The sequence below is a fragment of the Acinetobacter sp. CIP 101934 genome, assembly GCF_000369585.1.
GTDB lineage: Bacteria > Pseudomonadota > Gammaproteobacteria > Pseudomonadales > Moraxellaceae > Acinetobacter > Acinetobacter schindleri.
The window spans coordinates 506009-621351 of record NZ_KB850094.1 but is presented as its reverse complement, the minus strand read 5'-3'; the positions used below and the strand labels follow the sequence as shown (position 1 = coordinate 621351).

Sequence of the window (115343 nt, the reverse complement as noted above, 5' to 3'; positions counted from 1 at the left end):
GCAATTGATACCAATAATTTTTTTGTGGTTGCCCTGAATAATATTGGTGGCTGTAATGGTTCAACAGGTCCAACTTCTCCGAACCCTGAAAATGACAACCGCCCTTATGGTCCTGATTTTCCTCTAGTGACTGTACGTGACTGGGTGAAAACCCAAGCCATGCTGTCTGACCGTCTCGGTATTGATGTGTGGTATTCCGTCATCGGTGGTTCATTAGGCGGTATGCAGGCATTACAATGGTCGGTAGATTATCCAGATCGTCTGCAAAAATGTGTGATTATTGCCAGCGCACCTAAATTATCTGCACAGAACATTGCCTTTAATGAAGTCGCACGTCAGTCAATTCTGTCAGATCCGGATTTCCATAATGGCCGTTATCTGGAACATGATAGCTATCCAAAACGTGGTCTGATTCTGGCACGTATGGTCGGTCATATCACCTACCTGTCTGAAGAAGCCATGAAGCAGAAATTTGGTCGTGATTTAAAATCCGGTAAATTTATGTATGGTTTCGATGTGGAGTTCCAGGTCGAAAGCTATTTGCGCTATCAAGGTGAACAATTTAGCCGGAACTTTGATGCCAATACTTACCTGATTATGACCAAGGCACTGGATTACTTTGATCCTTCACGTGAATATCAACAGTCATTGGTAAAGGCAATGGCCCAAACCAAATGTAAATTCCTGGTGGTCTCTTTCACAACTGACTGGCGGTTCTCACCTTCACGTTCTGTTGAAATCGTAGACGCCTTAATTACCAATAATAAGCCTGTCAGCTATCTGGATATTGATGCTGAGCAAGGCCATGACTCCTTCCTGTTCCCGATTCCACTGTATGTGAAGTCATTGCGTGCCTTCCTGGGTGGTGAAGAACTGTTAAAATCAACCCCGAAGGAGGCTGTGTAATGCGTATTGATCAACAACTGGCAGAACGTTGGATTAAACCGGGTTCACGCGTCCTTGACCTGGGCTGTGGTGACGGTGAATTACTGGCTCATATGAGCAAAAAGCACAATATTCGTGCATACGGATTAGAAATTGATCAGGAAAAGATTGCAATTGCAGTCAGTCGTGGGTTAAATATCATCCAGCAAGACTTAAATCTGGGATTAAGTCGTTTTGCAGACCAGTCTTTTGACTATGTTGTCATGGCACAGGCTTTGCAAGCTGTAGATGCACCAGACGTTTTATTGCGTGATATGGTGCGAGTGGGTAAACAGGCGATTATTACTTTCCCGAACTTTGCGCACTGGAAGACTCGTTCTTTCCTGGCACTAAAAGGGAAAATGCCTGTTTCGGAAGCTTTACCCTATATGTGGTATAACACACCGAACATCCACTTATGTACTTTCCGTGACTTTGAAGCACTTTGCGCGGAAAATAACATCAAAATTATTAACCGACTCGCTGTGAATGGGAATCAACAAGGCAGCATGCTCAGCAAGCACCTCCCTAATCTGTTTGGTGAAGTCGCAATTTATCGAGTGAGCGCTCTATGAAAAAATTATTACTAAGTACGACGCTACTGGCTGGACTTTTTAGCTTTCAGGCCCAAGCAGACTATGTTGCTCCAACGCCTTCTGTCGCAAGTCAGGCCGCACAATATTCTATCATGGACATTAATAGCCTGATTAAGGCAGCGAAGGCAGGACAGCCAGGTGCACAATTCTATTTAGCAACCAAATACCAGTATGGTAAAGACATTCAGAAAGATGAACGTCAGGCTTTTGCCTGGTATAAAGCAGCAGCCGATCAAGGTCTGGCAGTTGCTCAATTGAATGTAGGCCGTATGCTGGCAGATGGTATTGGCACCAAGAAAGATGAAACGCTGGCTCGCCAGTACTTTGAAAAAGCAGCCAGCCGTGGTGATAATCGTGCCAGCTTTAACCTGGCGATGATGGAAGAGAAAAAGAAAAACTATATGGGTGCTTACCAGTGGTATGAACTCTCTACCCGTGACGGCATGCTGGACAATAAAGTGATTACTTTATCTGAAGGCAAGAAAACTGCATTGGCAGCCAACTTGACCCAGGAACAGATCCGTCAGGCACGTGATCGTGCTGACAGATGGATTCAGGCACAATAAGCTGAATGGTATAAATAGCACCTTCGGGTGCTTTTTTATTGCCGCAAATTCTTCATCCATTGCTAAAATAGTGCCCATTCTTTATCTAATAATGAGTTTTAACATGGCTGCAACTGACTGGTTATCCCAAGGCACACTGGTACTGGCAAGTAATAATAAAGGCAAGATTGCAGAATTTGAAAAGATGTTTGCAGAACTCAAACTTCCAGTTGAAGTTATTCCTCAAGGTAAGCTGCATATTGAAGACGCAATTGAAGATGGTTTGAGCTTTGTTGAAAATGCCATTATCAAGGCGCGTCATGCCTCACGTATTTCTGACAAACCTGCGATTGCTGATGATTCAGGGATTTGTGTACCAGTTCTGGGCGGTGCACCTGGGATTTACTCTGCACGTTATGCGGGTGAACATGGTGATGATGCAGCGAACAATGAAAAATTACTGGCTGACCTGAAACCACTGCGTAACGACGGTGAACCGATTGAAGGCATGTTTGTGTGTGTACTGGCCTTAGTTCAACATGCCGAAGACCCATTACCACAAATCTTCCAGGGCATCTGGAAAGGTGAGATCTTGGAAGCAGCCCGTGGTGAAAATGGCTTTGGCTATGATCCGCTGTTCTGGTTACCTGAACTGGGTATTGCGAGTGCGGAAATGAGCAAGGAAGAAAAAAATAGAATTAGTCACCGTGGTCAGGCAATGCAGCTATTTAAAGCGAGTCTGGAAAAGTAAGTTTCATCTCTCATGGCTCCCTCTCCCGTTGGGAGAGGGCTGGGGTAAGGGATTTAAAATGCATCTTATTCTCTCTCGGGGAAAAGGACTTTTCTGATATTTTTATAAACCCGGCACCAACGCATGCACCACCACTCCATATACGCCGATCAAGATCGCACTGGCAATCGTTCCTGAAGCAATATATTTCGCTGAATAACCTGTGCCTTGATAATGGGTTTCCAGTGCCACAATATTGGCTGCTGGTGGAAGCAGGAAGTACATCATTAAAACAGCATAAGTTAGTATTTGATGCTGAATTGGCAATAAGAAATAAGCACCTGCTGCCAGTCCTAAAGACAGAATAAAGCGACCACTAATCAATATTAAACTACGGGTCAAATCACTCAGCTGAATCCGGACATGACGGAGCCACATGCCTAGAATACACATGCCAGCAAAGGTCACCAGAAACTTGTTCACGGCATAGCCCCACTGAATCACTGGATGCGATTCATAAGCACTAAAATCCCAAAACGATAAAACTGCTGCAACCGTTAGTGCAATCACCGGTGGAGACTTCAGCATATTTTTAATAATGAATTGCGGTGTCTGCTTTTCAACACTCACTGCTACAACTGCACTGACATTTCCAAATAAAGAACCGCCGATATATAAGGCAACAATGGTATTTAAAGCATCAGGACCAAATAACGCCAAGGCAAAAGGAAATCCCAGCCAGACACCATTCAAATAACTAAAACATAGTGCACGTAATTTATCTTTGGAGAAAAAATAGAACAGGCCGAACAGAAACAGCGAGCTAAAGATACTAAAGCCAATCAGCCACAAGCTACCCTGCTTATAGAACACCATGTTGTAAATTATAATTAACGGGATCAGCAGACGAGCCAGTAAAGCGGCCATAAATGGACGAACCGGCTTTAAATAATGGATGCCCCAGAATCCAATCAGAAATGAGATAAGTGGTAGGAGCAGTGCCATAAAGAAGATAAAGTCAGGAGGAGTAGACAGGCTTTATCCTAGCATATCTCTATATACTCAGAAGAATGTTGTTTAAACTGATATCTTTATAAACATCATCGCCAATATTGTTATTTAGCTAATAATCGGAATAACTTGTTCAACGATCTGTCCTGCTGTTTCACCCTGCTGGGATTTTTCCAGCCACTGCCATTCATCGGTTTTCATTCGCAGGAAATTAGAACAGCGCGTGCCATACACTGGACTTTGAATAAAGGTTGAAGACAACAACTGTTCCAGTTCATGTGAAATCCCGGTCTTCGGCAACAACTCCGGAATGATCTTGCGTTCATCTTCCAGAATATCCCAGACGGCATAATAAAGATCCGACTCAGGTATATCTGGATGCTGCATCATGGGCAGGAATTCCTGGGTAAAACGCTTACGTAAGTGACGGGTTTTTTCCCAATGCTCAGTCAGCAAGCCATTGGATACCACATATACACCGTGCGCCAACACTTGCGGTGCTTCACCACGGTTGCTCATATAGACCGCCTGCTCTCGATCGCCGACAAACAGGTTAAAGCCAGCATAATCACATTGACGTTTTTCTAGTTCTTGAGCAAACCGGATAGGTGTCAATTCAGATTCCAGAAAATGCTGAATGATATGTCCACGTGAAGTTGGGTAGTTATTCTTGTCATTACCATCCCTGAAATTGGTAATCACTGCCCATCGTCCTGAAGTAGTTATACCCATCCAGGTACCACCAGACTGCAGATCCTGACCTGCAATAATTGGGCTATTTTGCCAGGCATGCAGGGCGGCTGTCGGACGCTGATAAAACTCATCCCGGTTTGAAATCAGACAAAGTGGCGTGTCATCCAGTACACGCCAGGCCAAGGCAACGATACACATAATTGATGCTCTAGATCTTTACACATTGAATGTACAACATTTTTCCCAAGTTTAGGCTAAAATCAGCACAAAACAGAAAGACAAAGGAAGATGCATGCTCAACTATCCCAATATTGATCCTGTAGCGATTTCGCTCGGGCCATTGCAGGTCCACTGGTATGGACTGATGTACCTGATGGCATTTTTATTTGCCTGGGGACTGGCGACGTATCGCGCTAAACAACGCGGCTGGACATCAGATATGGTCTCGGATTTAATCTTCTTCGGGGCGCTTGGGGTGATTATCGGTGGCCGTGTTGGTTATGTATTTTTCTACGGTTTTTCCCAGTTTCTGGCAGACCCATTGTGGCTGTTCCAGATCTGGACAGGTGGCATGAGCTTCCATGGCGGTTTCCTCGGTGTAATCCTGGCGATGCTACTCTGGTGTAAAAAATACAACATGACCTGGTTCCAGACTCTGGACTTTATCGCGCCGTGTGTACCGACCGGTCTGATGTTTGGCCGTATTGGTAATTTCATCGGCGGGGAACTGTATGGTCGTCAGGTGACTGACCCAAACTTTGCTTTTGGCATGATTTTCCCAACCGATCCACTCCAACTGGTTCGTCATCCATCACAACTGTATCAGGCACTTTGTGAAGGTCTGATTCTGTTTATTGTACTGTGGTGGTTCAGCTCTAAACCTCGCCCACGTATGGCAGTTTCTGCGCTGTTCCTGATTGGTTACGGTCTGGCACGTTTCATCGTCGAATTTTTCCGTGAACCGGACAATGGTCAATTATTTATTGGCTGGATGAGTAAGGGGCAATTCCTCAGCCTGCCAATGATTCTGATTGGCCTATGGATGATGTGGTATGCCTACCAGAAAAAAATTTATGACTGGGGTCCACAGAAAAACGTATAAGACATCCTGAACATATTGCGAGGCATCTGCCTCGCTTTTTTATATCTGAAATATGCTAAAGTGCAGATCAACTCTTTTGAATCTTCACGGTTGCCATGCTTGAATACTGGTTTAATCCGCAAATTTCTGTCATTAAAAAATTACTGATTTTTATCGTGATTGCCGTACTGACAGCAGTACTGTACTGGATAGAACCTTTACCGCTGGATGCGATTCTGATGTTCGCCGGTACTGGAATTATTTTCCTGATCTGCCGTTATTGCAAAATTCATTTTGCTGCAAAGAATCCGACAGGCTTGTTCTATCGCATACTGACCTGGATTCCAATTGCCCTATTATTGGCATTAGTCTTTATGAATATGAAGGATGGCGAGATCCTGGTTTCAGGTGGGCAGGGCATTGGCTTTATGGCGATTGCCATCTGCCTGTTTTCACCACTGTCTTTAATGCATAAAAACACGGACACTCCACCGCCTCATGCTTAATTACTGGTATTCCGAACGCTGCACACGCCAGATCAGGCTGATCATCTGTATCGCCACCTGTGCAGTGATTTATTACGCTTCTACCTTTGCAGAACTGAATACAATATTTGTCGGCATCAGTCTGGCAATTGGGATGCTGAGTCATGGCTTACGTACAGTCGCCTTGAAACTGCCTGAGCAGAATCCCTATCGGGAAGGTTTTACACGACTGTTTTTCTGCATTCCGCTGATTGCCCTGATCACCCTGTTTGGTTATCTGCCTGAACAGCACAAGATAGCTTTAGGCATTCAATGCATTGGCTTCAGCGCGGTTGGACTGTTTATCCTGTCTATTTACGGGAATCGTGCGAAACGCTTCGAAGATTGAACCATTTCGCGAATGCTACGTTTAACTTCTGGCTTAAAGGTGAGAATCCAGGCGGTAATAAGTGTATTTCACGTCAGAATTACGATAAACCGCATAACCTGACTGTCTGAAATCCGATACCCATGCAGAACCTGAGTATGCTGCAATATGCCCGTACTTATGCTTGGAAGTCCGGTCAATGATATAGATATCACCCTTTTTCGGACGGTCAAATGACAGGTTGATTTTACGGTAGCCCAATTTCTGTAAGGTGCCGCCCCAGTCAGCTGCAGCTACAGGATGATTCACAATTTTTGCACCTGAAGATTGCAAACCGATACGAATACTGCGCGCACATTTCTGTGTACTGGTACTACGGGTAATGCCTTGCAGATAACTGGTGAATTTTTCAATATTAAAACGCTGGCCATTCATCGCACTAAAAGTCTTGCGTGATTCAGAACTTGTATTACGAGCTGATTCAGAGCTGTTACGCTGAGGCTGACGTTTAGAATTTTGTCCCGACTGGGAACGAATTATGACGTTCGCTTGAACAGGAGCATGAACTTCACTCATATTCACTTGATGATCATAAATCATATTAAACCAAGTACTCCTCGCCCTTAAGCAGGCGTTCATATCTTTTGAAAGGCCCAAATACTAGCCCCATTAATGTTATTTTTCACGTTCAAAATGTAAATAAATTTATCAATATTTAACTGATTAAATGTAAACCACTATTTCGCATAGAATTATTTAAATCTAATAAGTAACAAAAATTTTTATTATTAATTTTTATTGAACAATAAATTAATTAATCGACATATTTTTAAGCAATAAATTATAAAAATATGACTAGATTCTGACCTACTTAACATTTCTTGTATATGCTCTACCCATTCCCATCCCATCCCATTGAAAACAAACACAACATTTCCCTACATGATTACATCTTTTCTTTAGCAGCTTCATGTTTAGACTGATTGAGCGCAAAAAATGAACTGAAATAAAACGGAGAAAATAATGAATCATGATATCCCTACCGTTTCAAATTTTGATCTTACCAAATATTTAGGCACCTGGTATGAAATTGCCCGCCTCCCAATGAAACATCAACCTGAAGACAGCACTGATATTTCAGCTGTTTATAGCCTGAATGAAAGTGGTAGCGTACGTGTTCAGAACCGTTGTCTGGATGGTGATGGCAAGCTGGATGAATCCATTGGTGAAGCAACGATTGTAGATGCTGCCAATGCCAAACTTGAGGTCAGTTTCCTGCCAGAAGGTTTACGCTGGGTGCCATTTACCAAGGGAGATTACTGGGTATTAAAGCTGGATACTAGTTATCAAACGGCTTTGGTCGGTGAGCCAAGCATGAAGTATCTGTGGCTGTTACATCGCACCCCAACCATTGATGAAGCGACTAAGCAGGAATATCTGGCTTATGCACAATCGCTCGGTTATGACTTGTCTGATCTGATTGACACAGTACATACCGGCAAGCCAACAGCTTAAAGCAGGCGATAAATAGGCATCCATAATGGATGCCTTTTTTATTGCCTTTTCGCTCTCCTCCAGTCACCTTCCCGGCGATGTGGAACTGCGAAAAAAAATGTTATGATGAGCGCAATTTTAAATTGCTTAGTTCAAATAAAAGCAATTTTTCAACGGATTTTAAGAGAGACTTATGCGCCAATACCTTGACCTTTTACAACATATCCTCGACAACGGCGGCGATAAAGGCGACCGTACCGGCACTGGTACACGTTCGGTATTTGGTCATCAGATGCGCTTTGATCTTTCCAAGGGTTTCCCTTTACTGACCACCAAAAAAGTCCACTTCCGCTCTATTGTGATTGAGCTATTGTGGTTCCTCAAAGGCGATACCAACGTTCAATATTTGAAAGATAATAAAGTTAGTATTTGGGATGAATGGTCAACTGCGGAACAGACTGCACGCTTTGGCCGCCCAGAAGGTGAGCTTGGTCCTGTATACGGTCATCAGTGGCGTAACTTTGGTGCCACAAAAAATGAAGATGGCAGCTATAAAAATGATGGTTTTGATCAAATCAAATGGTTGGTGAATGAGATCAAAACTAATCCAAACTCACGTCGCCTGATTGTGTCTGGCTGGAACCCGAACGAAGCAGGTCAAGTGGCACTGCCACCTTGTCATACCCTGTTCCAGTTCTTTGTACATAATGGCAAGTTATCTTGCCAGCTGTATCAGCGTAGCGCTGACGTGTTTTTAGGTGTCCCGTTCAATATTGCCAGCTACGCCCTGCTCACTCATATGATCGCACAAGTCTGTGAGCTTGAGGTCGGTGATTTTGTCTGGACAGGTGGTGATACGCACCTGTATGCCAACCACTTTGAACAGGCCAAACTTCAGTTGAGTCGTGAGCCTTTAGGTCTATGTCAGTTAAAACTGAATCCTGAAATTAAAGATCTGTTCGATTTCAAATTTGAAGATATTGAAATTGTCGGTTATGAATCCCATCCGGGAATTAAAGCGCCTGTCGCGGTTTAATTTTTCTCAAATCCAAGAAAATCGAAATCCCACTTTGCTTAAAGTGGGATTTTGCATTTTAATAGGAACAATTTTTATTTGTTTTTGAGTGTGGGTATGGCATTTCAGGATTTAGAAGTCGTTCATGTCGTTGCAATGGATCAGCAGCGCTGTATTGGTAAGGACAATGACCTGCCTTGGCATATCTCAGCAGATCTCAAACATTTTAAGGAAATCACCCAGGGCGGTGTAATTGTAATGGGACGTAAGACCCTTGAATCCATGGGACGTGCCTTGCCTAAACGTGTCAACTGGGTCATTACCCGTGATACAGCCTGGTCTTTTGAAGGCACTAAAGTCGCACACACGATTGAAGATGCCTTGAATCAAGCTGTTGCAGATGTAAAAGCGTCAGAAAAACCGGAGTCTATTTATATTATTGGGGGTGGTGAAATCTTCAAACAGACCATGAGTATTGCTGACCGTCTGGAACTGACCCATGTCGAAGTGGATGTACAAGGTCATGCCTTCTACCCAGAAATTCCTGCTGAATTCAAAAAAGTTTTTTCCGAACAACATATCGACGACAAAACCGGGATTGCTTTTGAGTTTGCAACTTATAGAAAATGAAGAATAATTTTTAATTAAAGATTCAATTATGCATACACAGGGAAATCCTGCACCTCACTGGCTATTCTGGTTACTGAATGCAGTATTTACCCTGTTTGTCATCACATCAAGTCTATGGCTGTGCCTTGCGATTTGGGTACAGCAACCCTTAGGCATGATTGGCAGCTCTGTGCTGATTGGTCTTTGGATTGTTTTAGCCTGTGCAGTTCTCGGCATTTATTTTAGCCGTCATCTGATTTCACGTGGTGTAGATACCCTTCTTTATATTCTGGCTTTTCTGTTTAGCCTGTTCTGGTATTTCAGTCTGGACGCTCGTCAGGACCGGGAGTGGAATCCTGAAGTTGCCCGTATTCTCAGTTATGAACAACAAGGCGATCAAGTCACCTTACATAATGTGCGTAATTTTGTCTGGCTGCCAAATGGGAAATATATTGAGCGCTGGGAAAGTCGCAGCATCAATTTAAATCAGATCACCGGGGTCAATGTCATCACCTCTTACTGGATGGGACCGCATATTGCTCATACCTTGGTGAGTTTTGACTTTGCTGACCAGAAGCCACTGACCTTTTCGATAGAAATCCGTAAGGAAAAAAATGAAGATTTTTCTGCTATCGGCGGCTTCTTCCGCAAGTTTGAGCTGAGTCTGGTAGCAGCTGATGAACGGGATATTATCTACACCCGTAGCAACACCCGCGGTGAGCAGGTATATTTTTTTCCGGTTAATATGCCACAAGCACAAGCCAAGGCGCTTTTCAAAGAATATATCAACAAGGTGGATGATCTGGCTCAACAGCCGAAGTGGTATAACACTCTAACCAGTAATTGCACTACCTTGGTGTTTGATATGGTTCAGGCTGTTTCCCAGAAACCATTACCAACAGATTATCGCCTGCTGGTGTCGGGTTATTTGCCAAATTATATGTATGACCTACAAGCATTGGATCAGGATTGGGACTTAAGCACCTGGTATGCTCGAGCGCATGTAAACCCACGTGTTAAAGAATTTGCTCAGGTCAGTAGTGAACAATATTCCGCTCTACTGCGGCAAGGGTTACCTGCGCCAAAAGCAGAATAGAACCTATCTTCCCGGGAACCCGAAGATACAAATTGTATTGGTATCATTCTATTTTTTCTGTTTATATACAGTGATGTATCAAAGAAAAAGAGTAAGCCCAATGTTAAAAAAAGTGACCGCGATTGCAATGTTCGTTTCAGCGCTGGCAATAACAGGCTGTCAAACCACACCAGACCAGACCTCTTCCCAAGCGGTTGAAAATCTGCAGCAACTTCAGAACCGCACCTGGATTGTCACTCACATTGGCAGTACAGAAATCACCACTGCACCTACCACACGTAATATTCCAAGCCTGCAATTTGATGCTGCCACTCAGCGTGTTAGCGGTGCCGATGGCTGTAACCGTATTATGGGCAGCTATACTGCAGGCAAAGACACTTTGAATCTTAGCCAGATGGCGGGTACAAAAATGGCTTGTCTCAACAATGACAATCTGGATCAAAAATTTAATGAAGCCTTGGCTAAAGTGACCCACTATCAGGTTTTTGGTAAAACACTGAAGCTGCTCGATAGTTATGGTAACCCAGTCATCCAGCTGGCAAGCCCGGTACAACCGCGCTAAAGCTTAAATAAAAAGCCTGTTTTTACAGGCTTTTTTCTATTTGATATTTACAGCGTAGAATAGAGACAGAAACTCGGAATTAAGGACAAGATTATGCAACAGACGCTATTTGGTGGTGGATGCTTTTGGTGTACCGAAGCGGTATTCCTGCAGATTCGTGGTGTCAGCAAAGTCGTTAGTGGCTATGCCGGTGGACATACCACTCATCCAACCTATGAAGAGATCTGTAATGGTGATACCAACCATGCAGAAGTGATTCTGATTGATTTCGATGAAAGTCAGATCAGCTTTAAGCAATTGCTGGATGTATTCTTTGCCACTCATGATCCAACAACGCTCAACCGCCAAGGCAATGATGTCGGTACACAGTATCGTTCTGTCATTTACTATCTGAACGAAGAACAGCAACGGCAGTCACAAGAAACTATTGATGCACTGAAGGCTGAAGGTTTAAATGTAGTCACTGAACTCACTCCTGCTCCGACCTTCTATCCAGCTGAAGATTATCATCAGAACTTTTTTGCCAAAAACCCAAGTCAGGGTTATTGCAACTTTGCCATTCCCCCAAAGCTCAACAAGCTACGTGCCAAGTTTGTAGAACTGTTGAAGTAAAGCCATATTGTCATAAAAAAAGCGACCATCTCAGGTCGCTTTTTTTAATCTTGGAAAAATCAGTTATCGGTGGCAAAAGCAATATCGGTGAGTCCGGCTCCACTCGCGCGTGACATCACTTGAGCAACGGTGTCATAACGTGATTCTTTATCCGCCTTCAATACAATCGTTGGCTGACGCTCTGCCTGCCCTGCTTCATTGAAACGGGTTTCCAGCTGTTCCAGGCTAAGCACATCACCATTCCATGCCACATCACCCTGAGAGTTAATGCTGATGGTAATGTTCTCTGGCGGAAGATCAATAATTTCCGCAGTCGTTTGTGGCAAGGTTAATGGAATTGATGGGTTCGCAACGGTCGCTGTCACCAGGAAGATGATCATCAATACCAACATAATGTCGATCAGGGGAATGAGGTTCATCTCATTCATGCCTGTATCGTTGTCTTCACCCAGTTGAAAAGCCATCAAACTTGACCTCCCACTAAACTCTCTTGTGCAACTTTGCTTTCAGCTTTCTTTGCAGATTCCTGTTGCAGCATCGTATCAATCAATAAGCTATGAGCATGGTCTTGTAGTTCATGCGATAAACCACGGTTAAAACGTACCGCGATGTTATAAGCCAATACAGCTGGAATCGCCACTGCCAGACCCAGACCTGTCATGATCAGTGCTTCACCTACGGGTGTTGCCACCTGAGCCAGACCTGCCTGACCGCTCTTACCCACTGCTACCAGTGCATGGAAGATGCCCCATACTGTACCGAATAAACCAATGAAAGGTGAAATCGATGCGATGGTACCCAGAAATGACACACCTTTTTCCGCATTGGCTTTTTCAGCTGCAATCTGGCGTAGCAATGCTTGTTCAGCTACGGCTTTGCGTTGTTCAAAGCCCAAAGGCGCCATTTTTGATTTCAGTTTATCTAGGGCATCAGATAACTGTGCATAAGCCACTTGTTTGAGTTGGCGCGTACCGAGTAAACGCAGTACAAAGATCGTCCATGTCGCAATCGACATTGCCAGTAACACAAAATAAAGTGTTTTACTGACTGCATCAGCATGTTGCCAATAAACTGAAAAGTTCATATTCGAACTCCTAATGGGTTAGCCGTTATCTGGTAATCTGGAAGTCAAAGGGCTGCTCAACACGTGTTGGATAAGCAACGCCATTTTCAACATATTTGGTTAATTGTGCACGACGTACAGCAGACTCGACCTTACGGTTAATCGAAGGACTGCAGCTTGAATTACGTGCTGTCGCAGCCACTACCTTGCCCTGTTCATTCGCTGAGATATCGACCACCATGGAACAGGAACTTTTCAATTCACCTGCTGACATCGATACTTTTGGCGTACGCAACCAGGTCACACCACCACCCAAAGAAACACTCTTAGGAGAAGGAGGCGCAGGTGGTGCCGGTGGCACAACAGGCGCAGGCGGTGCCACAGGTGCTGGTGGAGGTGTCGGAGCGACTTTAGTTTCTTTCACGACCGTTGGTACAACCGGACTTGGCGTTGGTTTTGCTTCAACTGGTGGTGCCACAACCTTAGGCGTTTCAGCCTTCTTCACTTCCTGGATTTTTTCAACCTTCTTCGGAGGTGGTGGCAACGGTTTTTCAACAATCTTGACCTCTTTCGGCTTCGGCGGCTCTTTCTTCGGCTCAGGCTTTGGCTTCGGGGGTAATGGTTTTGGTGCTTCCTGCAGTTTTACAAAGCGAACCTTCATCGGCTCCTTGTCTACAGGCTTGAGGTCAGGTGCTTCCATCTGGCTGACAGCCCACAATAGGCCAACATGTCCCACCAGCACAGCCGCCATGACAGCTGCAACTTTCTTTTTCATCTGGTTGGGTGGAGTAGGCATCATAGGAGAAGCAACTTGGCTCATTAAATCTTTTACCTTGAAGAGATGATATGAAACAAATAATCAAGCTCATCGCTTAGCACAATTAAAGTACGCCAATAATAAATGAGAAGGGTTTTCATTTGCAATAACAATCCCCAACTTTCTTCATTTTTTCGACAAATGAGAGAAACAACTCAAATAAAAAAGGCATACTTAAAGTATGCCTTTTTGAATGATGATGCAAGATTTATTGGAATACCACTGTCTTGTTACCATCCACAATAATACGGTCTTCCAGATGCCATCTTACGGCACGTGCCAGTACATTACGCTCTACGTCCTGCCCCAGTTCACGCAGCTGCTCTACAGTAAAGTCATGGTTTACACGCTCTACGTCCTGCTCAATGATTGGACCTTGGTCCAGATCAGCCGTTACATAGTGGGCAGTCGCACCGATCAGTTTCACGCCTTTTTCATAAGCCTGCTTGTACGGATTCGCACCTACAAACGCTGGCAGGAATGAATGGTGAATGTTGATCACTTTCATTTCCCATTTTTGTACAAATTCTTCATCCAGAATCTGCATATAGCGTGCCAGTACTAACAAATCATTGCCTTGCATCAGCTCATCAATTTTTGCATAAGCTTCACGTTTGTTGTCTTTAGTCACTGGCACTACTTCAAATGGAATACCAAAATTTTCAACCGATTCACGCAGCGTTTCATGATTCGATACTACTTTGGTGATTTCACATGGCAGACCGCCACGTGCATGACGCCATAACAGCTCAAGTAAAGCGTGATCAACTTTAGACACCAGAATGCCGACTTTTTTCACATCACTTACCAGCGCCAGACGCCAATGCATGTTATAGCGTTCCGCAACATTGACGGCAAAAGTCTGTAACAGGCTTTCTTTACGGCTTTGCAGGTTATCGAGTTCAAACTCAACACGCATGAAGTAACGTCCGCCCTGAGCTTCTGTCGCGTATTGATCAAGCGCAGTAATATTGGCGCCCTGATGATACAAGAAGCTTGAAACAGCCTGCACGATGCCCGGCTTGTCTTCACAAGTAATCAATAAACGTGCGGTGTTAGCAGTCGTCATATTCATGTTGGTAAACGTCACTAATCAGATAAATTAAAAAATAAGCCGAGTATTCTAGCGCGTTTCTTAATTATTCTGAATAGTTTGTTCAGTTTCCCGATCTTTAGCGGATGACAGACTGGCAAAAAGCTCGGAAGAACCAAAAGAGTTCAACAAGCTTTCATAGGTATGACGGCTTTCACCACGCAGATAGGCGCCTTCCAGGAACACCATTTGACGCAATGCCTGCCAGACCCATTTTTCTTCCAGATGGTTCGAGTCGGTAATATGACCAGACATATACAGGAAGTTGGTCCAGTTGGTCAGCACGATCCACAGGTTGATAATTAAGGCTTCAATTTCCGAATCAGTCATTTCCATTAAGCCAGCATTGACAAAGGCTTTATAAATTTTTTGTCCCTGCTGCATGACTTCACCCGCAAAGCGCGGATACAGCTTGCGGAAGTCTTCATTATTTTCCACTAGGTGATACACATCACGATGCAGGAAACGATAGGCCCATAACTGGCTGCTGAGTACTTGAAAATAATGAATCTTGTCATTGGCATCCAGCGGACGGTCATCCGGCAATGCCAGCATTTCCAGGGTTTCCTTCTGGTACTGCTCCATCAGTTCCTTGATGATTTCATTCTTATTACGGAAATGATAGTACAGGTTACCCGGGCTCATGCCGAGTTCAGCAGCAATATGATTCGTCGTAACAGAACGCTCACCACGCTCATTAAATAACTGCAAACTGAGCTGCAAAATACGTTCTTTCGTTTTCAACGTTTTGGTTTGGGACATCCTAAAATAACCATTCAGTTCATATACCCGCACGCACCAGCAGCGCATTGACGGTCGAGTACACAAAGTAACTTGACTAATTAGAGTATTTACTCTAAAAATAAATAATCGATTTTCTTAAAAGTGGTAGTGCTGCATGAACAGTCACACAAAAACGACATTAATGACACCACATTTTTTTGACAGCCAGTGCCTTAATGACATCTTGGCACAACAAAAACATGCCTACTTACGTTACCCGTTGCCGACTGCAAAGGAACGTATCGATCGTTTAGCTCGACTTAAGCGTATCTTAGTTAAGTATCAAGATCAATTTGCCGATGCAATTAATCAGGATTATGGCAACCGTTCGATTGGGGAAACCAAAATCGGGGAACTGTTAACCTGCCTGGAACACATCAAATATTACAGCAAGAATCTGACTGGCTGGATGAAACCATCCCAGCGTCACGTCAGCATTATTCACCAGCCAGCCAAAGCCTGGGTGCAGTACCAGCCTTTGGGCGTGGTCGGCATTATTGCACCCTGGAACTATCCTTTACTCCTCTCGATTGGCCCATTGGTCTGTGCACTGGCTGCAGGCAACCATGCCATGATTAAAATTTCGAGTGCTTCTGCTCATTTTGGAGCTGTACTTGAAACAGCCTTGGCGGAAGCCTTTCCAAAAGAACTGGTCGCAGTGATTACTGGTGGCGGTGCAGTATCTGATGCCTTTTGTCGCTTGGCTTTCGATAAAATGATTTTCACGGGCTCAACCGCGGTGGGTAAAACCGTGATGGCAGCAGCTGCAGAAAATCTGGTGCCGGTGATTCTGGAACTCGGTGGTAAATCACCTGTTCTGGTTCATCCATCTATTGATATTGAAGATGTGGCAGAGCGTATTGCCGTGGGTAAACTCTGGAATGCCGGTCAAACCTGTGTGGCCCCTGACTATATGTTCCTGCCACGCGGTAAAACCGCTGAATTTATCGACCATTTCCGCAGCTATGTGGAAACCATGTATCCAGATATCACCCATAACCAGGACTACACTTCGATTGTGAATGACAAGCAGTACAACCGTCTGCAAGGCTATTTAGAGGATGCACGTGCACATGGCGCCCAGGTTATTGAAATCAACCCGCGTAATGAAACACCGGCAGATCTGCGTAAAATAGCACCGACCATTCTGACCAATGTGACGCCAGATATGGATATCATGAAAAATGAAATCTTCGGTCCGCTGCTGCCAATCATGGAATATGATCAAATTGACGATGTAATCGACTTTATTAATAGCCGTCCGCGTCCACTTGCATTATACTATTTCGACTTTGATCAGGCGCGTGCCGATTATGTCGCACAGCGTACCCATTCAGGGCACTTCGGCCAGAACACGGTACTCACTCATGTTGCACAGGATGACCTGCCATTTGGCGGCGTTGGCGCTTCGGGGATGGGTAAATACCATGGGCCAGAAGGCTTCTTCAGTTTGTCGCATGAACGGTCTGTAATGTCCAATCCTAAGCTGTATAGCTTGAAATACATTCTCCCGCCGTTTAATAAGCCGATTCATAAACTGATTTCGAAGACTCTTCTTCGATAAATGATCAAGGCATGAGCTGTTGCACCAACTCATGCCCGGTTTTAGACAAAATCGCTTGTCTTTTAAGCGCATTTTTGGTATAAAACGCCCCTTGAATGAATTCAATCCGTTTATTTTTGACTGGCCATACAGATTTGCTGTTGGCTAAATCAATGGAGTTACACCATGTCTAAGGTTTGCCAAGTTACCGGCAAGCGTCCAGTCGTTGGTAACAACGTCTCACACGCCAACAACAAAACTAAGCGCCGGTTCGAGCCGAACCTGCACCAACACCGCTTCTGGTTAGAAAGCGAAAAACGTTTCGTACGTCTTCGTCTTACTACTAAAGGTATGCGTATTATCGATAAATTGGGCATTGAAAAGGTTGTTGCTGACCTTCGTGCTCAAGGTCAAAAGATCTAAGTAAGGAGTCAGGACAATGCGTGATAAGATTCGCTTAGTTTCTTCAGCTGGTACAGGTTATTTCTATACCACTACTAAGAACAAACGTACTATGCCGGAAAAAATGGAAATCAAAAAATTTGATCCAAAAATCCGTCAACACGTGATCTTCAAAGAAGCTAAAATTAAATAATTTTAGTTTTTTGAAAAAAAGCGACCTTTTAGGGTCGTTTTTTTTTGCATTTTTTTTATTCAGCTTGATAAACTTTCTTTTTGTTTTGGCACTTTTTGTGCTTATTTCCCATAAAAAACTGAAATTTTAAAATTCACCTTAAAGGAGTGTTTAGTGCCACATGACGTAGATCTCATCATATTACTGGCTGTAGGCTTTGGACTGGCGCTGGCATTCGGCTATATCGCTGCACGCTTGCGTCTACCCCCCTTGATCGGATATCTGATTGCCGGGATCCTGATTAGCCCCAATACCCCTGGGGTAGTCGGTGACATCCAGCTCGCCAACCAGCTTGCCGAATTAGGCGTCATGTTCCTGATGTTTGGTGTCGGGATGCACTTTTCCTTAAATGACCTGATGCAGGTAAGGCGTATTGCTCTGCCTGGTGCGATCCTGCAAATTGCAGTGGCTACCCTGCTTGGCGTTGGTGTCTCCATGCTCTGGGGCTGGAGTTTCGGTTCTGCGCTTGTTTTTGGTTTAAGCCTATCCTGTGCCAGTACTGTCGTGCTCCTTAAAGCACTGGGAGACCGTGGTCTGCTTGAATCCATTAACGGTAAGATCGCCGTGGGCTGGCTGCTGGTTGAAGATCTGGTCATGGTATTGGCACTGGTGTTACTTCCTGCAACTGCAGTTTTACTCGGTGGTCAGGCACTGGAAGGCAGCAGTGATGGGAATATCTGGCTCACCTTGGGCATTACCCTACTCAAGGTCGCAGGCTTTATTGCCTTTATGCTGATTGTTGGTAAACGTCTAATACCAATGATCATGCAGGTTGTCGCGCGTCTAGGCTCACGTGAACTGTTTACGCTAACTGTTGTGGCCGCTGCCGTATCGATCGCTTTTGGTGCCTACAAAGTCTTTGGTGTCTCTATGGCACTAGGTGCATTCTTTGCGGGTATGGTCGTGAAAGAATCTGACTTCAGCCATCGTGCAGAAGAAGAAACCCTTCCGCTACGTGAAATTTTCTCGATTCTATTCTTCGTTTCTGTCGGTATGCTGTTTGATCCGCGGATTATGATTGAGCAACCCCTGCATGTGCTGGCGGTTGTTGCCATTATTATGATTGGTAAGACCATTGCTGCGATGGCACTAGTACTATTCTTCCGTTATCCAATCAACACAGCGCTGACAGTGGGTGCGTCACTGGCGCAAATCGGTGAATTCTCGTTCATTCTTGCTGCACTTGGAATATCGCTAAATCTGCTGTCACTGGAAGGGCAAAACCTGATTCTGGCGGGTGCCTTGATTTCAATTACTCTGAACTCTTTTATTTTCGCTGCCATCGAACCAGTACAGAAATGGATTCGCGAACGTTCCAACCTGGCGCGTTTACTGGAGCGCAGTGGCGATCCACTGGCCATGCTGCCTGATGAAGTATCCCAGGACTACCTGCGCGATCAGGTAGTGATTGTTGGCCATGGTGAAGTGGGACGTCGCATCACGACTTCTTTGATGGAACAAAACATTAAAGTTGTGATTGCCGAAGAAAACCGGGAGATTGTGGAAAAATTGCGTGCCAAAGGCATTGCAGCGGTATCGGGTGTAGCGACTGAACCAGGCGTCTTGATTCAGGCCCATATTCAGCATGCACGTCTGTTGGTTATTTCCCCTATGGATATTCTGGACATTCATAAAATCGTAGATATTGCCAAAACTTTAAATCCTGAAATTCAGGTACTGGTCTGTGCCGAAAGTAAGGAAGAAGCTGAAGTTATCCGCCGCGATAATGTGGGTGCGGTGTACTATGCTAAAGAAGAAATGGCGAAGAACATGAGTCGTCATATCCTGCATCAGATTCAGATTGCCCATCAGAATCCATCACCTCATTAAAACTATAAAATAAAAAAGCGCACTTTAAAGTGCGCTTTTTTATTTAGAATGGGAGAGCAATCAACTTAAATATTTTGGTTTTTCATCCACAATTTCAGCCTGCATTTCATTTGCCTGCTTTTCGAGCAGGCCAAATAAAGCCGCCTGAATCATATGCTGAGCAACCACCGGGGTCTGATCACCGAGAAGTGCTTTTACTTCATCATTAAACTGAATAATGACCAATGGCTGTTTTTCTGAGCCTGCATTGCGTAATGCTAACTCACCACTTTCCAGTTGAACGAGTTCTAAAATCGCTTCTTGACTACCAAATAGTTCTTTCAATTGTTCTATAGACATATGTCCTCCATGTTCAACATGGTGGCAAAGCGCAGAATCACTTTGCATCGCTGTTTATTGGATATATGGTTAATAATTTCAATTTCAAGGGCCATTGGTCGGATTAAAATTCCACCATCTCATTGCGAAAACCATCAATCAATTGTGTCAGGTCTCGATGCCATTCACGCAGGATTGCTGTATCTGGTAACCACGCTTGAGGTGTTTGAGTGACTTTAATAATCAGTTTAGAAGATGTTTCATCTTCAGGCTCCGGCACACTCGGCTCGGGTGTGTACTGACACAAACGATAAGCACGCTTCAGCTCAGCGATAAAGCCGTCTTTAGAAAGTTGCTGCATTACGGTGACTTCTGGAGAGATCTGCCCTTTCGCAGCCATCTGCTCTTCAATCGATTTCAAGGTCGGACTCAGATCATTTAAACGGTAATAACGCACCAGTTCCTGCAAAAAAGCCAAGACTGCACCATGCAAATGGAAAACTGCTGATTCACGATGTGCCTGAGCCTGCTGGACATGATCGGTTTGCTCTGCCTGCTGACAGGCAAGGCGGGCGAAATAAAGTTTCTGATTGGTACGGTCCGCATGATAGCGAGCAACACGAGTCATGGATTTTTCCTAAGTGTTAAAACAAATTTTGGCTTTTATAACTTAAGACCAGATCATTATTTTTACAATGGAATTTATTTTATTTATTGATCTTTTCAGGAAATATGAACAACCGGGCTAAATTACTGACGTAATTTATTTTAATTTTTGAGGAGTCATTAAATCTCTTTCATAAATCAAAAAATGATCATGCTATTCATATTTAAATAGATATTTAAAGCCCTTATCCCTCTGGAATGAGATGCACTGCTTCGCAAGAGGATGAGGGAATGTTCTTTATAGTGATTAAAAATGATTTATGACAAAACTCTATTTTATTGAATGGATAATAAAGTTTGGATTGAGTTATTCAACCAGAAGCTCTAACTATTTGGTCATTCAAAAAAGTTATTTCCATAAAAAAGGAGCATTATCTGCACTGCTGTCCCATAGTTTGCTTTAAATAAAAAAACCTGAGTCCTAACAGTTAAAATATGAGTGCAAACAAACACTTTAACGACCAGGATTCAGGTTTTGTCACATCAGAATACCGTATTTCATGAGCTAATTAAACCTGTTGTGCGACAGGATTTTGAACAACTTGCTAAAGTACACCATGTTGGACAGAAATTTAGAGCGGCTTCCCGGTGGGATCAGTTTATTGCCATATTGATGTCTCAATTCTCTTGTAGGCAAAGTCTGAGAGATATTCAATCCAATTTGGAGTGCCAACAGGAAAAGCTAAGTCATCTCGGAGCAAAGTCTATTCCCCGAAGCACGCTGGCACGAATCAATGAGCAGCAGCCTGCTGCCTTATATCAACAGCTATTTTACAAGTTGCTTAAATACTATGAACACTCAAAAGTAGCTCATAAATTTCGCTTTAAGAATCCCTTGTATTCCTTGGATGCCAGTCATATTGACCTGTCGCTTTCCTTATGTGAATGGGCCAAAGTTCACGACTCAAAAGCCAGCATGAAACTCAGCATAGGATTGAATCACAGCAATGATATTCCTGAGTTTGTTGCAGTTGAAAATGGCAAAGAAAATGACATGGTACAAGGCCGCAAATTCCAGTTTCCTGCTGGCAGCATTGTAGTTTTTGATAAAGGCTATGTCGATTACCAATGGTATGCAAATCTGACTGCTCAAAACATTGGATTTGTCACACGTTTTAGGCCTAAATCTGTGTATCAGGTGATCCAGCAACATCCAGTGCTTGAATCCAAAGGTATTCTAAAAGATGAAACCATTCAGCTGAATAGCGCACATGCCCTAAAAAGAAAAGCCCCAGTGTTAAGAAGAATTGAATATAGAGATCAGCAAAGTGGCAAGCACTTTAGTTTTCTCAGCAATAACTTTCATTTAGCCGCCTCCACCATTGCGGCGATTTATAAAGATCGTTGGAAAGTTGAGCTGTTCTTTAAGGCGATTAAGCAGAATCTCAAATTAAAAGCGTTTCTAGGCCGCAGCAGGAACGCAATTCAGACACAAATCTGGATTGCGATGATCGCCTATTTATTGGTGAGTTTCGCTCAACATTTAGGAAAAACGGGTTGGACAGTTCAACGTTTACTCAGAATAATTCAGGTGAATTTGTTTGAAAGAAGAACTTTAAAAGCTTTATTTTCACCCGATAAAATACCCATAAAACAAGAGGAAGCTCAAATGAGCTTCCTCTTGTGAAAAATTGTGGGACAGCAATGGCATTATCTGCTCCTTTTTCTATTTACGCCTGTGGCTTTTCTTCAGCCTGTTTCACACGAATGCCTGTACCATGTAAGCGCAAGGTATTCAGACCTTTGATCGCTTTAACTGCTTCACGGCCATGCGGCATTTCTACAAAGGCAAAGCCTTTAGACTTACCAGTTTCAGCATCCAGCACCAGTGTACAAGTATCCACTGTGCCATATTGCTTGAACAATTCCAGTAACTCAGCCTCTGTCACAGTACGTTCCAAGTTACGAACTAAAATTTTCATTTGATAACCTTAAGAAGATAGGCAAAAAACATCAAAAAGCACTCGCCTACTCTACTTTTTGCATACAACAATATCTGTCTAGTTTAATCGAGATCAATGCCAAAATCTAAATTAATCGACTGGCGCTCGATTAAGGCACTTTTCACGGTTTGCTGACGGGTCTTGTAATGGGTTTCCGTAGTACACAGCTGCCGAGTTAGGTCATTCATAAAATAACTTTCGACTTTACGGCCCTGCTCATCCACTGTTTCGCGTGCCCAGTGATTCAGATTCTGTTTTGTCAAAATCAACTCATTCTGCGCACGGGTCAACGCCACATACAGCACCCGGCGTTCTTCTTCGACATCATCAAAATCACCTTGCGCGCGCGCATGAGGGTACTGTCCCGGTGTCACATTCGCCACATAACAGACTTTCTGCTCTGTGCCTTTGGCAGAATGGATGGTGATTAAGGTCACCACATCAAGATCTGACTGTCTTTCAATTTCAGAAATAGAGACCGGATCGAGCACATATTCTTCCAGAAACTCACTCACTTGAGCATGTTTGGAAGCTAACTGTTTAACCAATTCAAAATCCCCCTGACGGCGATTCCAGTCCTTTTTATAGTTCTCGGCCAGTTGCGCTTCAATGGCCTGGACTGCCAGACCCACACAGGCCTGTACTTCGGTTTTGAGTACCGCCATTTGCTTCATAATCAGAATGGTTTCTAGGGGGATCTTGCCAAATTTTTCCAGCTTGTCGGCAATGATATCCATCTCTGGCTCAGCTAAAAGTTGCTGTGACAGCTTACTCGCTCCGACATCACCCACACCATTCCACAACGTTAAAAACCGCATCCAGGCGATATCATCCAGCGGATTGGCCACCACACGCAACAGACTGAGCAGATCTTTTACATGTGCAGTTTCTAACAGTTTCATCCCGCCGATGAATCGATACGGAACATTGGCCGCGATACAAGCTGCTTCAATATGTCGCGCTGCATAACTGGAACGTACCAGCACCATATGATCGGACCATTTGCTGCCTTGCAGATAATGGCGCTCTTTAATATCAATCGCGATCCATTTGGCTTCATCAAACTCATTCGGGAAGATATGCATTTTTGGCTTAATGCCTTCACCCCGATGTGCATCCAGCCGCTTGTCATATTTAATTTCGGATTGATCCAGCAGCCAGTTGGACAGGTCTAGAATTTCCTGAGTCGAGCGGTAATTTTTTTCCAGTTTAAAAATCTGTGCATCAGGCACACGCTCTTTGAAATGGTGAATATTTTCAAAGTCCGCACCACGGAAGCCATAAATTGACTGTGCATCATCTCCAACACAGAACAGACTGATATGATCTTTGAGTGGTTCTAGCAAGGCCCATTGCAATGGATTGGTGTCCTGCATCTCATCGACCAGCATATGACGGCAGATTGAAGCAACATAATCCACCAGTCCTTCTGATTGTGCCAATGCACTCGCGACCACCGCCAGAATATCGTCATAGTCCAGGAAACTACGTGCCTTTTTACGTGTTTCGTATTCTTTCATGATGTCAGCAATCTGGTCTTTCAGCGCCAGATATTCCGGCATCTGTTTTTCCAGCGCCAGACTCAGCTTCTGACGGGTATTGCGTGCAAAGGAATACAGGTCACACAACTCTTGTGGCTTGGGTAGGTAATTCGGGTTTTTCTTGTCATCGCGTCCGCGAATCAGACGGAACATCATCAACTGATCATCACGATCAATAATCGAAAACTGCTCCAGTCCAAATGCTTTGGGAATCCGGCGCAGCAGATACATACAGAAGGTATGGAAAGTCGATGCCCGCAGACCTTTGGCCTCCTCCCCCAAAGCCAATTCTACACGCGCGACAATTTCACTGGCTGCACGACGGGTAAAAGTCAAAATCTGAATCTGATTGGCGGGTACGCCCTGATCGATCAGATAAGCTGCACGTGCGACGATGGTTTTAGTTTTGCCACAGCCCGCCCCAGCCAAGACCAAACTGTGCTTTGCTTCAGTCGTCGCAGCTTGTTTTTGTTGGGGGTTCAGTTCATCTATTAGGGTGGCTAAACTCATGATCACTCATCATTCTGTGGATGCGTGTAGTTTAACAGATCACTCTTATAATTATGGCTTTTCATCCGCGCTAAAACAGCACCCAATTTTATCTCTAGATTTGCTATAGGGTCGACGGCATGGATGCCGTCTGCTGGATTGGGGTATAGGGATATCCCCTCAATCCAGTAAAGGATTTTCGTTACCTTGCGAAGCAGTGCCTCTCATCCAGGAAAAGTAAGATCTGCTTACGCATTATTATCTACCATTATGTAAAGCTTTTGCAGCAATGACTATCTTGCAAGAGAAAACTAAGTCCTCGGTTCCAAAATATTTTTAATAGTTTTGGACACTGCTTTTTCCAGATTCACTTCCCCATTTTTTAATGCTTCTTCCAAGCTACAATCTGGTGGATTAATTCCCACAATCTGACTAAAGCCGGCATCAAATAAAGACTCAATTCCTTCACCCACCAGACCAGCAAAAGCTAACACCGGTTTATTGAACTGCTGTGCGACCTGAGCAACGCCAAACGGTGTTTTGCCTAAGGCCGTTTGGCTGTCAATCTTGCCTTCACCAGTCAGTACATAATCCGCTTGAGCAATTTTTTCGGCTAATCGGCTTTGCTCAATAATCAATTCCACACCGGATTGCAACTTGGCATCCGCAAATGCCATAAGGCCAAAACCCAAACCACCCGCTGCACCCGAGCCTGCTACATTCTTTATAGAAATACCTAAACTTGCTTCGACCAGATTAGCATAATGGTTGAGATTACGATCCAGTTGCTGCACCATTTCCGGAGTTGCTCCCTTCTGCGGCCCAAAGATTGCCGAAGCGCCATTCGGTCCACACAGTGGATTATTGACATCAGAAGCGATTAGAATTTCGGTGTTTTTCAAACGAGCATCTAACTGGGAAATATCTATTTGATTAATCTGATCTAGATTACCGCCGCAGACCTGAATCGCTTCACCTGTACTATTGAAAAACTGGACACCCAATGCCTGTGCCATCCCGGCACCGCCGTCATTGGTGACACTACCACCAAGTCCAATAATGATTTTTTCAATACCGCGATCTAATGCTTGTTTGATCATCTCTCCTGTGCCATAGGTTGAGGTCAGCATCGGGTTACGTTGTTCTGCTGCGAGCAAATGTATGCCATTGGCTTTGGCCATTTCAAGGACGGCCGTTCGACCATAATCGACTATGGCAAAATAAGTAGACACTTGCTGAGTCACTAAAGGCCCAGTCACCATACAGGTAATACCTTGACCATCCAAGGAGCGCAGCAAGGCCTCTACTGTTCCCTCACCACCATCTGCCATAGGCACAGCAATACAGCATGCATCAGGAAAGACCTGTAGAACACCGCGTTGCATAGCTTGGCACGCTTGCTCGGCTGACATACTTTCCTTAAAGGAATCGGGTGCCAGGACAAAAGTATGCATATTCTTCTCAATTATTAATATTTTATGGTTAGCAGTTTCAGTCTATCTATAAGCTCATAAGCCAGTATCAAATTTATTTACAAGCACGACTAAAGTTCTGGGTAAATTCAGCATTATCCACATCAGTGTTTCCAACCCAATTCAATCGCAGTGATCTCATTAATTAGAGTCTGGCTTAAAGATTCTGGCATTTTACTTGACGTTTGAGAGGTTGGAATATGTCCTGCCATCAGTTCTGCTTTGGCTTGCGGAAACAAAGGTTGCTGATCTGGAAATGCATATCCCACAGGATACATCGGCTGACCGGTCGCCAGATCATATTTATCGCTGGCTCCAAAGGCATGTAATAGCTCATGTACAAGGACAATCTTGTTTTGTTCAGTCTGTTTCCTGGAAGCGAACAGGTTCACTGATCCAATCCGGCCTTTTTGTAAAGCTGTTGAATGCTTTAACACTTTATGCTGTGCTGGATCATAGTAGTTTAAATATAAGATCACATTGGCCGAAGGATCTGAACTTTGCTGCTGTTGCCAGGCATAGAAACGGAATTTCAGGCTCCAGACAATGGTATCTATAACTGAGGCCTGCTCAGGAACTTTAGGCGGTATTTCTTTCAGTTCACGTCCAAGATTAAAATAGAAGTAGGTTGGTTGATCACGATACTGCTGCGCAGCCTTTTCCAGATATTCTTGTGCTCCATTTAAATCCTGAGCCGAGAGCTGCTGAATATATTGTTGGGTAGCTGCTGAACCATCAGCATTAATTGGATGCAACAAAACAAAAATAGGCTTGGACCAGTCCTGGTTTTGGTCACGATAGGCATTGACTGCGACCATAAATAAGATCAGTAGCAGAATCAGGATTCGGATTTTTTTCCACATGCTTTAAGCACTCTGTTTTTTTATTTTTCTAAGAAACATCTGGCTCATTTCAATTTTAGTTTCAAAAAGATTTAAAGTCTTGATTAATCCAGAAAGTTTGGCACGACCATAATTACGAGAGTCAAAATCAGGTTTTACCGCACTTATGTATTGCCCAACCATACTTAAATTGGCCCAACCATTTTCATCTGCATTATCTTTTACAGCTTTATAAATTAAATTAAGTGTGGCTCGGTCCATCCCTTCAGGTAACTGAATTTCCTTTTGGGCAGATATGGTTTTTTGTCCACTTGTCTTGCTAATATCCGAAACTTTTTTATCGGTTAAGTCTGTTTCTTCACTATCCTCATTATTTTTAATTTCACTATCTACAATTAAGTTTTCAACATAAATAAACTTATCACATGCTTTTTTGAATGCTTCAGGTGTAGCTTTTTTGCCAAAACCATAGACAGTGAGACCATTTTCACGAATACGTGAAGCTAAGGGCGTGAAATCACTATCACTGGATACAATACAGAACCCATCTAATGCTCCTGCATAAAGTAAGTCCATAGCATCAATAATCAGGATCATGTCTGTTGCGTCTTTACCTTTGGTATAGGCAAATTGCTGTACAGGTGTAATTGCATGTGGAAGTAAAACATCGCGCCAATTTTTTAAGGTTTCACTGCTCCAATCTCCATAAACACGTTTAACACTGGCAATACCGTATTTAGCAACTTCTTCTAATACTGATGCGATTGCATTAATCGATGAATTATCCGCATCAATGAGCACTGCGAATTTTTTTGTTTGAATATCCACACCTTCCCCAAATTTTATTATTAATCAAATTTCTAAAATTTATTCTGCCATAAAAAATGCCGACTGATGTCGGCATTTTTTACTTTTAGCTTTTAGGCTTCAACCCATTTTCCATCCTGGTAGACCAGCGACCATTTGGTTTGCTTACCTTCAGGTGTTTCTGAACCAATATATTGCGACTGGTTCTTACGGCTGAACTTCACCAAGGTTGGATTCCCTTCAGGATCTACATCTGGCGCCTGCAAGATAAACTGATACTTCGGATCCAGCTGCTCTGCAACGGTACGTAGTTCCGCCACCTTCGGTGCACGGGTTTCACGTACTTTAGGGAATTTGCTCGCTGCCAGGAACAGACCTGCGGCACCATCACGCAGGACAAAGAAGTCATCATGCTTGGTTGAGCGTAAGTGTTCCATCTTGATTGGATCAACACGCGGTGGCGCAGGCTGACCATTTTTCAAAACCTTACGGGTATTTTCACAGCTGGTGCAGGCAAAATAAGGACCAAAACGGCCAGTCTTCAGCTGCATTTCGCCATCACATTTGTCACATGGAATGGTTGGGCCATCATAGCCCTTGATCTTGAACTCACCTTCTTCCAGTTCAAAACCGGCACAGTCCGGGTTGTTACCACAGATATGCAGTTTACGACCGCCATCAATGACATAGCTATCCATCGCAGTTGAGCAGATCGGACAACGTTTTTTCGACATCAGATCAGCAGTTTCAGCGGCATCATCGTCAGAAAGTGCAGCCAAAGACTCAACTGGGGTCAAGTTCAGTGTACCTTTACAACGCTCTTTAGGCGGCAGGTTATAACCTGAACAACCCAAGAATACACCTGTGGTTCCGGTACGGATCTGCATCGGACGGTCGCATTCTTTACAGTGCACGGCATTGACTTCTACCGGCTGGTTACGGCGCATACCGCTCTCACCCTGTGCATTGGTCAAACGCTTCTTAAAGTCACCGTAGAAGCTGTCTAAAAGATCTTTCCAGTTCCGTTCACCATCTGCCACCTTATCCAGCTGACCTTCAAGATCTGCTGTAAAAGCATAGTTCATCAGGTTGTTGAAACTTTCATCCAGACGATCAGTAACGATCTCACCCATTTTTTCAGCAAACAGGCGACGGTTATCCAGTTTCACATAACCACGATCCTGAATGGTCGAGATAATCGCGGCATAGGTCGAAGGACGGCCAATACCACGTTTTTCAAGTTCTTTTACCAAGGAGGCTTCAGTGAAGCGTGCAGGTGGTTTAGTGAAATGTTGAGAAGGATCAAGTTTCTCTAGCTTGAGGACTTCACCCACTTTGACAGCTGGCAATAAAATATCGTCATCTGCCTTGTTGGCACCACGAACTTTGGTGAAACCATCAAATACCAGAGTACGGCCTTTGGCCTTCAGCTCCACACCATTGGCATCGACTAAAATCGTAGAAGATAAATATTCAGCAGGTGTCATCTGACAGGCAACAAACTGACGCCAGATCAGGTCATACAAACGCTGTGCATCTCGTTCCACACCAACCAGGCTATCACCTTTTAAGCCAACAGTTGAAGGACGAATTGCTTCGTGGGCTTCCTGCGCACCGGCTTTATTACCATAACGGTTTGGCTTGGCTGGTAAATATTTTTCACCAAATTCAGATTCGATGTGACCACGTACCATATTGACTGCATCATCGCTCAAGAACGTAGAGTCAGTACGCATATAGGTAATAAAGCCCGCTTCATACAGACGCTGTGCCAGCATCATGGTTTTCTTCACAGAGAAGCCTAAACGTGTGCTGGCTGCCTGCTGTAGCGTTGAAGTGATATACGGCGCGCTTGGATTGACCTTGGTTGGTTTATCCTCACGGCTCATCACCTTGTATTCGGCATCTTTGATCAGGTTCAACAAAGCATCAGTTTCAGCTTTATTGTGCAGCTTTAAGGTCTTACCATTTTGCTTCACTGCTTCCAGGCGAATGTCATCTTTTTTCGCTTTGGTATCAGCAAATACTTGCCAGTATTCTTCAGGAATAAAGGCACGGATTTCACGTTCACGCTCAACCACCAGTTTTACTGCAACGGATTGCACACGGCCTGCCGACAAACCACGGGCAATTTTTTCCCACAGCAATGGCGAGATCATAAAGCCCACGACACGGTCCAGGAACCGGCGTGCCTGTTGAGCATTGACTTTGTTGGTATCCAGACGGGTTGGATGCTTGAATGCTTCCTGAATGGCATTTTTGGTAATTTCGTTGAAGACCACACGCTGGTAACGAGAATCATCACCGCCGATCACCTCTTTTAAGTGCCAGGCAATCGCTTCCCCTTCACGGTCCAAATCCGTTGCCAGGTAGACTTCATCAACTTGCGAGGCCAGTTTTTTCAGTTCAGCAACCACATGCTCTTTGCCAGGCAGGACTTCGTATTTAGCTTTCCAGTCGTGTTCCGGGTCTACGCCCATACGGTTAATCAACGCCTGCTGTGATTTTTCCGCTTTTTCTGCTTCAGTCAGCTTGGTTCGCGTTGCTGGTTTTTTCTCTGTACTTTTGGCAGAGCCGCCTGTCGGTAAATCACGTACGTGACCGACAGATGATTTCACAATGTAGTTCGAACCGAGGTATTTGTTGATTGTTTTCGCTTTTGCAGGCGACTCCACAATCACTAAGGCACGCTTATTTCCAGCGTCGGAAGACTTCGCTGTGCTGCTTTTTGATGTGGACCGAGGAGCGTTCGCCATAATTAACCGTTAATCCTGTATATTCTAAAAAATTAAAGTTCAGCCAAGGAATGTAATAGTGCCTTGATGTCATCGAGCTGGGCCGCTTTTAGATCAGCTTCTTCATCCCAATACAGTCCAACACAGTTTGCCTGCATATCAATAGCATAAATGCCTTTTAATGCAATGGGAAAATCTTTAAATTTGTCATCGCCTTGTACCAGCTCAAGCTTTTGATCGACCACACGGGCACGCATCAGTGGCAAACGTGCGTCTGGTATCAGCACACTATAATAAGCCACCATACTGGCACGCTTTTCAGTGGCCATCGGCACTTTGGTCCAGTCAGGAGCCACAACCAGACGTGGGTGTAATCCCATCTTGCGGGCTTTCTCACGCATCATGCCCAAAGCTCTTTCTCGTGGGCTGACACGCAGACCAAAAATAGATCCCAGTACAAATACAATGATGACGACAGCAACCCAGATTCCTGTATTTTCCATAGCTCAACCTTTATGTTCTATTATTAGAGTTGCATAAGCTCAATATAAAACGCAAGTTTGCGCGACAAAATTAATTCAGGAACATCTCATGGCTGTAGAGAACTTCATGACCATTCCAGTAAATATAGCCTTTCTCCAGCAGTTCCTTCAGCAATAAACGCACATCGGATTTTGGAAATAACTGTTCCAGTAAATCTCGCAATTCATAAATATCTTTAGGCTTGTCACCTTGCAGTTCACGCAGCTTGCGTGCCACTTCCATTTGTACCGGATCAATGCGGTCAAAGTTTTTGAACAATCCCTGTTGTGCAGACTGAATGGCAGATTGTTCTTCAATGACTTTTTCTGGCTCTTCCGGGGTCAATTCAGCAATGGCCTGACTCAGATCAAGCGATGTAGTTGGTGCAGCAGACAGATCCAGTTGTGACCATTGCTTTAATACCTTTTTACGGAAGGCAATCTGATCCTCATAGCGTTTTACAATCTTGAAGTTAATCAGCATTCCGACTACATGCTGTGCTTTGCCTGGCAGTACTTGCAGAATATTTGCCACAGAATTTTTCAGGCTTTCCAGTGTGGTTGGCTTGCCTGGCATTTTCGCCAGTGCATCACAATATTTTTTCACCAGTTGTAAAGCGGGTTTCTGCTGAATCGTGTCGAGACTTGGGATATTGAATTTAGGATTGGCTTTTTTATCCTGTTCCGGTTCTGCCTGTACCTGAATCAGGCTACAACTAATGTCAGATGCAATCAGCATTTGCATCAGCATTTCACTGCTGTCCATGGCTGAAATCAGTTCCACATGCGTGTCCGGTTCCAGCAGTGCCATCAGCTGTCCGACAATGACCGCATATTCATATTCACGGTGTTCAGCTTCAGGAATGTCCAGAATGACCACTTGCCCACTGGCGATCCAGCCTGCCAGTTCGGTCAGGTCTTCCAGTTCAAATTCAAACTTGCCGGCACAGCTAAACAGGTACAAGATTGGATAATGCTTGGTGATTTCACGTAATAGAGTGGCGGTCGGGAAATTATTTTCAAGATCGAGTAAAACAACTTTCTGTGACATGGAACACCAATCTGAACAAAACCTGGAAGCGCTATTAGAGGGGCAAGCGTGAAAAAGGTCAAATTATTTTAAGCATGGCTAGTTTTACTGACTAGGATTACCCTGCTGAAACAAAGCATAGACCCATTAAAGCGAAAACCCTCACAATCGAGGGTTTTCTACATGACCAATTACATAATTAATAATGCGGTGGTCGATCAATAATCGGGTCGAATTCTGCAATGCCTTCGGACAAATCTGCCGACTCAACACGTTGATATAACAGTGTCATTTGCTTCTGAAGATTGATGATTTCCAGATTCTGCCTGGTCACCTGCTGATTCAACTGTTCAACTAAATCGTCCAAAAATGCAATTCGGACTTGCAAATCTTCAATGGGTGCGGAAAATGACGCCTGTTCATTTAGATTTTGTTGTTTAGTCATTTTAAGTCCTCATCATAGGATTTCAGGAAACCATTATGGCATATATTACCCTAAGGGACGTCCAACTCGCGTTTGGCGGACCTGCACTGCTCGACGGCGCTAACTTTAATTTAGAACGCGGTGAACGAGTGTGTTTGATTGGCCGTAATGGTGAAGGTAAGTCTACCTTACTTAAACTGATTGAAGGAAGCCTGTTACCTGACAGTGGTGAAGTTTCCTTACAAAATGGCATCACAATTTCCATGTTGGCCCAAGACGTGCCGATGGATTCAGGCAAAGTCGCCGATATCGTGGCGGATGGCGCAGGTGAAGCATCAGAAGTTCTACGTGCTTATCATGAAGCCAGCGAAGCCTGCGTACTGGGTGATATGGAAGCTTGTGACCGCATGGGTTCATTGCAGCACAAGATGGATCAGCTGGATGGCTGGGCTTTAGAAACCAAGGTGAACTCTATCCTGAGTAAAATGGGCCTGGATCCGGATGCAGACCTTGCCGATTTATCCGGTGGCCGTAAGCGTCGTGTGCTGCTGGCTCGTGCCCTGCTGACCCAACCAGACGTTCTGTTACTTGATGAACCGACCAACCATCTGGACGTGGAAAGTATTGAATGGTTAGAGAAATTCCTGCTCGATCAAAATAATTTAACGCTTCTGTTTATTTCGCATGACCGTTCATTTGTAGACAGCATTGCAACCCGTATTGTTGAACTGGATCGTGGTACATTGCGTAGCTACGAAGGTAACTATTCACGTTATCTCGAGCTTAAAGCACAGCAGATGGAAGCCGAAGAAAAGCAGAATGCGCTGTTTGACAAGCGTCTTGCTGAAGAGGAGGTATGGATTCGCCAAGGAATTAAAGCGCGTCGTACTCGTAATGAAGGTCGTGTCCGTGCGCTTAAAGCATTACGCGAAGAATCAAAAGCACGCCGCTCACAACAAGGTAAAGTGAGCATGGCAACTCAGGATGCGAGCCGTTCTGGTAAAGTCGTATTTGAGATTGAACATCTCAGCGTGAAATTTGGTGACAATGCACCAATTATTAATGACTTCTCGGCACTGGTAATGCGTGGCGACCGTATTGGTTTAGTCGGTGATAACGGTGTTGGTAAAACCACACTGATTAAAGCGATTTTAGGCCAGCTTGAGCATGGCGGTACAGTGAAAACTGGTACACAGCTTGAAGTGGCTTATTTTGACCAGTTACGTAACGTACTGGATCTGGAAAAATCGGTAAAAGATAACGTCGCTGAAGGTTCTGACCATGTCGATATCAATGGCAGTCGTCGTCATATCTATAGCTATTTACAAGATTTCCTGTTCTCGCCTGAACGTGCCCGTACACCAGTAAAAGCGCTGTCTGGTGGTGAACGTAACCGTATTTTGCTGGCAAAACTGTTGCTTAAACCATCAAACCTGATTGTGATGGACGAACCAACCAATGATCTGGATATGGTGACCCTTGAACTATTAGAAGAAATGTTAAGTGGCTATAAAGGCACATTACTGCTGATCTCGCATGACCGTGCCTTTATGGACAACGTCGTGACCTCAACCTGGGTATTTGATGGTAAAGGCAATATCGATGAATATATCGGTGGTTATCAGGATTATTTAGAACAGCGTCCGAACCAGACAGCAGTCGATCAAAAATCTGCCGTTAAAAAAGCCGCAGCCAAAGCTGAAGCCGCAGCGGCTGCCGCTGCTCCTGCACCGAAAAAGGTGAAACTCAGCTACAAAGATCAACGTGAACTTGAACAATTGCCTGCAGAAATCGAAGCACTGGAAAGTGAACAGGCTGAACTTTCTGACAAACTGGCAGATGGCTCATGGTTTGTGAAAGATGCAGCAGCAGCGACCAAGGCATCTGAACGTCTAGGTGAAATTGACGAGATTTTGCTGGAAAAAATGGAACGCTGGGATGAACTGGAAAATATGACCAAAGGTTAAGTTTTCTATTTCTCCAATGCCAAGCATCTGTATTCGTACAGATGCTTTTTTTATTTTCACTTTTTTGTTTCAAAAAGCTCTTCTGCTACACTGCAGATATCTTGAGGTTTAAATAGCAGATTATGAGTAAAAAGCCAGATTACCAACCCGGTGAATTTCAGTGGGCCTTCCTGTCTCCCCAGTATTGGGGCATATGGATTGGCATTGTATTCCTGATGATTCTGGCGATTTTACCTTGGGCGATTCAGTACCGTCTGGCTTCTTTACTGGGTAGCTTAAGTTTTAAATATCTCAAATCTCGCCGTGAAACTACAGTGCGCAATCTGGAAGTGTGTTTTCCAGAATGGTCTGCGCAAGAAGTGCAGAAAAATTCCCGTCAGGTCTTTATTGACCAGATGCTCGGTGTGTTTGAAACCTTAAATGCCTGGTACACGCCAAAATGGTTTAAAGGCCGTGTAACTATTGAAGGTCTGGAATATATCCAGCAAGCACAAGCTGAAGGAAAAGGTGCATTATTACTCGGTATGCACTCTACCCTGCTGGATGCTGGCGGCTACCTGTGTGCCCAATATTTTGAACCGGATGTCGTCTATCGTCCGCAGAATAACCCCTTGCTGGATATGCTGATTTATCGCTGCCGTGCCACAATTTATGCCAACCAGATTGACCATGATGATATGCGTGGTCTGGTGCGTAATCTGAAAAATGGACATGCGATCTGGTACAGCCCGGATCAGGATTTCGGTTTAAAACAAGGCGTAATGGCACCATTTTTTGGCGTTCCTGCTGCAACCGTGACCGCACATCGTCGTTTATTAAAAATGACCAAAGCCGCTGCGATCCCACTGTATTTCTACCGTCACGGCGATATCAAAAATCCAAAATATCATGTCCTGATTGAGCCACCCGTTGAAAACCTGCCAAGCGCAGATGAACTGGATGATGCCACTCGCGTGAACCAGATTATTGAACGCCAGTTACGGATCGCCCCAACGCAATATATGTGGTTCCATCGCCGTTTTAAGACCCGCCCACAGGGTTATGATTCGATTTATTGAGTTCTCGAGCTCTTTCATCATGGATTAATGATTTGTTCCCTGATAAATCCACATGGCTTCAGTCTGTCCGGCACGACTAAAGCCTAAAGCTTGATAAAAGCCGGTAGCATGCTGGTCAGCAACTAAAATTTTTTGATGAAATCCTGAATAACGCTCTAGCATGGCCTGCATAATTCGGCGACCAATGCCCTACCCTTGTAATTCTGAATGAACCAGTAAATGGGAAAATACATCACCAGTTAGCCATCAGAAATGGCATTACCGAGTCCAACCAGTCAACCATTCATACCGGCAGTCACAAGACTATGAGAATGGTTCAAGGCTTCTAAAAGCAGTTACGGTTTTTTTAGCTGCTGACCATCGATTGGCATGATAGAGTTCAAATATTTCAAATTCCTGAGCTGAGTCACTGTCAGAAATAATAAACTGCATACACGTTTTTCAGAAATTATTTCAACTCTATAAATTGTTTTAATAATCAATTAAATAAAAAATAAAATTAAAGCTCTAAAATAGTTTAACCCGGGCTCTACATCCTGTAAAAACCCGGGTTAATGAGGTTGTGCTTTCAACATTTTAATTCTTGGTTTTTTGTGATTTCCATTTCATCATCATATCCATGATGTCTTCATTCAGCTTCGTCTTCCTTATGAGAAATTCCCTTCTCGACTCCCTGTGCTGATATAAGCAGAATATTGGAATCATCGAGGAATAAATATCGTTTAAGACCCCAATCTGTGTAAGCCATTTCGTACACTTTTCCGATAAATCCATCACACTTTTGAACCATTTTTGTAGGTTTGAGCAATTTCATCCGTGACTATTTTTTCTTCTTTCTCAGCTTTTTCAATACCTTCTTGTATAGCTTCCTGAGCCTGTTGCTCATCTTCTTCAGTCTGTTCCAGTTCTTCTTGTACATGATCAAAGACTCGCCCGGTTTGTAGTACCACAAACACCGGAAAATGATCCGAGCCCACATGTGGCAAACGCTCCATATGGACTAAAGCAAAGTCGGTACTGTGAAAGACATGGTCAAGTGACCAGCGGAACATCGGATAATCGGCATGAAAGGTATTCACATAACGGCGCCCGACACGCGGGTCGAGCAAGCCACTAATACGCTGAAACAAACGTGTAGTACGTGACCAGGCGACATCATTCAGATCGCCCATCACAATACAGCTTTCATCGAGATCCTTGATTTGATCTCCAACAATCAGCAATTCAGCATCACGCAGTTTCGAGTCCTTGGCTTCAGTCGGACTTGGCGGTTTCGGATGAAGGCAATATAACTGAACCGGATGGCCAGAACGTAAAGTGACTGTGGTATGAATTGAAGGAATTTCATTACTCAAAATAAATTTCACTTCGGTGTCACTGAGTTTTAATTTACTGTAGAGATGCATCCCATAAAGGTTATCTAAAGGCACAGGTACACGGTACGGATAGTCCGCTTCAATCATTGAGAGTTGTTTCTGCCATTCTGAATTGGTTTCCAGCGTCAGTACCAGATCTGGAGTTAAACGTTGAATCTGTTCGAGTAATAGATGATATTTTTCATTGGTCATTAACACGTTAGAAACCAGTAAAGAAATTTGTTTGCTTGGATCCAGTTGCTGCCGTTTGACCTTCTTCACCTGTTTCTTCCAGATAAAGGTATAAGGCAAGACCATCTTCAACTGGTAGGCTTGTGCCGCGACTAGTCCTACAAAAATACTTTGGTCTATCAAGGTCCAGGAATGCTCCCAGAATATATAAAGCCCTAGTGCAATGAAGCCAATGATCAGAATTTGTAGTCGCGGGAAATCGGCGCCACGGATCCACCATTCATCACGAGGAATCAGGGACCAGAAACTGAGCCAGATGACCAGCACTGACAATATCTGAATAAACAAAATCATAAAGTAACTCTTTTACTATGTTGTTATTTTTTCTAGAAGAAAATCTGCGTTATCAATTTTGTATGTAACATAAACAAGATATTTCGCTCAATATTATTGATGTTTCTATTGTGTAGCTATTGCAGTTGAGTCCCTTTTTGGTACACTCGAACCCCCTTTAATTTTTTAACGCACCGAGGCAAAGTGACATGAAAGTAGGTCTGGTCGGTTGGCGCGGGATGGTTGGTTCCGTCCTAATGCAACGTATGGTTGAAGAGAATGATTTTGCTCATTTTGAGCCATTCTATTTCTCTACCAGTAATGCAGGTGGTGAAGCACCGGCATTTGGTGGTAAAACTGCCCCAGCACTTATGGATGCGACAGACATTGATCGTCTGAAGCAAATGGATGTCATTATTACCTGCCAAGGTGGCGATTATACCACTGCGGTTTTCCCTAAGCTGAAAGCTGCAGGCTGGAATGGTTACTGGATTGACGCTGCGTCTACCCTGCGTATGGATGATGAAGCAATCATCGTACTTGACCCGGTTAACCTGAACGTGATCAAAGATGGCCTAGTGAAAGGTACTAAAACTTTCGTTGGCGGTAACTGTACGGTTTCCCTGATGCTGATGGGCCTAGGTTCTCTCTTCCAGAATAACCTGGTGGAATGGGCAACTTCGATGACCTATCAGGCGGCATCTGGTGCAGGTGCACAAAACATGCGTGAGCTGATCACAGGCATGGGTTACCTGTATAACAATACTAAAGACCTACTCGATGATCCACGCTCTCCAATTTTGGACATCGATTCTAAAATTGCTAAATTACAACGTGGTGAAGGCTTCCCGTCTGCAAACTTTGGTGTACCGCTAGCTGGTTCTCTGATTCCATATATCGACAAGCAGCTAGAAAGCGGCCAGTCGAAAGAAGAATGGAAAGGTCAGGTTGAAACCAACAAGATCCTGGGCAACCAGCAGATCGTTCCAATCGATGGTCACTGTGTACGTATCGGTGCCATGCGCTGTCACTCTCAGGCAATTACCTTGAAGCTAAAACGTGACGTACCTTTGAATGAAATCGAAGATATGATTCGTCAGTCTAGCCAATGGGCAAAAGTGGTACCAAATACACGTGAAGCATCAATGACTGATCTGACGCCTGTCGCAGTAACCGGTACATTAACTGTTCCAGTCGGCCGTCTGCGTAAAATGAACATGGGTAAAGAATACTTGGGCGCATTCACTGTAGGCGACCAGTTACTTTGGGGCGCTGCTGAGCCTTTACGCCGTATGTTACGCATTCTGATCGATTATAAAAATGCTTAATTAAGCGCGTTATAATCAATCTAAAAGCCGATCTTTATTGATCGGCTTTTTTGTGTCACTATCAAGAAAATAGTTGAACAAACATAGACATCCCAATCATCGAGTCATATTGCCTATAATATGACCGATGCTGAGCCTAGAATGAAGATGACTGTATATAAAAAATTTAAAATTGCTACTTTAACCATGATGATGGCACAGCCTGTTTTTGCAATCACGGTTGAGCCAGTTCAGGTTCAATCGGCACCCGGGGAATTACTCTATGCGGAAATGAATTTCCGTCAGTCAGATATCAATATACCGATTGAAGTGAGTTTAGCTACGCCAGAAGATTTAATGACGCTGGGCACTACGCATCAACCTCCCGGTCATCTTAATTTTTTTACCCGTCGTAGTAGCAATGGAACAGGTGTGATTACTATTACCTCTTCACGCCCAATCACTCAAAATGATCTGAATTTTGTAGTTAAGGTTAAAGAAGGCAATGCAGCACGCTTACAACATATCAAGACCACACTCAAACCCAAGACAGATCTGCTAAAAGCTTCAATCAGCGCGAATGAACGAACATTAACCCCAGTCGTGGTGGTGAATGAAAATGAAATTGGTTTAAATTTACCTGTCAGTACGCAATACAAGACTGCAGCAGCGAGTACCAAGGCTCTGGAAAAACCATTGGCTGTACAGCGTCTTGCTCCACCACCATTATCACCAAACTCTATCCCTCAGACAACATCGATAACGACTCCCGCTGTTCAGGCTCCAGCCAAGGTTGAGGAAGCTATTACAGCTGTGAATACGCGTCCAGTCACAAGTACTTTGACACCACCAATCGCTGAACCGGCAATGCCAGCTATTCAACAAAAGCCTCTAGCCTCAAATAGTCTGCAAAAAAATCCAGTCACTACCACAGCTCAAGCAAAAACTCAGATAGCACAAGCTGCTTCAGCAGCGCCTGTTGCACAGCAGAATCAAGATATACCAGCTCAAAAAGTACAAAATCAAAAGCCAGTGGCAACCTATCCTGCTGCTGCGCCACAATCCAATTCCAGCGACCCATTAGTTAAAAAATATACCGAAGAACAAGTCGCAAAACAGAAGCAAGCCACTCCTAAAAAACCGCCTCGAGCAGCTCCGGCTCCAGTGCAACATTCCCCTCAAGCGAGTCCGACATCTACTGCAAAAGCAAGTTATGTGGTTCAATCCAATGAATCTCTCTGGAAAATTGCTGCACGTATTGCTCAGGAACAAAACCGCGGTGTCGGTGAAGTCATGCAGCAAATTAAAAAAAATAATGAACACGCCTTTATTGGCGGAGATGCGAATCGTCTGAAGCGTGGTGCGGCACTGAATTTGCATATTGCGCCCGCACAACAACAGCCAATTACCGTCAAGACATCTGAGCTTGCACAAGTTCAGAACAAGGCTAAAGGCAGTACCAAATATCGTTTAAATCAGGCTGAAATGAGTCTGGTTGCTGAGAACCAGCAAGAATCTGAGCAACTTTCTGCAAATCAAAACACATTAGACCGTCAAACTTCGAAAGAGTTATCATTAAAAGTTATGACAGTTCGAGAAAAAACCGTTAAATTACAGAGAAACGTAACTGAATTAGAATTGGCGCTTAATCAGAAGGATCAGAGAATTCAATTATTAAATGCCCGTCTTGCCCGACTGCAACAGCAGTTGAAAGCACAACAGGCAGATAAAAAAGCCAATTAACTAATCATTACATACATTGATTTACAGGGATGAGTGGATATATGGAGCCCTCTATCTCTAAGGGGTACTTATCATGCTGATTTATGTGATTCCATTAATTTTATTGATCATCGTTCTGATCGTAGTCAAAAAACGTCAGGATGCTCAAGGGTCAGATAAACCAAAGGCAACTACAGCGAAAGCGAGAAAAACCACCAGTTCAGCACGGGCTACCCCAGCAAAAACCCGGGTGGTTGAAGAAGTTGCAGCGAACCCCCAAGAAGCTATTGCTCTTTCAGCAGATCTGCGCAAGAAAATTGAACGTCTGATCAATGAAGGAAATTTCTTTGCCGCTGAAGCACAAATCAATCAGGCGCTCAAAAAAGACAACCGCCAGCATGAACTGTATCTGTTGCTCCTTGATATCCATATTCAGCAGAAAGATGAATTTGCCATTTCCCAGTTAATCACGCATGTCCGTTCACTCGGTTTGGATAATATTCTTGCGCAGGCAGAAGCGAAAAAGGCAGAGTTTGAAAATACAGCTACGCCGACCAAGGATACACTGGGTTTCCCTTCTACCCAGTTAAGCGCTGGCTCATCAGTAACTGAGGCAGCACCTGTAGACAACACTGCTGCCTTTGAAGAGCTATCCCCAACCCACAGCCTAGTAGTTAATGATCTTGCTTTTGATGAACTGCAACAAGAAAATAAGCCTCAAAAAGCTGTATTTGAGCCGGCGCCATCACAGAATGATATCCAGCCGCTAGAATTTAATTTTGAGCCCACTCTAACTAAACCGGCAAGTGATGCAGCCCAGGATCTGCCAGGAGCTACAGGTTTAGAGTTTAACTTCTCTGACGCTCCTGTATCTAAGCCTACACCGACGACAACATCGGATACTGCCCCATCTGCACTAAACTTTAGCTTTGACTTAGATAGCTCAACAAAAGCTGAAACTGAAATTGCATCTGCTGCCGAGCCTAGAACTGCCGCACCGGTTATGGATTTTAAGCTTGACTTAGGCAGCTCAGAAAAACCAGAAGTGACAGCAGTACCTACTGCAGAATCAGTTCAACCTCTTGATTTTTCTTTCTCGGCAGATACAACGTCAACCACAGAAACTCAGCCAGAAATCGCAGTACCAGAATTTGATTTATCAGGTTTAACTACACATGAACCTATAATTCCAGCAGTCCCTGCTGTCTCAGAATTGGACTTTAAACTGGATGCCGTTCCTGAAAAATCAGCCAGTGCTGCAATCAGTTTTGATATTCCATCTTCGCCCGTTACTTCAACTGCTCATCAAAATGATCCACTGGTTCAATCATTCCCTGAATTAACGGAAACGGATGAAGTAGTATTAAATCTGGAATTGGCAGAGCAGTATATTCAATTGGGTGCCTATGATGCCGCACGTGAAATCCTGACAGAAAAGGAAGCGGACTACAGTCCACAACAACGTACCCATGTTGATCAATTACTGAATCGAATCGCTTCTTAAGTAAATTCGTTCTACACTAAAGCAGTCACTATGGCTGCTTTTTTTATGATGAAAAATATTGCATTGATTTATATAGGAGGTACGTTTGGATGCGTTGGTGATCCACTTGCTCCTATGCCTGCCGAATCTTTTTTTATAAAACTAAAAGACTTATTGCATGAAGACACGCATTCGGTAGAGTGCTTCTGCGCCCCTGTAATTAAGGACAGCAGTGCATGTACTGCTCCTGATTGGCTAGCCTTGATTCAATTTATTCAGCAACTGCAGGCTCAGGATTATCAGCGCTTTGTTATCATTCATGGTACAGATACCATGAGCTATGCCTGTGCCGTGCTGGCGCATCTTTTAGGGCAATCTGCCTATGTTGTTTTAACCGGTAGCCAGTACCCATTATTAAATGCAGCTGGCAAGCAGCCACGCGAATTCAGTGATGCTTTGGACAACCTATGCTTTGCTCTAGATTCTGTACAGCAGGTCGAGATGGGCGTTTATCTGGCATTTAACCAGGAACTGGTTCATGGCAGAACAGCGTTAAAGCAACATACTACTGAACTCAAGGCCTTTGCTGGCATAGATGCAGAAGTAAAAATTCCACCGCAACTATATACACATACCATTACTGCAAAAGATTTAATTAAAGCACAGCAATTTAATTGTCTGAGTATAATGATGCAGCCGGTTGGGCTAGATCAGCAACTTCATAACCTTAAGCAATTATTGGCTTCACCTCCAAATTTCCTGATTCTGCAAGGTTTTGGCACAGGAAATCTCGCAGTTAATCCTGATCTCATTCAGCTTTTTGATGATTTCTATAATGCTGGCTGTGCTGTAGTTTTGACTACACAAGTACCTTTCGGGAGCACAGACCAACGCTATGCTATTGCTGAATGGGTACAGGACTGCCGGATTTTACTCAATGATGCCTATGGCCATGCCGATCTATATGCAAAAGCCCTGAAAATGTATTTACAATACGACAGCGTGGAGCAATGGCATCACCATTGGTCTGATTAGTTGAATCTTGAGGTGAATATGCAGCGTTTTGCAGTTGGTATTGAATTTAGTGGAGCACACTACAGAGGTTGGCAAACCCAACAGCCCGGCGTAGCAAGCGTGCAGGAAACGATTGAAAAGGTTCTGTCTAAAGTCGCCAATGAAACTATTATCCTGCATGGTGCAGGTCGAACTGATGCCGGCGTGCATGCCACCAATATGGTTGCTCACTTCGATACCTCTGCTGATCGTTCCGAATATGGCTGGTTACGCGGCTGTAATAGTCAGCTTCCTAAAGATATTGCAATTCAGTGGATTCAGGAAATGGACATGGATTTCCATGCCCGTTTTAAAGCCCAAGCCCGTCGTTATCGTTATGTAGTCTACAATCATCCTGTGCGTTCTGCGTTATTGCATAAACAGGTCACCCATATCCATTACGATTTAGATGTCGACAAGATGATTGAAGCTGCGACAAAGTTTGAAGGCACACATAATTTCGAAAGTTTCCGTGCCTCTGCCTGTCAATCCAATCAACCTGTACGCCATGTGCATCACTGTCGCCTAATTCGTCATGGTCACTATCTGGTCCTGGATATTCAGGCTGATGGTTTCCTGCATCATATGGTGCGCAATATCATGGGCTGTTTGCTGGAAATTGGTCAGGGCATGTATGACATCGATCAGATTGATGCCATCTTTGCTGCAGAAGACCGTAAAGCGGCAGGTGTGACAGCACCATCAGATGGACTCTACTTTATTCAGGCACATTATCCTGAGCAATTTAATTTACCGAAAGTGCCCTTGGGACCACATTGGTTAAACATGCCAGAATAATTAAATCCTTTTTTATTAATTTACCTCCTCTCCCCCCTTCTGGAAAGAGAGGAAATTCCTCCCTTTTTTAAAGGGAGGTTAGGAGGGATTTAACGCTGCTTGCGCTTTCTATATTCCACTGGCGTTTCATTGGTCCAACGTTTAAAAGCACGATAGAAGGTACTTGGTTCAGAAAAACCGGTCAGATAAACAATCCGCTCTACACTTTCACTGGTGCCTGCCAGTAAGCGTTTAGCCAGACGGCAACGATAATCCGAAAGGATCTGCTGGAAACTGGTATTGGCTTCACTCAGCTGAGTACGCAAACGGCGGGGAGTAATATTCAGCTGGGCAGCGACTGTTTCTAGCGTGGTTTCCCCACTTTCCAAGGTTGAGCCAATGGCACGGCGCACTTCACCCACCAGATCATAACGTGCCAGCTCTTGCAGCTTTTCAATTGCTAACTGCTCATGCAGCTGGAGTAATTCTGGTTCTGCCTGCCAAAGCGGATATTCAAGAATACTTGAATCAAAATAAAGACGTGTTTCTTTCTGTCCCAGACTTACTGGGCATTCATAGACACGGAAGTATTCATCATCAGTTGCGCCTTTAGAAAAATTGAAGTCGATATAAATCGGTTCAAAACGCCCTTCGGTAATAAACTTAAAGAAACGCAGTACACCAGACATGGCACATTCAGTGAAATGACGATTGACGATGTTTTCGGCAAAAAGCTGTTCACCATTGGTCAAATAACAGCGGTCATCTTCCACGACCAGTTGCGCATGGAAGGCATCACTGATGAGGCGCTGGTAAGCTAAGGCACGTTTTAGCCCTTCACCAAAATTTTCTGATGAAATAAACAAATGCTCAATGACCTGACCACGGTAAAGTGGCAGGTGTTCACCCAAATGTAAGCCGATATCAGGGTCCTTGCTGACCTCTTCTGCCGCGACCCAGAATGCATACTGTGCACTCAACGGGGTACGGTCATTGGCTTCAACCTGGTTTAAGGCAACTCCTGCTTTAGTAAGCAATTCTTCGGTTGGCAAACCCGCACGACGTATCGCCTGGTAGCCTAATCGCAGTACAACCGATGCATCTGTTAGCTGACCCACTCAAAAACCTTCCTTGTATGTGCTTCATTTATACCTAAAAAGATATTTTTTAGATTAACTGTGATTGACCAAACTGACAACATCAACAAGCAGTTTTTTAGTTAAAATATTTGTACTGATGCTTCGCTTATTTTACTTTCAGATGATCAGTCTAAAGCCTGCTATGCCTTGTGTTATACGAAAAAATTGACTATAATTTGCGCCTTTCTAATTTATTCTTTTAGGTAGGCTATGGCCAATAAAGAGGAACTCATCGAGTTCGAAGGCGTTGTCACCGAGACGCTTCCTAATACTATGTTCCGTGTACGTTTAGAAAACGGTCACGAAGTGATTGCTCATATCTCTGGTAAAATGCGTAAACACTATATCCGTATTTTGACTGGCGACAGTGTAAAAGTGGAGATGACTCCTTACGACTTAACTAAGGGTCGTATCACTTATCGTGCACGCTAAGATTTAGCGTCAGTAAAAAAAGCCACTGATCAGGGTGGCTTTTTTTGTGACTTTAATTATTCATTATTTACCAATAAATAAAACAATTTGACATAGCCTGAGAATTACAAGACTATTCAATTTAATTAAAACAATATTTATAAAAACAATGAATATGAAATATTTGACTCTGCTTTCCAGCTTGTCTCTTGTTGCATGTGCTACAGGCAGCAATCAGCATCTGCATCATTCTCTACAGCCCTATATCGGTCAAACTGCCGCACAGGTTCACAGCCAACTTGATCTTCGTGCAATGGGATTTAAAACCTCCCAGCACCCCATTCAGACAGCAGACTTTCTCAGTTATACTATTTTCCGGGATGTGAATATTCCGATGGGTACACCTAATATTAGTCAAAGTATCTCCCCTGGTGCACCAATTCCAATGCCTTCGAATGGAGGTTATAACATTAAGATGAAATGCCAAATCTGGTTTGACTTGAAAGATGAAATTGTTCAGGACATTCGTTATACTGGTAAAGCTTGTTAAACTGTGTCCAGTGAAGTTTGAAACCTGTATGGGATTTAATGAGAAATCCAATTTATCAGGATACTTCTCTCTACCGTGTGTCAAATTACAACAATAAGCTCGTTTTCTACTCGCTACAATAACAGCAATGGCTTTTGTAGGAGTCAGAATATGTTATCTGCATTTCGCCAAATGAAACTCGTGTTACCAGGTATGCTTCTGTTATTGTCTGCATGTATGCATATGCCTACCCTGTCTCAAGCCGAACGTGACGCTTATTTACAGCAGTATATTGGACAGTCTAGCCAAACCATTTATGCCAATCTGGATTTAAGCAAACTCGGCTACCAGCAGGTAAATGAACCTGTAATTTCAGCCGGGCAACTGGTCTATATCGTGCAGCGTCCCGTTGCACTTCCACTCTCTGTTGCTCAGCATCCGGTTGCCGGTACTGGAACAGTACCCATTCCGGTGACACATAGTCCATCGCGTGGCTATGATGTAAACCTGCAATGTAAAATTGTTTTTGAACTCAAGGACAATATTGCACAAGCAGTGAAATATACCGGCCGAACCTGTTAATTCAGCAGACACAAAAAAACGCAGCCTGAGCTGCGTTTTTTATTGATCAGTTCTGGAGTGAAACTTAGTTCAATGCAGCAACTACTGCCTGGCCCATTTCCACTGTACCGACTTTGCTCATGCCTTCGGACATAATATCCGCAGTACGTAAACCTTGGTTCAATACATGGCCTACTGCATCTTCAATTGCTTTTGCAGCCGCTTCTTCACGGAAAGTATAACGCAGCATCATTGCAACAGACAGGATGGTTGCCAATGGATTTGCTAGGTTTTGACCTGCGATGTCTGGTGCAGAACCATGACATGGTTCATACATACCTTTGCCATTCTCATCTAGAGAAGCAGATGGCAACATACCAATTGAACCCGTTAACATTGCCGCTTCGTCAGACAGAATGTCACCGAACAGGTTAGAAGTGACAATTACGTCAAACTGTTTAGGCGCACGTACCAACTGCATTGCAGCATTGTCGACATACATATGCGACAGGTTGATGTCTGGATATTGCGCTTCTTTCAATGCAGTAACGGTTTGTTTCCAAAGCTCAGTCACTTCAAGCACGTTTGCTTTATCGACTGAACATACTTTACCGCCACGCAGACCGGCAAGTTCAAATGCAACTTTGGCAATACGCTTGATTTCAGACTCTGAATACACATCAGTGTTAAAACCTTGTTTTTCACCATTTTCCAGTTCACGGATACCACGTGGTTGACCGAAGTAGATACCACCTGTCAATTCACGTACGATCAGGATATCTAGACCAGCTACAATTTCAGGTTTCAGGCTAGATGCATCAGCAAGTTGCGGATAGAGAATCGCCGGACGCAGGTTCGCGAACAGGTTCAGTTCACTACGCAATTTTAACAGACCACGTTCAGGACGAATTGAGCGTTCAATCGTATCCCATTTAGGACCACCCACAGCGCCAAGCAGAATTGCATCAGCTTTTTTCGCCTGCTCAGACGTCACATCTGGATAAGGTGCACCATGTGCATCAATCGCAGCACCACCCAACAGGCCATGTTCCCAGCTTAGATCTAAATTAAATTTTTCATTTACGCGAGTCAGCACTTGCTCTGCTGCTTTCACAATTTCAGGACCGATGCCGTCACCAGCTAAAATCAAAATTTGTTTAGACATGAGATATTCCATTTATAAAGTCAGCATTTCACTGACTGGGTTAAATTTTCTGTTCTACAAACTCGGCAATGCCAGTTTCAACATTGTATGGCTTGCAGAAGCGTCGAATTATTTTGGTGTTTTGCAACAGATCTACACACAGTGGATCAGGTGCAGAGGCCTGCAATAAGCTGGTGTTTCGAGTCGAGCGCTGGCGATACATCTTAAAGGTGTACTTATGCTTGGCCTGAAAGTTCTGGAATACATGTAGAACTTCGGCCTTATCCGGACTAATCGGATAAAAGCGTACCACCAGTTCATGCTGCCCCGCGGGTACCGACAGGTAAACCGGATTAGGCTCTTTCAGGCTTTTTGCTTGTAAACGCACAAGCTTGAGCTTGAGCGCTTCACTCTCCACATGTCGCTTTTCAGCATTGATGATCTTGATATCATCCATACGTTCAAAATTACAATCGTGGGTACCTGAACAATAAATCAGGGCATCTGAACTATTTACAGCCGAATCTGACAATTTCTTCAACTGTATCGTATCGATGGTCTGACATGCTGTCATTAACATCGAAACCGTACCCAATGCAAATAACTGTTTCCAATAGCTGGCCATGCTGAATGTCTAACCCAAACGAAATTTCCATGATTTCACGATATTAGCAAGGGTTAGACTTTCCCGCTATGACAATTTAACTAGATTTAGCCACTAATTTCTGCAAATACCCAAGGGCGAGATCGTTTGGTTTTTTCTTCATAAGCTCGAATCGCATCAGCATCCTGCAAAGTTAAACCGATGTCATCCAAACCGTTTAAAAGACAATGCTTGCGGAATGGATCAACTTCAAACTTGAAGCTTTCACCTGCCGGGGTACGCACTTCTTGCGCTGCAAGATCAATCGTTAATTGATAACCTTCAGTCGCAGCGCATTCTCTAAATAACTGATCAACAATTTCTTCAGACAGGATTACTGGCAACATGCCGTTTTTAAAACTGTTATTGAAGAAAATATCCGCATAGCTTGGTGCAATCACGGTACGGAAACCGTATTCATTCAATGCCCATGGCGCATGCTCGCGACTTGAACCACAACCAAAGTTTGCACGTGAAATTAAAATTGATGCACCTTGGTAACGGGGTTTGTTTAACTCAAAATCAGGGTTTAAGGGACGTTTTGAATTATCCTGACCTAAATAACCTTCATCCAGGTAACGCAATTCATCAAATAAATTTTCACCAAAACCGGTACGTTTGATCGATTTTAAAAACTGTTTTGGAATAATTAAGTCGGTATCTACATTGGCACGGTCTAATGGTGCAACGATACCTTGTTCAACGGTATAAGCTTTCATGTCTTTGCTCCTATTAGCCGATTAGAATGAACGTACATCAACAAAGTGACCGGCAATTGCGGCTGCTGCTGCCATTGCTGGGCTCACCAAGTGGGTACGACCGCCATTGCCCTGACGACCTTCGAAGTTACGGTTCGAGGTAGATGCACAGTGCTCGCCCGGCTGTAACTTATCAGCGTTCATGGCTAAGCACATTGAACAACCCGGCTCACGCCATTCAAAGCCTGCTTCAATCAGGATTTTATCTAAACCTTCAGCTTCAGCTTGTGCTTTGACCAAACCAGAACCTGGAACGACCATCGCCTGTTTAATGCTCGGTGCAACCTTTTTACCTTTCGCCACTTCAGCCGCAGCACGAATATCTTCAATACGTGAATTGGTACAAGAGCCGATAAATACACGGTCTAACCGGATATCAGACAAGGCCTGACCAGCAGTTAAACCCATGTATTGATAAGCACGTGTCCAGTCATTGCGTTGTACGTCATCTTTGGCTTGTTCTAAAGTAGGCACTGCTTGAGAGACTGGAATCACCATTTCAGGAGAAGTCCCCCAAGATACTTGTGGTTCAATCTCTTCACCTTGTAATACCACAACTGTATCAAAGTGCGCACCTTCATCAGAATGCAAGGTATTCCAGTAAGCAACCGCTTGATCCCACTGCTCACCTTTCGGTGCATATGGACGGTTTTTCACGTATTCAATGGTTTTGTCATCGACTGCGACCATACCAACACGGGCACCACCTTCGATCGCCATATTACATACGGTCATACGACCTTCGATCGACATGTCGCGGAAGACCTGACCGCCAAATTCAATGGCATGGCCTGTACCGCCCGCAGTTCCGATTTTGCCGATAATCGCCAAAACCACGTCTTTTGGAGTTACGCCTTGACCCAATTTACCGTCAACGCGCACCAACATGTTTTTCATTTTCTTTTGAACCAGGCATTGGGTTGCCAATACATGTTCAACTTCAGATGTACCAATACCATGTGCCAAACAGCCGAAAGCACCATGCGTTGCAGTATGTGAGTCACCGCATACCACCGTCATGCCAGGCAAGGTCAAACCCTGTTCTGGACCCACAACATGCGCAATACCTTGGCGAACATCATTAATGTCAAACTGCACCACATTAAAGGTTTTACAGTTGTCATCTAAGGTTTGTACCTGGATACGTGAAGTTTCATCTTCAATCCCGGAAATACCCTCTGAACGTTCTTTGGTAGAAGTCGGTACGTTATGGTCTGGCGTTGCCACGTTCGCGCTTAAACGCCATGGTTTACGACCCGCCAGTTGTAAGCCTTCGAATGCCTGCGGAGAAGTTACTTCATGCAATAAATGACGGTCGATATAAAGTAAAGCTGAACCATCGTCACGCTGTTTTACTAAATGGTCATCCCATAACTTATCGTATAATGTTTTTGCTGTTTGGGTCTCGCCTGCCATGTCGATGTACTCCACTGGACTGGATAAATTCTATCTCTAATTTTGATTATATCGCTGCGTTCACATAAATCTAATTTATCATTTTTATTAGTTAATAAACTTTTTGGAATCTTTAAAATTGCATTCCAAACAGACCAATATTGATTTTTATTTAATCTAATTTTCCGATCATTTTTTGCAAAATATACGTTTTTACAAATTAAATGAGAATTATTATTATTTATTCATACAGAAAACATTGAATTTATTTTTTTGAGGAATATCGACATGGCACACGTTCAAAAATTTGTTGTAGATAATCAGCGTATGTTCAAGAAAACCTTGAGCTACTACATCATGCACATTACGGTAGCCATGTTAGTCGGTTATTTTGTGACGGGTAGTTTAGCCATGGCAATTGCATTAAGTTTATTAGAACCGACTGTTCAGGCTATTGCTTTCTTCTTCCACGAAAAAGCCTGGGAGGCTAAATCTGAACAGAGCAATAATGAGGAAATCACAGCCTAAATTCTTTTCTGTCCTTATTCCTCGTTTTGCCACCGCTTACCCTCGGTGGCTTTTTTTATTGATGCATATCCGATTTTTATAAAATATTTTTCTGGGTTCAAGCCGCTATTTCTACCGATCTATTGTATTAGCGATCAATGAATGTCGGATTTTACAGCAATAGATACAACTTTTCCTTTGATTTATTCTTAAAATATTACAACAATAGAGATACGCATAAAAAATCTTTATAGGTGATTAAGATGAATCTCGCAGCCTTTGAAGCCTTTGTAAAAGTCATGGAAACTGGATCGATTTCTCTGGCGGCAGATCAGCTTTTTATTACTCAACCCGCCGTGACCAAACGGATTCATAGTCTGGAAGAGTATTTTGGAGTCAAACTGTTTGAATCAGCTGGTCGTGGTGTACAAGCAACCCATGCCGCGCATTCGCTGTTACCGAAAGTGAAAAACTGGCTCAATGAACTGGGCGATATTCACCATACCCTCAGCCATGAACAAGGCCAGATTCAGGGCAAACTGAAAATTGGTACCAGTCACCATATTGGTCTGCATCACCTTCCAGCACATTTGCGTCAGTATGTACTGCAATATCCGGATGTAACCCTGGATGTGCACTTTGTTGATTCTGAACAGGCACATGAACAGGTGATTGCCGGTGACTTGGAACTGGCTTTTCTGACTTTACCTCCACATGGCGATGAACGGCTGAACTATGTGACTATCTGGAACGATCCATTGGTGTTTGTAGTTGCTCCATTCCATCCATTGGCCCAGCAGAAGAATCTGTCACTAGAAGATCTGGTGCATTACCCGAGCCTGTTACCGTCTGCACAAACCTATACCACGCAAATTACCATGGCAGAGTTTGAAAAGCGTGGTGTCAAACCAAAGATCACCATGAGTAATAATCCACTCGAATCGATCCGCATGCTGGTTTCCATTGGTCTAGGCTGGTCAGTACTACCACAAACTCTTGTAAATCATGACTTGCAACAACTGGATATTCCTCTGGAAATGAATCGCCAGCTCGGCATGGTCTGGCATCCGGGACGTACCCAGTCCAAAGCCGCACAGGCCCTGGTTGAGTTAATGCAACAGCCTAAACTCTAAGTTGCTTCATTTTTAAAATAAGAGGCTGCGATGGATTCAATTCGCAGCATTTTGTTACCTAAATGAGCAACAACTGCATCCTGCTTTGCATTAAGTTTAAGATATTCCCTGCGCGGACTTACCAGTGGAATATCTTAAAATTCTTAATGGAGTCTGATGGATGCAGCCCGATTCAACCTTATTTAAACCTACCCAGCCAAACAGTAATTCATCTACACATTTAACAGACGACAGCCCTTGGCAACAGGGTAAAATTCGCCTGCTTCCAACGCCCAATTTAAACTTTGAAGACATTTCCACAGCGCGCCATGTGATTCGTGAATATTTCCTGAATACCTTTGACACCTACGAATCCCTGTTTGACTGTCTGCGCAATGAAGAAGCATTTTATGTCAAACCGATTAGTCTGCGTCATCCGCTGATTTTCTATTTCGGTCATACTGCTACCTTTTTTGTCAATAAACTGCTGCTCAGCAAACTGATTCCTGAACAGCTGAATCCACATATGGAAAGTATCTTTGCCATCGGTGTAGATGAGATGAGCTGGGACGATCTGGATGATCAGAATTATGACTGGCCTGAAGTCAGTGAAGTAAAAGCGTATCGGCACCGGGTACGAGCCTTGGTACTGAAGATCATAGAAAATGCATCTTTAGAACTCCCTCTCAACTGGCAGAATCCATGGTGGTCAATCCTGATGGGTATTGAGCATGAACGGATCCACCTGGAAACTTCGTCGGTATTGATTCGACAACATCAACTGCAATATGTGCAGAATCATCCACTATGGCATGCCCGAATCCTGACTGGACCTGCACCAGAAAATCAGCTTCTTCCTGTTCCTGCGGGAACTCTTCGACTGAATAAAAATTTCACTGATCCATATTATGGCTGGGACAATGAATACGGTCTGCATAAAGCGGAAATCAATGCGTTTCAGGCATCACAATTTCTGGTGTCCAATCAGGAATTTTTCAACTTTGTCGAAGCTGATGGTTATCAGCAGTCAGAATACTGGAGTGAAGAAGGTAACGCCTGGCTGGAATTTATTGAAGCGCAACATCCAAGCTTCTGGATCAAAAAAGAGGATGGCTGGCATTTGCGCATCATGCTGGAAGAAATTCCGATGCCGTGGGATTGGCCCGTCGAGGTGAATTACCATGAAGCCAAAGCCTTCTGTAACTGGAAATCAACACAAACCGGTGAATCAATCCGTTTGCCGAGCGAAGATGAATGGTATCGGCTGTATGACCATGTCGGCCTGGATCCTAAACGACCGCTGCCTTTAGAAGCCAATATCGCCTTGCAACATGCACCCAATCCTTGTCCGGTACACCAGTTCCAGCAAGGCGAGTTTTATGATGTACAAGGCAATGTCTGGCAATGGACTGAAACTGCAATCTATCCCTTTGAAGGTTTTCAGGTCCATCCAATTTATGATGACTTTAGTACCCCAACCTTCGATGCTCGGCATAATCTGATTAAAGGCGGCTCCTGGATTTCAGGTGGTAATGAAGCTCTGCATAGTTCCCGCTATGCCTTTAGACGACACTTTTTCCAGCATGCGGGTTTTCGTTATGTGGCTGGGTCAGATGAGCCAGTTTCACCTTATCATTCACATTATCAGACGGATGAACTGATTTCGCAGTATCTAGAATTTCAGTATGGTCAGGAGTATTTGGGCGTTCCGAATTTTGCCAGGTCTCTCATTATCCTCGCCCAGCCTTATTTTGTAGAAACTGCCAGAAAAAAGGCACTTGATCTTGGCTGTGCCACAGGACGCGCCAGCTTTGAACTGGCGCAGCATTTTGAACAGGTAACAGGTCTAGATTTCTCGGCACGTTTTATTCAGCAAGGTATAGCCTTAGCGCAAGGTGCAACTTTAGGTTATACCATTCCGGTTGAAGGTGAACTGGTCGAATATAAATCCTGTTCACTGCAAGAGACTGGACTTGATCAGGTTGCTCACAAGGTCGAGTTTTATCAGGCGGATGCCTGCAATCTAAAACCGCAATTTAAGGAATACGATTTCATTCTGGCAGCCAATCTGATTGATCGGCTGCACCACCCTAAAGCCTTTTTGCACGAGATTCATCAGCGACTAAATATTGGCGGCATTCTAATGCTGGCTTCACCTTATACCTGGCTGGATGAACATACCGCGCGTAGTGAATGGTTAGGCGGTTTTAAGCAGGCTGGAGAAAATTTTACGACCTTAGATGGAATACAGGAATTATTGAGTCCACATTTTGAAATGCTGGCTGAACCTATAGATGTTCCTTTTGTGATCCGTGAAACAGCGCGTAAATATCAGCATACCCTGTCACAGGTCACTTTATGGAAACGCATACGTTAAGATGCCAAAATCGAATAAAAAGCCAGTCATCGGACTGGCTTTTGGTTTTAAGATACATTCAGATTTCGATGGTCGCATCCTCATGCAGGGATTCATTCAGTTGGTCTACCACGATGGCCCATTCACCATCAGACGCAATCTTTTCAGCGAGAAACTGGCGCTGTGCCTCAGACCAGTAGGGTGCATCCAGCAGATTAAAATCCTTATGCAGCTGATGATCGTTAATGAAGGTTGCAATTCCTTCCTCACTGGCATCCAGGCCCAACTGTTCAAATAGGTGCGTCATGCGTGGTCGTACTTTATTCATTTCAACTACCTCTGAGTTTCCCTTATTCTCATTATGCAAATTAAGCTTAGCATGAGCTGCAGTGAGCTAGTGTGACAATAGTTTATTTTTCACCTTGAATCTGTGCACATAAAAAAGCACAACCTGAGTTGTGCTTCACAGATTTGAACGCTTCAGATGATTAAATCGACCAGTCCTGAATTTCCCAGCCCTGCTCTTTCGCCAGTGCTTCTAAACGATCATCCGGATTGACTGCAATGGCATGATCAGCATGTTCCAGCAAGAAGCGGTCATTGATTGAATCCGAATAGGCCCAGGACTCGGTCACATCACGGCCTTCCAGCCACTGTTCCAGGCGGATCAGTTTGCCTTTCTGGTAACAGGCAGTATTGATCACTTTACCGGTATATTTACCATCAACAATTTCAGCATTCGTCGCGATAATTTCGGTAATGCCAAATTCACGAAAAATTGGTGCAGTAATAAAGTCAGAAGTTGCAGTAATACCGACCAATTCATGTCCTGCTTCACGGTGACGTTCAATTGCCTTAAAACCTTCTGGACGCATTTGCGGACGAATGACTTTTTGCATGAAGAGTTGATGTAGTTCAATCAGATAATCATTGTCATGTTTGGTTAAAAATTCAAAGACAAATTCATTATAGGCATAGGGGTCCAGCTGACCTTTTTTATAATCTTCATAGAACTTGTCATTCATGGCACGGTGATGAACAGGGTCAACCAGGCCCTCGTTGACCAAGAACTCTCCCCAAGAATGATCCGAATCTGTATTTAACAAGGTGTGATCGAGATCAAATAGCGCCAATTTCATGAAAATACTCGTAAAAACTGAAATTTAAGAAAAAAATTGTAAATCTATCTCCGCTAGTCGATAGAAATTCGTTAAGATCATAGCAATTTTAACATTTTTAAACTTTGCTTTTTTCGTGCTGGATACAGAAATAAAAATCCCCGAGGGCAAAGGCATAAATTACACAATATTAGGTGCCAAATGATCGACTCTGAAGGTTTCCGACCGAATGTCGGGATCATTTTGGCAAACGATGCTGGACAAGTTTTATGGGCGAAGCGCATTGGACACAATGCATGGCAATTTCCACAAGGAGGTATCCAATATGGAGAAACCCCTGAGCAGGCACTCTATCGTGAGCTGAGAGAAGAAGTCGGCTTACTGCCCGAACATGTCCAAATTATAGCGCAAACCAAAGGCTGGCTGCGTTATCGTTTGCCACACCGGTACATTCGTACGGATTCAGATCCGGTGTGTATCGGCCAGAAACAAAAGTGGTTTTTACTCAAATTGACGGCGTCAGTACAGAACATTCAACTTGATCTGTCTGACCCGCCCGAATTTGATCAATGGCAGTGGGTCAGTTACTGGTACCCGCTCGGTCAGGTCGTGAATTTTAAACGTGACGTATACCGCAAGGCCATGGTAGAACTGTGTCAGCAACTTCCCAAGGAAAAACCTTAAGAATTGCATAAATATGCAGATTTTTTAGGCAGTTATTGTTATAAATAAAGAAGATACCGGACCCTAAATTACGAAGGAGCAGCGCGAATGTCGAATATGCAACTGGAGACCCTGAGACGTATTGTTCAAGAGATCAATGCGTCAGCCAGTTTGCACGAATCGCTCGACATTATGGTTAATCAGGTAGCCCAGGCGATGCAGGTCGACGTCTGCTCCATTTATCTGCTGGATGAGCGCAACCAGCGCTATCTACTGATGGCATCTAAGGGCCTAAAACCTGAAGCGGTGGGCCATGTGTCGCTGCAAACTGGTGAAGGTCTGGTGGGGCTGGTCGGACAGCGCGAGGAAATCGTCAACCTTGACAATGCCCCGAAACATGAGCGTTTCTTGTATTTACCTGAAACGGGGGAAGAAATTTATAATTCTTTCCTTGGCGTTCCGGTCATGTACCGCCGTAAGGTAATGGGCGTCCTTGTGGTTCAGAATAAAGAACCTCAGGATTTCTCAGAAGCTGCTGAATCCTTCTTAGTGACGCTCTGTGCTCAGCTCTCTGGTGTAATTGCCCATGCCCATGCAGTGGGTAATATTGATGTATTCCGCAAACCTAGCAATCTGCCTGCTTATAAAACCTTCCAGGGCGTATCAGGCTCAGGTGGTATTGCTCTAGGTCGTGCCGTGATCCTCTATCCACCAGCAGATCTGGGGGCAGTTCCGGATCGTGAAGCGGATGACATTAGCGAAGAACTTGCCCTGCTCGACAACGCGCTAAATTCTGTACGTGAAGAAATCCAGTCTCTCGATGACAAGATGCAGGATGCTCTCATGGCTGAGGAACGTGCACTGTTCAGTGTCTTCCTGCGTATGCTGGACGAAAATGCCCTGCCGGCTGAAATCAAGGAACTAATCCGTGAGGGCCACTGGGCGCAAGGAGCGGTACGAATTGTCATTGAAAACCATGTGGCGCAGTTTGCCCAGATGGAAGATGACTATTTACGTGAACGTGTTGCTGACCTGAAAGATTTAGGCCGCCGGATTCTGGCTAAATTACAGGAAGCTGATGAAAGCCATCGTGAACTGACCGATGAAAGCATCCTGATTGGCGAGGAAATTTCGACCGCAGCGCTGGTAGAACTACCTGTTGATAAAATTGCAGCGATTGTCACCACTGAAGGTGCAATGAATTCACATATGGTGATTGTCGCGCGTGCACTCGGGATTCCGACCGTAGTGGGTGTGACCGAATTGCCCATCAATACCCTTGATGATGTCGAGATGATTGTCGATGCGCATCAGGGTCGGGTATTTATCAATCCGCCACGTCGTCTGCGTACCCGTTATAAAGAAATTCAGAAGGAAGAAGAACAGCTCGCCAAAGATCTGCGTCAGTATGAAACCAAGGATGCGATTACCCCAGATGGTGTGGCTGTACGCCTGTTTGTGAATACGGGCTTGATGATTGATGTAGTGCGTGGTGTACAGCGCGGTGCCAAAGGCGTCGGTTTATACCGTTCTGAAATTCCCTTTATGCTGCGCGACCGCTTCCCGGGTGAAGAAGAACAGCGTGCCATTTACCGCCAGCAACTTACTCATTTCGCCAACAAACCGGTGGTGATGCGTACCCTCGATATTGGGGCAGATAAAGACCTGCCATACTTCTCGATTGAAGAAGAAAATTCGGCATTGGGCTGGCGCGGGATTCGTTTTACCCTCGATCATCCAGAAATTTTCTCTTCGCAAATTCGTGCGATGTTAAAAGCCAGTATTGGACTGAATAATCTACATATCCTGCTACCAATGATCACCAGTGTCAGCGAAGTAGAAGAAGCACTATATTTGCTGGAACGTGACTGGGTTGCAGTCCAGGAAGAAGAACAGGTCAAGATCACCAAGCCTAAAATTGGTATCATGCTAGAAGTGCCGAGTGTCCTGTATCAGATTGATGAATTTTCTGAATTTGTCGACTTCTTCTCGGTCGGCTCTAATGACTTGACCCAATATTTACTGGCAGTGGATCGCAATAACCCGCGTGTCGCCAACGTTTATTCGCATTTGCACCCTGCCGTTTTACGTGCCCTGACCCGTTTGGTACAGGATTGTCATCGTAATGAAAAACCGATCAGTATATGCGGGGAAATGGCAGGTGATCCGATTTCGGCTGTGCTGCTGATGGCCATGGGCTTTAATACCCTGTCAATGAGTTCAAGTAATATTCTGCGGGTGCGTAAGACGATTTGTCATGTCCCCATGCCGGATGCTCAGGACTTATTGGAACATGTGCTAAAACTGGATAATCCGCTGGTCGTAAAAAGCTGGATGGAACATTATTTCCGCACGCATGGTCTGGGAGATATGGTGAAAGGCGCGACCCGAATCGTGGGAGCTTAGGCTGAACAAAACTGCCATAAACAAAAAGGGAGATAGTCATTTGAGTATCTCCCTTTTTTGTGCTTGCTATAGCCACGTTTTGCATCTTTTTTGCGGTCTGTAAACACTTGGCTTTTGTTGACCTCATGCATATGTTTGGCCACAAAGTTATGTGTTACTGCTTCTGGCAGCTGCTTTTTCTTTGTCATCTTTTCACCTGTTTTTTGACATAGCATCTGAATTGACACTGTACATATATTGCGCTCTATTCAGCATATTTCAAGTGGTTTTCAATATTTTTAGGATTTGAGAATAACCTTTAACAAGAAGCTATTCTCTCCTCCTTTTTAATATTTTATGAAGATGAGTCTTGAGCTAAAGCCCGTTCCAAAATCCTCTCTACATCTACTTGTTTGGCACTCATCATACCTACTACTCGCCCATGAAACTCACTGTATCGGGTCTGAATAAATGCATTAAAAATAAATTCAGGTGCATGACGTTTTAACAATACAGCTTGAGCTAAAAGAGTCAAGCGGCTGACCAGACTACGCCCTATAAATTGCAGTTCATCTGCAGGCTGCTGAAACAGTTTAAACAGCGTTTGAAGTTCCTGTTTCAGTCTTTCATCCTGCATTGCAGTAGCAGCCAGATCCTGAAACAGTATTTCAATCGATTCCGGTTCACGACCAATGGCACGCAGCACATCCAGACACATGACATTGCCTGAGCCTTCCCAAATGGTATTCACTGGCGCTTCTTTGAAAATTCGTGCCATGATGCCATTATCGACATAGCCATTGCCACCAAAGACTTCCATGGTTTCACCGGTCAGTTCTACGGCACGTTTGCAGATCCAGAACTTGGAAGCCGGGGTCATAATTCGCTTCCAGGCCAGTGACAAGGCATCATCATTTTCATAACAGGAAGCCAGATAGAAACTCAACTGCATCGCTGCTTCTGTTTCCAGTGCCAGATCAACCAGCACCGCCTGCATTAAGGGCTGTGCTGCCAGATGCTTGCCAAAAGCCTTACGCTGTCGGGTATAGGCCAGACATTGCACCAGCGCCTGACGTAACATCGCAGTACTGCCAACCGAGCAGGTCAGACGGGTGTAGTTCGCCATTTCAATAATGGTGGGGATACCCCGTCCTGCTTCACCGATCATGATGCCCCAAGCTTCCTGAAACTCGACTTCCGAGCTGGAATTGCTACGATTCCCAACTTTGTCTTTGAGTCGCTGTACATGAATATTATTCTTGGTTCCATCCTCACGCCAACGTGGAACGAAGAAACAGGCCAGACCATCCTGTTCAGTTTTCGCCACGACCAGATGGGCATCACACATCGGTGCTGAAAAAAACCATTTATGGCCGGTCAGCATATAAGCCTGCCCTCGACCTGATTCACCGATAGGCACGGCAAAGGTTTCATTCGCCCGAACGTCGGAACCACCCTGCTTTTCGGTCATCCCCATACCCAGCCAGATTGATTTTTTTTGGGTAATCGGCAGATCACGTTCATCGTATTCAGTAGATAATAATTTATCGCCGATTTTGGCCCAAAGTTCCGGTTCACGCTGAATTAAGGGAATACTGCCAAGGGTCATCGAAGTCGGGCACAGACTGCCACCTTCTACCTGTCCACTCAGGTAGAACCGTGCTGCCCAGTCGACCCATTTAGATTTTGATTCAGCCTGATTAAAAGGATGTGCATGACTATCAAATTGACGATTAATGCGCATCCATTGATGCCATGCAGGATGAAATTCAATATAATCACGACGGCGACCCCGGGCATCAAAAGCATGCAGAATAGGCGTATGCCGGTTTGCCAGATCGGCATATTGATAATATTCTGATGAACCGACCACCTGCCCCATTTCATTTAAAATTGTCTGATCCTGACTACCATAGCTTTGCAAAATTTCCTGCAAAGTGGTATCAGTTGCAAACAGGTTATAGTCCTGTTTTTCATCAAACTGATTGCTGATCTGATGGGTTGTCCATGTGTTCATCTTATCTTCCTTAATCTTAATTTTTGTTGTGTGGTTTTCAGTCCAGTATAGAGAAAAAGTGGCGAATACCTATTAAGTTTTCAGTAAGACCATCTATTTTTCATGACTGGTCGTTCTATGAGCTGATTGACCAATAAAAATTCAGGCAATAAAAAACCGGCCCTACGACCGGTTTCCTATTTCAAGATCGAAAAATTATCGTTTCACATCAAAACGGTCTGCATTCATGACTTTGACCCATGCCTTGACAAAGTCACGCACGAATTTTTCTTTATTGTCATCCTGAGCATATACTTCTGCATAAGCACGAAGAATCGAATTCGAACCAAAGACCAGGTCTACACGTGTTGCAGTCCATTTCTTCACACCTGTCGCACGTTCAACAATGTCATACTGGTTACGGCCAGTTGCTTTCCATTGATAGTTCATATCCGTCAGGTTCACAAAGAAGTCATTGCTTAAGACACCAACATTGTTGGTGAGGACACCTTCTGGCGCACCACCATAGTTGGTTCCGAGTACACGCATACCCCCAACCAGCGCAGTCATCTCAGGTGCAGTCAGCCCTAACAGTTGTGCACGATCGACTAGCAGCTCTTCAGCCTGAACCACATATTCATCTTTTAGCCAGTTACGGAAACCATCGTATTTCGGTAACAGGTCTTCAAATGAATAGGCATCTGTCTGTTCCTGAGATGCATCGCCACGGCCCGGTGTAAATGGCACCTTGATATTTACACCTGCTGCTTTGGCTGCCTGTTCAATTGCTGCGCTACCGCCCAATACAATCAGATCGGCAATACTGACTTTCTTCTCAAGACCTGCCTGAATCTCTTCAAGTTTGTTCAATACTTTATTCAAACGTTCCGGTTCATTCCCTTCCCATTGACGTTGTGGCTCTAGACGGATACGTGCTCCATTGGCACCACCACGATAGTCCGAACCACGGTAAGTACGTGCGCTATCCCAAGCCGTATTGATCAGTTCGGTTGGGGTTAAACCACTGATCAGTAATTTTGCTTTGAGTTCTTCAATTTCAGCCTCAGACAAGGTGTAGTCCACTTTTGGAATTGGGTCCTGCCAGATCAGATCTTCAGCCGGTACGTCTGGGCCAAGATAACGGGATTTTGGCCCCATATCACGGTGGGTCAGTTTAAACCATGCGCGTGCAAACACTTCAGAGAAGTAGGCCGGATCACGATAGAAACGCTCTGAAATTTTACGGTATTCCGGATCAATTTTCAGTGCCATGTCAGCGTCAGTCATCATCGGATTACGGCGTACACTGGTATCATGCGCATCAAATGGTTTGTCTTCTTCCTTGATGTTAATCGGCTCCCACTGTTTCCCGCCTGCCGGGCTGACAGTTTTTTCCCAATCATAGTTGAGCAACAGATAGAAGAATTCATTGTCCCATTTGGTTGGGTTGGTGGTCCAGGCACCTTCCAGACCACTGACCATGGTATTCGCCGCGTTACCAGTCCCTTCCGGGTTATGCCAGCCCAAGCCCTGAAATTCGATATCTGCGCTTTCAACATCTGGTCCAAGCAAATCTGCTTTACCATTACCGTGTGACTTACCTACGGTATGACCACCTGCGGTCAAGGCAACTGTTTCTTCGTCATTCATGCCCATACGGTCGAAAGTGACCCGCATATCCTGCGCCGTACGTAAAGGATCCTGTACACCATCCACTCCTTCAGGATTGACATAGATCAGGCCCATTTGCACCGCAGCAAGAGGATTTTCTAGCGTTGAACGATCTTGGTTATTTTCATAACGGCTTTCGGTCGGTGCCAACCATTGGCGTTCATCACCCCAGTACACATCTTTTTCAGGATGCCAGATATCTTCACGACCACCAGCAAAACCGAAAGTTTTCAAACCTGCAACTTCATAGGCCACTGTCCCTGCGAGGATAATCAGGTCACCCCAAGAGAGCTTGTTACCGTATTTTTTCTTGATCGGCCATAACAGACGACGGCCTTTATCGGTATTGACATTATCGGGCCAGCTGTTCAACGGTGCAAAACGCTGGTTCCCCGTATTGGCACCACCACGTCCATCCTGCTTACGGTAAGAACCTGCCAAGTGCCAGGCAGTACGAACAAACATACCAATATAGCTGCCATAATCTGCTGGCCACCATGCCTGGCTGGTCGTGATCAGTTCACGCAGATCTTGTTTTACTGCTTCAAGGTCAAGGGAATTAAATGCTGCTTTATAATCAAAGTCGGGATCAAAAGGATTGGTTTTTCTATCGTGTTGAGAAAGAATGTCGAGGTTAAGCGCATTTGGCCACCAGTCCGTATTGTGTGAGCTGGCATTGCTTGCCGCTGTACCTTCGTGTTTTTGATGAAATGGGCAGCCTGATGCTTGCAAATCTTGTGTCATTTTGTAGCTCCAAAACTTTATAAAGTCTGTTTGATCTGAACTGTTTAAACATCTTATTTACTTCAACATACCCCTTTTATGTGACAAGCTAAAACAATTTTTATGAATACAAACCATCGTTTTCTTCTATCTAAAAGCTTGTAAATCTATTGTTTATTTATTTTTTGCAATTTTCTAGGGGAAATTGCAGAGAACTGGTGAGTTGATGAAAATTAAACTATCTTCAACATTGCTTCTGTTATTCGACTAAAGTTATAGAACATAGATGTAAGAAAGGCGCTCCAGCGACAACATGAGTCTATCAATCATTACAAAGATTGATTTGAATCCTGAGATTTTTTAGTTCAAGACGCACTTTTGCGTCTGCTTACTGTTGTCTTTAGGGATGTTATTGGCAAAAGCAAACGCCGCTGCGCCTATTTAAATCAGTGATCTGAATATGCAGTTTAAAAGGCTGCTATTTGAAGATATTTTCTATCCATATCAATTAAAAAAATAGCTTCTTATACACGTCCCTGGGTACGTTCCAGCCAGACGGCCTGAGTTTGTGGTTTCACAAACAGGGTAATAATTTCCGGATGGATCTGTTTGATCTGCGCTTCAATCCGGTTGACGCAGGCTTCAATTTCATCCGAATTCAGATTATCCATAAACTCCAGGCTTAAAGAAGCAATCACCTGATGTGCACCGATCTGTTCGGTCAGTACCCCGTTGGCACTAAACACTGCGATATCCTCCTGCGCAATCAGCAGCACATTTTCCCGCAGTTTCGGATCGGCAGTTTCACCAAGTAACAGCCCTTTTGTTTCACGCGCCAACAGCCAGGCCGATACAGCCAGTACCAAACCAATCAGAATTGAGGCCGCTCCATCTAGCTCAGGGATATTTAGCTGATGTGCGAGAAAAATACCTACCAGCGCAATAAAAAGTCCGATCAATGCAGCCGTATCTTCAAATAACACAGTAAAAGTCGTTGGGTCTTTACTGCGTCTAAAAGCTTCAAAATATCCCATTTTGCCTTTGTGTTTGCGAAAGGCTTTTAAAGCCACGAACCAAGAAGTTCCTTCACATAAAATCGCAATACCGAGCACAATATAGTTAATCATCGGGTCCCGCATTTCTTCAGGGTGGATAATGTGCTGGATACCCTGATAGATTGATACAATGGCGCCCAAAGCAAAGACCATTAAGGCGACAATAAAGGCCCAGAAATATAGCTCACGACCATAGCCAAAGGGATGCAATGCATCGGGGCGTTTTTGAGATTTTTTCATACCGTGCAGCAGCAGAATTTCATTCAGGGTATCCACTACCGAATGAATAGCTTCACTCAACATGGCAGAACTATTGGTAATATAGGCCGCGACAAATTTAACCAGTGCGATTGCCAGATTGCCAAGCAGCGCAGCATACACCACAATTTTATTAGATTCAGACGACATGCAAATTTGTCCTGGTTTTTATTGTCAAACAGATGGATCTATTTGATTTTTCATTTTATCTAATTGCATCTTAATAAACTGCCGGCATAAATTGTTTATCATTTTGTTGTTCTCATTTTTTCCAAGAATCTTTATCCTTACAATGTTTATCATCTGTACTGATCAGCACACTTTTTGACTGGAAGTGTGAGCATAATCAGTATGTTTTCGCCTCATTTGCTGAATGACGTATAGGTCCTGAGGATCTGTCATTAGATTATTGACTATGAGGATGTGCAGCAGGTGCAACTGTTCCATGTGGAACATCAGCAGCAAATTTTGGGTTTGATGCACATTACTGAACAATGCGGGAAATACTGTTTATTGTATCTGATGCGACTATCTTTGACTTAAAGCCTGGATTTGAGCTCATCTGCCGTTCTGAAAGGGATAGAAAAGACATCCCTACCCGGTTCTGCATCAAAAACCAGAAAGGAAGCCCTGGCTTCCTTTCTAAATATTTTTTTAATTTGAATAATACAGTTTAGGATTTAGAAAAATACTGCTCGCGCCATTCCTTCCAGAAATACATCACAATTCCAAACATCACGATTACAATGCCAATAAAGGCATTTGAGCTAATGTGTTCATTATTTAAAGTTGCTCCCAAGACCAACGCAATCACAGGTGTCATCACATTGCTTAAAGACACTGTCGACGCTGCCAAACGACGAATGAGCCAGAAGTAGCACAGCATTGCCACAATGGACGACAAAATCATAGTAAAGACAAACCCAATGATGGCATTGGTACTTGGTATTTGAGTCGGAAAATGTTGCCAAATAAAGGGAATCAATGCCAAGGAACCTAGCGCTGAAACAATCAGAGAACCCGTGGCTTGTGACATTGGTTTCAGTGGTGCATTAATTTGTTTGACCCAAAAAATGGAGCTGATATAAGAGATCATACTAATCACCATCAGTACCACGCCCCAAGGATTCACATTGCTTTCAGCAGAGTCGGCAAATACAAACGTTAAGCCACTCACCGCAACCGCCATACCGAGCCATTGCAACCACACCAATTTATGAGTCTTTAAAATCACATGACCGATTAAACCCGCAATCAGCGGTGACAAGCCAAAAATTAATGCCATCAAACCTGAAGTTAAGTAATTGGCAGCAAGATAAATAAACAGCTGTGCGCCAATCAAGTTCAAGCTACCTGCCAAATAACTTTTCATGGACACTGCGTCAAATGGCAGCGGATCACGCATGATTTTAAGTAGGGCTAAGGCAATCAGGGACGCACCAAAATAACGGATGATCAGCACCCACATGGGATGCACTTCCGCCACACTCCAGACAATCGCAAGTGGCGTCGCTGCCCAAATGAGTACCAGCAGAGCATAAATACTTGCGGTGACGATCATGGGAGATGATGAATTTGAACTCATAAACTGCTCAATAAAAATGTATTAGATAGAATCGAACCAAATTTATGTTCAAATCTGCATTCAACAATACGGGGAGCGGCAGGGATGCCGCTGGATCGTTTGGGGTATAGGGATATACCCTCAAACGATCAAAAGATTTTTGTTACTTTTAATCTTTTAAAAGTAAAAATCACCTATACGCAAACTTTACTCAAATATAATGACAACTAAGGTCGTGACAACAAAGTAAAGTGCATAAAAAAGCAGACCTAGGTTGCCCAAGGTCTGCCCTTTTGTAAACTCATAAATAACGCAAAGTTATTTCACAAGCTTACGAAGATCTTGGCCTAGATCCAAATATTTATCTGCTTCAAATGCAGCTTGCTTGCTAATCAACTTTTTAAGATGACGCATTTCTTTTGCCGCATTTACAGTAATACCGCCAACGATCACGCCATCAGTCACACCAAACATCACGAATGTTGATTCAGCGCGAAGCTCTGGATTGATTTCACCACGAACTTGCCATTCAGCAGCCGCCATGTCACCTACGAACTGATAATTGATGTCCAACTGATCTGTCCAGAACCATGCCGGGTTAGGTGTCGGATGCTCAACGCCCATCACATGACGTGCAAAGATCCCTGCTTGCAGGTTGGCATTTTCCCAAGTTTCGACACGACGGTGGTTACCGCAATTACGAAGTTGAGTTGCCACATCACCTGCTGCATAGATGTCTGCATTTGAAGTCTGGCAGTTTTCATTTACTTTAATCGCGAAATCAACATCCAGGCCAGCTTCAACTGCCAACTGTGCATTTGGCACGATACCAATACCATAAACTACAGCATCAGCGCGAAGTTCTTCACCACCCTCAAGGGTAATCACCACTTCTTCACCATCCAGTTTGCAATCTGCAATTTTGGTTTCCAGACGAACGTCGATCCCTGCCAAACGTTGTTGTTCAAGCAGGAATTCGCTCAGGATACGAGGTGAACAGCGGCCCATCACCATAGGACCCATTTCGATCACAGTTACCTGACACTCTTTGAAACGTGCTGAAGAAGCCAGTTCCAGACCGATCACGCCACCACCAATCAGGACAATACGACGGCCTGATTGCAATACTGGAACCAGTGCTTGTGAATCTTCTAGGTTACGTAGCGTATAAACATGTTTACCCAGCGCATCGAAGTTCGGCAGACGACGAGCTGCGCCGCCTGTAGCAAGCAACAGTTTGTCATAAGCAACAACGTCACCATTTTGAAGTTCAACCGTTTTCGCTTCAGCGTTGATTTTTTTCACGCCATTGCCACGAATGGTTTCTACACCAAGTTCCGCCAGTTTTTCTTCTGACAGGATTTCAATCTTGGTCTCTTCAGGTTTTAGAATCACGTCTTTAGACAGTGGTGGACGCTCATAAGGAAGATGCGTTTCATCACCGATCAGAATGATTTTACTTTCGTATTTGTTGCCACGAAGTTCTAAAATCGCGCTTGCACCTGCCTGGCCAGCACCTACAATTACGATGGTTTCGATGTTGCTCATGTCTTTAACCTTTTAACTCTGCAGATACGATGCCGAAGCCCGCAATCCATTCACTGATTTCTTCATAACAGTGCGTTGTCATTTCGTACTCGCCCATTTCGCTTAAAGCAGCAAATGCCGCCATCCACGAACGGACTTCCTGACCACCACGGCCACCATCACGGCGGATTTCAGCTTCAGTCATGGCTTCTAGTGCAGCGAAGTCGGCATTCTTGAATTTTTCAAGCAATGCGATATCCCATTCAGCATTCAGAGGAACTGCAACAGAGGTATCGCCCGCTGCCAGTTTCTGGCCCACTGCAATGATTTTTGACTGACGCGCGTTACGTGCTTCAGGTGTCGGGTTACGACCAGCAATCAGGAACTCTTCCACTTCTGGTGGCACAGAACCCATTTGCGGAGTCGGTGGATCATGTGACAGGCCACCTGTACCCAGAACTAGTACACGCTCATTTTCAAGGTTCAGAGATTTGATGAACTGACCTACAGCACGGCCTAAAGCGATGGTACGCTTCGTGGTTGGCATTGGTGCTGCAGCGCCATTAATGAAAATTGGAATCGTTGGATAACGATCAAGTTTGCCTTCGCACAGGAAGTGCAATGGCTGAGTCACGCCATGGTCGGCTTGCATGCGGTAAGAATACGCAACGTCCACACCTTCATCGAGTACACGACGGACCAAGCCCAGTGCTTTGTCTTCAGGTACATCAATGTGTGCATTGTCTTTACCATAGTCCCAGTCCCCTGCAGCAGTCGCGCGAATGCCCACACAGAAGCTTGGCATCAGGTCATAGAAGAAACCATTGAAATGGTCAGGACCAAAGGTAATGATCAGGGTTGGGTCGTAAGCTTTTACTTCAGCAGACAGTTTTTCAAACGCTTCACGAACAGCCTGTTCTTTGCGTTTTTCCTGCGGTGAAGCAAATTCCATTAAAGGACTGTGCGATGCACAAATAAGTTTAACGGCCATGAGAGACTCCTTAAAAGGAAGGCAGCCTTAGAACAGGCTGCCGAAAAGTCCATTTCAGACTAGATTTTTATTCGTCAAAGAAACCGGCACGTGGTTGACGTAAACCACGAATCCCCAGACCACATTCTGCATTGATCAGAACACCAGTCAGTGGACGGTTATTTTGACGAGATGCCAAGAGCACATATGAACCCGTCATATCTTCCGGCTCAGGTAAGAAATTCAGTGGCATACCACGTGCGATTTTCTCAGGATCACGTGCATCAAGCAGACCAAGATTTTCCTGACCTAAAGATGCAGCACCTTTGATGTTCACATTCATACCTGATGGCGCAACGGCGTTCACTCGTACTTTAGGCGCAAGCTCGTAGGCCAGTTCTTTCATAATACCCACACCGGCATGCTTAGATGCAGTATACACAGGGCCTCCGCCAGCGGAGTACAGTGCCGAATTAGACAAAGTAAATATGATAGAACCTTCAGAAGCGATCAATGCATCCAGTGCAGCCTTCGCACCGAGGATCAGAGATTTGGTATTAATTCCCATAATCTCATCAAAGGCTTTTTCTAGCTGCTCACCAGATGTATTGACGATATCTGCGTAATGATCCCAGATACCGGCATTACCTACGAAACAGTCGAGTTTACCGTAACGCTCTACAGTCGCATTTACAGCACGGACATTGTCTTCATAGCTGGCCACATCACCGGCAATCGCAAGCACGCGGTCACCGAAATGTTCTTTCAGCGCATCGACTTTAGACTGTGAACGTTGAAGAACAGCTACTTGTGCGCCCTCTTCCAGGAAACGTTCTACCAGTGCCCAACCGAGACCTGAACCACCACCCGTGATCAGTGCAACTTCGCCTTGTAGCCAACCCATGATTACTCTCCTGCCATCTCTACGTATAACGCACCATCTTCAAGTACAACTGGGAATGTTTGAATTGGGTCAGTTGCTGGTAAGCAAAGTGCCTGACCTGTTTTCAAACAGAAACGAGCTGCATGAAGTGGACATTCCACTGTACCGTCGTCTTCAAGGTAGCCTTCAGACATAGAAGCATTACCGTGTGAACAGCGGTCGTTCATTGCGAAGAATTCGCCACCGTTGTTGAATACTGCAAGCGCTTCGATACCGTTTACGCCGCAATCCACTTTTAACGCTTCGCCTTCGTCTAATTCGTCAACTTGGCAAACAAAAATCTTATTCATTAGAAGAACACACTCAGGTTATGTGAGTTATAGGTAACTTGGTCAAGCGTGATCTTACGGTTGAAGATCTGGAAGCCCAGGCCGCCTTCAACTTTGCGGATCTTGTCATGACGTTTACCACAGTAAATCGTAACGTCTTTCTCTTTCTGGGTACGGTACAGTAGGTATGTCACGTACACATCGTATTCGCCTTCAACTTCAGTTGGCTCAACAATCACGTTGCTCACCATGTGAGTGGTACGTGATGGAGGCTCTTCAGCCCAAGCCATACCAGTTTCCAGACGTGCAACACGACGTTCCAGAAGATCTTTCGTATCGTTGAATACCCAGGTAGTAGGTGGTTCAACTGAACGACGACGGTCACGCGTTTGAGCGTTTGGTGTAGTACGTAGCGTGTAAGAAATATCTTCAGCTAGCGTGTCTAACCACTCGCGGAATTTCCAGTCATCAAGAAGCTTGGCTTCTTGATACAGGAACTGACTAATTTGGTGATGAAGTTCTAAACTGATTTGACTCATTTCATAAGCTCCTTCTCATATTCGTCAGCCGCAGCTTCAACGTCTTCCCATTTTTCATGAATCAATAAATCTGCCCAACGGCGGTACATACCACGTGCTGCAGTTTCAGAGAAAATATAGTTAGTGATACCCGGGATACCATCTTCACGTACTTTCTCGTTACCTTTACCCATTTCCATAATGAGTTTGTTTTGACGCGCTTTGTAACCACGTAAAACTTTTTGGATTTCGATCCAGTTTTCAGAGTCATCTTGCTCCAGGAAGCCTGCAGGACCGAAGGCACGAGTTGCAGAACGTTCAAATGCTGCTTGTACATCTTCTGGTGCGTCCGCATCACAGATACAGAATGCCCAAACTTCAGTTTTGTTTGGACCACGTGGGTGCCATACACGAAGAGTCGCAGTACCGTTCAACCAAGACAATGTAGGGAACATGGTGTTGTGACCCGCTAAACGAAGCGCACGAGTTTCACCTAGGCGTTCTTTCACTTCTTCGTAAGTTTCACGGAAGTAGTTCGCTACTTCACCGTCAACCCATACGTTTGCATCTGGTTTCTCTGTGAAGAAGAAGCCTGAACCGTGACCACGTGAACCGTATTGGATCGCGTCTTTCGCAGTTTCCCAAACTGGACGAGCAGTTTGTGCAGCACCTAATTTCTTAGAAGATTCGTCGTCTGGTTTTGCACCAAGTACCTGAATTGCAGATGCGTGAGAGAACAACGCGTGGTATTGGTCAGATGCGAACTGTTCGGCTGCAAATTTCCAGTTACACTCGATTTCCCATTTGTGTACACCACCCACGATCACAGTACCGCCTTCACGACGATCGACAACACCGTCCAGGTACCAAGCGATATCGCCCATGTATTCTTCTAGATCTGGCGTAGTTTCATCCCAGCATCCGAAGATCAGGCCTTTGTATGATTTAACGCGGTTAACTTCTACCAGACCCCATTGCTCTTTACATGCACCATGTGGGTAAGCACGATCTTCAAGCGGAATGTCTTTTAGAGAACCGTCAATACCGTATGACCAGCCGTGGTACGGGCAAGTGAATGCACGTGTATTACCACAGTCAGCAAAGCTCACACGCATAGAACGGTGACGGCACTGGTTTAAGAATGCTTTGATTGAGCCGTCTTTTTGACGTGCCACGATGATTGGATCTTCACCCATATAGGTATTGAAGAAGTCACCGGCCTTAGGAATCTGGCTTTCATGGCAAAGGAACAACCATGTACGACCGAAGACACGTTCAAGTTCTAATTCGTAAATGTCAGGATCTGTATAGATAGATGGCGTGATACGTCCATTTTGTGCATCGACTAAAGCGTCGATTTCGCGCACATCAATTTTTCCACTCATGAAAAGCTCTCCTGTGACCAGATATGGCACAAAGTAATAGACTCAACTTTTCAACGATGATGGATTTTTGAGTGAATTTGCGGAAATATTTTTTTTGTTTTGATTAATAGATTTCACCAATTAATCACTTGGCGATATTCTCCATTAAAACACTTTTTTTACGACACATTCATTTACTTTGTGAATGGTAAAATAAGCTTCACCATATAGTTGCTTATGCACTATACTGCCTGAAAATTATAGTAATACATTTTTTGGATTACTCGGCGGGCTAGTTTTATGGAATTACGACATCTTCGTTACTTTATTACCGTTGCTGAAGAACTGAACTTTAGCAAGGCGGCACTCAAACTTTATACGGCACAGCCTTCTTTGAGTCAGCAAATCAAAGACCTGGAAGAAGATGTCGGCGTAAAGCTACTCAACCGTACTAAGCGTAAAGTCGAACTCACTGAGGAAGGTGCTGTATTCCTTGAACAGGCACGCCTGACGCTGGCTCAAGCAGATAAAGCGATTGCCATGGCACGCCAGGTATCACAAGCCAAGCAGCAGATGCTGCGCATTGGTTTCGTTCCTGTAGCAGAGATGAAAATCTTCCCTTATGTGCTGCCAAATCTGCGCGTTCAAAATCCAGACCTGAAAATTGAACTGCTCAGCCTGAATAACACTGAACAGATGAAACTGCTCAAAAAAGGTGAGCTAGATCTGACCTTTACCCGTCATAACTTCAACAGTGACGAGATTGAAAGCCAGTTTGTCATTCGTGAACCGTTAATCTTTATTCTTCCGAAAGATCATCCACTTGCGAAATATGACCGTATTCCGGTGAAAGCCCTCAATGGCATTGATTTTATTATTCCTTCAGCAGAACAGTCATTGACGCTGCACAATGCTATCCTGGACTTCGCTAAAGCCAATGGTATTGAATTTAATATTGTGCAGAAAGCAGACAATATTCTGTTTAACATCAACTCGATCGGGATTGGTTTAGGTTGTACTATTCTGCCAGGCTATATCGCGCCACTGACCATGAACAATACGGTGATTCGTCCCTTAGACGTTGAACTGCCTTATCTGGATCTGTATGTCAGCTACCGTAAAGATGGCAATTCGGTTGCAGTGAAGAAATTCCTTGAATTACTGACACGTGTATTCTATCTCGATATTAATCGCGATCAGTAAAAATAAGCCTTTAGCTTAATCCCGACGCGCTTACTGACAAGCTCAGAGGCGCGTTTTTTATTCCCCCAATTCAAATGTGTATTTTTTAATCAAACAGAAACATCTGTATTTAACGTTTTAATCTATATTTCAGCCAACTGCTGTATTAAAAAAATCTATCAAAATTTCCAAATTGATTATTTAATACTCAAACCACCCCCTGCTTTTACAACTTAAGTCTAATGCGATTTTAAGGGTAAGAAAAAAGGATTTAGACGCCAAAGATATTGTGCAAATTATGTTTAAATCTAAATCAGTGGTTAATGAGAATCACCCTCATTGAATGCATTTAATTTTATCTTTTTAAGTATAAAAAAAGGATGGCTTCAGCCATCCTTTTTCACCGAGCTACGACTTATTTTACGCCGTGAACAGCCAGGTAGTTTTTAATGACAGTATTGAACTCATCTGCTTTTTCAACTTGAGACCAGTGGCCACATTGGCTGAAAATATGTGCATCAGCATTTGGCACGATGTTCAGGATGTCCCAAGTACGAGAAACTGGAATCACCACGTCTTGAGTACCGTGAATCAAAAGTACAGGAACAGTGATGTCTTTCATCTTTTCGAAGTCTAACGGGAATTCGAAACGGTCACGGTCACGTGCCCCTACAACATCCATCAAACGGTTTGATGCATAGTCATTTGCAGCAGAAGCAAAACGTACTTTCACCAATTCATCAGTAATCAGGTCTTTGTTCACAACGAACATAGAAAGTGTCTTTTTGATACCTTCTTCGGTCAATACTGGATTTGCATGTGCTTTCAGTGCAGCAGTCTGTTTTGCACCGCCGGTACCCATAGATACAATACCTAAAACACGCTCTGGATAATCCAGTGCCAATTGGAATGCCAACCAGCCACCTAAAGAGTTACCTACCAACCAGGTTTTTTCAATGCCAAGAGCATCTAGAGTACGGATCGCGTGATCAACCCAGGCACGGATACCATAAGCAGTGTTAGGTGCAACAACAGTTTGACCATAACCAATCGTGTCAATTGCGATACAACGTGCTTGCTCACCAATTGCAGGCAGGTTCAACCACCAGTTTGCAGCAGCAGATACGCCAGTACCAGAACCATGAAGGAATAGAATTGGTGTACCTTCACCAATTTCGTGGTAGTGAGTCAACTCACCTTCTGCAGTTTCAATCCATTTGTCTTCTAAGCCAAAGAATGGATCTGTTTTATAATCAGGGATTTGAACAGTGCTCATGTTGATTCCTCGTACAGTCTTTAGCTTGCGTGTCCATCTATTCAGAGGTCGACGGCAAGTTGACTCTTTAAAAAATGAATTTTTACAGCTTTATATTAACCGCTTAGCACAGCTCAACTGATACAAAATTACGATTGCATACTATAAAAAATATATAATTTAAGATATTGTTTTATATAATTATTTTAAAAATAATTCCTTATGAATACTCAGGCTTTAAATTTCAAATGACATAAAAAAGAGCGGTATTAGTATACCGCTCTTTTAAATTCTCAATTTTAGAATTTATAGGTATAAGTTGTTGCAATACGATGTTCCTGCAAATCAAAGCCACCTGCAATATTGTCATAGTTGGTATCGATGAACATGTATTGGAGACCTAAGCCTTTTAATTTACCTTCAGGAACAACATAATTAACAATTACATTGTTTTCATCTTCCTTACCACGCTCATTGCCAGCACCATTATCTACGTCCCATCCTTCAAAATGACGTAAAGTTGCAGTTAAACCTTTCACACCCAGCTCTGAGAAGTCATAGGTATAACCGAGACTCCATGATTTTTCGTCTTTACGAATAAAACTTGCTACAGACCAGTTGTCTAAATATGGTTGTGGAACCCATCCGCCCAGAGTCGGGAACATAGTGGCTCTCGTACCATGATCACCAAACATTTGTTGATAGCCCAAATGAACTGTATGAGCACCCTGATTTACTTTTAGGCCTGCAGAAACCGCCTGGCTATCGATATTGCCATAAAGTTTGTCACCAGATTCACTGTTATCAAAGTAGCGAACGTGTCCATCGAGCTTAGTCTTTTCACCGATAGTTATTTTATAGTCTGTAGCTACATAATGCTGTTTATAGATATTGGTCACATCGGCATACCAATAGCTACCAGTAAATTTAGGTGTGAATTGATGGTCGATTCCTAAGATATACATACCGTCATCAGTGGATAGACCTGCAGCTTCAGCTTTAGCAAAATCATTTTGCGGGAACAGCGTTAAATTTTGATATTGATTATCATAACGCGCATTAATACCATCAATATAAGCCAAGGTCAGTTTAGTGTCTTTGATATCTTTAGATTCTAACCATGCGCCACTATAGGTCGTTAGCAATTGACGAGATGGATCAAAGAACACCACTGGTGACATGGGTTGTAAGTCACCTACTTTCAATTCAGTTTGACCAACTTTTGCTTTTAAGGTTATGCCCAACTTGGCATTATCACGTTCAGTCTTCTGATCTTTGTTGCTATATGGCATGTGAATATCATTCACATTATCAGGAGATTTCAAACCTACGGCATATTGTCCTAATAGATCGGCACCTACCTGAACCCCACCACCGATATCGTGATAACCAGACTTAGCATCTAGTGTTACCGCTTGCGTCCAGTTACCATAGTTTTTTTGAGATTCATTATCATAATTACGTTCTAAATAAAAATTCTTAAATTTTAATTGAACGTTACTGTCGTCAATAAAATCAGCTTGAGCAGCTGTTGTTCCTAAAGTCGCTGTTGCAGCAATGATTGCTATCCATAAATTATGACGACGCATTTTCTTTGTCCTTAACCAACATAAGAAGTAATGGCTGCATCATGCTGAACAACGTATTTATTTAAAATCCGACCACAGTATTAACTTTTTGATCCCAATTATTTTTCTGGATTTATTTGAATATATTTATCATTTCTTTAATATTTTTAAAATCTTAGATATTTTTTATTATTTTACTAAACAATGAAAATAACTCTTTGTTCTATATTTCAAATTCAAGATTAAAAAATATATAAACTCTTTAAAATCTATTTTTTAATCGTTTTTACGTTTAAGGCTTTTTATAATACCCAAAAACTATAAGTTGTATTTATAAAAAATATGATAGATATTTAATTCAGGGGATTTATTTCGCAGTTCAAATATTTATGTACGACAGCATACATAAGTTATTTCTAAATTTATTTTTAATTGTGTTGCTTAAATATTTTTAAATTTAAAAATAAAAAAGCGCCCTTTCGGACGCTTTTTTAAAACTTGCGTTTTAACAATTAAGCTTGAAGCTCACGTGCTTTCGCCATTGTTAATGCCAAATCTTCGATCATGTCTTCCTGACCACCAACCGTACCACGGCGACCAAGTTCCATCAGGATTTCACGCGCAGAAACGCCATATTTCGCTTCAGCACGTTTCGCGAACAACAGGAATGAAGAGTAAACACCCGCATAACCTAAAGTTGCCGCATCACGGTCTGCACGAATTGGGTTGTGCATCATTGGAATCACAAGGTCTTCAGCAACGTCTTGTACTTTGAACAAGTCAACGCCAGTGTCCATACCCATACGGTTTGCTACAGCAATAAACAGCTCAAGTGGTGTGTTACCCGCACCAGCACCAAGACCAGCAGACGCTAAGTCAACACGTACCGCACCTGCTTGAACAGCAGCAACAGTGTTTGATACACCCATACCTAAGTTATGGTGACCGTGGAAACCAAGTTCGATGCTTGGATCCAAGTGTTGACGTAAGTGACCTACGCGATCGATTACATCTTGAGGAAGCATATAACCTGCAGAGTCAGTCACATAAATACAGTTTGCACCGTAAGACACCATCTTGTTTGCTTCTTCAAGCAATTTTTCAGGTGAAGCCATGTGAGCTAACATCAAGAAGCCCACTGTATCCATTTCTAATTTACGTGCAGCGGTAATGTGCTGTTCCGAACAATCCGCTTCAGTACAATGCGTCGCCACACGAATGGTAGATACACCAATTTCATGTGCCATTTTCAAATGGTCAACCGTACCGATACCAGGAAGAAGTAATGCAGATACTTTTGCGTTCTTCATACGTGGTACAACAGCAGACAGATATTCTTCATCCGTTGCAGCAGCAAAACCGTAGTTCACTGATGAACCACCCAATCCGTCACCGTGCGTTACTTCAATTAAAGGTACGCCGGCATCATCAAGTGCGGTTGAAATGGCAATCATTTGCTCAACAGTGGTTTGATGGCGCTGTGGGTGCATACCATCACGTAAAGTCATATCATGAACAATAATCTTAGACATGTGGTTGCTCCTTAAGCTTCTTTAGTGAAAACGTGTTCAGCAAACATTTCTGCAGTACGCGCAGCTGCTGCTGTCATGATGTCTAAGTTACCTGCATATTTCGGCAAGAAGTCACCAAGACCTTCTACTTCTAAGAAGATTGAAACACGGTTACCGTCAAAAATAGGACCGTTTACAAGTTTGTAACCTGGTACATATTTTTGAACTTCTTTAATCATCGCGTGTACTGATTCAGTGATCGCCGCTTGATCTGGTTCACCTTCAACTAAGCAGTGAACAGTGTCACGCATCATCAGTGGTGGCTCAGCCGGGTTAATGATGATGATCGCTTTACCTTGTTTCGCACCACCAACTTTCTCAATTGCGCCTGCAGTTGTACGCGTAAATTCATCAATGTTTTTACGTGTACCAGGACCAACAGATTTAGTCGATACAGTTGCAATGATTTCACCGTATTCAACAGGTTGAACGCGAGATACTGCAGCAACCATTGGAATTGTTGCCTGACCACCACAAGTTACCATGTTTACGTTTGGCACTTCGCCAGCTGCAAGCAATGCTTCAAGGTTCACTGGTGGTACGCAGAATGGACCAATCGCTGCAGGCGTTAAGTCAATCATGAGCACGCCAAGTTCATTTAACTTGCGGCTGTTTTCAGCGTGAACGTAGGCAGATGTTGCGTCGAATGCAATTTTGATGTCATCTTCAATTACATGAGGAAGAAGACCATCTACACCTTCAGCAGTAGTTTTTAAACCCATTTTCGCTGCACGCGCAAGACCTTCAGAAGTTGGGTCAATACCCACCATCCATACTGGTTCTAACCATTCGCTGCGTTGTAACTTGTAAAGCAAATCCGTACCAATATTACCTGGACCGATCATTGCACATTTAATCTTTTTCATGAATGTACTCTCAATATTCGATTATTCAGCAGCAAAAGCAGCTGTTACTGAACCAAAGCCTTCAATCTCAACGACAAATTCGTCGCCTGCATTTGCGACAACCATTGGACCAAGCGCACCCGTTAAAATGATGTCACCTGCAAGCAATGGGCGGCCACGACGTACCATTTCGTCAGCCAACCAAACTGCGGCATTCAACGGGTTTGCAAGACATGCTTTACCTATGCCTTGAGACACCACTTCACCTGCGCGAGTCATGGTCATTTTGCAATTTACAAGGTCAAGGTTGTCGAGTTTCACAGGACGTGAACCCAATACAAAAGCCGCTGAAGATGCGTTGTCTGCAACAGTGTCGATTAAACTGATTTTCCAGTTTTCGATACGGCTATCAACCACTTCGACTGCAGGAAGTGCATAGTCAGTTGCACTGATAATGTCTGCGTAAGTATGTTTTTCTTTGGTTAAATCTTCTTTGATCACCAATGCGATTTCCGCTTCAACTTTAGGTTGAATCAAAACACCTGCAGGAATCGCTTCACCATCGCCATAGGCCATGTCGGCAAACAACATACCGAAGTCAGGCTGATCCACACCTAGTTGTGCTTGAACCACTTTAGAGGTCAGACCAATTTTACGACCGACCAAACGGCGGCCTTCAGACAATGCACGTGCTGTATTCACTTCCTGAACGGCATAGGCGATATCCACGTCAGCACTCTCGCCACCCAGCTGTGGGCGAATCGGTGTGATCGCAGTTTTTGATAATTCAGCGCTACGGAGTGCTTGAGCAACTGATTCAACGACAGCAGAATTCGACATCAATGTTTCCTTAAACTGCAAAAATGAGGTTTATACTGGAATCCAGAACCGAGCCAGACCAAGAGCAAAAAACGTTCTGCAATTTGGAAAAGTGGCGGATTCTGAAAAGAGCATAAAAATAAACAGTCTAAGAATCGGAAAATTAATGAATGAATGCCAATAGTTATTTTATTTTTCGCTATAGCTAATAGCTATAAATATTTCTTATGTTAATTCATATAAAACAATAATTTGATTAATTTTAATAGAAAAATACCGAGTGAAATTCTCAACAATTTTGGTCGTTCAAATTGATCAAGTTTGCAGCTTTAGACTAAAAGATTAGACTAAATGCGCGAATTTAATTCAATGACAGACATTTAAACTGTATAAATTGTCTGTCATTTGATAAAACCCAGCATACTGAATTAAATCGCTTCCTTCCATTGGACTTTAGCCAATAAAAACTCATGTAAGCTGCTGACATCATTCACAATCGACAGCGGATTAAACTTCGCTAAAGTCTCTGACGTATGCACACCATAACTTACGCCTACACTTGGCATGACAATATTCAGCGCCATTTCCAGGTCATAAGAGGTATCCCCCACCATAATCGCTTCATGGGCATGTATACCAGTTTCTGCCAGGATTTCAGCCAACATTAAAGGATCTGGTTTAGAACGCGTTTCACTGGCAGCACGAGTCGCATGAAAGAGTTCCAGACTATTGGTCTGCTTTAATACACGGTCCAACCCTTTACGGCTTTTACCTGTAGCGACAGCCAGTTTAATCCCTTGATCTTTTAATGCGTATAGCATCTCAGATACACCTTCAAACCAGGCATCCTCAACAGAGTTCGCTACATAATGTTCTGAATAAGCCTGCAAAATATCCGCATGCAATTCTGGCACAGCTGGGAATAATCGTTGTGCGACTTCCGGCAGACCTAAACCGATAATACTTTTGGCATTAGCATCGGTCAGCGGTTGATTAAATTGCTGCGCGGCAAACTGCAGGCTAGCCACAATTTGACCAACTGAATCAAACAAAGTGCCATCCCAATCAAAAATGACCAGTTTTACAGGTGAGTTCATAAAGATTTCCTAGATTTGATTCAGAGAAAAGGCATTATCACCTCTCCCTAGCCCTCTCCTACAAGGAGAGGGAATTTTTCATTATCAAACCAATGCCTTCACTAAAGAACAAATACAGTCGAATAATGAATCAACTTTTGATTAAATATTGCTATTTAATTAGTACCGTTCCTTCTCCTTTTTAAAGGAGAGGGTTAGGGAGAGGATTAATTAAAAAATAAAAATTACTCATCATCTTCTGCAGCTGTAACCACTTTATCCGCCTTCTGCGCACGAAGTTGTGCCACCAGACTCTGCATATCTTCTGGCAATGGCGCTTCAATGGTCGGATAACCCGGAATCTCCAGACGCATGGCATGCAAACATAAACGGCGTGGTTTTGGCCCACGATACTCCGTCTCATGACCATACTTTTCATCACCCACCAGCGGATGACCAATGCTTAAACCATGTACACGAATTTGATGGGTACGACCAGAAAGCGGAGATGCATAGACCAGTGTGGCATGCATAAAGCGTTCTGCTACATTCCACTGGGTTTTCGAATCCTTACCTTCTTTAGAAACACGGACACGACGTTCACCATTAGACAGCTCATAACGGTGTAAAGGTGCATCAATAAGTTGCTTATCCAGACTTACTTGCCCTTTCACGACTGCCGCATAAGTTTTTTTAATTTTATGTTCACGTAATAAATCTTGCAGAGTTTTAAGCACACTACGTTTTTTCGAGATCATCACCAGACCTGAAGTATCACGGTCAATACGATGAATCAGCTCCAAGTATTTTTTACCTGTTGCAGCACGCAGACCTTCGATCAGGCCATAGGCCACACCGCTACCGCCATGTACTGCAATCCCGGAAGGTTTATTGACAACTATCAAACCTTCATCTTCATAGATTACACGTGCCAACAGACCTTGAGCGACCTTGTCAGAAACCGGTGCAGCAGATTCATCTTTTTGTTCATAACGTATTGGTGCCACACGGATTTGGTCACCAATGGCCAGTTTAGTTTCTGCCTTAATTCGTTTTTTATTAACGCGAACCTGGCCTTCACGAATCAAACGATAGATGCGGCTTTTTGGTACACCTTTCAGACGGCTAAACAGGAAATTATCGATTCGCTGTCCATCTTGGTGCTCATCCACCTCAAACCACGTGACGTTTTGCCATTGTTGCGTAGAATTCATACAGTTACTATGACCTAAAAATTGATTGAAATTGATTAATAAATGACCACTTAGGCTATGCTTTACACAAGAAACATAAGCTTAGCCCATAGGCAGATGATTCAAGGTTTGATATAGTCAGCGCACGGAAACCATCGTTTGTGAGTAAAAGTTGGTGCATGACAGATTTATTTCTGTACATGATCATTCAATTAAACCCTCACATAATACGGGAAGGTCCCAAAAGAATTATGCCGACGCCGAAGGCTTATTATATCGGCAAAAAAGCAAACTGTTGCGTTTAATTGTACCTCAGGTACATAAATCAGTTTGTCTGAAAAAATATGTCGCCAACCTAGTTGGCTTTTAAACGTAAACTGATACACATCAGATTAGTCGCACCCTGAAGACGACTTCAGGCTACAGCGTTTGATGCATTGGATCTGCACAGTTTGTAAAGGTACGACGATAATTCCGTATCAAGACACTCTATCTATAAAGAAGGGATGATCTTCGAGCAATGTGACAGTGAAAGTTACTCACATCCAATGCACCGCTCGTCCGCCAGTGAAGCGTTCAGGTGACTTTAATCGTTTAAAGATTGAAGCCGTATTGCCATCATCAATACGTGAATCAAAACCAAAGCTGATCTATATCAAAATAGACGCTGGGAATAAAAGACTCAAACCACAATGAAATTCATTGCAGATTTGAGCCATTGATCCGTGATGTGTGATGTTCGCTACGTGTATAGCGATTTTTTGCTGTGTATCACTATAAGGTGTTACACCCATGAAACGTATGTTGATTAATGCAACACATGCCGAAGAGATTCGCGTTGCACTTGTCACTGGTCAGCGTCTTTACGATTTCGATTTAGAGAATCGTACCCGTGAACAAAAGAAATCTAATATCTATAAAGGTCACGTGACTCGCGTAGAACCTTCTTTAGAAGCTGTATTTGTTGAATATGGTGCGGGTCGTCAAGGTTTCTTGTCGATGCGTGAAATTGCCAATACTTACTACAAAGCAGATCCTCGCCAAACTTCGAATATCCGCGAACTGATCACTGAAGGCACCGAGCTTCTGGTTCAGGTGGAAAAAGAAGAACGTGGTAACAAAGGTGCTGCCCTTTCTACTTTCATTTCTCTTGCTGGTCGTTATCTGGTATTGATGCCAAACAATCCGAAAGGTGGTGGTATCAGCCGTCAGATTTCGGGTTCAGTCCGTGAAGAGCTGAAAGAGATGCTGGCCTCTTTAAATGTACCTCGTGGTATGAGCGTGATTGTACGTACAGCTGGGATCGGCCGCTCTCAAGAAGAATTGCAACTTGATCTTCAACACTTGCTTGACCTTTGGGCGCAAATCCAAAGCACTGCAAGCTCTGGTCCATCACCAATGCTGGTTCATCAGGAAGCAGGCGTAGTAACTCGTGCGATCCGTGATTATTTACGTGACGACGTTGCTGAAATCCTGATTGACTCTGAACAAGCCTATAATGAAGCCTATAACTTCGTAAAAGCGGTCATGCCACGTCAGTTAGACAAGCTCAAAACCTATACTTTAAATGAGCCATTATTTGCTCACTTCGGTATCGAAAGCCAGATCCAAACGGCTTATGAACGCGAAGTAAAACTTCCTTCAGGTGGCTCAATCGTGATTGACCAGACTGAAGCATTGGTATCGATCGACATCAACTCGGCAAAATCGACTCGTGGTCAGGATGTTGAAGATACCGCGTTAAATACCAACCTTGAAGCTGCTGAAGAAATTGCACGCCAGTTACGTTTACGTGATATTGGTGGCTTAGTCGTGATCGACTTTATCGATATGACCAAAGACCGCAACCAGCGCATGGTTGAAGCAAAACTGCGTGAAGCAACCCAAAGTGACCGCGCACGTATCCAGTTTGGTCAATTGTCACGTTTTGGCCTGATGGAAATGAGTCGTCAACGCTTACGTCCTTCGCTTGAAGAAGCCACTGGTTATGTCTGCCCACGCTGTCATGGCACAGGTATGGTGCGTGACCTGCGTTCTTTATCGCTTTCAATCATGCGTAAAGTGGAAGAAATTGCTCTGCGTGAACGTCATGGTGAAGTTCAGGTTGAAGTACCGGTTGAAATCGCTGCATTCTTATTGAATGAAAAGCGTCACAGCCTGGTTTACTTAGAACAGACTTCAAGTACACGTGTGACTGTATTGCCGCACCCGCACCTGGAAACGCCGCATTACGAGATTTCTTATAATCCTGAAGGTTTCGCACCAACTAGCTATGAACGCACTGAAGCAACACGTTCAAGTGAAAAAGAACTGGGTTATGAGTCTTCTGAGTGGCATTTAGAAGAAGAACAACATACGCATGCAGCTGCACCAGCGCCTACTCAGCAACAAAACAATGGCAGAAACAATAAACGCCGTAATAATCAACATCAAAACCAGCAAAATCAGAACCAGACTGCACAGCAAGCGCCGGTTGCCCAACAGGCCCCTGCCCAAGTTGCTGCACCTGCTGCCAGCCCATGTGCTTGGTTAGAAAACCTGTTTGTACAAAAGCAGGCTGCAACTGTAGATCAATCTCGCACTGCCAATAATGCAGCTGCTGCGATTGAACAGCTGGTAAATAATGGCGCAGTCAGCCGTGGTCAGTTCGGCCAGGTTACATCACCTGCTGCACAGCAGGCGCCGCAGCACGTCCCACAACAAGTTACTACACCAAGTAGCAATGCTTACCTTGCGCCATCAACTGTGGCACACAAGCCAGAGCGTGATCAGGCTGAAAAGGCTGAACGTGAAGAAAAATCACAACGCAGCCATAAAAAACAGCGCAACAACAAGCACAAAGAGCAACGCGAGCCACAACAACATGACAATGCACCACAACAAGTGCATGAAGAAGTGGTTCAGTTGTCTCGCCAGGAACAGCGTCAAGAACAGCGTGAGCAAAAGCGTAAGAACCCGCGCCATCAGCAAGAGCACAACCAGGATGCTCAAGCTGAACAGCAAAATGCTGTACCACGTCGTGACCGTCGCAACCAGCAACGTCCAGAACGCCCAAATCGTCACCGCGATCAAAGCGTACTGAATGAGCAACCGGCTGCTCCTCAAGCACCTGTTCAAGTTGAAGCTCCAGCAGCTAATGAACGTCAAGTACGCGTAGAGCTGATTGATGCACCGCGTCAGGACGTTACACCAACGGCTATGATGGTGAATGTCGATCAAGGCCAAAGTGAAATCGTAACGCTGAACGGTACAGCACCTGTAGTGGCTACTCCGACTGAAGAAACTGCACCTGAAAAGGCACCAGCCGTAGCAACGATGGCAGCAGAACTGGAAGAGAAAACTGAAGCGGTTGATCTGACTGAAGCCCCTGCTCCAGCAGCAGCGCTTGAGCAGGTAACGCCGAAAGCTGAAAAGTCTCGTGCCAGCAATGACCCACGTCAACGTCGTCGTGACCGTCGTGCTGCACAAGGTCAGCAGGCTCAGGCCGCTCAGCTTCGTCCTTCACAAGTACCGACACTTGGTCAGTACACCGTAGGCAGCCTGATCCGTCATGTGTACGGTGAAGACTGTTCAGTACTGATTGAGCAGTTCGGCCTGATGGCGACCTTCAACCGTGCACTGGACAAGTTCACGCAGCAATACAATGAAACTGTTGTTGTAGCAGTGACCGCCGAGAAAAAACCGGTGACGCGTGATGTAGAGGTGAACAAGGCTCAGCCTGAACCAGAACCTGCTCCGGTACTGGATCTGACTCCACCAAAACCTGTGTCAGAAAAGCGTGTAGCTAACGATCCACGTGAGCGTCGTCGTCTAGCAAAACTTGCTGCGGAACAGGCACTTGTACAAGCAAAACAGGCAGCTCAACCGGAAGAAAAACCGACTGAACCCGCTGCTGAAGCTCAGGCTGTGGCAGCACAACAAGCTGAGACGATTGAAGTTCTAAGAACTGACGAGCCTGTTAAACCTTTAGTTGCTGATCAACCTGAGACTGCAGTAACAGCAGCTCAAACTGAGCCAGAAGCTACAGAACAGCCTGAAAATGCACCTGTTACAGCTAAAGCACCAGTTGCTGCCGCTGAAGAAGAAGCATCAGCCGCTGAAAATGCAGCTGAAGCAAAAGCAGAAACAGTGGAAACAGAAGCGGAAAAAGCAGAGAAATCTCCTGCCCGTCCGCGTCGCCCACGTGGCCGTCCACCGAAGAAAGCCAATACTGCAACTGAGTCATAATTCGCCCAATTGCAGTAACTAAAAAAAACCTAGTCATTTCGGTGACTAGGTTTTTTTTGCTAGATTTTGTCAAATTAGGTTGATTACTCTTTAAATCAACCATTAAAACTACAACGGACAGTTATTGCATATTCAGTGCACGTATCGGATACGTAAAAGAAATAGGATTCCCATGAGCCAAACCACACAACATGATCTGATTGGTATTGCTGATGTCGCAGCCAAAATCCCCGCTTTCCTGAAAAAAGTGCCGAACTTGGTCAATGGGCTTAGGCAGGCTTATTTACGTACCCCAAATACTGCTGCAGGTTTGGGTCTCGCTTTTGAAAAAGCGGTACAGCGCAACCCGGAAGGTATTGCCCTGCGTTTTGAAGACCAGAGCTTTAGCTATACAGAACTGAATGGCTGGGCCAACCAGATTGCACATTACTACCTGTCGCTAGGTGCGAAAAAAGGCGATGTCGTTGCCCTGATGGTCGAGAACCGCCCGGAAATGGTCGCCAGCGTGATTGGTCTGGCCAAGCTTGGTGTGACCATTGCCCTGCTGAATACTTCACAGGTCGGTAAAGTGCTGGCACATAGCATTAATCTGGTCAAACCGATTGCAGTCATCGTGGGTGATGAATGTCACGCTGCGGTTGCCGAGATCCGTGATGAACTGAATATCGCGGCGGACCGTTTCCACTGGTTTGCCGATCAGCCTACCCAGCAAAATCCTGGTCAGGCACCTGAAGGTTTTATCAATCTTGCTGAAGTCATTGATACTTTCCCGAAATTCAATCCATCAACAACACATAGTGTGCAAGGTAAAGATGGTCTGTTCTACATCTACACTTCCGGCACTACTGGTCTGCCGAAAGCCGTAATCTTTACCAATAGCCGCTGGACCCTTGCTTATGGCACGTATGGTCATGTGCTTAACTTGGGTACAGAGGATGTGATGTACTGCACCCTGCCACTGTATCATGCGACGGGCATGGTGGTATGCTGGTGTGGTGTGATTGCCGGTGCAGGGACATTTGCAATCCGCCGTAAATTCTCGACCTCTTCATTCTGGAAAGATGTACAAAAATTTGATGCTTCTGCAATCGGGTATGTCGGGGAACTTTGCCGTTACCTGATGGATGCACCTTCTTCAGAGCTGGAAAAAGGTCACCGCGTCAAGAAAATGATCGGTAACGGTATGCGTCCAAATATCTGGGATAAGTTCAAAAACCGTTTCGGTATTGAAGAAGTACTTGAACTATATGCATCCAGTGAAGGCAATGTCGGTTTCAGCAATGTGTTCAATTTCGACAATACTGTCGGATTCTCCCCAACTCCGTATGCGATTGTTGAATTCGATAAAGACAAAAACGAGCCGGTACGTGATGTCAAAGGTCACTGTAAACGCGTCAAAAAAGGCACAACAGGTCTGTTGATTGGTAAAATTACCCGTCGTTCGCCATTTGATGGGTATACCGATCCGGAAAAGAATAAGTCTGTCATTATGAAAGATGTGTTCTGCAAAGGTGATGCCTATTTCAATACCGGCGACCTGGTCCGCGACATCGGTTTCCGTCATGCGCAGTTTGTCGACCGTTTGGGGGATACTTTCCGCTGGAAAGGTGAAAATGTATCGACGACCGAAGTGGAAAACATGCTGACCGAGTATGATAAGATTGTAGAGGCTGTGGTGTATGGGGTGGAAATTCCAAACACCAATGGTCGCGCCGGTATGGCAGCCATTACGCTGAAACCTGAAGCTGAACTGAACGATACCGATCTGAAAGAGATGTTGAACTGTTTCAAGAAATGTCTGCCTGCTTATTCGGTTCCGGTATTCCTGCGTATACAGCAACAGGTTGAAACCACTGGTACTTTTAAATACCAGAAAAATAAATTGAAAGAGCAAGCATTTGATCCAAGCAAGACTGATGAGCGTTTACTGGTGTGCTTACCGGGAGCAGATGCTTATTGCGATGTAACGGCAGAAGTTTTTACTAACATCCAGGCCTATCAATATCGCTTCTAAGTGCTGAAGTTGCCTATTTTTTGTGTATATAAATTCAATTTGTTGCATTTATAATCAAACATGGGCAACTTTGTTATTTTTTACTTGCGCTGATTTCATATCTTGCTACAATACGCTCCATCAAATGATATGGGTCGTTAGCTCAGTTGGTAGAGCAGCGGACTTTTAATCCGTTGGTCCCGCGTTCGAGTCGCGGACGACCCACCATCTTATCCTTCGGGATAGCGCAATTACCAAATCTTGCGTCGTAAAAATGATCTTCATCATTTCTACTCCTCAGGGTCGTTAGCTCAGTTGGTAGAGCAGCGGACTTTTAATCCGTTGGTCCCGCGTTCGAGTCGCGGACGACCCACCATTTTTCTTCCATTCTGCGAAGATCATAATACCTGTATATTCCAATCAAGATCATCAACCGATCACGGCTTTGATTTGTCTTTTCTGAATTCTTGCTCTCTTCATTTTAAAATATGCCGGGATTATTTTAGATATATTTGTGCGTTATTAGTCCAGTTGCTAGAGCAAGAGCTTCTTAAGCTATGGGGCGTGGTTTCAAGTCCTACACAACCACCAAGCTACAGTTTTCTTTTAATCGTCTTATAATTTTTTATCTGTATCTGGGCTATGTCAACGCATCAGGATTTTTGTGAGTTTTCTTAGTCTCCCCTCGCCTTATTGTGGCGAAGGCAATTGATTATCAACATCTTTTACCAGTTCATAGGCTATACGTGGCAGCACGTAGTGCTGATCCATCAGCTCTTGACGATTCTCTTTCTGGGTTTTTTCAATATTCATCACCAGCTTGGTATTGTCTTTGACAGTATAATACAAAACCAGGCCCTCTTTACGGTAGACCACCAGCTCCTTACGGGTGGGATTCAATTCCCAACGGTCTTTACGATAGGTTGAATAAGGTGTCGCCATCTGGTTTTGGAAGGTAAATACCTGACCATGTTGCAAGATACTGCGATATACCAGACCATTCGGGGCAAGGGTGAGAATAAACATTGCCTTGCCATTTTTGCAGGGAGAAAAACCATCATTACAACTGACTTCCGTGTAATAGCGTCCCACGAAGTCAACCGCATAATCTGGAATAGGCTGCCCATTAAAGCCATCTTCCTCTCTGAAAGTGGCATGACCAGCAATATCAGTCAGTTTCTTGGCTTGAGTACTTTCATCTAGCGCTTGATTAGCGAGAGAAACAGCTACCTCCTCTTTATGGTGCAACTCAAGTTCAGTATCACTGATCGGTTTACCCGAATGACGCTCACACCCCACCAGCCCGAGTGTACCCAGCAATATCACACCGAGCTGATACTCCAGTCTCTTGAAAACTTTAAACACCTTAAATTTCATTTAATTCAACCAGATTATGAACAGCCAAGCATTTTTATAAAATCAAAGGCAGGAGATTATTATTAAATTCAGGAACCTTCGTCTTCATGTTAAAGATTCCGAGAAAAATACTTAATCCCAATTTACATAAATTTACGAATAAATTTTATTTAGACACTTTAAAAATAATGACTTAGCTCCATATTTTAAGAGGAACGTCGTTGTTCTTTTATCTTAATTATTAAGGAGACCTGAATGGCCAATGTTGGTTTATATCGCTCTAACCGCTCGAACATGATTGCAGGTGTGATGGGTGGTATTGCTGAACGTTTTGGTTGGAATGCAAATTTACTGCGTCTGATTTTCGTGGTGATCTCTATAATGAGTGCCGCTTTCCCAGGTATCCTGGTTTATCTTGTACTTTGGCTGATCATGCCAAAAAAGCAAGCTATGGTTGAACATACGCCGCATCAGTCTACGGGCTATCAACGACCAATTCGTGATGTAAATAAAGATCCGCTGTAAGTTTCCTTTTTATAGAGTAAATAGTAATTCCCTTTTGCGCTGTGGCATTTCCCCTAATGACCACAGCTTTTTTTTGCCTGCTTCAGGCGATTTAATAAATTGTTAAATTATTTCTCTAGCCTTTGCCAACCGGCTGATTTCTCTATAACTTAGTTAAAAACTCCTTGAAATGGATTCAGGATGACACAGGCTGAATGGATTGTACTGTGCTTATGTGCTGTAGCAGCACTGCTGCATGGCTTGAGTGGGTTTGGCTTCCCGATGATGAGTACTGCGGTGCTATCCAGCCAATATCCCTTGAGTCTGGCAGTGACCCTGGTCATTTTTCCCTGCCTGCTCCTGAATCTGTTGATGCTGAATGCTGATCCGCGGCACAGTCTGCTGCAGAGCATTCGCTATTATCTCAAACATTATTGGCCATTGATTTTAAGCAGCCTGATTGGCAGTTTGCTCGGAGTTAAACTGCTGCTGTGGCTGAATGAAGGCTATCTCAAACTGCTGTTAGGGACAGTGATTATATTTTATGTACTAGATCAGCTTCGCTCCAAACCTTTTCAGAGCAACCCGCATATTCTGAGTATGGTGTGTTTTGGTTTATTGGCTGGTGTGATTGGTGGAGCGACCAATGCCATGGCTCCTTTCCTGATGATGTACCTGCTTAGCAGCCAGCTCAGCAAGACCGATATCGTCATTATCAGCAACCTGAATTTTATTGTCAGTAAACTGATCCAGTTACTTTTATTGTTCCCAATCCTGATCCAGATTAATCCACAACAACAATCCATTTTGATCGGTATTACCATTTTTGCTTTGATTGGCGTCTGGATTGGCGGAAAAATCCGCCATCGCCTGTCACAGCGGCATTTTAAATTTTTAGTCTTGGGCTTATTGATGGTTTTAGGCATACAGGCTCTATGGCAGAGTACTGCATTATTACAACATTCAAATCATCTTTTTTTAAATTAGTATAATTTGTAATCAAACCGCTTTAGGATTAGAAAGATTCTTCATAAAAATTAGCTGTATAAAAACAAGGAGTGTGCGTATGACAAGTCAAAACCTTGCCACCCCCACCAACGTTATGCCCAAAGGCGTAATGAAAGGATGGATCCTGATTATCATCGCGGCCATTGTAGCCTTTATCCTATATCAGGTTTTACCTTATGACCAGAATGCTAGCAAAGGTTTGGCTCTGCTGGCTTTTATTGGTATTTTGTGGCTGACAGAAGCAATTCATATCACTATTACTGCCCTGCTGATTCCCATACTGGCAGTACTGTTAGCCATGCCGATGGCCGACGGCGATGCGCTGGTACCCATTACCACACAAGCTGCTTTAACCACCTTTGCCGATCCGGTTATTTTCCTGTTTTTTGGCGGTTTTGCACTGGCAACGGCGCTGCATATCCAGAAGCTGGACAAGAAAATTGCCATGTGGATTATTTCCTTATCCGGTGGACATTTGGGTATTTCAGTATTGGCCATTTTTGCCGTGACTGCCGCCCTATCCATGTGGATTTCCAATACCGCTACCGCAGCCATGATGTTACCGCTGGCGCTGGGTTTACTTTCGCATCTGGATGTCGAGAAAGAACGTAAAACCTTCGTATTTATTCTGCTTGGGATTGCCTACTCCGCCAGTATTGGTGGTCTAGGTACAATTGTAGGTTCACCACCAAATGCCATTGCTGCCAAAGCGCTGGGTTATGACTTTGCAGACTGGATGAAAATTGGTTTGCCAATGATGTTCATTATCTTGCCTGCGATGCTGATCAGTCTGTATCTGGTGTTGCGTCCCAAGCTGAATCACAAAGTGCAGTTTGTCACTGAAGATATTCCCTGGACCCGCAGCCGTATTGCCGCAATGGTGCTATTTATCTGTACTGCCCTGGCCTGGATTTTCAGTAAAAAGCTGACCGAGAACTTTGGAATCAGCCAGCCAGATACCTGGATTGCGATTCTGGCCGCATGTATGGTGGCAATTTTAGGTACCGCAACCTGGAAGCAGATTGCAGAGAATACCGACTGGGGCGTGCTCTATCTGTTTGGCGGCGGCCTGACCTTGAGTGCCATTTTAAAAGATTCAGGCAGCTCTCTGGTCTTGGGGCAAACTCTGGCAAATACCTTTGGTGATACTTCACCTTTAGTGATTATCTTTGTGGTAGCAACCTTCATCATTTTCCTGACCGAATTTACCAGTAATACCGCATCCGCTGCACTACTGGTGCCGGTCTTTGCCGCCATTGCCGATCAGATGGGAATGCCTAAAGAAATTCTGGTGATTGTGATTGGGATCGGCGCATCCTGTGCTTTCATGTTGCCTGTAGCAACACCGCCGAATGCGATTGTCTTTGGTACCGGTTATATTCAGCAGTCGGAAATGATGAAAGTTGGCTTTGTCCTCAACATCATGTGTATTTTCCTGGTATCGCTATTTATTTACTGGTTCTTTCTCTAAAGATGAATGGATTAAAAAAGCACGCTACGGCGTGCTTTTTCATTTTCGAAGATAGATCTACATCCGTCCAGATCAGGCACTCAGCTTGAAATGATTTAACTCCTGATATAAAGCAGCAATCATGTCAGCACGGCTAATGATACCGACCAGCTGACCTTCGTCCAGTACCGGAATATAATTAAAGGAACGCTCAACGAAATACGGCACCAGGTCCTGAATCGGCTGGCCTGGCTGTACAGTCACCACCTTCCGGCTCATAATATGTCCGACTTCAGATTCCCAGCCACTGCGAATATCGGTGGCACGCTCAAACCATTCCACCAGCTGGTACATCGCCAAGGTTCCAACCAGTTTCTTTTCCGCATTCACTACCGGTAGGCTCATCAGATTCATCTGTCGGAATTTCGCCAAGGCATGCCGGATATCATCACTTTCCTGCAAGCTGGCAACGTCTTTACTCATGATATCCTGACACAGGAACGGGCTGTCAGCACGTTCACTGGCCTTGCTCTGTGCTTCCAGAATAATTTTTTGCAGGTCATATTCACTGATATCCAGTAACTGGGTCTGTTGATCAAGTACAGCCTGAATATCCTGCGGCTGAATCGTCACTTTCTGGGTCGGGGTTGGATCTTTAGAACGGGTATTAATCTGCAGCTGTTGCGGATAAGCCTTACCCAACATCCGGTTAAATACAATCGCTACCACCATCAACAGTACCGAGTTCAGCAAGACCGGATAGAACACAAAAGCATAGCCCAGCTCATGAATGGCATTGCCGCCCAGTACCGCTGTAATCGCAACCGCCCCACTTGGTGGATGTAGAGAATCAGTGCTTAGCATCAATATAATCGCAATTGCTACGGCCAGACTGAATGCCAGGGTCAGGCTGGGAAACAGTAAAGTACAGCTCACCCCCACGATCGCAGCAATAGTATTTCCAACCACCATATTCCATGGCTGGGCCAGCGGACTGGCAGGTACGGCAAACAGTAATACCGACGAAGCACCCATCGGCGCGATATACCAGGCCTGAAAATCACCCAGTGCCCACAGGCTGATTAAAGACGACAGTGCCAGACCGATCAATGCACCTAAACCACACAGGATACGGTCTTTGACAGGGAGAATTTTAAAATTTGGCTTGAGGCTTTGCAGCCATTCTGAGGAACTATGCAACACGGTTGGCCTGAATTATTGTTTTGGGGAGTGCAGGCATTATAAAACCCTTGGCTTTAAAGATGTATTTATTTTATATCTTTTACTCATTGGTTTTTCTGCTTATGCTGAGGGTGCTCTATCTAAAAAATTATAATCAGGACCGCGCCTAAGCGGCGTATTTTCTTCTCTCAAACAAGAATAAAAACGATGCATTTTCTAATCCAGTCTTTACAACAAACCAAAACCGGAATTGCAGTACAACTGTTGCTGGCACCTGTACTCGGTTTAGCCTCACTCTATGGCCCTTTGATGTTCGTGCTGCTGATCTTGCACTTGTTATTCCTGGCTATGACTTCGAGCTCACTTCTACTCTCGATGGTGACTTTCATGCTGATCATGTACATTTTCGGGCTGCTGTTCTATCTCTGCCTGATCTATATTCCTTTATGTATCAGTCTATTCGTATTACACCATCTACAGCAGTTTCATATCTTCAGTATTGTGCTGGTAGGTATTCTGGCAACGCTGATTCTGGCTTATTTCCTAAGTTCCAATGATCTGCTCAGTACTCTATTCATGATTTCCTGCTTTAGCCTGCCCTCTATCGGATTTTTTATCTTTCTCAGTCTGCGTGCGCATGAACAGGCAGTTGCGTCAGGCGAATAAAAAGTGGCGCAGGCAATTCATGGATAACCTTTGCCACGCCTTCGCAAAATCCTTATAATCAAGCACAATTTTTCTCTAATTTTAAGTGGATGACCATGAGTCGCGCCATATCGCATATTGATACCTTCCAAGGCTTAATTCTTGCCTTACAAAACTACTGGGCGGAGCAAGGCTGCGTCGTTTTACAACCTTACGACATGGAAATGGGTGCAGGGACATTCCACACTGCAACATTCCTTCGTGCGCTAGGTCCTGAAACCTGGAACGCGGCTTATGTTCAGCCATCACGCCGTCCGAAAGATGGCCGTTATGGTGAAAACCCGAACCGTTTGCAACACTACTACCAGTTCCAGGTGGTATTGAAGCCAAACCCGGACAATATCCAGCAGCTTTATCTGGATTCTTTAAAAGCCATCGGTATTGATCCTTTAGTTCACGACATCCGTTTTGTAGAAGATAACTGGGAATCTCCAACCCTGGGTGCTTGGGGCTTAGGTTGGGAAGTTTGGCTAAACGGTATGGAAGTGACTCAGTTCACTTACTTCCAGCAAGTGGGCGGTGTTGAATGCTACCCGGTAACAGGCGAAATCACTTACGGTCTGGAGCGTCTGGCAATGTACCTGCAAGGTGTAGACTCGGTTTATGACCTGGTTTGGACCAAAGGTCAGTTCGGTACAGTGACCTATGGCGATGTGTTCCATCAAAATGAAGTAGAACAATCGACTTATAACTTTGAATATGCACCAGTCGATAAAATGTTTGAACTGTTCGACTTCTACGAAGCTGAAGCAACGCGTTTAATCGAAGCGAAACTGCCACTTCCTGCCTATGAGCAAGTGGTAAAAGCATCGCATAGCTTTAACCTGCTTGATGCACGTGGTGCAATTTCTGTGACTGAACGTCAGCGTTATATCTTACGTGTACGTACATTAGCACGTTCGATTGCAACCAGCTATGTAGCAGCACGTGCGGAACTTGGTTTCCCAATGGCTGAACCTGCATTACGTGATGAAGTGTTGGCACAATTAAAAGCGCAAGTTGAAGCAGAAGCGAAAGAAGCAAACAAGGAGAGCAAATAATGTCTAAACATACCGTTTTGTTCGAATTGGGTTGTGAAGAACTTCCACCAAAAAGCCTGAAAAAATTACGTGATGCCTTACATGCAGAAACAGTAAAAGGCTTAAAAGATGCTGGTCTTGTTTTTGATTCAATCGAAGCCTATGCAGCACCTCGTCGTCTTGCACTTAAAATTGTCAATGTTGATGCTGCACAAGCAGACACACAAAAACGTTTTGACGGCCCTGCCAAACAGGCCGCTTTTGATGCTGAAGGTAACCCGACGAAAGCACTTGAAGGCTTTATGCGTGGTCAAGGCATCACGGTTGATCAAGTATCAACTTTCCAGGCCGGTAAAGTTGAAAAAGTATGCTATTTAAAAGATGTCAAAGGTCAAAGCCTTGACGTTTTATTGCCACAAATTTTACAAAATGCATTGGATAATCTTCCAATCGCAAAACGTATGCGTTCTGCGGCAAGCCGTACCGAATTCGTGCGTCCTGTAAAATGGGTGGTGTTGTTAAAAGACAACGATGTGGTTGATGCAACCATTCAAGATCACAAAGCAGGTAATGTGACCTATGGTCACCGTTTCCATGCACCTGAAGCGATTACTTTAACGCATGCTGATGAATACCTAGCGAAGTTAAAAACAGCTTACGTTGTGGCGTCTTTTGAAGAGCGTCAAGCCATCATTGATGGTCAAGTGAAAGCATTGGCTGATGAAGTAAATGCAATTGCGATTGTGCCTGCGGATCTTCGTGATGAAGTGACTGCACTGGTTGAATGGCCTGTTGCGCTTCGTGCAAGCTTCGAAGAACGCTTCCTTGCGGTTCCTCAAGAAGCGTTGATCACCACGATGCAGGACAACCAAAAGTACTTCTGCTTAGTGAATAGCGATAATAAACTTCAACCGTACTTCATTACTGTGTCAAACATTGAGTCAAAAGACCCGACACAAATTATTGAAGGTAACGAGAAAGTGGTTCGTCCGCGTTTGTCTGATGCCGAGTTCTTCTTCCTGCAAGACCAGAAACAACCGCTTGCGTCTCGTAAAGAGAAACTGGCCAACATGGTATTCCAGGCACAACTGGGTACTTTGTGGAACAAGTCTGAACGTATTGCCAAACTGGCTGTTACGCTTGCTCCAATTACTGGTGCTAAGGCTGAAGATGCTGAAAAAGCGGCTCTTCTCGCTAAATGTGACTTAACTTCTGAGCTGGTGGGTGAATTCCCAGAACTTCAAGGCATCGCGGGTACTTACTACGCACGTCTTGAAGGTGAAAATGATGAAGTGGCTGAATCTTTAGGTGAGCAGTATTTACCTAAATTCGCGGGTGACGTTCTGCCTAAAACCAAAACGGGTACAACGATTGCCCTTGCGGATCGTCTAGATACTTTAACTGGTATTTTCGGTATTGGTCAGGCACCTACAGGTTCTAAAGACCCATTTGCGCTACGTCGTTCTGCGATTGGTATTCTGCGTCTGGTGACTGAAAATGAACTTGATGTATCTATCGAAGACCTGATCAAGCTGGCATTGGCTGCTTATGGCGATGTATTGAAAGACCACGACAAGACTCTGGCAGATGCGGTTGCATTCCTGGAAGGTCGTTACCGTGCGAAATACGAAGACCAAGGCGTTGATGTTGACGTAATCCAGGCCGTTCAAGCGCTTTCACCAAAATCACCGCTTGATTTTGACAAGCGTGTAAATGCGGTAAATCACTTCCGTGCATTGCCTGAAGCTGCTGCACTGGCTGCTGCGAACAAGCGTGTTGCGAATATTCTTGCCAAAGAAGCTGCGCCTGAAGGTGCTGTGGTTGAAGCAAACTTGGTTGAAGATGCTGAAAAAGCATTATTTGCTGAACTTGCGAAAATCACACCAGTGGTTGAGCCGCTATTTGCTTCTAAAGATTACACTGCTGCGTTGTCTGCATTGGCTGCCCTGCGTGCGCCAGTCGATGCGTTCTTTGATGGTGTCATGGTGATGGCGGATGATGCTGAACTAAAAGCAAACCGTTTACGTCTGCTTGCTCAGCTACGTGACCTGTTCACTAAAGTTGCAGATATTTCAGTGCTTCAACACTAAGTGTTAATTGCTTGAAACTTAAACAAAACCCCGCTATAAAGTAGTGGGGGTTTTTTATATCTAAATATTATGAGCAATAAAGAAGTAGCTGCAATAACATTATATGAAATCAGCAAATGTGGTCTATTCAAGTTTAATGATTCATCTTCTCCTGTACTAGGTAATACAGAAGTCTTTCTTGACCAATTATTGAAGTGGGCAAAAAATCCTAAACGTAATTTAATTGATACATGCACATATGAAATTGAAGATGATGAATTAGGAGAAAGAACTTTCTGTTATGACATTATCAAGCATCCTCAAACACGTAATTTTCTTGTGGTGACGTGGAATGAAACTTCTAGCTTAGAAGGAAAATTAGCATCTATAACTGGGAATGTACCAGTAGGACAAGCAAAGATTAAAACAAAAGGTAAGGGAAAAGATGAAATTATAGGATATCCCTCATATTTCTATATCATGCCTGCAGAAAATATTTTGGCAACTGTTACTTTTGGCAAAACCAGTAACGGGACAAGAAATCTTAAATGTTATTTTAAAGAATTTATTAGTAAATATACTACCTATGCTTGTTATGAAAAAAACACAGATACTCAAACAAATGAATTAAAGGGATATAAAGAAAATAAAAGATCTACAGATCAACCCATCAATTTAAGAGCAATATTCAATTTTAATATTGTTCGAAGTTCACATCAAATTGACAAATTAATTGCCAATTTCAAAAAAATTAATAGTGTTGTCAAACATAATAAATTATCAGTTACCGAAACCTTAAAATTAGGCTGGCCATCAAAACTGAGTGCTTCTATTTTTGATAAACAAAAACCTAAAGTTGATGGGAATGTAAAGTTTACTTTTGAATATCCCTATACTCCAGCAAGTGCTAAAGAACTTAAAAATATTATTGATGACTGGGAAGCTAATTACACAGGTAGCATGTGGGACAATATTGGTTTTAAATTAAAAGGCGATAGTAATACCATCTGGCTCAATGAAATGAACGCTCGAAATAAGTTTGATCTATATTTGGATAGAGATAAACAAAATGTTATTGATCCAGTCGCGTTGTTTAGTGAATTAGAAAGAATTAGCCAAAATATATTATCTTTAAAATGAAATTAATAATTACTCTTCTAATTATATTTAGTGCTGCTTTACTTCATTTTGGTCATGAAGCTTTAAACTATCTTTTATTTAAAGATAGTCTATCTGTTCTAATTTCTAGTTCCTCAATTTTATTTGCGATACTTGGAGTATGGATTGCATTACTTTATCCCCAAGAATTTAAAGATTTAAAAAGTGGAAAACAGGATGATTCTGAACGAGCTAAAGATCTAAAAAGACTAGTAAAAAGCATGTTCTTTTGTGTCATAATCATTTGCTCAATTTTAATAATCAGTTATAGCTCTATTTTTATAAAAAAATTTATAACAAATAACAATATTATTTATTTTCGATATTTTAGTGGTATCGCTTTAGCAATTATTACTATTGTTCAAATCTACTGCTATTTAACAATATTATTACCTTTGACTGCTATAGATAGCCATTTGGTTAAAAAAGATTATCAAAAAAATCTAATGGATAAATTTTCACCAGAAGATGAATAAAATTTTCAGAGAAAAAATTACTTTTTATTTAAATTATTTAAAGTCATAGCAATATGATTTTCAATTTTCTATACTCACAATAACAACACTCAACAAGAAAGAAGCGCATGAAATTTCAAACACTCATTATGACGACTCTTGCGGGTATCGCACTTACAGCATGTACATCTCAACCAACCATTCCACAACTAGAACTGGGGGTATTACAGGAAGTACAAAATCTCGAAGTTATTCCAGAAACAACCAACAATAAGGCGAAACTGACCAAATTCCTCGACAAATGCGTGATTGAATTTACTGGCGATATCGGTAACAACCGTTCAGTTGAGCAATGGTCATTTAAAGGCATGACCCTGATTGATGCCGGCTCAGCGACTTTCCAGCGCGACGGAACCAGCACAGCACAAAAATTTGACCTGCATGATGCGGCGGTACAAAAGAACTTTGTGACCCTGCGCAGTCATTTTGCTAAAGATGCCCTGACACAATGTGACTAAGTAGATCGCCCTGTTTTTTTGAAAATGGGGCTATTTATTTGAATGAATAGAAATTTAATTTTTCGCCTGATTTGACCTACTTTTTCTTCCCCTTAAAAATTATAAAATCCTCGCATCAAACTACGCTGAACCTATACTCTCTTCACAGCTTATTCATTGTTTTTGGCTGATTATCCGTTACACTGAAAACCAAACTCAGACCGCTCTTTGACGAATTCGAGGTCGATCCATAATGAATATCAAAACCCCAATTATTTTAACGACAGCTTTAATGTTCTGCGCACCTGTATTTGCACAGACCGAAACCACTCAGACCACTAAACCGATTGCGCCTTATGGTGAGAATCCGAACCTGCTGCATGTGTTTGCCTATAAAGCACAGGAAGGTGTTATCAATACCGCTGAAAAAGTAGGTGAAGTCACTGAAAAAGGCATTGCCAAAATCAAGCCGGGTGTGGATCGTGCCTGGGACAATACCAAATCCACCGCAGCAACCACCATTGAAAAAGTAGACCAAGGCGCAACACAAGTGGCTCAGCAAACCGGTCAGAAAATCCAGCAGACTAAAGATGTCTGGCGCGGTAATCCGCAACAGCAAGTCCCGATTGAGCAGCAGCCTTTAAGCCAATCTTCAACAGCAACGCAAAGTGTCACACCGCAGTCACCATCCAGTTCAGGTGGTGCAACCAGTTATGCAGTGGATGATCTCTAAAAAATAGAATATTTAAAAAAGCCCGTTAAGGGCTTTTTTAATCTGAAGAGAATAATATCTGGATTAACTAAATCAGATCAGTTCACCTGTCGAATCGGCTGGCCCGCCTGAAAGGCTTTAACATTTTCTACCATCTGATCCACGATGCGCTGGCGAGCATCGACACTGCCCCAAGCATTGTGCGGTGTAACGATCAAATTCGAAATGCCTGGATCGAGCAGAATATTGCCTTCTTTCGGCGGCTCTATCGTCAGTACATCGGTGGCAGCACCTGCGATTTTGCCTGCACGTAATGCCTGTGCCAGAGCCGCTTCATCAACAATACCGCCACGCGCACAGTTAATCAGGAAGGCACTGGATTTCATGGCTTCCAGCTCGGCATGGCTGATCAGGTTACGGGTATCTTCAGTCAGTGGGCAATGCAAACTCAGGAAATCAACCTGTGGCAATAACTCCGCGAATGGTACACGTGAGGCATCCCCCGGACGGTTGGGTAATGATCCGATCATCACATTCATACCAAACGCTTCTGCCAATTTGGCGACAGCTTTACCCAGTTCGCCATAACCCACAATGCCGAGAGTCTTACCAGACAGTTCTACAATCGGTGCATCCAGCAAACAGAATTGCGTCGCCTTTTGCCATTCGCCTTGTTGTAATTTTTGCTGATAAGGCAGGAAAGACGTCGCCAGATTCAGCATTAACATGAGAGTATGTTGGGCGACAGCGGAAGTGCCATAGGCTTGGCAGTTACACACGACAATATTGCGTGCTTTGGCTGCGGCCAAGTCAACATTATTGGTACCAGTCGCAGAGATTAAAATCAGTTTCAGTTGAGGGCATTGCTGAATGGTTTCGGCATTTACCATGACTTTATTGGTGATGATGACATCGACATCTTGCACGCGTGGCAAAAGTTCAGCCACAGAAGTAGCAGGATATAAGGTTAACTCGTCAAATACGCCATGCAGCGCCTGAAAGTCGAGATCCTGTTGATCCAGAGAAGCATAATCCAAATATACGGCTTTCACGGCCTGACCCTCAATCCTGTTAGACAATTTATCCTGCCATTTAAAACAAGTCATTCAGGGTTTTCAACCGTTTTTTAGACTTTATCCTGCCTTGTTTAATCGAGTGGTTTATCCAGATGGTTACGCACAGAATGACGAATTTTATAAACAATATAAACGGTCAGAATCATCAAAAATACGATAGTTGCACTCAGGAAAATAATGGTCGGGTGTACGCTGTCTTTGGCGAATGCCAGATTGGGCAGGCCCAAAGTTAGCATTAAAAATATGGTGGCGAACTGTGTAGATTGCATAAGATGTCCCCCCTTCTCACGAAAACGATCGCGTGCGGTAATGAAAAATCCATACCGCATAACTACATCTTATGCCAGCAAAACAATAAGTCAAGCCATTGTTTTTAAGTGATATTTCAAGTTAATTTGCTTCACTGCGTGTCACAAAGTGCGTATTTTTGTCACTGTCATCAACAAATGCCGCTGCACCGTATTCATCAGTTTTGAGACTTAATTCCTTATAACTGAACATATAGAAATCTGTATAACGTTTCATCAAAATTGGGTGCATTCCGACCGAAAGCGGTTCCTGTTCCTTGACCAGCTTCATCATATGACGGTCATTCATGACGACGAGATAACGTTCGTCATTCAAGCTGATGGTCAACAAGCTGTTGCCGCGCGCATAAATTGGAATCAGGAATTTATGGTTCAGCGCAATCGCCTGATCGGCATAGCTTTCAATCTTGTTACTGATGACATTGAACACCAGACCATGCCCATAGATATCCAGCAGGATCTGACGGTTTTCCTGCGGCAGGTTGACCTGAATGCCGAGTTTCATCAGATCATGCTGATCCACCTGTTTATTGCTGAGTAACTCACGCAAAATGGTCTGCTTCTGATTAGCATCAAAAAACTGTGAATCGAGTTGCAGGTCATTATTTTTCAGGATACGGCCCAAGGCCATCCGATGCCGTGGCAACAGGTTTTCGATCACCTTACGGTAATAAAACTTGCTGTTCTTTTTGACCCGGCGCATCTTCTGATAAAAATAGCTGGCATCAAATTCATGCAGCAGGAAATCATTCACCAGTTCGGAGCTTGCCAACACGGCAATGGCATCGTGATTGGTAAAAGCCAGATGCAATACGTGATGTGGCGGCAGGACTTCTCTGAGTTTATGATAATGCGCACGATCCTGTGCATAGTGCGGATCATAAATAATAATGTATTCACGATCCTCACTGACATCTGCCTTCGTAATGCGCATCTCGCCATTCAGTTCCGGCTGATAGAACATGTTATAACGGGCGTCTTTCACATCTTCCGGATCAATCGAGTATTGCGGCACCATGGCTACGGCGCGCTGTACATCCAGAGCATTGGAATATTTAATTGCCGCATAGCCGCCCATTGAACCGCCATAGGCAATACGCTGCTCAAATGGTGCAATCAGTTCAGCAATTGCGTCCAGCATGGCTTGCATAGACGCTTGTGGAAACCAGGATTTATCCTTGGGCATAATCCCGAGCACATTGAATTCAAACTTTTGCAGCGACTTCTCTGCATTGATGGTGGTTCCCTTGGCACGGGTAATCAGATCCCCAAAGGAGAAGATCAGTTCTGAAGATGAACCCGGCATAAAGATTGCGCGAATGTGCTCATCTTCAAAGACGATTTGTTTTTCCATAACTTTCCCATGCCTATAAAACGAACGCTTCCATTACAAATTCAATGGCGCAAAACGATGCAAAAATGAATATGCTATTTTATAGCGAAGACCAAGATTAAAAAGCGCAAAATATGACACAATCATTACATCCTGCTGCACAACAAGGTTTTAGTAGCGCTGCTGAGCGCTATCAGCAGGTGCGCCCAAGTTATCCTGAAGCATTAGTACCCTGGTTGCAACAGCAGCTTGGCTTACCCCATCATGCCCAATTACTTGATTTGGGTAGCGGTACCGGTAAATTCCTGCCCCAGCTGAAATTACTCAGTTCGCATATTCTGGCGGTTGATCCTGTCGCAGAGATGTTAACGCAACTCAAGCAGGTTCATCCAGATATTCCGACCTTGCAGGCGATGAGTGACGCCCTGCCGCTAGAAAATGCCTCGATGGATGCTGTATTTTGCGCACAGTCTTTTCACTGGTTCGCCAATTTCGACAGCCTTAAGGAAATTCATCGGACTCTGAAAGATCAGGGCTATCTGGTCCTGATCTGGAACCAGCGTGATATTAATGTCGACTGGGTCAAAGCTCTGGCAGAATTTATTCTCCCCATGGAAGGCGATACGCCACGCTACCATAGTGGTCAATGGCGCAATGTGTTCCAAGATCAGCAGCTGTTTCGACCGGTAGCAGAAACGACTTTGCAGCAGTTCCATTCTGGAACCGTCGAACAGGTGGTGTCCAAACGTCTGCTCTCGACCAGCTTTATCGCCGCTCAGTCTGATGATGCACAGCAGCAACTCAAATCTCAGTTTGAACAAATCCTACGAGAACATACTGGCAAGCAGCCTGATGAACAGATTGACTTCCCCTATATTACCCATGTCTATATCTTTCAAAAAATTCTAACGCCTTGATAAAACTTTAACAGGACAAAATAATGCCAAATATTCAGAATCTCAGCCGAATCACCTTGCTTACATCCACCCTGTTGCTGGTGGCGTGTAATCAGAAAGATGCGCCGAAACAGGAAGCGGCTCAGCAAAATGAAGCAGCTGAAGAAGTGATGAAGGAACTGAAAACACAACCGGTGAAAGATTTTCCGCAAACAGCGGATGATCAACATGATATTGCCGTACTGGATGACTTTGAGCAGCGCCTGCAATCCTTAAATGAGGATATCGAAGCTGAAACTGAACGCATGCGTAAAGAAGGCAATCTGACTGAAGAATTTATGCAGCAACGTCAGCGTGACCATATCCAGTCTGCACTGACTTTATTAAAAAGTCTGGAACTGAAAACTGAACAGGGTCGTTATATTCAGGGACTGATTTATCAATACTGGGAACAACAGCAAAAACTGCTGGGCACAACCTCTTCAGATAAAGCGATCCAGCATGATGCCAAGGAAAGTGTAAAAGGTTTGGGACAGTATCTGCATGCTCAGGAACAGCTGGAACACTGGCGTAACCAGTATGCAAAAACTCAGGCTAAAGTCCAATAAGACTGATCTGCTTTCTGTTAAGGACGTTCATGATATTGCGCTAAGGTATCGTGAATGTCCTCCCACTCAGCTTTAGAACCGACATAGAAATGGCAAGTCGGTTTCTGCTCAATCGGTGTATCCAGACTGCCAATACGCAGACGATAAACATCCGGCAGATCTGCTTTCACGCTATAAATCGGAGAACCACATTCGCTACAGAAATTTCGGCTCACGCCAGTCGTGGTAGTGAATGACTTGAGTAATTTCTGTCCTTGCAGCAGATGAAAATCTGCTTTAGCAATCGGACTATTGGTAGCAAAGGCAGTACCGGTAGCTTTACGGCAACGGCGGCAGTGACATTGAATAATATCACCCAGCGATCCACGAACTTCATACTGGATTCCACCGCAGAGACAGCTACCGGCATAATGATCTTGAGTCGACATATCAGCAAACCTCCTTGTGAATAATTTTCGCCCAATATAGCCTAAAAAATTACTGACTGTGAATGTCTAAAATATCTTCGCTTCAAGCAGAATCAGACAGATAAGCCGCGACACCTTCACCCGCTGCACGACCGGTTGCCATACAGGCAGTCAACAGATAACCACCGGTGGGCGCATCCCAGTCCAGCATTTCTCCACATAGGAATACATAAGGATTGGATTTAAGTTGCAAATGTTCCGTCAGCACATCACGTTTTACACCACCTGCGCAGCTAATCGCCTCTTCAATTGGACGGAATCCCTGAAGAGAAACCATCAACTGTTTAATTTGCTGTGCCAGATGTTCAGCATCCTGCCAGATATTTTTAGGCACCAGCTCTCGCACCAGTGCAGCTTTAGCGCCTTCCAGTCCTGCCTTGCGCCAGACATTGCTTAAAGACTGCTTCTTGCTGGATTGCAGTTTATGCGCCAGTTGTGCTGCGTTTTGATCGGGAAACAGGTCCAGATACAGTTGCATGGGCTGCCCACGTTTGACCTGTTCACGCAAACCACGTCCCTGTTTATAGATCAAGCCACTTTCAAGACCATAATGACTGATGACGATATCACCCATAGTCTTGTCACTGCCTTCCACCCAAGCTGCAACCCGTTTCAGTGGCTGACCAAAGATGGGCTGTATAAACCTAGACCATGGATACTCCACTCCGACATTACTGGCCTGAAAAGGCTCAATTTCTTCTGTCTTTAGCCATGCTTGCCATTGACCATCACTGCCAAGCTTTGACCAGGATACCGCGCCACAGGCGAGGATAATCGCATCAAAGAGTTCTGTTCGTAGCTCATCAGTTTTCAGATCCAATAGTTCCAATTGATTCTGTTTTAACTGGGTCACCTGATGGCGGTAATGAAACTGTACCCCCTGCTCGGCCAGACGTTTTAACCAGGCACGTAACAGCGGAGCGGCCTTCATTTCGGTTGGAAACACCCGTCCAGAAGAACCAATATAGGGTTCAATGCCCAAACCTTGCATCCACTCTTGGATCCAGGCAGCATCCCAGCGTTTTACCCACGGCGCTAGCCATTCAGCCTGATCATAACGCTGGATAAACTGTTCCACCGGTTCAGCATGCGAGATATTCAAGCCGGTCTTGCCTGCCATCAGAAATTTGCGCGCAGCTGAAGGCTTCTGCTCATAGACATGTACGTCATAATGCTGCTGGCTCAGCACCTCTGCTGCCATCAGCCCTGCCGGGCCGGCACCAACAATCGCAATGCGTTTGCTCATGGCTTATTCCACAGGCGCAACATTTTGCCCCTGCAGAGGCTGGAAATCATCAAAGCGGGTGGTATAACCCTCAGGTTTCGTAATAATGAGCTGCTGACACAATTCACCACGTTCCAGATACTTGATCTCAAAATGGGTACGGGCCGAATCGGATGCAATGATCTGCTTGTCATAGGGCAGGTTCCATAGCTCTTTCATCTGCTGTTCAGCTTCATCGATATATTCCGGAATATTACTTGCCAACGTAATCGAACCACCTGTTTTCAGCCGTGATATCAAAAATTCAAAGAACGGCATATTGGCCCAACGCTGTGCCGGGTTATGTGGCTCCGGGTTTGGATACAGGACAAAGAACTGCTCTACCTGGCCAGGATACAGTGCATGTACCACCCATGGCAGAGCATCAGCATGTACGGTTTTTAAATTTGGCTGGCCTTCCAATTCATGCTGCTTTTGCATGGCCAGAAATTTTTCACGGGTCCGTTCAATTGCAATCAGTTTGTGCTCTGGATGTGTCCGGGTAAATAACAAGGCATGCTTGCCCTTGCCTGCACCAATTTCGACACAAATCGGTTCAGGGCTGATGCTTTGAAAATCACGAGGGGCATGCATACGCTGCGCTTGAAATTGACGAATTGGCATAATCAGATCAAACTAATGAAAACCGCATAAGTCTAACAAGTGCGGCTATGTTTGCCTAATTGAATCCAATTTTTTGTGGAGTATTGTCCATGCCAACGACCTTGAAATGCCCACGTTGTGGTGCACTGACTACGTGGGAAGACAATGCGTTTCGTCCCTTTTGTTCCGAACGCTGCAAGATGATTGATTTGGGTGCCTGGGCCAATGAAGACTATAAGCTGCCGACTCAAGATGCTCCGCAAGCTGATGGAGGCCGTGAAGAAGACCAGTTTTAAATGAGACTGACCAGAGGAAAGGAATTCGGATTGAATTCCTTTTTCATTTGGTGCTAGACTAGCCTAAAAACACTATATTATTGATTAATAAAATAAAATTTAAATAACTATTCCAATAAAATAACAAAAAAAGAGGACATGCCGATGTTTATCCTCCTGCTTAAAATTTTTATGCTGTTTTTGATCCTGCTATGCTGCACCAGTATTGGCCTTGGGCTCTGGAAACAGGACTATATCTTTATCTTGATTGGTATCCTGCTGGTTCTGGCCATCGTGATATTAAGACTGCAAATCCGGCAACTGCAACATGATCCTTTCGCTTGAAGTAAAACCCAAAATATTTGCACAGTCTGTTAAAAATTCTAGCTCAAAGAAGAATTACTTATAAGTTTTATTAAACTAAGGTCAGTATTTATCTTGAATTTATTTTCGGTCAAATGTTAAACTGCGAAAACATTCTATATAGTTGATAATAAAATAATTTTCACTTTAAACAAGTAGGAAAACATAAAAATTTAAAAAGAATATCAATGACTTATCTTTTTGGGGATTTATAAATGTTAGTAATTATACTCAAGACTGTCATGTTCTTGTTTGTTCTACTATGCTGTCTCAGTATTGGCACGGGTATCATGCGCCATGATTATTTTTTTATTAGCATTGGTATACTCATTGCACTGGCTTTTTGGATTATTAAACTTCAGGTACATAAACTACAAAATGACCCTTTCGCTTAATATGTAATCTGTATAACCCATTAACCCACTCAAATAAAAAAGGAATCTAGAATCGATTCCTTTTTCATTTTTTAGATAACTACTACGTGTACATTAAGCGCTTAACCTGCTTTACCTGCGACAAAAGGATTATGCTGCTTTTCAAAACCAATCGTGCTCATTGGACCATGCCCTGAGATAAACTGGGTTTCCTCAGGCAGGCTAAAGCATTCACGTTGAATTGAATCAAGTAATTGCTGATGATTGCCACGTGGGAAGTCAGTACGACCAATCGAACCCTTAAACAGCACATCCCCCGTCCACAGCAAACCATGATTGCGGTTATAAAACATGACATGACCTGGAGTATGACCGGGTGCAAAGCGGACTTCGAATTCTTCGTTCCCCAGTTTCAGTACTTCACCGCCTTTCAGCCATTCAGTCACTTCTACCTTTTCCGGAATCGGGAAGCCATAACGAGCAGATACTTCCTGAATCATCTCCAGCCAGAACGCATCATCCTTATGTGGACCAATCACCGGCACATTCCAGGCTTTTTTCAAAGCACCCACCGCTCCAGCATGGTCTAAATGACCATGGGTCAGCCATAATGCTTTGACCGTCAGACCAAGCGCTTCGACTTCTGCTCTCAGTTTTTCTGGCTCACCTCCGGCATCAATTAAAACTGCTTCTTTGCTGTCTGTATCCCATAAAATGGAACAGTTTTGCTGAAAGGCAGTTACAGGAACAATTTTGACTTGGAGCATAGGCTTTAAAACCTCAAAAAATTAGTGAGCGAGAGTATGAGTCAATGCATCAAGATTAGCCTGTAGCAATGAATTGAGCAATTGCAAATGATCTTCGCGGCTATTCAATGCCGGAATGTAGCTATAGCGTTCACCACCATTCGCCTTGAAGGTATCCGCATTTTCCATTGCCAGTTCTTCTAGGGTTTCCAGGCAATCTGCCGAGAAAGCCGGACTCATGACCTGAATCGATTTCACACCCTGCTTGCCCCACTCTTCAATCAAGGCATCGGTATAAGGCTTAACCCATTCCTGCTTGCCAAAACGTGACTGGAAGCTAATCGCATACTGATCTTCAGATAACCCTAAAGCTTTAGCCACCAGTTTCCCGGTGATACGGCAACGGTCAGCATAGGGATCGCCTTTATCGGCATAAGGCTGTGGAATACCATGAAACGACATTAACAGCTTTTCTGGCTTGCCATGAATCGCCTGATAGTCACGCACACTCTGTGCCAATGCCTGAATAAACAGTGGATGCTGATAATAATCACGAATCAGTGATAAACCCGGAAGATTACGCTGAGTCAGTATCCATCTCGCGACCGCATCGTACAGCGGCGCAGTGGAAGTGGCTGAATACTGCGGGAATAAGGGCAACAGGATCACGTGATCCTGAGGTTGTGCGCTGATCTGGCTAAGAACAGTCTGAATGTTCGGATTGCCATAGGTCATGGCGGGCACCACATTCAGCTCGAATTGCGGATAACGCTGAGTCAGTTCTACTTTGACTGCTTCAACCTGTTGCAGCAGGATTTCACGCATGGGTGAATCTTTAGCCCATACTTGTGCATAAGCCTGCGCAACCCGTTTAGGACGGAAAGGTAAAATAAACAGGCGCAAAATGATCTGCCAGAGCGGTTTGGGGATTTCAATGACACGCTGATCGGACAGGAACTGCTGCAGAAAAGTTCGTACTGCGGGAACGGTAGGAGCATCAGGGGTACCGAGATTTGCCAGGATAATGGTGACTTTCGGTTTAGCAAACATTCAGATCATCCGTCTTAAGGGGTCAACCCCTATACTTTAACAGTTTTCAATAAATTTATAATATGGATTAATATACTGACTTATATTGAAAAACCCGATCTTTATCCAGTAAATTACTTTCTATCAGTTTCTGGGCTTTAGCCGTGATCTGCCATAGTAAACGCTGACGGTCATCACGGCCAGTCGGTACAATCCAGTCATTTTGTCGCATCTGCATTTTCAGGCTATGCAAGGCACGAATGTTCATCTGTGCACGTGCCACGGCATGAGCACGTGGCATTTCTATACGTGCATCTTCCAGACCGGTTTCATTTAAATATTCATTCAGGCGCTTAGAGAAGAATTCTTCTGGCGTTGGATTGACAAAGGTAGATCCAAGAATTGCCAAAAGTTCAGCCCAGGTCAATTTTTTCTGAACTTTGAGTTCTTTAAAGTTACCATCCTGATAAGCATGCATGCGGTACTCAAAAGAAAAAATTTCATGCATGGACACTTTAGGCAAGCTTAAGAAAGGATCAGGCTCACGCTTGCCTGCTTCTGCTTCCATTTGGGCAATACGTGCCTTGAGCTGGTCAATTTCATCATGCAGGGCTTGGGCATTTTGGGGACGTACCCAGCCAGTCACCGGATAGCGTTCTAGCATCTGGGGCATGTTCAGGCGAACTGCCATTTCCAGATCACGCAGGCTACGATAGGTAAAGACCTGATCGACTTCATTTTGTAGCAGTTTTCGGAATTCATTGAATTTTTCACGCAATTCCGCTTTGGCATCATGCAGGGACGGCTCACGAGAGGCAGGGTCATCATGCATAAATACAATAATCGGTTTCTGCTTAGTTACTGCATAGATATATTCAAGGTGCATATAGCCAACGCCAGAAACGGACTGTTCACCGTACTGGCTTCCCAGCAGGATTACCACATAATCACAGTCATCAATTTGACGGCGAGCAAAGGCAGTACTGAGTGGATTACGCTGTTCCAGCCCCCAAGAGAAGAAGCCCATACCCACCAGCGTCTGCGACAAGATGATACGCTCTGGCTGCATTTCCGAACCAGATGTGGATATAAAAACCTGATAACGTTTATCCAGCATTCCAAACCCTCTCCAACTACCGCGAATATGCACAGTTCACCTCGATTTCCATGAGCTGTTGCATATGCGTGCCCCACTTAAAAATATCAAATTTTAAAATAATGTAATTCACTGACTTAAAACTCAGCTTATATATTACTTACAGACCATTGAATATCATCCGGAATCAGGTGCTGTATAACCGGTTGAACTTGCTCAGCATTTTGACCACTGACAAAAATTTCGATTGTTACACTTTCTTTACGCTCGCCTTCAAATAATAACTCATTTTTGATCAAAATACGGGCGGTTTGTCTTGCAACTGCCAATCCAGAGTCAATCAATGTCATTTTATGACCAAAAATATACTGAATTGACGATTTTAGGAAGGGGTAATGTGTACATCCAAGTACTAAATAGTCTGCACCCTGATCTACAACTGGTTGTAAAATCTTGGTTAATGTCGCTAGACACGCGGGACTCATCTGCTCGCCAGCCTCGACAAAAGGCACCAAATCCAGACTGGTGACTGGGATCACGTTTACCCCAGCTGGCTCGGCAAAACGGGTCATGACATCTTTGATCAGCTGACCGCGGAAGGTTGCTGGTGTCGCAAGCACTGCCACAGTTTTGGATTGGGTCGCCAAAACTGCCGGCTTCAGAGCCGGAACCAAACCGATAATTGGAAAACGCTCGCCATAATGCGTACGCAAATAATCCAGACTAAAAGCTGAAGCAGTATTACATGCCACGACAGCAGCCTTGCAGCCCTTGCGATATAACCATTCAATTGCCTGCGCAGTGAGTTCACGAATGTCCTGATCCTCACGCGGACCATAAGGCACATTGGCAGTATCGGCATAATAAACGAAACGTTCATTCGGTAAATGGCGCGCAATTTCCAGTGCAACAGAGAGGCCTCCGATTCCTGAATCAAAAATCCCAATGGGTGCATCTGCAGTAACATCAATAATGGGATCGAGTGTAGACGGAATCGGATAAATGGCGCTCATACAGGGGCTGTTTGCTCAAATGGACAGACATGGCACAAAGCTTAAAGCTCAGGTGCCTAAATGCAAGTCTAAATCACCACTTTTCAAGCTTAATACCGTGTCACCTTCAGAATTTTCGACGAGCTCACCCATTTCTACCAGATGTAAAAAGGCAGCTCGCTGAATCAATGCATTAATGCCAAAACGCACATGCACATAAGGGCGCTGTTCATCACCAAAAGTACGCATGAAAATTGGATGTTCTTTATCTACGATGATTACATCCTGCGTCGTTGTCGTCAGCTGAATATAGCTTTTTCCATCAATTTCTACCTGATCAGCCTGCCCTACAAATAAGGGCTCATCTTCGACTTCAATTTCGATCTGCTCAACTGGGGTTTTGAGATAGAATTTGCCATCTTCCTTCCAGAGCACTGTTGAGAACAGGTCAATCATGGCTTGGCGTTTAATCAATTGACCTTCGTGCCACCATTCTCCATTGGCTAAAACCTTCAAATCCATTGTGCCACAATGCTTTGGCTGCCACTGATCTAAAGGGGGTATTGACCTTTTGTGACTGCCCTGTGCATCTTTTATGTATTGTGCAATATTTGTTAAATTTTTATCATCACTCATGGCTGTTTTTTTCGTCGGATGATTCATTTCTGCTGACTTATCCATAGTAGAAGACCTTAATGACGGAAAAATAATATGTTTCAGCCAATTGGCTTAAACTGGGTTTAAAACTATACTAGCCCACAAGATGAAAGACACTAATCTTTTTGTGTCCAGGAATTATAAATACTCATGGCAGCACCCGATCATCCGATTATGGTTGCCACCGAATGTAATATGAGGAGTCCCACATGGAGCACATCGAACGTGAATCGATGGAGTTTGACGTAGTCATCGTAGGCGCAGGCCCTGCGGGTCTTTCTGCTGCGATCAAAATCCGTCAGCTTGCAATTGAAAACAACCTGAATGATCTGTCCGTTTGTGTCGTGGAAAAAGGCTCCGAAGTCGGTGCTCATATTCTTTCTGGTGCTGTACTTGAACCGCGTGCCATGAACGAGCTGTTCCCGAACTGGAAAGAAGAAGGCGCACCTTTAAACGTCCCAGTGACTGAAGACAAAACCTTCTTCCTGCTCTCTGATGAAAAATCACAAGAAGCTCCGCACTGGATGGTGCCTAAAACCATGCATAACGATGGCAACTATGTCATCTCACTGGGCAATGTGGTGCGCTGGTTAGGTCAAAAAGCCGAAGAACTTGAAGTGTCGATCTTCCCGGGCTTTGCTGCCTCTGAAATCCTTTACCATGAAGATGGTTCAGTCAAAGGTATCCAGACGGGTGACATGGGCATTGGTAAAGATGGCGAACCAACGCATAACTTCACTCCAGGTTACGAGCTGCACGCGAAATACACGATTTTTGCTGAAGGCTGCCGTGGCCACTTAGGTAAACGCCTGATCCAGAAATTCAACCTAGATAAAGATGCAGATCCACAGCATTACGGTATCGGCATTAAAGAACTATGGGAAATTGATCCTGCCAAGCACAAACCGGGTCTGGTCATGCATGGTGCTGGCTGGCCACTCAATGAAACCGGTTCTTCAGGTGGCTGGTGGTTATACCATGCTGAAAATAACCAGGTGACTCTGGGCATGATCGTGGACCTTTCTTATGAAAACCCACACATGTATCCATTTATGGAAATGCAGCGCTGGAAAACCCATCCACTGATCAAGCAGTATCTGGAAGGTGGCAAACGTATTTCTTATGGTGCGCGTGCCGTAACCAAAGGCGGTTTTAACTCTCTGCCGAAATTCACTTTCCCAGGTGGTTCTTTAATCGGTGATGATGCCGGCTTCCTGAACTTTGCCAAGATCAAAGGCTCACATACTGCGATGAAGTCAGGCATGCTCTGCGGTGAAGCGGTATTTGAAGCAATCAAGGCCGGTGTAGAGAAAGGCGGTGACCTGGCAGTTGCACGTGTAACTGAAGGCGAAGATTTCTTCGTGAAAGAATTGACTGCGTATACAGACAAGTTCAACAACAGCTGGTTGAAAGAAGAGCTGTATAGCGCGCGTAACTTTGGCCCTGCAATGCATAAGTTCGGTCAATGGATGGGTGGTGCATTCAACTTTATCGACCAGAACGTGTTTAAAGTACCGTTCACACTACATGACCTGGTGCCAGACTTTAAGACATTGAAAACTGTTGATGCGGTGAACTTCAAGCCGAACTATCCTAAACCGGATGGCAAGCTGACCTTTGACCGCCTGTCTTCAGTGTTTGTATCGAACACGGTACATGAAGAAAATCAGCCTGCTCATCTGAAACTGACCGATGCTTCAATTCCAGTGAACGTGAACCTGCCAAAATGGGATGAGCCAGCTCAGCGCTACTGCCCGGCAGGTGTATACGAAATCATGGAAAATGATGACGGTTCGAAGCGTTTCCAGATTAATGCAGCCAACTGTGTGCATTGTAAGACCTGTGACATCAAAGATCCTTCTCAGAACATCACCTGGGTAACACCGGAAGGTGCTGGTGGTCCTAATTACCCTAACATGTAATGTTAGGTTAGGGTAATTCTTGCGAAGCAGTGCTTCTCATATCCAAATATGTAATTTGATATGAATTAAAATAAACCCGCTCAAAAGCGGGTTTATTTTTATAGGATACTTTTAAATACCTAAATATTTTTAGATTTAAACAAGTTACGATTGTTTTATTTTAGCCAATTAAATCTTTATTTGTTGCTTCTAAATACCAAATTGTTTCGCCCCAATCATTTTCTAATTTAGGGAAAATATCTCCCTCTGTAAAATACCGTGAATTAGACTGATTTGCGGGACTCCACCAATAGCCTGTTTTCGGACATTTTTGGCCTGCTAAAGCTTTTAAATTTTCTATAACCATAGACTCTACTGTACCGCCTTGATCTGAAATTCTTTCTATTAAAGTCCAAGAGGTTTCAAAATATAATTTTTCTCTAGTTTCCTTATTTCTACATGCATATCTAGGTGCAAAACCATTATCATCTTCTTTACTACTTGCCAGGAATATCAATTTATTATCATATTCATTGCATACATAAACCCCTGTTTTATTTATTTTTTCTTTAGATCTAACTATATTTCTTGAATCTAAACGATAAATAGGATAAGAACCTGGCAACTTTATATTTATTCCATTAAATATTTCTGCCTTTGGAAACTCATTATTAAGAAACCCTTTATCCCAATATGTTGGATATGTTTTTTCAATAATTAAAGCGTATTTTTTCGAAATTAAGTAATAATCCCAACATTGTTTAACTTTGTTATGAGGTAAATTATTCATCCAATAGAAAGAAAATTCACTAAGACCTTTATCATTTGATCGAATTTTTGCCGCACAATCAAGATATGTAAAATCGCCTGATTTAATTTTTATATAAGCAATATCAATACGATCCATCGTATTTCTTAGATTTGGCAATACTGTTTCTCCCCAATTAATATCTGCCTGCTCTGAAGAAGGTAAGGTTCTCAAGTCATGAGGCAAATTATGAATATAAAGCTCAAATAATCCCTCTAATCCTGTTAAAAAATTATGATAATTATTTCTCATTATTTCAAAAAAATCTAAAGAACTAAATTTTTCCAATAAATAGGCTTCTTTAGGATGGACGCTATTATTCATATTAAAAACCTAGAATTTATATATTATTTTGATTTATTTTCCGAACGAGGAGCCAAAGTATAATCTCCTAATCGTGTTTCTAAAGCTGGCACACCTACAATTGAAAAATCACCAATTATTGTATCTGTACCATACCCCCATCCAGTTAATTTACGTTTACTTAAGCCGGAAGGGATCAAATCTTTAGGATCCAAGACTATTTGTATTCCCCCACCTTTTAAATAAAACTCACCTCGCTGTTGAGAGGCTGCTGAACCTTCCCAACCATACAGTTTCTGACCTTTTGGAACAGTATACTCAAGATATTCCCCATTACTATTCCAGCTTGCCCAAACTGCAAACTTATCTCTCCATTCCTCACGGCTTTTCAATTTATCAAACTCAGATTTTCTCATCCAACAGATACTATTATCCAAACTTCCGGGCGCTGGATTCGACTTTCAATTTTTAACATGTTATACATTTAAACACTTATTATTTTTTTTTACTCATCATTGATACAGCCAACTGCGCACGCTGTAAGACCTGTGACATTAAACATCCTTCACAGAATATTATGTGCGTTATACTTGATCTTGCTGATGGCCGAACTATCTAATATTTAATTTATTGAATAAGGGATTCTCATATACAGATTTTTTATTAACTTTCAAAACTAATTATTCTGAGTTTTTTCAAATTCATTATTTTCATAAGCTATTTGTTCGTGGATAGGCCCTAATTTTTTATCGACTCTTTTACCTTTCCAACTTCGTTTTGATTCATATACCGTTCGTTGTCTAAAGTAACTAAATGGCTCTGCATTATAGATGAAACCATATTTCGAATCGTGTACATAGCTTGAATAAAAATCTACTGCTTCTTGTGAAACATTTTTTTCCCAACTCTGTAACTCCCAATCATCTATATCAACTAAAAACTCATAAGCTTTAGCAAGTGGATAAATAATTCTAAATACGTGTTTTATACCTGTTAAATTGGATTGATCAAATGTGGTGAAGTTTTTAGCTTTTTTAACTCTTTCAACTTCAGTGGCCATATCAGCAGGACCTGTTGGTAAAGAAAATCCTGCTTCTTCTCGAGCAATTTGACTCACTGAAAGATAGGCTGGATCTTCTTTTGATTTATCTGCTGCTAAATATTGTTGTCGTTGACGATGTAAAGTTCCATAGGCACCATATT

General features: G+C 43.8%; 114 protein-coding genes and 2 tRNA genes (2 of these 116 running past the window's edge). 54 read left to right on the top strand and 62 right to left on the bottom strand.

Features of this window, described 5'->3' with window-relative positions:
- From metX to rdgB, 4 genes are all read left to right on the top strand, one after another.
- Positions 1–906, top strand: partial view of a homoserine O-succinyltransferase MetX gene (gene metX, locus F899_RS03440; protein ID WP_005220897.1) — the 3' portion only. The gene continues 255 nt to the left of window position 1, outside the view; 906 of the gene's 1161 nt are visible here — the last part of the coding sequence; the start codon falls outside the window, past its left edge; the stop codon is at positions 904–906.
- Positions 906–1499: a methionine biosynthesis protein MetW gene (gene metW / locus F899_RS03435; protein ID WP_004890183.1), complete on the top strand. Its 594-nt coding sequence runs from the start codon at positions 906–908 to the stop codon at positions 1497–1499. Before metX ends, metW begins: the two co-directional genes overlap by 1 nt.
- Positions 1496–2086, top strand: a complete 591-nt coding sequence (locus F899_RS03430; protein ID WP_005220896.1) for a tetratricopeptide repeat protein — start codon at positions 1496–1498, stop codon at positions 2084–2086. Before metW ends, F899_RS03430 begins: the two co-directional genes overlap by 4 nt.
- A 103-nt stretch (positions 2087–2189) precedes the next feature.
- Entirely contained in the window at positions 2190–2816 is a 627-nt protein-coding gene (gene rdgB / locus F899_RS03425) for an RdgB/HAM1 family non-canonical purine NTP pyrophosphatase (RefSeq protein ID WP_005220894.1), read from the top strand.
- A gap of 102 nt (positions 2817–2918) precedes the next feature.
- Here rdgB and F899_RS03420 read toward each other — a convergent pair whose 3' ends face one another.
- Together F899_RS03420 and F899_RS03415 are read right to left on the bottom strand one after the other, a co-directional pair.
- Positions 2919–3800 (bottom strand): AEC family transporter, encoded by an 882-nt coding sequence (locus F899_RS03420; RefSeq protein WP_005220892.1) that lies wholly within the window; start codon positions 3798–3800, stop codon positions 2919–2921.
- Positions 3801–3914: 114 nt separating this feature from the next.
- Positions 3915–4697: an NRDE family protein gene (locus F899_RS03415; RefSeq protein ID WP_005220890.1), complete on the bottom strand. Its 783-nt coding sequence runs from the start codon at positions 4695–4697 to the stop codon at positions 3915–3917.
- Between the two features lie 94 nt (positions 4698–4791).
- On the opposite strand from F899_RS03415, the gene lgt reads away from it, so the two are divergent.
- From lgt to F899_RS03400, 3 genes are all read left to right on the top strand, one after another.
- Complete coding sequence (lgt, locus tag F899_RS03410; RefSeq protein WP_004813235.1) at positions 4792–5601, top strand: prolipoprotein diacylglyceryl transferase; 810 nt, start codon at positions 4792–4794, stop codon at positions 5599–5601.
- A gap of 95 nt (positions 5602–5696) precedes the next feature.
- On the top strand, positions 5697–6086 hold the full coding sequence (locus tag F899_RS03405; RefSeq protein WP_005220888.1) for a hypothetical protein: 390 nt from the start codon (positions 5697–5699) through the stop codon (positions 6084–6086).
- Positions 6079–6453: a hypothetical protein gene (locus F899_RS03400; RefSeq protein WP_005220879.1), complete on the top strand. Its 375-nt coding sequence runs from the start codon at positions 6079–6081 to the stop codon at positions 6451–6453. The genes F899_RS03405 and F899_RS03400 overlap by 8 nt, the downstream gene beginning before the upstream one ends.
- A 33-nt stretch (positions 6454–6486) precedes the next feature.
- Here the strand turns inward: F899_RS03400 and F899_RS03395 are convergent, their stop codons facing one another.
- Positions 6487–7032, bottom strand: coding sequence for a hypothetical protein (locus F899_RS03395; protein ID WP_004813242.1), 546 nt, complete (start codon positions 7030–7032; stop codon positions 6487–6489).
- Between the two features lie 423 nt (positions 7033–7455).
- Here F899_RS03395 and F899_RS03390 point away from each other — a divergent pair, with 423 nt between their 5' ends.
- From F899_RS03390 to msrA, 6 genes are all read left to right on the top strand, one after another.
- Positions 7456–7947, top strand: a complete 492-nt coding sequence (locus tag F899_RS03390; protein ID WP_005220876.1) for a lipocalin family protein — start codon at positions 7456–7458, stop codon at positions 7945–7947.
- A 172-nt stretch (positions 7948–8119) separates the two neighbouring features.
- A complete protein-coding gene (thyA, locus tag F899_RS03385; protein ID WP_005220875.1) occupies positions 8120–8962 on the top strand; it encodes a thymidylate synthase in 843 nt (280 codons plus the stop codon).
- 96 nt (positions 8963–9058) lie between these two features.
- Positions 9059–9571 carry a trimethoprim-resistant dihydrofolate reductase DfrA44 gene (gene dfrA44 / locus F899_RS03380; protein WP_005220873.1) on the top strand — a complete coding sequence of 171 codons (513 nt, stop codon included), beginning with the start codon at positions 9059–9061 and terminating at the stop codon, positions 9569–9571.
- A gap of 28 nt (positions 9572–9599) precedes the next feature.
- Positions 9600–10646 (top strand): Lnb N-terminal periplasmic domain-containing protein, encoded by a 1047-nt coding sequence (locus F899_RS03375; RefSeq protein ID WP_005220871.1) that lies wholly within the window; start codon positions 9600–9602, stop codon positions 10644–10646.
- Positions 10647–10746: 100 nt separating this feature from the next.
- Entirely contained in the window at positions 10747–11208 is a 462-nt protein-coding gene (locus tag F899_RS03370; RefSeq protein WP_005220869.1) for an META domain-containing protein, read from the top strand.
- A 93-nt stretch (positions 11209–11301) separates the two neighbouring features.
- Positions 11302–11820, top strand: a complete 519-nt coding sequence (gene msrA, locus F899_RS03365) for a peptide-methionine (S)-S-oxide reductase MsrA (protein WP_005220868.1) — start codon at positions 11302–11304, stop codon at positions 11818–11820.
- A 59-nt stretch (positions 11821–11879) separates the two neighbouring features.
- Here msrA and F899_RS03360 read toward each other — a convergent pair whose 3' ends face one another.
- The 5 genes from F899_RS03360 to F899_RS03340 all read right to left on the bottom strand — a co-directional run bounded on the left by F899_RS03360 (position 11880) and on the right by F899_RS03340 (position 15555).
- Positions 11880–12284, bottom strand: coding sequence for an ExbD/TolR family protein (locus F899_RS03360; RefSeq protein ID WP_005220866.1), 405 nt, complete (start codon positions 12282–12284; stop codon positions 11880–11882).
- On the bottom strand, positions 12284–12904 hold the full coding sequence (locus tag F899_RS03355) for a MotA/TolQ/ExbB proton channel family protein (protein ID WP_005220864.1): 621 nt from the start codon (positions 12902–12904) through the stop codon (positions 12284–12286). The genes F899_RS03360 and F899_RS03355 overlap by 1 nt, the downstream gene beginning before the upstream one ends.
- A gap of 25 nt (positions 12905–12929) precedes the next feature.
- Entirely contained in the window at positions 12930–13703 is a 774-nt protein-coding gene (locus F899_RS03350; protein ID WP_005220862.1) for an energy transducer TonB, read from the bottom strand.
- Positions 13704–13908: 205 nt separating this feature from the next.
- On the bottom strand, positions 13909–14775 hold the full coding sequence (purU, locus tag F899_RS03345) for a formyltetrahydrofolate deformylase (protein ID WP_004813265.1): 867 nt from the start codon (positions 14773–14775) through the stop codon (positions 13909–13911).
- 60 nt (positions 14776–14835) lie between these two features.
- A complete protein-coding gene (locus F899_RS03340; protein ID WP_008302057.1) occupies positions 14836–15555 on the bottom strand; it encodes a TetR/AcrR family transcriptional regulator in 720 nt (239 codons plus the stop codon).
- Positions 15556–15691: 136 nt separating this feature from the next.
- Here F899_RS03340 and F899_RS03335 point away from each other — a divergent pair, with 136 nt between their 5' ends.
- The 4 genes from F899_RS03335 to F899_RS03320 all read left to right on the top strand — a co-directional run bounded on the left by F899_RS03335 (position 15692) and on the right by F899_RS03320 (position 19583).
- A complete protein-coding gene (locus F899_RS03335) occupies positions 15692–17140 on the top strand; it encodes a coniferyl aldehyde dehydrogenase (RefSeq protein WP_005220860.1) in 1449 nt (482 codons plus the stop codon).
- 165 nt (positions 17141–17305) lie between these two features.
- Positions 17306–17542 carry a 50S ribosomal protein L28 gene (gene rpmB / locus F899_RS03330; RefSeq protein WP_004813275.1) on the top strand — a complete coding sequence of 79 codons (237 nt, stop codon included), beginning with the start codon at positions 17306–17308 and terminating at the stop codon, positions 17540–17542.
- Between the two features lie 16 nt (positions 17543–17558).
- The gene (gene rpmG / locus F899_RS03325) at positions 17559–17714 is read left to right on the top strand and encodes a 50S ribosomal protein L33 (RefSeq protein WP_001205031.1); all 156 of its coding nucleotides are present in this window, start codon (positions 17559–17561) and stop codon (positions 17712–17714) included.
- Between the two features lie 153 nt (positions 17715–17867).
- Entirely contained in the window at positions 17868–19583 is a 1716-nt protein-coding gene (locus tag F899_RS03320) for a cation:proton antiporter (protein WP_005220858.1), read from the top strand.
- A gap of 60 nt (positions 19584–19643) precedes the next feature.
- Here the strand turns inward: F899_RS03320 and F899_RS03315 are convergent, their stop codons facing one another.
- Both F899_RS03315 and F899_RS03310 read right to left on the bottom strand, forming a co-directional pair.
- On the bottom strand, positions 19644–19922 hold the full coding sequence (locus tag F899_RS03315; RefSeq protein ID WP_004813278.1) for a hypothetical protein: 279 nt from the start codon (positions 19920–19922) through the stop codon (positions 19644–19646).
- 103 nt (positions 19923–20025) lie between these two features.
- On the bottom strand, positions 20026–20529 hold the full coding sequence (locus F899_RS03310) for a DUF6586 family protein (RefSeq protein ID WP_004813280.1): 504 nt from the start codon (positions 20527–20529) through the stop codon (positions 20026–20028).
- Between the two features lie 513 nt (positions 20530–21042).
- Between F899_RS03310 and F899_RS03305 the strand changes: the two genes are divergently transcribed.
- The gene (locus F899_RS03305) at positions 21043–22194 is read left to right on the top strand and encodes an IS4-like element ISAbe18 family transposase (RefSeq protein WP_004646736.1); all 1152 of its coding nucleotides are present in this window, start codon (positions 21043–21045) and stop codon (positions 22192–22194) included.
- A 43-nt stretch (positions 22195–22237) separates the two neighbouring features.
- On the opposite strand, the gene F899_RS03300 is transcribed toward F899_RS03305, so the two are convergent.
- The 9 genes from F899_RS03300 to F899_RS03260 all read right to left on the bottom strand — a co-directional run bounded on the left by F899_RS03300 (position 22238) and on the right by F899_RS03260 (position 32392).
- Positions 22238–22489 carry an RNA recognition motif domain-containing protein gene (locus F899_RS03300; RefSeq protein ID WP_004890294.1) on the bottom strand — a complete coding sequence of 84 codons (252 nt, stop codon included), beginning with the start codon at positions 22487–22489 and terminating at the stop codon, positions 22238–22240.
- An 83-nt stretch (positions 22490–22572) separates the two neighbouring features.
- Entirely contained in the window at positions 22573–24561 is a 1989-nt protein-coding gene (locus F899_RS03295; protein WP_005220854.1) for an ATP-dependent helicase, read from the bottom strand.
- Between the two features lie 290 nt (positions 24562–24851).
- Positions 24852–25994 (bottom strand): glycerate kinase family protein, encoded by a 1143-nt coding sequence (locus F899_RS03290; RefSeq protein WP_004813285.1) that lies wholly within the window; start codon positions 25992–25994, stop codon positions 24852–24854.
- Positions 25995–26116: 122 nt separating this feature from the next.
- Positions 26117–26875: a hypothetical protein gene (locus F899_RS03285; RefSeq protein WP_005220851.1), complete on the bottom strand. Its 759-nt coding sequence runs from the start codon at positions 26873–26875 to the stop codon at positions 26117–26119.
- A gap of 3 nt (positions 26876–26878) precedes the next feature.
- Entirely contained in the window at positions 26879–27682 is an 804-nt protein-coding gene (locus tag F899_RS03280) for an NYN domain-containing protein (protein WP_005220844.1), read from the bottom strand.
- A 92-nt stretch (positions 27683–27774) separates the two neighbouring features.
- On the bottom strand, positions 27775–30417 hold the full coding sequence (gene topA, locus F899_RS03275; protein WP_005220842.1) for a type I DNA topoisomerase: 2643 nt from the start codon (positions 30415–30417) through the stop codon (positions 27775–27777).
- A 32-nt stretch (positions 30418–30449) separates the two neighbouring features.
- Complete coding sequence (locus F899_RS03270; RefSeq protein WP_004813293.1) at positions 30450–30899, bottom strand: ammonium transporter; 450 nt, start codon at positions 30897–30899, stop codon at positions 30450–30452.
- A 70-nt stretch (positions 30900–30969) separates the two neighbouring features.
- The gene (locus F899_RS03265) at positions 30970–31968 is read right to left on the bottom strand and encodes a hypothetical protein (protein ID WP_005220840.1); all 999 of its coding nucleotides are present in this window, start codon (positions 31966–31968) and stop codon (positions 30970–30972) included.
- A 178-nt stretch (positions 31969–32146) separates the two neighbouring features.
- Positions 32147–32392 (bottom strand): SlyX family protein, encoded by a 246-nt coding sequence (locus F899_RS03260; RefSeq protein WP_004813295.1) that lies wholly within the window; start codon positions 32390–32392, stop codon positions 32147–32149.
- Positions 32393–32427: 35 nt separating this feature from the next.
- Between F899_RS03260 and F899_RS03255 the strand changes: the two genes are divergently transcribed.
- Both F899_RS03255 and F899_RS03250 read left to right on the top strand, forming a co-directional pair.
- Complete coding sequence (locus tag F899_RS03255; RefSeq protein WP_005220838.1) at positions 32428–34338, top strand: ATP-binding cassette domain-containing protein; 1911 nt, start codon at positions 32428–32430, stop codon at positions 34336–34338.
- A gap of 122 nt (positions 34339–34460) precedes the next feature.
- A complete protein-coding gene (locus F899_RS03250) occupies positions 34461–35396 on the top strand; it encodes an LpxL/LpxP family acyltransferase (RefSeq protein ID WP_005220836.1) in 936 nt (311 codons plus the stop codon).
- A gap of 24 nt (positions 35397–35420) precedes the next feature.
- On the opposite strand, the gene F899_RS15770 is transcribed toward F899_RS03250, so the two are convergent.
- A complete protein-coding gene (locus tag F899_RS15770) occupies positions 35421–35567 on the bottom strand; it encodes a GNAT family N-acetyltransferase (protein WP_017401508.1) in 147 nt (48 codons plus the stop codon).
- A 602-nt stretch (positions 35568–36169) separates the two neighbouring features.
- Positions 36170–37297 (bottom strand): endonuclease/exonuclease/phosphatase family protein, encoded by a 1128-nt coding sequence (locus tag F899_RS03235; protein ID WP_004890320.1) that lies wholly within the window; start codon positions 37295–37297, stop codon positions 36170–36172.
- 188 nt (positions 37298–37485) lie between these two features.
- Between F899_RS03235 and asd the strand changes: the two genes are divergently transcribed.
- The 5 genes from asd (at position 37486) to truA (ending at position 43639) form a co-directional block, all read left to right on the top strand.
- Complete coding sequence (gene asd, locus F899_RS03230; protein WP_004813302.1) at positions 37486–38604, top strand: aspartate-semialdehyde dehydrogenase; 1119 nt, start codon at positions 37486–37488, stop codon at positions 38602–38604.
- A 141-nt stretch (positions 38605–38745) separates the two neighbouring features.
- Positions 38746–40326, top strand: a complete 1581-nt coding sequence (locus F899_RS03225; RefSeq protein WP_004813304.1) for a FimV/HubP-related protein — start codon at positions 38746–38748, stop codon at positions 40324–40326.
- Positions 40327–40399: 73 nt separating this feature from the next.
- Entirely contained in the window at positions 40400–41809 is a 1410-nt protein-coding gene (locus tag F899_RS03220; protein WP_004813307.1) for a hypothetical protein, read from the top strand.
- 30 nt (positions 41810–41839) lie between these two features.
- A complete protein-coding gene (locus F899_RS03215; RefSeq protein WP_004813312.1) occupies positions 41840–42823 on the top strand; it encodes an asparaginase domain-containing protein in 984 nt (327 codons plus the stop codon).
- Positions 42824–42841: 18 nt separating this feature from the next.
- A complete protein-coding gene (gene truA, locus F899_RS03210; RefSeq protein WP_004813314.1) occupies positions 42842–43639 on the top strand; it encodes a tRNA pseudouridine(38-40) synthase TruA in 798 nt (265 codons plus the stop codon).
- An 89-nt stretch (positions 43640–43728) separates the two neighbouring features.
- Here the strand turns inward: truA and F899_RS03205 are convergent, their stop codons facing one another.
- Positions 43729–44736: an AraC family transcriptional regulator gene (locus F899_RS03205; protein WP_004813317.1), complete on the bottom strand. Its 1008-nt coding sequence runs from the start codon at positions 44734–44736 to the stop codon at positions 43729–43731.
- Positions 44737–44967: 231 nt separating this feature from the next.
- Here F899_RS03205 and infA point away from each other — a divergent pair, with 231 nt between their 5' ends.
- The 3 genes from infA (at position 44968) to F899_RS03190 (ending at position 46279) form a co-directional block, all read left to right on the top strand.
- The gene (infA, locus tag F899_RS03200; protein ID WP_001284370.1) at positions 44968–45189 is read left to right on the top strand and encodes a translation initiation factor IF-1; all 222 of its coding nucleotides are present in this window, start codon (positions 44968–44970) and stop codon (positions 45187–45189) included.
- 148 nt (positions 45190–45337) lie between these two features.
- On the top strand, positions 45338–45718 hold the full coding sequence (locus F899_RS03195; RefSeq protein ID WP_004813323.1) for a hypothetical protein: 381 nt from the start codon (positions 45338–45340) through the stop codon (positions 45716–45718).
- Positions 45719–45868: 150 nt separating this feature from the next.
- Positions 45869–46279 carry a hypothetical protein gene (locus F899_RS03190; protein ID WP_004813325.1) on the top strand — a complete coding sequence of 137 codons (411 nt, stop codon included), beginning with the start codon at positions 45869–45871 and terminating at the stop codon, positions 46277–46279.
- Positions 46280–46343: 64 nt separating this feature from the next.
- On the opposite strand, the gene leuB is transcribed toward F899_RS03190, so the two are convergent.
- The 4 genes from leuB to leuC form a co-directional block, all read right to left on the bottom strand.
- Complete coding sequence (gene leuB / locus F899_RS03185; RefSeq protein ID WP_004813326.1) at positions 46344–47423, bottom strand: 3-isopropylmalate dehydrogenase; 1080 nt, start codon at positions 47421–47423, stop codon at positions 46344–46346.
- A 40-nt stretch (positions 47424–47463) separates the two neighbouring features.
- Positions 47464–48027: a hypothetical protein gene (locus F899_RS03180; protein WP_004813328.1), complete on the bottom strand. Its 564-nt coding sequence runs from the start codon at positions 48025–48027 to the stop codon at positions 47464–47466.
- An 86-nt stretch (positions 48028–48113) separates the two neighbouring features.
- Positions 48114–48764, bottom strand: coding sequence for a 3-isopropylmalate dehydratase small subunit (gene leuD, locus F899_RS03175; RefSeq protein WP_004813330.1), 651 nt, complete (start codon positions 48762–48764; stop codon positions 48114–48116).
- A gap of 21 nt (positions 48765–48785) precedes the next feature.
- Positions 48786–50219, bottom strand: coding sequence for a 3-isopropylmalate dehydratase large subunit (gene leuC / locus F899_RS03170; RefSeq protein ID WP_004813331.1), 1434 nt, complete (start codon positions 50217–50219; stop codon positions 48786–48788).
- Between the two features lie 267 nt (positions 50220–50486).
- Between leuC and F899_RS03165 the strand changes: the two genes are divergently transcribed.
- The 3 genes from F899_RS03165 (at position 50487) to ovoA (ending at position 54194) form a co-directional block, all read left to right on the top strand.
- Positions 50487–50726: a DUF2061 domain-containing protein gene (locus F899_RS03165; RefSeq protein WP_004813332.1), complete on the top strand. Its 240-nt coding sequence runs from the start codon at positions 50487–50489 to the stop codon at positions 50724–50726.
- Positions 50727–50968: 242 nt separating this feature from the next.
- Positions 50969–51838: a LysR family transcriptional regulator gene (locus F899_RS03160; protein WP_004813333.1), complete on the top strand. Its 870-nt coding sequence runs from the start codon at positions 50969–50971 to the stop codon at positions 51836–51838.
- Positions 51839–51998: 160 nt separating this feature from the next.
- The gene (gene ovoA, locus F899_RS03155; RefSeq protein ID WP_005220831.1) at positions 51999–54194 is read left to right on the top strand and encodes a 5-histidylcysteine sulfoxide synthase; all 2196 of its coding nucleotides are present in this window, start codon (positions 51999–52001) and stop codon (positions 54192–54194) included.
- Between the two features lie 58 nt (positions 54195–54252).
- On the opposite strand, the gene F899_RS03150 is transcribed toward ovoA, so the two are convergent.
- Together F899_RS03150 and F899_RS03145 are read right to left on the bottom strand one after the other, a co-directional pair.
- A complete protein-coding gene (locus F899_RS03150) occupies positions 54253–54501 on the bottom strand; it encodes a DUF2789 family protein (RefSeq protein WP_004813337.1) in 249 nt (82 codons plus the stop codon).
- A gap of 160 nt (positions 54502–54661) precedes the next feature.
- Positions 54662–55312: an HAD family hydrolase gene (locus F899_RS03145; protein WP_004813338.1), complete on the bottom strand. Its 651-nt coding sequence runs from the start codon at positions 55310–55312 to the stop codon at positions 54662–54664.
- Between the two features lie 180 nt (positions 55313–55492).
- Between F899_RS03145 and F899_RS03140 the strand changes: the two genes are divergently transcribed.
- Positions 55493–55975, top strand: a complete 483-nt coding sequence (locus tag F899_RS03140; protein ID WP_004813339.1) for an RNA pyrophosphohydrolase — start codon at positions 55493–55495, stop codon at positions 55973–55975.
- 87 nt (positions 55976–56062) lie between these two features.
- Positions 56063–58360: a phosphoenolpyruvate--protein phosphotransferase gene (gene ptsP / locus F899_RS03135; RefSeq protein ID WP_004813340.1), complete on the top strand. Its 2298-nt coding sequence runs from the start codon at positions 56063–56065 to the stop codon at positions 58358–58360.
- Here the strand turns inward: ptsP and F899_RS03130 are convergent.
- From F899_RS03130 to hcaE, 11 genes are all read right to left on the bottom strand, one after another.
- A complete protein-coding gene (locus tag F899_RS03130) occupies positions 58357–58548 on the bottom strand; it encodes a DUF7230 family protein (protein WP_004813347.1) in 192 nt (63 codons plus the stop codon). The two genes, ptsP and F899_RS03130, sit on opposite strands and share 4 nt — an antisense overlap.
- Positions 58549–58694: 146 nt before the next feature.
- Positions 58695–60356, bottom strand: a complete 1662-nt coding sequence (locus tag F899_RS03125; RefSeq protein WP_005220828.1) for an acyl-CoA dehydrogenase family protein — start codon at positions 60354–60356, stop codon at positions 58695–58697.
- A 195-nt stretch (positions 60357–60551) separates the two neighbouring features.
- Entirely contained in the window at positions 60552–62750 is a 2199-nt protein-coding gene (gene katG, locus F899_RS03120) for a catalase/peroxidase HPI (protein ID WP_004813351.1), read from the bottom strand.
- Between the two features lie 503 nt (positions 62751–63253).
- Positions 63254–64192 (bottom strand): cation diffusion facilitator family transporter, encoded by a 939-nt coding sequence (locus tag F899_RS03115; protein WP_004813353.1) that lies wholly within the window; start codon positions 64190–64192, stop codon positions 63254–63256.
- Between the two features lie 523 nt (positions 64193–64715).
- Positions 64716–65627: a DMT family transporter gene (locus tag F899_RS03105; RefSeq protein ID WP_004813355.1), complete on the bottom strand. Its 912-nt coding sequence runs from the start codon at positions 65625–65627 to the stop codon at positions 64716–64718.
- Between the two features lie 297 nt (positions 65628–65924).
- On the bottom strand, positions 65925–67154 hold the full coding sequence (gene hcaD / locus F899_RS03100) for a 3-phenylpropionate/cinnamic acid dioxygenase ferredoxin--NAD(+) reductase subunit (protein WP_004813360.1): 1230 nt from the start codon (positions 67152–67154) through the stop codon (positions 65925–65927).
- Positions 67155–67158: 4 nt separating this feature from the next.
- Positions 67159–68124 (bottom strand): 3-carboxyethylcatechol 2,3-dioxygenase, encoded by a 966-nt coding sequence (locus F899_RS03095; protein ID WP_004813361.1) that lies wholly within the window; start codon positions 68122–68124, stop codon positions 67159–67161.
- Between the two features lie 67 nt (positions 68125–68191).
- Positions 68192–69007 (bottom strand): 3-phenylpropionate-dihydrodiol/cinnamic acid-dihydrodiol dehydrogenase, encoded by an 816-nt coding sequence (gene hcaB / locus F899_RS03090; RefSeq protein ID WP_005220824.1) that lies wholly within the window; start codon positions 69005–69007, stop codon positions 68192–68194.
- 2 nt (positions 69008–69009) lie between these two features.
- Complete coding sequence (gene hcaC, locus F899_RS03085) at positions 69010–69336, bottom strand: 3-phenylpropionate/cinnamic acid dioxygenase ferredoxin subunit (protein ID WP_004781817.1); 327 nt, start codon at positions 69334–69336, stop codon at positions 69010–69012.
- Positions 69336–69854 carry a 3-phenylpropionate/cinnamic acid dioxygenase subunit beta gene (hcaF, locus tag F899_RS03080; protein WP_004781816.1) on the bottom strand — a complete coding sequence of 173 codons (519 nt, stop codon included), beginning with the start codon at positions 69852–69854 and terminating at the stop codon, positions 69336–69338. Before hcaF ends, hcaC begins: the two co-directional genes overlap by 1 nt.
- Positions 69851–71218, bottom strand: coding sequence for a 3-phenylpropionate/cinnamic acid dioxygenase subunit alpha (gene hcaE, locus F899_RS03075; RefSeq protein ID WP_004781815.1), 1368 nt, complete (start codon positions 71216–71218; stop codon positions 69851–69853). The genes hcaF and hcaE overlap by 4 nt, the downstream gene beginning before the upstream one ends.
- Positions 71219–71497: 279 nt before the next feature.
- On the opposite strand from hcaE, the gene hcaR reads away from it, so the two are divergent.
- Positions 71498–72400 carry a DNA-binding transcriptional regulator HcaR gene (hcaR, locus tag F899_RS03070; protein WP_004813369.1) on the top strand — a complete coding sequence of 301 codons (903 nt, stop codon included), beginning with the start codon at positions 71498–71500 and terminating at the stop codon, positions 72398–72400.
- Positions 72401–72794: 394 nt separating this feature from the next.
- Here hcaR and F899_RS03065 read toward each other — a convergent pair whose 3' ends face one another.
- The 7 genes from F899_RS03065 to F899_RS03035 form a co-directional block, all read right to left on the bottom strand.
- Positions 72795–73655, bottom strand: coding sequence for an alpha/beta fold hydrolase (locus F899_RS03065; protein WP_004813371.1), 861 nt, complete (start codon positions 73653–73655; stop codon positions 72795–72797).
- Positions 73656–73933: 278 nt separating this feature from the next.
- Positions 73934–75223 (bottom strand): OprD family outer membrane porin, encoded by a 1290-nt coding sequence (locus tag F899_RS03060; RefSeq protein WP_004813373.1) that lies wholly within the window; start codon positions 75221–75223, stop codon positions 73934–73936.
- Between the two features lie 491 nt (positions 75224–75714).
- A complete protein-coding gene (dmpG, locus tag F899_RS03055) occupies positions 75715–76734 on the bottom strand; it encodes a 4-hydroxy-2-oxovalerate aldolase (protein WP_004813375.1) in 1020 nt (339 codons plus the stop codon).
- Between the two features lie 11 nt (positions 76735–76745).
- A complete protein-coding gene (locus F899_RS03050) occupies positions 76746–77639 on the bottom strand; it encodes an acetaldehyde dehydrogenase (acetylating) (RefSeq protein WP_005220822.1) in 894 nt (297 codons plus the stop codon).
- A 21-nt stretch (positions 77640–77660) separates the two neighbouring features.
- Positions 77661–78458, bottom strand: a complete 798-nt coding sequence (locus F899_RS03045) for a 2-keto-4-pentenoate hydratase (RefSeq protein ID WP_005220820.1) — start codon at positions 78456–78458, stop codon at positions 77661–77663.
- 407 nt (positions 78459–78865) lie between these two features.
- The gene (locus tag F899_RS03040; RefSeq protein ID WP_004813381.1) at positions 78866–79534 is read right to left on the bottom strand and encodes an HAD-IA family hydrolase; all 669 of its coding nucleotides are present in this window, start codon (positions 79532–79534) and stop codon (positions 78866–78868) included.
- Between the two features lie 224 nt (positions 79535–79758).
- Positions 79759–80727 carry an RluA family pseudouridine synthase gene (locus tag F899_RS03035; RefSeq protein ID WP_005220818.1) on the bottom strand — a complete coding sequence of 323 codons (969 nt, stop codon included), beginning with the start codon at positions 80725–80727 and terminating at the stop codon, positions 79759–79761.
- A 771-nt stretch (positions 80728–81498) separates the two neighbouring features.
- Here F899_RS03035 and F899_RS03030 point away from each other — a divergent pair.
- The 4 genes from F899_RS03030 (at position 81499) to F899_RS03015 (ending at position 87302) form a co-directional block, all read left to right on the top strand.
- The gene (locus F899_RS03030) at positions 81499–84933 is read left to right on the top strand and encodes an Rne/Rng family ribonuclease (protein WP_005220816.1); all 3435 of its coding nucleotides are present in this window, start codon (positions 81499–81501) and stop codon (positions 84931–84933) included.
- Positions 84934–85105: 172 nt separating this feature from the next.
- On the top strand, positions 85106–86947 hold the full coding sequence (locus F899_RS03025; protein ID WP_005220814.1) for a long-chain-acyl-CoA synthetase: 1842 nt from the start codon (positions 85106–85108) through the stop codon (positions 86945–86947).
- 131 nt (positions 86948–87078) lie between these two features.
- Positions 87079–87154, top strand: a tRNA-Lys gene (locus tag F899_RS03020).
- Between the two features lie 72 nt (positions 87155–87226).
- A tRNA-Lys gene (locus F899_RS03015) sits at positions 87227–87302 on the top strand.
- A gap of 314 nt (positions 87303–87616) precedes the next feature.
- On the opposite strand, the gene F899_RS03010 is transcribed toward F899_RS03015, so the two are convergent.
- On the bottom strand, positions 87617–88303 hold the full coding sequence (locus tag F899_RS03010; protein WP_005220811.1) for a hypothetical protein: 687 nt from the start codon (positions 88301–88303) through the stop codon (positions 87617–87619).
- Between the two features lie 234 nt (positions 88304–88537).
- On the opposite strand from F899_RS03010, the gene F899_RS03005 reads away from it, so the two are divergent.
- The 3 genes from F899_RS03005 to F899_RS02995 all read left to right on the top strand — a co-directional run bounded on the left by F899_RS03005 (position 88538) and on the right by F899_RS02995 (position 91265).
- Entirely contained in the window at positions 88538–88807 is a 270-nt protein-coding gene (locus F899_RS03005; RefSeq protein WP_004813390.1) for a PspC domain-containing protein, read from the top strand.
- 180 nt (positions 88808–88987) lie between these two features.
- A complete protein-coding gene (locus tag F899_RS03000) occupies positions 88988–89773 on the top strand; it encodes a sulfite exporter TauE/SafE family protein (RefSeq protein ID WP_004813393.1) in 786 nt (261 codons plus the stop codon).
- Positions 89774–89852: 79 nt separating this feature from the next.
- On the top strand, positions 89853–91265 hold the full coding sequence (locus F899_RS02995) for an SLC13 family permease (RefSeq protein ID WP_004890394.1): 1413 nt from the start codon (positions 89853–89855) through the stop codon (positions 91263–91265).
- 72 nt (positions 91266–91337) lie between these two features.
- Here F899_RS02995 and F899_RS02990 read toward each other — a convergent pair whose 3' ends face one another.
- Complete coding sequence (locus tag F899_RS02990; RefSeq protein WP_004890397.1) at positions 91338–92447, bottom strand: HPP family protein; 1110 nt, start codon at positions 92445–92447, stop codon at positions 91338–91340.
- 186 nt (positions 92448–92633) lie between these two features.
- On the opposite strand from F899_RS02990, the gene F899_RS02985 reads away from it, so the two are divergent.
- From F899_RS02985 to F899_RS02955, 7 genes are all read left to right on the top strand, one after another.
- Complete coding sequence (locus F899_RS02985) at positions 92634–93092, top strand: hypothetical protein (RefSeq protein ID WP_005220808.1); 459 nt, start codon at positions 92634–92636, stop codon at positions 93090–93092.
- A 95-nt stretch (positions 93093–93187) separates the two neighbouring features.
- Positions 93188–94171: a glycine--tRNA ligase subunit alpha gene (glyQ, locus tag F899_RS02980; protein WP_005220806.1), complete on the top strand. Its 984-nt coding sequence runs from the start codon at positions 93188–93190 to the stop codon at positions 94169–94171.
- Positions 94171–96240 carry a glycine--tRNA ligase subunit beta gene (glyS, locus tag F899_RS02975; protein ID WP_005220804.1) on the top strand — a complete coding sequence of 690 codons (2070 nt, stop codon included), beginning with the start codon at positions 94171–94173 and terminating at the stop codon, positions 96238–96240. Before glyQ ends, glyS begins: the two co-directional genes overlap by 1 nt.
- Positions 96241–96309: 69 nt before the next feature.
- Positions 96310–97359: a hypothetical protein gene (locus F899_RS02970; RefSeq protein WP_005220801.1), complete on the top strand. Its 1050-nt coding sequence runs from the start codon at positions 96310–96312 to the stop codon at positions 97357–97359.
- The gene (locus F899_RS02965) at positions 97356–97853 is read left to right on the top strand and encodes a hypothetical protein (RefSeq protein WP_005220799.1); all 498 of its coding nucleotides are present in this window, start codon (positions 97356–97358) and stop codon (positions 97851–97853) included. The genes F899_RS02970 and F899_RS02965 overlap by 4 nt, the downstream gene beginning before the upstream one ends.
- 107 nt (positions 97854–97960) lie before the next feature.
- Positions 97961–98350 carry a hypothetical protein gene (locus F899_RS02960; protein WP_005220796.1) on the top strand — a complete coding sequence of 130 codons (390 nt, stop codon included), beginning with the start codon at positions 97961–97963 and terminating at the stop codon, positions 98348–98350.
- A 232-nt stretch (positions 98351–98582) separates the two neighbouring features.
- On the top strand, positions 98583–99062 hold the full coding sequence (locus tag F899_RS02955; RefSeq protein WP_005220795.1) for a hypothetical protein: 480 nt from the start codon (positions 98583–98585) through the stop codon (positions 99060–99062).
- A 77-nt stretch (positions 99063–99139) separates the two neighbouring features.
- Here the strand turns inward: F899_RS02955 and F899_RS02950 are convergent, their stop codons facing one another.
- From F899_RS02950 to F899_RS02940, 3 genes are all read right to left on the bottom strand, one after another.
- Positions 99140–100093: a 2-hydroxyacid dehydrogenase gene (locus F899_RS02950; RefSeq protein ID WP_005220793.1), complete on the bottom strand. Its 954-nt coding sequence runs from the start codon at positions 100091–100093 to the stop codon at positions 99140–99142.
- 95 nt (positions 100094–100188) lie between these two features.
- Entirely contained in the window at positions 100189–100386 is a 198-nt protein-coding gene (locus F899_RS02945) for a hypothetical protein (protein ID WP_004813413.1), read from the bottom strand.
- A 121-nt stretch (positions 100387–100507) separates the two neighbouring features.
- A complete protein-coding gene (locus F899_RS02940) occupies positions 100508–101779 on the bottom strand; it encodes a hypothetical protein (RefSeq protein WP_005220791.1) in 1272 nt (423 codons plus the stop codon).
- Positions 101780–101892: 113 nt separating this feature from the next.
- On the opposite strand from F899_RS02940, the gene F899_RS02935 reads away from it, so the two are divergent.
- Positions 101893–102675: a class I SAM-dependent methyltransferase gene (locus F899_RS02935; protein ID WP_005220789.1), complete on the top strand. Its 783-nt coding sequence runs from the start codon at positions 101893–101895 to the stop codon at positions 102673–102675.
- A 23-nt stretch (positions 102676–102698) separates the two neighbouring features.
- Positions 102699–103262 (top strand): hypothetical protein, encoded by a 564-nt coding sequence (locus F899_RS02930; protein WP_005220787.1) that lies wholly within the window; start codon positions 102699–102701, stop codon positions 103260–103262.
- A 17-nt stretch (positions 103263–103279) separates the two neighbouring features.
- Here F899_RS02930 and F899_RS02925 read toward each other — a convergent pair whose 3' ends face one another.
- From F899_RS02925 to F899_RS02915, 3 genes are all read right to left on the bottom strand, one after another.
- Positions 103280–103690, bottom strand: a complete 411-nt coding sequence (locus F899_RS02925; protein ID WP_004890423.1) for a GFA family protein — start codon at positions 103688–103690, stop codon at positions 103280–103282.
- Between the two features lie 82 nt (positions 103691–103772).
- A complete protein-coding gene (locus F899_RS02920) occupies positions 103773–104975 on the bottom strand; it encodes a TIGR03862 family flavoprotein (RefSeq protein WP_005220785.1) in 1203 nt (400 codons plus the stop codon).
- 3 nt (positions 104976–104978) lie between these two features.
- The gene (locus F899_RS02915; protein WP_171063870.1) at positions 104979–105623 is read right to left on the bottom strand and encodes a class I SAM-dependent methyltransferase; all 645 of its coding nucleotides are present in this window, start codon (positions 105621–105623) and stop codon (positions 104979–104981) included.
- A gap of 83 nt (positions 105624–105706) precedes the next feature.
- Here F899_RS02915 and F899_RS02910 point away from each other — a divergent pair, with 83 nt between their 5' ends.
- On the top strand, positions 105707–105892 hold the full coding sequence (locus tag F899_RS02910) for a DNA gyrase inhibitor YacG (RefSeq protein ID WP_004813427.1): 186 nt from the start codon (positions 105707–105709) through the stop codon (positions 105890–105892).
- 144 nt (positions 105893–106036) lie between these two features.
- Positions 106037–106216, top strand: coding sequence for a hypothetical protein (locus F899_RS02905; protein WP_005220781.1), 180 nt, complete (start codon positions 106037–106039; stop codon positions 106214–106216).
- A 514-nt stretch (positions 106217–106730) separates the two neighbouring features.
- Here F899_RS02905 and F899_RS02895 read toward each other — a convergent pair.
- From F899_RS02895 to F899_RS02875, 5 genes are all read right to left on the bottom strand, one after another.
- The gene (locus F899_RS02895; protein WP_005220779.1) at positions 106731–107375 is read right to left on the bottom strand and encodes an MBL fold metallo-hydrolase; all 645 of its coding nucleotides are present in this window, start codon (positions 107373–107375) and stop codon (positions 106731–106733) included.
- A gap of 21 nt (positions 107376–107396) precedes the next feature.
- On the bottom strand, positions 107397–108404 hold the full coding sequence (hemH, locus tag F899_RS02890) for a ferrochelatase (protein ID WP_005220778.1): 1008 nt from the start codon (positions 108402–108404) through the stop codon (positions 107397–107399).
- Between the two features lie 67 nt (positions 108405–108471).
- A complete protein-coding gene (locus F899_RS02885) occupies positions 108472–109500 on the bottom strand; it encodes a DUF4062 domain-containing protein (protein WP_005220776.1) in 1029 nt (342 codons plus the stop codon).
- A 128-nt stretch (positions 109501–109628) separates the two neighbouring features.
- A complete protein-coding gene (gene murI / locus F899_RS02880; protein ID WP_005220774.1) occupies positions 109629–110492 on the bottom strand; it encodes a glutamate racemase in 864 nt (287 codons plus the stop codon).
- A gap of 48 nt (positions 110493–110540) precedes the next feature.
- On the bottom strand, positions 110541–111152 hold the full coding sequence (locus F899_RS02875; RefSeq protein WP_005220773.1) for a DUF1285 domain-containing protein: 612 nt from the start codon (positions 111150–111152) through the stop codon (positions 110541–110543).
- A gap of 185 nt (positions 111153–111337) precedes the next feature.
- Between F899_RS02875 and F899_RS02870 the strand changes: the two genes are divergently transcribed.
- The gene (locus F899_RS02870; protein ID WP_004890452.1) at positions 111338–113050 is read left to right on the top strand and encodes an electron transfer flavoprotein-ubiquinone oxidoreductase; all 1713 of its coding nucleotides are present in this window, start codon (positions 111338–111340) and stop codon (positions 113048–113050) included.
- A gap of 160 nt (positions 113051–113210) precedes the next feature.
- Here F899_RS02870 and F899_RS02865 read toward each other — a convergent pair whose 3' ends face one another.
- A complete protein-coding gene (locus F899_RS02865; RefSeq protein ID WP_005220772.1) occupies positions 113211–114161 on the bottom strand; it encodes a hypothetical protein in 951 nt (316 codons plus the stop codon).
- A 23-nt stretch (positions 114162–114184) separates the two neighbouring features.
- Positions 114185–114556 carry a hypothetical protein gene (locus F899_RS02860; protein ID WP_005220771.1) on the bottom strand — a complete coding sequence of 124 codons (372 nt, stop codon included), beginning with the start codon at positions 114554–114556 and terminating at the stop codon, positions 114185–114187.
- A 62-nt stretch (positions 114557–114618) separates the two neighbouring features.
- On the opposite strand from F899_RS02860, the gene F899_RS16040 reads away from it, so the two are divergent.
- Positions 114619–114759, top strand: a complete 141-nt coding sequence (locus F899_RS16040) for a 4Fe-4S dicluster domain-containing protein (RefSeq protein WP_082180223.1) — start codon at positions 114619–114621, stop codon at positions 114757–114759.
- 57 nt (positions 114760–114816) lie between these two features.
- On the opposite strand, the gene F899_RS02855 is transcribed toward F899_RS16040, so the two are convergent.
- Positions 114817–115343: the 3' portion of a T6SS phospholipase effector Tle1-like catalytic domain-containing protein gene (locus F899_RS02855; protein ID WP_005220770.1), read on the bottom strand. The gene runs 1177 nt beyond the window's last position; only the last 527 of its 1704 coding nucleotides appear in the window; the start codon falls outside the window, past its right edge; its stop codon occupies positions 114817–114819.

What these genes read in the sequence shown, in the direction of transcription:
- F899_RS02965 (WP_005220799.1), top strand. Translation starts at nt 97,356, where the DNA reads ATGAAATTAATAATTACTCTTCTAATTATATTTAGTGCTGCTTTACTT.
- F899_RS03045 (WP_005220820.1), bottom strand. Translation starts at nt 78,458, where the DNA reads ATGTCGAATTCTGCTGTCGTTGAATCAGTTGCTCAAGCACTCCGTAGC.
- F899_RS03225 (WP_004813304.1), top strand. Translation starts at nt 38,746, where the DNA reads ATGAAGATGACTGTATATAAAAAATTTAAAATTGCTACTTTAACCATG.
- F899_RS02925 (WP_004890423.1), bottom strand. Translation starts at nt 103,690, where the DNA reads ATGTCGACTCAAGATCATTATGCCGGTAGCTGTCTCTGCGGTGGAATC.
- F899_RS02935 (WP_005220789.1), top strand. Translation starts at nt 101,893, where the DNA reads ATGACACAATCATTACATCCTGCTGCACAACAAGGTTTTAGTAGCGCT.
- rpmB (WP_004813275.1), top strand. Translation starts at nt 17,306, where the DNA reads ATGTCTAAGGTTTGCCAAGTTACCGGCAAGCGTCCAGTCGTTGGTAAC.
- F899_RS03405 (WP_005220888.1), top strand. Translation starts at nt 5,697, where the DNA reads ATGCTTGAATACTGGTTTAATCCGCAAATTTCTGTCATTAAAAAATTA.
- F899_RS03125 (WP_005220828.1), bottom strand. Translation starts at nt 60,356, where the DNA reads ATGAACACATGGACAACCCATCAGATCAGCAATCAGTTTGATGAAAAA.
- F899_RS03025 (WP_005220814.1), top strand. Translation starts at nt 85,106, where the DNA reads ATGAGCCAAACCACACAACATGATCTGATTGGTATTGCTGATGTCGCA.
- F899_RS03000 (WP_004813393.1), top strand. Translation starts at nt 88,988, where the DNA reads ATGACACAGGCTGAATGGATTGTACTGTGCTTATGTGCTGTAGCAGCA.
- hcaE (WP_004781815.1), bottom strand. Translation starts at nt 71,218, where the DNA reads ATGAGTGGAAAAATTGATGTGCGCGAAATCGACGCTTTAGTCGATGCA.
- hemH (WP_005220778.1), bottom strand. Translation starts at nt 108,404, where the DNA reads ATGTTTGCTAAACCGAAAGTCACCATTATCCTGGCAAATCTCGGTACC.
- F899_RS03095 (WP_004813361.1), bottom strand. Translation starts at nt 68,124, where the DNA reads ATGGCCGTTAAACTTATTTGTGCATCGCACAGTCCTTTAATGGAATTT.
- F899_RS03310 (WP_004813280.1), bottom strand. Translation starts at nt 20,529, where the DNA reads ATGACTCGTGTTGCTCGCTATCATGCGGACCGTACCAATCAGAAACTT.
- F899_RS03415 (WP_005220890.1), bottom strand. Translation starts at nt 4,697, where the DNA reads ATGTGTATCGTTGCCTTGGCCTGGCGTGTACTGGATGACACGCCACTT.
- F899_RS03165 (WP_004813332.1), top strand. Translation starts at nt 50,487, where the DNA reads ATGGCACACGTTCAAAAATTTGTTGTAGATAATCAGCGTATGTTCAAG.
- F899_RS15770 (WP_017401508.1), bottom strand. Translation starts at nt 35,567, where the DNA reads ATGCAGGCCATGCTAGAGCGTTATTCAGGATTTCATCAAAAAATTTTA.
- F899_RS03035 (WP_005220818.1), bottom strand. Translation starts at nt 80,727, where the DNA reads ATGAATTCTACGCAACAATGGCAAAACGTCACGTGGTTTGAGGTGGAT.
- ptsP (WP_004813340.1), top strand. Translation starts at nt 56,063, where the DNA reads ATGTCGAATATGCAACTGGAGACCCTGAGACGTATTGTTCAAGAGATC.
- F899_RS03260 (WP_004813295.1), bottom strand. Translation starts at nt 32,392, where the DNA reads ATGACTAAACAACAAAATCTAAATGAACAGGCGTCATTTTCCGCACCC.
- F899_RS03065 (WP_004813371.1), bottom strand. Translation starts at nt 73,655, where the DNA reads ATGAGCACTGTTCAAATCCCTGATTATAAAACAGATCCATTCTTTGGC.
- F899_RS02930 (WP_005220787.1), top strand. Translation starts at nt 102,699, where the DNA reads ATGCCAAATATTCAGAATCTCAGCCGAATCACCTTGCTTACATCCACC.
- rdgB (WP_005220894.1), top strand. Translation starts at nt 2,190, where the DNA reads ATGGCTGCAACTGACTGGTTATCCCAAGGCACACTGGTACTGGCAAGT.
- msrA (WP_005220868.1), top strand. Translation starts at nt 11,302, where the DNA reads ATGCAACAGACGCTATTTGGTGGTGGATGCTTTTGGTGTACCGAAGCG.
- F899_RS03390 (WP_005220876.1), top strand. Translation starts at nt 7,456, where the DNA reads ATGAATCATGATATCCCTACCGTTTCAAATTTTGATCTTACCAAATAT.
- F899_RS03290 (WP_004813285.1), bottom strand. Translation starts at nt 25,994, where the DNA reads ATGCATACTTTTGTCCTGGCACCCGATTCCTTTAAGGAAAGTATGTCA.
- F899_RS02995 (WP_004890394.1), top strand. Translation starts at nt 89,853, where the DNA reads ATGACAAGTCAAAACCTTGCCACCCCCACCAACGTTATGCCCAAAGGC.
- F899_RS03295 (WP_005220854.1), bottom strand. Translation starts at nt 24,561, where the DNA reads ATGAGTTTAGCCACCCTAATAGATGAACTGAACCCCCAACAAAAACAA.
- F899_RS02970 (WP_005220801.1), top strand. Translation starts at nt 96,310, where the DNA reads ATGAGCAATAAAGAAGTAGCTGCAATAACATTATATGAAATCAGCAAA.
- hcaC (WP_004781817.1), bottom strand. Translation starts at nt 69,336, where the DNA reads ATGAATAAGATTTTTGTTTGCCAAGTTGACGAATTAGACGAAGGCGAA.
- F899_RS02985 (WP_005220808.1), top strand. Translation starts at nt 92,634, where the DNA reads ATGCATTTTCTAATCCAGTCTTTACAACAAACCAAAACCGGAATTGCA.
- F899_RS03370 (WP_005220869.1), top strand. Translation starts at nt 10,747, where the DNA reads ATGTTAAAAAAAGTGACCGCGATTGCAATGTTCGTTTCAGCGCTGGCA.
- F899_RS02865 (WP_005220772.1), bottom strand. Translation starts at nt 114,161, where the DNA reads ATGAATAATAGCGTCCATCCTAAAGAAGCCTATTTATTGGAAAAATTT.
- F899_RS03010 (WP_005220811.1), bottom strand. Translation starts at nt 88,303, where the DNA reads ATGAAATTTAAGGTGTTTAAAGTTTTCAAGAGACTGGAGTATCAGCTC.
- F899_RS02940 (WP_005220791.1), bottom strand. Translation starts at nt 101,779, where the DNA reads ATGGAAAAACAAATCGTCTTTGAAGATGAGCACATTCGCGCAATCTTT.
- thyA (WP_005220875.1), top strand. Translation starts at nt 8,120, where the DNA reads ATGCGCCAATACCTTGACCTTTTACAACATATCCTCGACAACGGCGGC.
- infA (WP_001284370.1), top strand. Translation starts at nt 44,968, where the DNA reads ATGGCCAATAAAGAGGAACTCATCGAGTTCGAAGGCGTTGTCACCGAG.
- F899_RS03420 (WP_005220892.1), bottom strand. Translation starts at nt 3,800, where the DNA reads ATGGCACTGCTCCTACCACTTATCTCATTTCTGATTGGATTCTGGGGC.
- F899_RS03145 (WP_004813338.1), bottom strand. Translation starts at nt 55,312, where the DNA reads ATGAAATTGGCGCTATTTGATCTCGATCACACCTTGTTAAATACAGAT.
- F899_RS03300 (WP_004890294.1), bottom strand. Translation starts at nt 22,489, where the DNA reads ATGAAAATTTTAGTTCGTAACTTGGAACGTACTGTGACAGAGGCTGAG.
- F899_RS03335 (WP_005220860.1), top strand. Translation starts at nt 15,692, where the DNA reads ATGAACAGTCACACAAAAACGACATTAATGACACCACATTTTTTTGAC.
- F899_RS02905 (WP_005220781.1), top strand. Translation starts at nt 106,037, where the DNA reads ATGTTTATCCTCCTGCTTAAAATTTTTATGCTGTTTTTGATCCTGCTA.
- F899_RS03105 (WP_004813355.1), bottom strand. Translation starts at nt 65,627, where the DNA reads ATGAGTTCAAATTCATCATCTCCCATGATCGTCACCGCAAGTATTTAT.
- F899_RS03355 (WP_005220864.1), bottom strand. Translation starts at nt 12,904, where the DNA reads ATGAACTTTTCAGTTTATTGGCAACATGCTGATGCAGTCAGTAAAACA.
- glyS (WP_005220804.1), top strand. Translation starts at nt 94,171, where the DNA reads ATGTCTAAACATACCGTTTTGTTCGAATTGGGTTGTGAAGAACTTCCA.
- leuC (WP_004813331.1), bottom strand. Translation starts at nt 50,219, where the DNA reads ATGGCAGGCGAGACCCAAACAGCAAAAACATTATACGATAAGTTATGG.
- F899_RS03270 (WP_004813293.1), bottom strand. Translation starts at nt 30,899, where the DNA reads ATGGAAAATACAGGAATCTGGGTTGCTGTCGTCATCATTGTATTTGTA.
- F899_RS03005 (WP_004813390.1), top strand. Translation starts at nt 88,538, where the DNA reads ATGGCCAATGTTGGTTTATATCGCTCTAACCGCTCGAACATGATTGCA.
- truA (WP_004813314.1), top strand. Translation starts at nt 42,842, where the DNA reads ATGCAGCGTTTTGCAGTTGGTATTGAATTTAGTGGAGCACACTACAGA.
- F899_RS03265 (WP_005220840.1), bottom strand. Translation starts at nt 31,968, where the DNA reads ATGTCACAGAAAGTTGTTTTACTCGATCTTGAAAATAATTTCCCGACC.
- F899_RS03030 (WP_005220816.1), top strand. Translation starts at nt 81,499, where the DNA reads ATGAAACGTATGTTGATTAATGCAACACATGCCGAAGAGATTCGCGTT.
- F899_RS02955 (WP_005220795.1), top strand. Translation starts at nt 98,583, where the DNA reads ATGAATATCAAAACCCCAATTATTTTAACGACAGCTTTAATGTTCTGC.
- F899_RS03060 (WP_004813373.1), bottom strand. Translation starts at nt 75,223, where the DNA reads ATGCGTCGTCATAATTTATGGATAGCAATCATTGCTGCAACAGCGACT.
- F899_RS03195 (WP_004813323.1), top strand. Translation starts at nt 45,338, where the DNA reads ATGAATATGAAATATTTGACTCTGCTTTCCAGCTTGTCTCTTGTTGCA.
- F899_RS03215 (WP_004813312.1), top strand. Translation starts at nt 41,840, where the DNA reads ATGGCTGCTTTTTTTATGATGAAAAATATTGCATTGATTTATATAGGA.
- hcaR (WP_004813369.1), top strand. Translation starts at nt 71,498, where the DNA reads ATGGAATTACGACATCTTCGTTACTTTATTACCGTTGCTGAAGAACTG.
- F899_RS02910 (WP_004813427.1), top strand. Translation starts at nt 105,707, where the DNA reads ATGCCAACGACCTTGAAATGCCCACGTTGTGGTGCACTGACTACGTGG.
- F899_RS02920 (WP_005220785.1), bottom strand. Translation starts at nt 104,975, where the DNA reads ATGAGCAAACGCATTGCGATTGTTGGTGCCGGCCCGGCAGGGCTGATG.
- F899_RS03395 (WP_004813242.1), bottom strand. Translation starts at nt 7,032, where the DNA reads ATGATTTATGATCATCAAGTGAATATGAGTGAAGTTCATGCTCCTGTT.
- asd (WP_004813302.1), top strand. Translation starts at nt 37,486, where the DNA reads ATGAAAGTAGGTCTGGTCGGTTGGCGCGGGATGGTTGGTTCCGTCCTA.
- F899_RS02945 (WP_004813413.1), bottom strand. Translation starts at nt 100,386, where the DNA reads ATGCAATCTACACAGTTCGCCACCATATTTTTAATGCTAACTTTGGGC.
- hcaB (WP_005220824.1), bottom strand. Translation starts at nt 69,007, where the DNA reads ATGGGTTGGCTACAAGGCGAAGTTGCACTGATCACGGGTGGTGGTTCA.
- katG (WP_004813351.1), bottom strand. Translation starts at nt 62,750, where the DNA reads ATGACACAAGATTTGCAAGCATCAGGCTGCCCATTTCATCAAAAACAC.
- F899_RS03050 (WP_005220822.1), bottom strand. Translation starts at nt 77,639, where the DNA reads ATGAAAAAGATTAAATGTGCAATGATCGGTCCAGGTAATATTGGTACG.
- F899_RS03180 (WP_004813328.1), bottom strand. Translation starts at nt 48,027, where the DNA reads ATGGCCAGCTATTGGAAACAGTTATTTGCATTGGGTACGGTTTCGATG.
- F899_RS03040 (WP_004813381.1), bottom strand. Translation starts at nt 79,534, where the DNA reads ATGAACTCACCTGTAAAACTGGTCATTTTTGATTGGGATGGCACTTTG.
- dfrA44 (WP_005220873.1), top strand. Translation starts at nt 9,059, where the DNA reads ATGGCATTTCAGGATTTAGAAGTCGTTCATGTCGTTGCAATGGATCAG.
- ovoA (WP_005220831.1), top strand. Translation starts at nt 51,999, where the DNA reads ATGCAGCCCGATTCAACCTTATTTAAACCTACCCAGCCAAACAGTAAT.
- F899_RS03150 (WP_004813337.1), bottom strand. Translation starts at nt 54,501, where the DNA reads ATGAATAAAGTACGACCACGCATGACGCACCTATTTGAACAGTTGGGC.
- F899_RS02870 (WP_004890452.1), top strand. Translation starts at nt 111,338, where the DNA reads ATGGAGCACATCGAACGTGAATCGATGGAGTTTGACGTAGTCATCGTA.
- glyQ (WP_005220806.1), top strand. Translation starts at nt 93,188, where the DNA reads ATGAGTCGCGCCATATCGCATATTGATACCTTCCAAGGCTTAATTCTT.
- F899_RS02860 (WP_005220771.1), bottom strand. Translation starts at nt 114,556, where the DNA reads ATGAGAAAATCTGAGTTTGATAAATTGAAAAGCCGTGAGGAATGGAGA.
- purU (WP_004813265.1), bottom strand. Translation starts at nt 14,775, where the DNA reads ATGAATATGACGACTGCTAACACCGCACGTTTATTGATTACTTGTGAA.
- dmpG (WP_004813375.1), bottom strand. Translation starts at nt 76,734, where the DNA reads ATGTCTAAGATTATTGTTCATGATATGACTTTACGTGATGGTATGCAC.
- lgt (WP_004813235.1), top strand. Translation starts at nt 4,792, where the DNA reads ATGCTCAACTATCCCAATATTGATCCTGTAGCGATTTCGCTCGGGCCA.
- leuD (WP_004813330.1), bottom strand. Translation starts at nt 48,764, where the DNA reads ATGAAAGCTTATACCGTTGAACAAGGTATCGTTGCACCATTAGACCGT.
- murI (WP_005220774.1), bottom strand. Translation starts at nt 110,492, where the DNA reads ATGAGCGCCATTTATCCGATTCCGTCTACACTCGATCCCATTATTGAT.
- F899_RS03235 (WP_004890320.1), bottom strand. Translation starts at nt 37,297, where the DNA reads ATGATTTTGTTTATTCAGATATTGTCAGTGCTGGTCATCTGGCTCAGT.
- F899_RS03400 (WP_005220879.1), top strand. Translation starts at nt 6,079, where the DNA reads ATGCTTAATTACTGGTATTCCGAACGCTGCACACGCCAGATCAGGCTG.
- F899_RS02895 (WP_005220779.1), bottom strand. Translation starts at nt 107,375, where the DNA reads ATGCTCCAAGTCAAAATTGTTCCTGTAACTGCCTTTCAGCAAAACTGT.
- F899_RS03340 (WP_008302057.1), bottom strand. Translation starts at nt 15,555, where the DNA reads ATGTCCCAAACCAAAACGTTGAAAACGAAAGAACGTATTTTGCAGCTC.
- F899_RS03430 (WP_005220896.1), top strand. Translation starts at nt 1,496, where the DNA reads ATGAAAAAATTATTACTAAGTACGACGCTACTGGCTGGACTTTTTAGC.
- F899_RS03190 (WP_004813325.1), top strand. Translation starts at nt 45,869, where the DNA reads ATGTTATCTGCATTTCGCCAAATGAAACTCGTGTTACCAGGTATGCTT.
- hcaF (WP_004781816.1), bottom strand. Translation starts at nt 69,854, where the DNA reads ATGAGTCAAATCAGTTTAGAACTTCATCACCAAATTAGTCAGTTCCTG.
- F899_RS03350 (WP_005220862.1), bottom strand. Translation starts at nt 13,703, where the DNA reads ATGAGCCAAGTTGCTTCTCCTATGATGCCTACTCCACCCAACCAGATG.
- F899_RS03250 (WP_005220836.1), top strand. Translation starts at nt 34,461, where the DNA reads ATGAGTAAAAAGCCAGATTACCAACCCGGTGAATTTCAGTGGGCCTTC.
- F899_RS03140 (WP_004813339.1), top strand. Translation starts at nt 55,493, where the DNA reads ATGATCGACTCTGAAGGTTTCCGACCGAATGTCGGGATCATTTTGGCA.
- F899_RS03115 (WP_004813353.1), bottom strand. Translation starts at nt 64,192, where the DNA reads ATGTCGTCTGAATCTAATAAAATTGTGGTGTATGCTGCGCTGCTTGGC.
- topA (WP_005220842.1), bottom strand. Translation starts at nt 30,417, where the DNA reads ATGGCGAACGCTCCTCGGTCCACATCAAAAAGCAGCACAGCGAAGTCT.
- F899_RS02875 (WP_005220773.1), bottom strand. Translation starts at nt 111,152, where the DNA reads ATGGATAAGTCAGCAGAAATGAATCATCCGACGAAAAAAACAGCCATG.
- F899_RS03160 (WP_004813333.1), top strand. Translation starts at nt 50,969, where the DNA reads ATGAATCTCGCAGCCTTTGAAGCCTTTGTAAAAGTCATGGAAACTGGA.
- F899_RS03360 (WP_005220866.1), bottom strand. Translation starts at nt 12,284, where the DNA reads ATGGCTTTTCAACTGGGTGAAGACAACGATACAGGCATGAATGAGATG.
- F899_RS03315 (WP_004813278.1), bottom strand. Translation starts at nt 19,922, where the DNA reads ATGTCTATAGAACAATTGAAAGAACTATTTGGTAGTCAAGAAGCGATT.
- metW (WP_004890183.1), top strand. Translation starts at nt 906, where the DNA reads ATGCGTATTGATCAACAACTGGCAGAACGTTGGATTAAACCGGGTTCA.
- F899_RS03375 (WP_005220871.1), top strand. Translation starts at nt 9,600, where the DNA reads ATGCATACACAGGGAAATCCTGCACCTCACTGGCTATTCTGGTTACTG.
- F899_RS02960 (WP_005220796.1), top strand. Translation starts at nt 97,961, where the DNA reads ATGAAATTTCAAACACTCATTATGACGACTCTTGCGGGTATCGCACTT.
- F899_RS03255 (WP_005220838.1), top strand. Translation starts at nt 32,428, where the DNA reads ATGGCATATATTACCCTAAGGGACGTCCAACTCGCGTTTGGCGGACCT.
- F899_RS02885 (WP_005220776.1), bottom strand. Translation starts at nt 109,500, where the DNA reads ATGCTGGATAAACGTTATCAGGTTTTTATATCCACATCTGGTTCGGAA.
- hcaD (WP_004813360.1), bottom strand. Translation starts at nt 67,154, where the DNA reads ATGAGCAACATCGAAACCATCGTAATTGTAGGTGCTGGCCAGGCAGGT.
- F899_RS03220 (WP_004813307.1), top strand. Translation starts at nt 40,400, where the DNA reads ATGCTGATTTATGTGATTCCATTAATTTTATTGATCATCGTTCTGATC.
- leuB (WP_004813326.1), bottom strand. Translation starts at nt 47,423, where the DNA reads ATGTCTAAACAAATTTTGATTTTAGCTGGTGACGGCATCGGTCCTGAA.
- rpmG (WP_001205031.1), top strand. Translation starts at nt 17,559, where the DNA reads ATGCGTGATAAGATTCGCTTAGTTTCTTCAGCTGGTACAGGTTATTTC.
- F899_RS03285 (WP_005220851.1), bottom strand. Translation starts at nt 26,875, where the DNA reads ATGTGGAAAAAAATCCGAATCCTGATTCTGCTACTGATCTTATTTATG.
- F899_RS03130 (WP_004813347.1), bottom strand. Translation starts at nt 58,548, where the DNA reads ATGACAAAGAAAAAGCAGCTGCCAGAAGCAGTAACACATAACTTTGTG.